This window comes from Novispirillum itersonii (assembly GCF_014205675.1).
In the GTDB taxonomy this organism is placed as follows: domain Bacteria; phylum Pseudomonadota; class Alphaproteobacteria; order Rhodospirillales; family Rhodospirillaceae; genus Novispirillum; species Novispirillum itersonii_A.
In genome coordinates this window covers 341,233-451,271 of record NZ_JACIIX010000001.1, presented here as the reverse complement: position 1 = coordinate 451,271, position 110,039 = coordinate 341,233, and the positions used below count along the sequence as shown (strand labels likewise).

Below are 110,039 nucleotides of genomic sequence, written 5' to 3'. Positions count from 1 at the left end.
CCCGTTTCCTTCCTCCTGAAATCCCGGCCTGAACCCCCGGTTCTGAAAGGGTCCGCCATGAGCACGCATCTGTCCATTCCGCACGGCAAGACGGTCCAGCTTGGTGTTGACCGGCCGATGCGGCTGGACTGCGGGGTGGATCTCGGGCCGTTCACGCTGGCGTATGAAACCTACGGCAGCCTGAATGCCGACCGTTCCAATGCGGTACTGATCTGCCATGCCCTGACCGGGGACCAGTATGTGGCCTCGCCCAATCCGGTGACCGGCAAGCCCGGCTGGTGGAGTGATCTGATCGGCCCGGGCAAGATTGTCGATACCAACCGCTATTTCGTGATCTGCTCCAATGTCCTCGGCGGCTGCATGGGCTCCAGCGGCCCCTATGAGGTCAACCCGGAGACCGGGGAGCCGTGGGGCGTCACTTTTCCGGTGATCACCATCGGGGATATGGTGCGGGCCCAGACCCTGCTGGTCGATCATCTGGGGATTGAGACCCTGTTCGCGGTGATCGGCGGGTCGATGGGCGGGATGCAGGTGCTGGAATGGTGCCATTCCTACCCGCAGCGGGTGTTCTGTGCGGTGCCGGTGGCCACCAGCTACCGCCACTCTGCCCAGAATATCGCCTTCCACGAGGTCGGGCGTCAGGCGGTGATGGCGGATCCGGACTGGCACAATGGGGATTATCACCGTCACGGCACCCGCCCCCAGCGCGGGCTGGCGGTGGCGCGGATGGCGGCCCACATCACCTATCTGTCCGAACCGGCGTTGCAGCGGAAGTTCGGGCGCAGGCTTCAGGACCGCCAGAGCGTCACCTACGGCTTTGACGCTGATTTTCAGGTGGAAAGCTATCTGCGCTATCAGGGGTCGGCGTTTGTCGACCGCTTTGATGCCAACAGCTACCTCTATATCACCCGGGCGATGGATTATTTCGATCTGGCCGGGGCCAACGGTGGGGTGCTGGCCCATGCCTTCCGGGGCACGGCCACGCGGTTCTGCGTGGTGTCGTTTTCCTCCGACTGGCTGTTCACCACGGCGGAAAGCCGGGCAATTGTCCATGCCCTGAATGCCAACGCCGCCAACGTCAGCTTTGTCGAGGTCCAGTCCGACAAGGGGCATGACGCCTTCCTGCTGGATGAGCCGGAATTTCACCAGACCCTCACCGGGTTCCTGCGGTCCGCCGCCGAACAGCGCGGCCTGCCGCGCGGCCCGGTTGCGGCTGCTGTCTGAAGGAGGGGGCGCGATGAACTCCACCACCCATGCCGGGCTGCGCATTGACCTGCAACTGATTGCCGATCTGGTTGAGCCGAAAGCCCGGGTGCTGGATGTCGGCTGTGGCGAAGGCCTGCTGCTGAGTTATCTTCAGGAGTTCCGTCAGGTTGACGGGCGGGGGATTGAGCTGTCGATGGCCGGGGTGCGCGAGGCGGTCGGGCAGGGCCTGAGCGTGATTCAGGGCGACGCCGATACCGATCTGGCCGCCTATCCGCCCGACAGTTTTGATTTCGTGATTCTGTCCAAGACCCTTCAGGCCACCCGCAACCCGCGTGGGGTGCTGGAAAACCTGTTGCGGATCGGGCGGCGGGCGATCGTCTCGTTCCCCAATTTCGGCTATTGGCGCAACCGCCTGCATCTGGGACTGCATGGGCGGATGCCGGTGACCTCGGCGCTATCGTACCAGTGGTATGAAACCCCGAATATCCATTTCTGCACCATCCGTGACTTTGTGGTGCTGTGTCAGGATCTGGGGCTGGTGATCGAGTCGGCCTTCGCGCTGGACGGGGCCGGGCACCGCCGCGACTGGGATGTGACCGGCGGCTGGGCCAATCTGATGGGGGCGGACGCGGTGTTCCTGCTGCGCCGGGCCTGATCTGTTGCCGCAGCGCCTGTCATCACGAAGCCTGATATCAAAAAGCCCCGGCGGAGTGTTCCGCCGGGGCTTTTATCGTGTCTTCCGGGCTGGGGGACGGGGGGCTGGGGGGACGGGGTCAGTTCAGGGCCGGGCACATTCCGCCGCCACAGCCACCGCCGCCACAGGGCGGCACCGGATCGGCACTGCTGCCGACGGTTCCGCCGGAGCCGGACAGGCGCGGTGCCATCAGGGATTTGCTGACGGCGGTGTCGCCGCACTCAGGGCAGGACAGGGCCACGGCCGCCTTTTGGGTGTCGTAGTCGGCCATCGAGTCGAACCACTGGTCAAATTCGTGATCGTGGCTGCATACCAGACGGTAACGGATCATCGCTCTGCTCTCTGTTGAAATGCCGCAGAAAAAGGGTTGAGAGGCCTGATTTAGCACAGGCCCGGCCCTGACACCACCGCAGGGCAGCAATGCCGCTGTCATCCTGTTGCGGCCCGCGCCGGGTTGTCTTATATACCTTTCAAACCGTCGGGCTGTCTGCCCGGGCGGGGAACAGGGCTCCTGGGGAGCCCGCCTTTACTGTTTAACCCCTCAGGGGACCGTGGCGGCGCCGGTCAGGGCCGCAGCGTGTCTGCCGCAGCAACAGGTGAGAATGATGAGCAAGGTTATCGGGATCGACCTCGGGACCACCAATTCCTGCGTCGCGATCATGGACGGCAAGGAAGCCCGCGTGATTGAGAACGCCGAAGGCGCCCGCACCACCCCGTCGATGGTGGCCTTTGCCGCCGACGGTGAGATTCTGGTGGGCCAGCCGGCCAAGCGTCAGGCCGTGACCAACCCGGAAAATACCCTCTTCGCCATTAAGCGCCTGATCGGGCGCCGCTTTGATGATCCGACCGTCAAGAAGGATCAGGGTCTGGTTCCGTACCGGATCATCAAGGGTGACAACGGCGATGCCTGGGTGGACGTGAAGGGCGACAAGCAGGCCCCGTCCCAGATTTCCGCCAATATCCTGAAGAAGATGAAGGAAACCGCCGAAGCCCATCTGGGTGAAGCGGTGACCCAGGCCGTGATCACCGTTCCGGCCTACTTCAACGATTCCCAGCGTCAGGCCACCAAGGACGCCGGCCGCATCGCCGGTCTGGAAGTGCTGCGCATCATCAACGAACCGACCGCTGCGGCGCTGGCCTATGGCCTCGACAAGAAGGACGGCGGCGTGATCGCCGTGTACGACCTTGGCGGCGGTACCTTCGACGTGTCGGTGCTGGAAATCGGCGACGGCGTGTTCGAGGTGAAGTCCACCAACGGCGATACCTTCCTCGGCGGGGAAGACTTCGACGCCCGCATCATCGACTACCTTGCCGATGAGTTCAAAAAGGAACAGGGCATCGACCTGCGCGGCGACCGTCTGGCCCTTCAGCGCCTGAAGGAAGCCGCCGAAAAGGCCAAGATCGAGCTGTCCTCGGCCCAGCAGACCGAAGTCAACCTGCCGTTCATCACCGCCGACGCCAGCGGGCCGAAGCACCTGAACGTCAAGCTGACCCGCGCCAAGCTGGAAGCCCTTGTCGATGACCTGATCCAGCGCACCGTCGAGCCGTGCCGCAAGGCGCTGGCCGATGCCGGCCTGAAGGCCAGCGAAATCGACGAGGTGATTCTGGTCGGCGGCATGACCCGCATGCCGAAGGTCCAGCAGATCGTGAAGGAATTCTTTGGCCGCGATCCGCACAAGGGTGTGAACCCGGACGAAGTGGTGGCGCTGGGCGCGGCCATTCAGGGCGGCGTGCTGAAGGGTGAGGTGAAGGACGTCCTGCTGCTCGACGTGACCCCGCTGTCGCTGGGGATCGAGACGCTGGGCGGCGTGTTCACCCGCCTGATCGACCGCAACACCACCATCCCGACCCGCAAGTCGCAGACCTTCTCCACCGCCGACGACAACCAGACCGCGGTGACCATCCGCGTGTCGCAGGGCGAGCGGGAAATGGCGGCGGACAACAAGCTGCTGGGGCAGTTCGATCTGGTCGGCCTGCCGTCCGCACCGCGGGGCGTGCCGCAGATTGAGGTGACCTTCGACATCGACGCCAACGGTATCGTCAACGTGTCGGCCCGCGACAAGGCGACCGGCAAGGAACAGGCGATCCGCATTCAGGCCTCCGGCGGTCTGAACGACGATGAAATCCAGCGCATGGTCCGCGAAGCGGAACAGAACGCCGCTGCCGACAAGAAGCGCCGCGAGGCGGTGGAAGCCCGTAATCAGGCCGATGGTCTGCTGCATCAGGTTGACAAGAACCTGAAGGAGCATGGCGATAAGGTCGATGCGGCCACCAAGAGCCAGATCGAAGCCGATGTCGCCGCCCTGCGCGGTGTCATGGACGGCGACGATGCCGATGCCATCAAGGCAAAGACCGATGCCCTGATGCAGTCGTCGATGAAGCTGGGTGAAGCCATGTACAAGGCCGAGCAGGCTGCGGGCGATGACGCCGGGGCTGCCGCCAAGGACGATGGCGTGGTTGACGCCGACTTCGAAGAAGTCGACGACAAGAAGAAGTAAGACGGGCCGGGTGCCCCGGCCGATAAAGCCGGGGCACCGCCGTCATGGCAGGACCGTTCCCCCCGCTGTCCGCCTGTCTGCTGTCTCCGGCCTGATACCGGAACAGCGGGCGGGCCATCCGTTCCGGCGATGCCGGGCGGTGCCGGGGCCGGGCCGCATCATTCAGGCGCACGCATCCTGTCGCCACATCGGTCGGATTCATCAATGAGCAAACGGGATTATTACGAGGTTCTGGGGTGCCAGAAGGACGCCAGTGCCGACGACCTGAAAAAGGCCTACCGCAAGCTGGCCATGCAGTTCCACCCGGACCGCAATCCGGGGGATGCCGAGGCTGAGGCCAAGTTCCGGGAAGTCAACGAAGCGTATGAAATCCTGAAGGACGATCAGAAGCGGGCGGCTTACGACCGCTTCGGTCACGGGGCTTTTGAGGGCGGTGCCGGAGGCGGTGGCTTCGGCGGTGGTGCCGGTTTCAGCGGCTTCGGCGACATTTTCGAGGAAATGTTCGGCGAGTTCATGGGGCGTCGGGGCGGTGGTGGCGGTGGCGGGTCCAACCTGCGCGGCTCCGACCTGCGCTACGAAATGGACATTTCGCTGGAAGACGCTTTTGCCGGGCGGGCCGCGACGGTTACCATCCAGACGTCGGCGGGCTGCGAACCCTGTAATGGCACCGGGGCCAAGAACGGTGCTGCCCCCGCCACCTGCCCGACCTGTCACGGTCATGGCCGGGTGCGGGCGCAGCAGGGCTTCTTCACCATTGAACGGGCCTGTCCGACCTGTGGCGGGGCCGGTAAGGTTATCAAGGATCCCTGTTCGTCCTGCGGCGGCTCCGGCCGTCAGCGCAAGGATAAGATGCTGGAAGTGAAGATTCCGGCAGGGGTTGAGGATGGCACCCGGATCCGTCTCTCCGGGGAAGGAGAAGCCGGTCTGCGCGGCGCTCCGGCCGGGGATCTGTATATTTTCCTGTCGGTCCGGCCGCACCGGATCTTCCAGCGCGACGGTGCCAACATTTACTGCAAGGTGCCGATTCCGATGACCACGGCGGCGCTGGGCGGCACCATCGAGGTGCCGTGCATTGACGGCAGCCGGGCCAGCGTGACCATCCCGGAAGGCACCCAGAACGGCCATCAGTTCCGGCTGAAGGGCAAGGGCATGAGTGTCCTGCGCTCCACGGCCCGGGGTGACATGTTCATTCAGGCGGTGGTGGAAACCCCGGTCAACCTGAGTGCGGAGCAGAAGGAGCTTCTGCGTAAATTTGCCGCCGCCGGGGGCGGTGATGGCAATACCAGCCCGGAAAGCAGTGGTTTCTTCAGCCGGATCAAGGAATTCTGGGATGATCTGACTGACGGTCCGAAAAACTGATTCCGCAGAGTTTATGAAAAAGAACAGGGCAGTCCCGTTGGGGCTGCCCTGCTTTTTTGCTCCCCGGTTGGGTATACTATCTGATGATATTGACAATCATTATTAGTTGATGCGATTGGTGGATCCGGTTGTGCCCGGATCTGGGAGTATGCTGCCATGGAATGTGTCGAAGCGGCTGGGGTCAGGCTGTTTCTGGATACGCAGACATTGCGCAGCGGTGACCGCTGGCTGTCCCGGACGGCTCCGGGACTGTGGCTGGGGGTTTTGGTCGATGGCAGTATCACCACCCGTCACGACACCGCGCCACCCCACCACTGGACCGGCAACATGGCCACCGGCTTCTGGGCTGAACAGCCGCTGGAAACCGAGCATCTGGCCCGGGTGGACAGTGTTCTCAGCGGTGTTTTCGTGCATATGGACAGCGAGACGGCCGGACAGTTGCTGGGGGATGCCGCTGTGGCACCGCTGCTGCGCCGGGAGCCGGTGGCGCATCCCAGCTCGGTCCGGGCCCGCCGTCTGTCCCGGGCGATGCTGGCCTGCTCCCTGAGCGGCGCGGCGCGGCGTCTGGCCCTGATGGCGCAGACCTTTGAGCTGGTGGCGGCCCTGTTGCCGGAGGCTTCTCCGTCAGAAGACGGGCAGGGCGGACCGACTTTCCCGGCCCGGGACCGTCGGCGGGCGCAGGATGCCCGGGATATTTTGCTGGCGACGATGGCAGCCCCGCCAACCTTGCCGGAAGTTGCCCGACAGGTGGGATTGAATGTCCGCAGGCTGGGGCAGGTTTTTGCCGGAGAATACGGGCTGTCGCCCGGAGCGTGGGTGAAGGAGCAGCGGCTGTTGCAGGCCCGTGAGGCGCTGGAGCGGGGCGAAGGGGGCGTCGCGACGGTTGCCTATCGGTTTGGCTATACGCCAGCGCATTTTTCGGCAGAGTTCCGCCGCCGGTTCGGCATGCCTCCGTCGGCGTTCCTGAAAGACCGGGATGCCTGACTGCCGCGATTCCGAAACAGAAAATCCGAAACCCCAAAGCTGGGCCTGTTGTTATTAAGAATGATTCGCTGTTGAGTGACCTCACCTTTTTTTGACGGTGAGGTTTTCCGATGTCCTGCCGACGGTCTCTCCAATTCTCCCCCCAATTCTCCCCCCAGTTCTCTCAGGCCCTGATCTCTGCCTGTCTGGCGGGGACAGCACTTCTTGCCCCTGATCCGGCCGTAGCCCAGTCTGCCCCCCCTGCGTCACCGGCTTCCGCAGTGGTGGCGTTGCCGGAGGTGACGGTCAGCGCCCGCAGAACCCCGGAGCTGGCTCAGGAAACCCCGGTGGCGGTCACCACGGTGTCGGGGGAGGCATTGGACCGGGGCCGTGGCAGCAGCTTCGAGGATGTGGCCCGCCTGAGCCCGAGCACGGTTTTCAGTCCGCAGGGCGGGCCGTTCACCATCCGTGGGGTCGGGTCGATGGGAATGGACGGCGGGATTGACCGTCAGCTTGGGGTCGGACTGTTTCTCGATGACGTCTATGTCGGGCGTCCCGGGGCCTTTCCGACGCTGCTGACCGATGTCGGGCGGGTGGAAGTGATCCGTGGCCCCCAGACCACCCTGTACGGCAAGAACACCATCGGCGGGGCGGTCACGGTGGTAACGCCGGATGCCGGGGCGGAGCCTGCGGCCTCTGTGGATCTGCGGCTGGGCACGGGGAATGAGCGGGCGGTCCGGGGCAGCGTCAGCACGCCGCTGGCCAACGGGAACGTCCGGGCCCGGGCATCCTTCGCCAGCACTCAGCGGGATGGATACATCGATAACCGGACCACCGGCGGCAAGGATGCCGATACCGGAACCTATTCCGGCCGGATCGGGGTTACGTCCTTCGCCGGAGAGGATACGACGCTGCGGCTGACCGCCGATTATGAGCGGGATGCCGATGATGGCGGCATCCCGTTTGTGCCGCTGTCGGTGGCGAAAAAGCGGGAATCCATTCTCGATGCCCCGGCCAAGCGCAGTGCTGACCGGGGCGGGGCAGCCCTGAAGGTTGACCATGACCTGCCGGGGGCAACCCTGACCTCGATTTCCGCCTTCCGCGGCTTTCAGTGGGATATGGTGCTGGATGGTGATTTCTCGGCAACGCCGATGCTGTTGCAGGGTCAGGATGAACGGCAGTGGCAGGTGAGTCAGGAGGTCAAGCTGGCATCCGTCTCTCCGGCAGTACGGTCTGCCGGGGATCTGCGCTGGCAGGCCGGGCTGTTCTATCTGCATGAGGATTTTAAAGGCAGCCAGACCTACGACATGGCGTCGGTGTCGCAGGAAGATGCCAGCCGGAATGCGCTGGATGTCACCACAGAAACCTTTTCGGCCTTCGGCGACCTTGGATACGCGGTGACGCCTGCGGTGGAGGTATCCGCCGGGCTGCGCTACACCCGGGATATCAAGGACGGGACCGCCACGGTTTCCAGCCCGTCGGGGAACAACTTCTTCGGGACGCCCGCCACCGCCTCGGGCCGCCGCACCGATGATGCCCTGTCGCCGGAGGTCGGGCTGACCTGGACGGTGTCACCGCAGGTCATGGCCTATGGCAAGGTCAGCCGTGGTTTCAAGGCCGGGGGGATCAGCCAGTTTCTGGAGGCCGGAGGCAAGGCCAATAGCTATGACCCGGAAACAAGCTGGTCTTACGAGATCGGCAGCAAGACCGACTGGGCCGATGGCCGCCTGACCGTCAATGTCGCCGCGTTTTATACCGACTGGAAAAACCAGCAGGCCCGGGTGGCGGTCAATCCTGCCCTACCGACCCTGCGGGTGATCGATAATGCCGCCGCCGCCACCAGCTACGGGGCGGAGCTGGAGGCTGCCGCCCGCCTGAATGAAGAGGTGACGCTGACCCTGGGCTATGGCTGGCTGCGGGCGCAGTACGATACGTTCCGTGTCGCGGCGACCGGGGCGGATTACTCCGGTCATCAGACGCCCTTTTCACCGCGGCATACCCTGACGGCGGATCTGGCATGGCAGCATCCGGTCGGGGCGGGGCTGACCCTGTTTGCCAGCACCACGCCGACGCTGCGGTCCTCCTATACCTTCGATCCGGAAGGCGCCTACCGCCAGCCTGCCGCCTTCACGGTGAATGCCGAGGCAGGGGTCAAGGGAGAGGGCTGGTCGCTGTCCCTGTGGGGACGGAATCTGACCGATGAGACCGTCCTGAAGGGCTATTTCCGCTCCAACGGGCAGGATTACGGGGTGGCGGAAGACGGTGCTGCCGTCGGTCTGACCGCAAAGGCGGTGTGGTGATGGACGGATCTCAAGGATCGTTTCCCCGCCGCGATGCCCTTCTGCTGGGGGGACTTTATGTGTCGCAGGCGCTGCCGATGGGAATCACCTGGCTTGGCCTGCCGCCGTACCTGCGGGCGCACGGTCTGCCGCTTGATCTGATAGGACTGTCAGCGTTTGCCTTTCTGCCATGGATCCTTAAGGCCCTGTGGGCGGCCCCGGTGGAGCGGTGGGCAATGCGGCGGGGGTGCCTGTCGGTGATCCGCTGGATGCAGGGGATGGCGGGGTTGGCGTTTGCCGGGCTTGCCGTGGTCGGCGATCCGGCCAGACCGGAACAGATGGGGGTTTTGCTCGGCCTTCTGGTGGTCCTGAACACCCTGACAGCCACGCAGGATATTGCGGTGGACCGCCATGCGATCCTTCAGCGTCGCCGGATGGGGGCGCGGGCGGTCAACACGGTCCGCTTTATCGGTTTCACCGTTGGGATGCTTGGGGGGGCGGCAGCGGTTCTCCTGTCCGATCAGACCGTGGGATGGGCAGGGGCGATGCTGCTGTGTGGGGCGTGGATGCCGGTGATGGCCGGTCTGGCCGCCGCGCTGCCACCCCCTCCGGCAGACGGGGAGGCCGTCTCGGCCCGGTCCCCTTCTCTGCGGCATTTCCTGCGGCAACGGCACGCGGTGGCGATGATCGGGGTTGCCCTGCTGTTCAAGGCGGCTTCGGCAGGCAGTGACGGTATGCTGAAAAGTTACTGGGTGGATCAGGGGCTTACTCTGGATCAGGTCGGCGTGATCTCGGCCGTTGCCTTTGCCACCCTTGGCCTGGCCGGAGCCCCGGCCGGAGCGGGGTTGCTGCTGCGTGGGGTTTCGCCCCGGGGACTGGCCTGTGGGGCCGGGGCGGCGGCGGCGCTGTGTCTTGCCATGACCGGCGGGCTGGTTCTGGACCCGCCGGGGGCTGCCGTGGTGCCGTTGACCGCTGTTCTGGCCGTTGTGCAGGCGTTTCTGGAGGGCATGGCATCTCTGGCCTTTCTGACCCTGTTCATGCGGTGGTCGGCCTCCGATCAGCCGGGAACCGATTTCACCCTGTTCTTATGCGCGGAAAGTCTGGGGTCGCTGCTGTTTGCCAGTGTTGGCGGGCTGATGGCCCAGCATCTGGGCTATGCCGCCCATTTTCTGACCCTGTCGGCACTGTCGGTGTCGGTGATGGCTGGTCTGGCCGTAATGATCCGGCGGTTTGATCCGCCGCTGCCTGTTGAGAGAGATTGCGATGTCCCTGCGTGACCGCTTTATTGATGTGACGGCCCGCAAACCGTCGGGGTGGATTGGCCGCAGCCTGTACCGGGAGTCCCGACCCCACCGACAGGGCTTTGACCGCCTGAAAACGGAACTGGCCTTGCGCCCCGGCGAAACGGTGGTGGAGACCGGTTGCGGGGCCGGGGTGCTGTTGCAGGAGATGCTGGCGGTCTGTGCGGCTGGGGCAGCCATTGACCACAGCCCGGAGATGATCGCCCTGAGTGCGGAACGGAACCATGCGGCGATTGCCGCCGGCCGGCTGGATCTGCGGTTGGGGGATGTCCATGCCCTGCCGTGGGCGGACGCCAGTTTCGATGCGGCAGCCAGTGCCCATATGTTCTTTTTTGTCGCCGATCCGGGGAGGATGCTGGCCGAGGTCCGTCGGGTGCTGAAGCCGGGCGGGCGGCTGGTGATTGTCACCGCAGCGCGTTCCGCTTCGCTGTTTCTCCGGCCCTATGCACCGGCCATGCGGTATTACAGTGATGCCGACCTGTCCGGTCTGGTGACCGCTGCCGGTTTTGTGGCGGTCCGGGTGTGGACGGAAGGGCGTCACCTGCAACTGGCGCATGCCACAGCGCCGCTGTGATGGAATGAGGAACGGTATCAGTCGCGTCCGTCCGGGCCGTCCAGCGGGCGGGCCGGACGGCGGTAGGTTGGCAGGCCCCAGCCGAAGACAATGGCCCCGGCCCGCAGGCCGAAACCGGCGCAGAATCCCCCGGCGGCCTGAATTTCCACCGGCAGGTCCAGCGCCCGCAGGACCAGATAGACACTGGCCCCCAGAATGGCGGCGGTGGCGTAGACCTCGCGGTTAAACAGCAGCGGTGATTTTTCCCCGCACATGATATCGCGCATCAGTCCGCCGAAGGCGGCGGTCATCACCCCCATCAGCACCGAGACCACCGGCGCGGCCCCAAGGGCGGCGGCCTTCTGGGCCCCGGTCACTGCATACATGCCAACCCCGACCGCATCCATCCACACCAGCGCCCGATAGCGGGAGGACAGCAGCCGCGCCGCCCAGAAGGTGGTGACAGAGGCGACAATGCAGATCACCAGATAGTCCGGCTGAGTCACCCACACCGGGCGTACCCCCAGAATCAGGTCGCGCAGGGTGCCGCCACCGATTCCGGTGACGGTGCCGACGAAGACGAAGCTGAGCAGGTCCATTTCCCGCCGGGCGGCAACCAGCGCGCCGGAGATGGCGAACACCGCCACGGCGGTCATATCAACCAGCGTGATCACCCGGGCGACGGCAAGGCTTTGATCCAGCGACAGAAGGGTATCGGCCAGCATGATTTATCCCTTGAAGGTGTTTTTCTGCTGCCGCAGCGCGGCAAACACGGCGGTTCCGTCCTGACCGGACAGGCCGACGGCGGCGGCAATTGCCGGATCATCGGCCCGCAGGAACGGGTTGAGGCGTTTTTCATCGTCCAGCCGGACCGGCAGCGTCGGCTGCCCCTGTTCCCTGCGGGCCCGGATCCGGTCCCCAAGGGCGGACAGGGCCTCGTCCTGCGGGCTGATGGCGTGGGCAAATTGCCAGTTGGAGAGGGTGTATTCGTGGGTGCAGAACACCCGGGTCTCATCCGGCAGGGCGCGCAGGGCGGTCAGGCTGGACCAGAACTGTGCGGCGGTGCCTTCAAACATCCGTCCGCAACCCAGCGAAAACAGGGTGTCGCCACAGAACAGGGCGGACTCGCCCTCAAACCAGTAGGCGATATGGCCGGTGGTATGCCCGGGCACCGCCATCACCCGCGCCCGGGCGGTGCCGACGGTCACGGTGTCGCCGTCCTGCACCAGACGGTCCGGCGCGGGCAGGCGGTGGGAATCGGCGGCGGCCCCGGTGACGGTGCAGCCATATCGCTCCCGCAGCGGGGCGACACCGTCAACATGGTCCCAGTGGTGATGGGTCAGCAGGATCTGATCCAGCGTCCAGCCCCGGGCCTCGCAGGCAGCCACCACCACTGCCGGATCGCCGGGATCGACCGCCGCCGTCCGGTTGGTTTCCGGGCAGTGCAGCAGCCAGATGTAATTGTCGTCGAAGGCGGGCAGGCAGAGGATATCCAACGGCATGGCGGGCTCCGGGGGCGGGATGTCACCCCTTGTTATCGGCCAAGAGCAGACTCATTTCAAACATCGCGGCAGAGGCCTCACCGTCAAAGCTGTTGAGTTTTCCCCGGAACCGGCGTTCCCTGTCTGGAAGGGGCCACCATACAGGATGCAGACACCGGCATGTTTCTGGACGTGGTTGATCTTCGTGATTTTTATGCCAGCAGCCTTGGTCAGGTCACGCGGCGGCTGATTCGCCGCCATCTGCGCGACCTGTGGCCTGATGTGCGGAGGCTGCGGGTGCTGGGAATCGGCTACGCCATTCCCTTTCTGCGGCCATTTCTGGGCGAGGCGGAGCGGGTGCTGGCCACCATGCCAGCGACGCAGGGGGTGCAGGGTTGGCCGCCGGAAGCCCCGGGTCTGGTGGCCCTGACCGAGGATGTCAACCTGCCGTTCCCCGACCGCTCCTTTGACCGGATCATTCTGTGCCATACCCTTGAGAACACCGAACACAGCCGCGCCCTGATGCGCGAGGTGTGGCGGGTGCTGACCGATGATGGCCGGCTGGTGGTGATGGTGCCCAACCGTCAGGGGATCTGGGCGCATCTGGAGCGGACCCCCTTCGGCAGCGGGCGGCCCTACAGCGAAAGCCAGCTCCGGCATCTGCTGCGCGACACCATGTTTACGCCGGAGATGACCCGGCAGGCCCTGTTTCTGCCGCCGACGCGGTCGCGGCTGTGGCTGGCGTGGGCGCAGGGGGTGGAACGGATCGGTGCCCGCTGGTTTCCGTCTTTCTGCGGGGCGATCCTGATCGAAGCCTGCAAACAGCTGTATGCGATGCCAAACACCGGGGTTCCGGCGACGCCGGGCCGGTATATGGCCCTGCCGGAGCGGCTGGGGCTGAGCGGGCCGAAGCGGGCGCGGCCCCGTTCGACGACGCCGGTGCCGCATCCGACGGGACCTCACCCGACCGTTCTGCCGCCCGATGGTGATGGGGCCTGATCCGATATCCATGCCCGCTTTCCGGCGGCGGGGCCGATCAGGATCAGGCAGACTGCCGCCATGATGACCACCCCCGTTTCGACCGATCAGCTTTATGCCGCCCTGTTGGCCCGTGATCCCGCCTATGACGGGTTCTGGGTGGTCGGGGTGCGCACCACCGGCATCTTCTGCCGCCTGACCTGCCCGGCCCGCAAGCCGAAGCGGGAGAACACGGTGTTCTTCGACACCATCGCCGCCGCGCAGGCCGCCGGATTCCGGCCCTGCCTGCGCTGCCGTCCGCTGGAAGCCTGCGCCTGTCCGGGCGGGACCCCGGTGCGCCCATGGCTGGCCGACCTGCGCCGCCGGGTGGAGGCCGAGCCGGACCGCCGCTGGGGCGAGGACGATCTGCGGGCGCTGGGGCTGGATCCCTCCACGGTCCGCCGGGCGTTCCGGCAGACCTTTGGCACAACCTTCACCCGCTTTGCCCGGTCGCTGCGGCTGGGGGCGGCGGTGGCAACCCTGAAAGACGGTGCTGCGGTGATTGAGGCACAACTGGACGCCGGATACGAATCGGCCAGCGGTTTCCGCGAGGCGATCACCCGTTTGCTGGGCACTGCCCCGGCCCGGCTGCGGGACCAGCATACGCTGCTGGCCCGTTGGATCGACACCCCGATCGGCGCGATGCTGGCGATCGGGGACCAATACGGCCTGCATCTGCTGGAGTTTTTTGACCGGACCGCCCTGCCGACGGAAATCACCCGGCTTCAGACCCGCTATGGCCCGATCCCGTTCGGCACCTGCCCGGTTCTGGAGGCGGTCGATGCCGAGATGACGGCCTGGTTCCGCGACGCCCGCAGCGCTTTCACGGTGCCGGTGGTGCAGCGGGGAACCGCCTTTGAACAGGCGGTCTGGGCGGAACTGCGGCAGATCCCGCCGGGAGAGGTGCGCACCTATGGCGGGCTGGCGCAGCGCATTGGCAGGCCGCAGGCGGTGCGGGCGGTCGGGCGCGCCAACGGGGCCAATCAGGTGGCGGTGATCGTGCCCTGCCACCGGGTGATCGGGGCCAACGGGGCGCTGACCGGGTACGGCGGCAAGCTGTGGCGCAAGCAGTGGCTGCTGGAACATGAACGCCGCAGTGCCCACCGGGCGGAAGCGCTGCCGTCCGGATGACGTGCCGCCAGCTTCCTGACGGTTGGCCTATCCTGCCCCTTTCGCCATCGGGAACAGTCCCCTATACTCCGCGCGGTCTGTTACAGGTCCTGAACCTCCACCTTTTCCCACAATGGGGCATCTGTTCATGAAAAAGGGCGATATCAAGAAGGTCGTGCTGGCCTATTCCGGCGGCCTTGATACCTCGATCATCCTGAAGTGGCTACAGGTCGAATACGGCTGCGAAGTCGTGACCTTCACCGCCGACATCGGTCAGGGTGAAGAACTGGAGCCGGCGCGCAAAAAGGCCGAAATGCTCGGCATTAAGGACATCTTTATCGAAGACCTGCGCGAAGAGTTCGTGCGTGACTTCGTGTTCCCGATGTTCCGCGCCAACACCCAGTACGAAGGTGTCTATCTGCTGGGCACCTCGATTGCCCGCCCGCTGATCGGCAAGCGCCTGATCGAGATCGCCGAGGCCACCGGTGCCGACGCCATCTCCCACGGTGCCACCGGCAAGGGCAACGATCAGGTCCGCTTCGAGCTGACCGCCTACGCCCTGAAGCCCGATATCAAGGTCATCGCGCCGTGGCGTGAGTGGGACCTGAACAGCCGCACCAAGCTGATCGAATACGCCCAGCAGCACCAGATTCCGGTGCCGAAGGACAAGCACGGCGACGCGCCCTATTCCATGGACGCCAACCTGATGCACATCTCCTATGAAGGCAAGGCGCTGGAAGATCCGTGGCAGGAAGCCGACGACGATATGTTCCGCCTGACGGTGTCGCCGGAAAACGCGCCGAACGAGCCGGAATACATCACCGTTGATTTCGAGCAGGGCAACGCCGTCGCCGTCAATGGCGAGCGCCTGACCCCGGCCGCCCTGCTGACCAAGCTGAACGCGCTGGGCGGCAAGCATGGCATCGGCCGCCTCGATCTGGTGGAAAACCGCTTCGTCGGCATGAAGTCGCGCGGCGTGTATGAAACCCCGGGCGGGTCGATCCTGCTGGTGGCTCACCGTGGTATTGAAAGCATCACCCTCGACCGCGAGGAAGCGCACCTCAAGGACAGCGTGATGCCGAAGTATGCCGAGCTGATCTACAACGGCTTCTGGTTCGCCCCGGAACGTCTGGCCCTTCAGGCCCTGATCGACAAGACCCAGGAAAACGTCACCGGCACCGTGCGCCTGAAGCTCTACAAGGGCGTGGCCAGCGTCGTCGGCCGGAAGTCGCCGAAGTCCCTGTACCGCATGGACTATGTGACCTTCGAAGAAGACAGCGTCTACGACCAGTATGACGCCAACGGCTTCATCCGTCTGAACGCGCTGCGTCTGCGTCTGGGCAAGCTGGCCCGCGGCTGATCCGTCTGAAATCCCGCCCGGATCGCCCGTAAGGGGCTTCCGGGCGGGATTTTTTTGGCCGCCCTGCCGGTCTGGACCGGTTCCAGACAGAGGGGGATGGCCTGAAAACCTGTTTTTCCGTCAATCAGCAGCAGGGGTTGGTATGCCGGGCGTTTTTCGCAGCAGTGTTTGCCGATGGGGCCGTTGGCTTGCCCCGGTGCTGGCGGTCTCTGTCGCAGCCTGTTCGGCCAATCCGCTGGGGATTGATGATGATGAATGGGCGCAGATGACCCCGACCCAGCAGGCGCTGGCGACGGAGAAGGAACGCGAGCTGGCCGAGGTGCGGGTGGACAATCCCTCCGGCCTGCTGGTGCTTCCGGCCCCGGTCGGGCACGCGATGGATGAGGGGCGCCGCCTGCGGGTGGAGGAACGCCGCCGCCGCGACCGTTTCGGCGATACCCTGACCTGCCATTTTGAGGACATCGCCGCCAGTTTCGACGGTCGGTGGTCGGTGGCCTATCCGCTTCAGACCTCGATCGTGCGCGGCGAGTTTCAGGCGCTGCCGCTGACCGAGACCGCCAGCGAGGAGCGGGAAGCGGTGTGGCTGGATTACAGCGACAGCGGCAATACCCTGCGCCTGTGTTCCGGCGTTTCAGACCGTGGCCATTTCCTCGGCTGTGCCACCATGGTTGCCGCCTACCGCGATCTGGTGGAGGGCATGCAGTGGCAGGTGACCCTGCCGGGCGTGATGGAGGCGACGGTGGTCTGCGCTTTCAAGCCCGGTGTGGCGGTGACGGTGTCTCAGCCGGACTGATCCCCGCTCTGCGGATCGGTCTGCCCGTCCGCCCCGGTTGTCCGGTGTCCGCGCAGGCGGGCCGCCGTGGCCCGGAAGGCCTGCATGGCCTCGTGAAAACGATCCAGATATTCCGGCATCTCTGCACAGTACCGTTCAACCGTCTCCCGGTAGGCGGCGGCATGCCGCCGGGTTCGTTGTGCCATACTGATCAGGTCGGAAGGTGTGGGTTCAGGGGTGGTATCTTGGCACATAGAAGACCTGACAGAGGGAAGACCTGACGGAGGAGAGCCATAGGTGCCAGTGCAATGCAAAAACCCCGGCACGGTTGTGCCGGGGTATATCATAAAAATAAAAGAATACTAGATTGTAATTAGTATAATTAGAGTCCGACAGACCGTTGGCAGGCCGTCAGAGTGTTCTTCAGCAGGCAGGCGATGGTCATCGGGCCAACCCCGCCCGGAACCGGGGTGATGGCGGAGGCCACCGGCGCGGCGGAGGCAAAGTCCACATCGCCGACCACCTTGGACTTGCCGTCCGGCAGGGCGATGCGGTTGATGCCGACGTCGATCACCACCGCGCCGGGCTTCAGCCAGTCCCCCTTCACCATTTCCGGGCGTCCAACGGCGGCCACCACAATGTCCGCCTCGCGGCAGACGGCGGGCAGGTCTTTGGTGCGGGAATGGGCAACGGTGACGGTGCAGCTTTCCTGCAACAGCAGCTGGGCCATCGGCTTGCCGACAATGTTGGAGCGGCCGATCACCACCGCATGCTTGCCCGACAGATCGCCCAGATGATCCTTCAGCAGCAGCGAGCAGCCGAGCGGGGTGCAGGGCACCAGCGCCTTGCCGCCGGTGGCCAGCAGACCGGCATTCATCGGGTGAAAACCGTCAACGTCTTTATCCGGGCGGATGGCGGCGATGATCTTGTCGGCGTCGATGTGCTTCGGCACCGGAAGCTGAACCAGAATGCCGTGGATGGTCGGGTCGGCGTTCAGGGTGTCGATCAGGGCCAGCAGATCAGCTTCCGGGGTGTCGGCGGACAGTTTGTGTTCCACCGACTTCATCCCGCATTCGACGGTCTGCTTGGCCTTGTTGCGGACATAAATCTGGCTGGCCGGGTCTTCGCCGACCAACACCACCGCCAGGCCCGGCTGCACGCCGTGGCTGGCCTTCAGGGCGGCGACATCGACGGCGATCTGCGCCCGCAGGGTGGCGGCAAAGGCTTTTCCGTCGATGAGTTTCCCGGTGGGCAGGTTTTCGGTGGGCAGGGTGGCGGGCGTGGTCATGACGGCATCCTCTGGCGCAGGTGGTCGAGCAGGGTCTGGGTGTCGCCATGGATCAGCAGGGTCTTCCGGCGGTCCGTGGCTCCGGCGATGATTTCAAATCCGCTCTTAGGCAGTTTCCACGCTTTCGACAAGAGCTGAATCAGCGCGGCATTGGCTTTTCCGTCTTCCGGCACGGCGGTGACGCTGGCTTTCAGCACCTGTCCGCCGTCGGCCTCGTCCGCCAGCCCCTGAATGGCATCCCGGCTGGCCTTGGGGGTCAGGCGCACATGCAGCCGCACCCCTCCGGCAGCGGGAAACAGCGGGCCGGAAGGGGCAGAAGGCCGGTCGGTCATTACAGGCCGCCCATCGCCACCCGGTAGGTCAGCTGTGACAGCACACCCTGGACGAACCACAGGATCAGGATCATCGCCATCGGGGCCAGATCAATGCCGCCAAGGTCGGGGATGATGCGGCGCAGCGGGCGCAGCGGCGGCTCGGTGATCTTCCACAGGAAGGTGCCGACGCTGTCGACAAAGCGGTTGCGGGTGTTGACGATGCCAAAGGCCACCAGCCAGCTGAGGACGGCAGAGCCGATCAGCGCCCAGATGAACAGATTGATGATGACATTGATGATCTGAAGCAGCGGAATCAGAACGACGGTCATGGTGAAGGCGCTGTCCCTGATAAATTCCGGCCCGGCAGGCCGGTTCTGTCCTTAACCCTAATCAGCGGAGCGGGGGCGGGCAAGGGGGGCAACCGGCCTGCCGGGCGTAAAAAACGACAAAGATTGAAAAATTTTTGAAAAAGACGTTGACAGGGGGCAGTGATCTGGGGATTATGCGCGCCTCAAGGGGCCGTAGCTCAGTTGGGAGAGCGCAGCAATCGCACTGCTGAGGTCGAGGGTTCGACTCCCTTCGGCTCCACCAATCAAAACCCGCCGACTAAATCGGCGGGTTTTGTCTTTTCTGATTGGTCCCATCCGGGGCATTGTCAGGTTCGGTCGTCTGCCGTTTGGGGATCCCGATGAAGGTCTGTCAGATCTGTGCGGTTGATTTCACACTGAAAAACTTTCTGCTGCCGTTGATCGACGGCATGCAGGATCAGGGATGGCAGGTGACGGCGGTCTGTTCCGACGGGCCGTTTATCCCGGACCTGCGGGCGCGGGGCTATCGCATCATTCCGGTGCCGATTGCCCGCAGCATGAACCCGCTTCTGGCCGCCCGCTCGGTGCTGGCGCTGGTCCGGCTGTTCCGGCGGGAACGGTTTGACATCGTCCATGCCCATACCCCGGTGGCGGCCCTGATTGCCCGGCTGGCGGCGCGGATCGCCGGAGTGCCGCTGGTGATCTACACCGCGCACGGCTTTTATTTCCACGAGGAGATGCCGGGCTGGAAGTACCGGCTGTTCGTCGGGCTGGAGCGGTTCGGCGGCCTGTTCACCGACCTGCTGTTTTCTCAGAGCAGCGAAGATGCCGAGGATGCCGTCCGGCTGGGGATCCTGCGGCAGGACCGGGTTCTGGCGATTGGCAACGGTGTCGACGTCCGGCGGTTTGATCCGCAGCAGGTTGGGGACGGCGCGGACATCCGGGTGGAGCTGGGGATTCCGGCGGAGGCCGTGGTGATCGGCTGCATTGGCCGACAGGTGCGGGAAAAGGGGATCGGTGAGTTTCTTCAGGCGGCGCAGGCGCTTGCTGCCCGCTGCCCGCAGGCCTGGTTTCTGCTGGTCGGCGAAAAGCTGGCCTCGGACCATGCGCAGGGGGTGGAGGCCGAACTGGCGGCGGCCCGGGCCGCGCTGGGGCCACGTCTGGTGACGCCGGGGCTGCGCGGCGATATCCCGCAGTGTCTGGCGGCGATGGATGTGTTCTGTCTGCCGTCGTGGCGGGAAGGGATGCCGCGGACCATCATCGAGGCGATGATGATGGCAAAGCCGGTGATTGCCACCAATATCCGGGGGGCGCGGGAAGAGGTGGTGCCGGAGGAAACCGGTCTGCTGGTCCCGTTGAAAGATCCTGCCGCTCTGGCGGCTGCCATGCAGCGCCTGATCGGGGATGCACAGGCCCGCCGCCGTTTCGGTCTGGCCGGACGGGAGCGGGCGCTGCGCCTGTATGATGAGCGGGCGGTGGTGACCTTACAGATTAACCGGATTAAACAGGGTCTGGGGCAGGGGGGCTGAGTCCTCAGCCCTTTTTGGTTCCGGCAATCACCCGCAGCAGGGCCAGCCATGGCTCCAGCGCCAGCATGTGGGTGCCAAGGATGGTGATCAGCTTTTCCGGCGTCACCGGTGTTTCCAGCGAAAACCGTTCGCCATACACCGCCCAGCCGTCACTGCGCAGCGAGATCGGCAGTCCTGCCGCACAGGCTGCCTCGATCACCTGAAGCAGGGCCAGTTTGCGCTGGGGGTTGTCGGACGGCAGCGGCACCAGCGGGGCGGCGACCACAAGGGACGCCTGTCCTTCTGCCTCGTGAAAACGGCAGGCCCATGGCAGGTCCAGAGAGGTGAAGGAAAAAGTCAGCGGGCCGATGGTACGCAGCACCTGAACCGAGCCGCTGTCATCAACGGCAAGGGCTTTCAGGCTGACGGCTTCCATATGACGGCGGATGGCGTCACTCATACTTTATATCTCTTTCCTGCCTGCGGCGCCATCGGCCGGTGGGGACGGAACCGCCTGACCGAAGCCCGGTCTGCGGTGTCGCTGTCCCCCCGCCGGTGTGACATATGCCTTTCTGTCGTGCACCGGTTATCCCCTCATGGGGTAACAATAGCATGGCAGCGGCAAACAGGGAATTCTGCTGCGTGATGTATTGGTGCTTTGCCGCAGGCGCGCAGACGTCTATTCTGTCGCCAGACAGGGCACCCGGTTTCGCGAACAGACGCGGACCGCCGGGCCGCCCCTGTCCCACCGTTTTCCGCCCCGCCGCTTCCGGTTTCCGGCCCGGTGGGCCAGACTGATCAGACAATAGGTTCAGCGTGCAAGTCACTCAAATTCCCTGGACGCGCTATGTGCTTCCGCCCCTGCACGAAGAAGGCCCGCGCTTTCTGGCCGTGTTCGCCGTTGTCACTGCCCTGCTGTTCTGGGCGTGGTGGCCTTTGGGGATCGCGGGCTGCGCCCTGACCGTGTGGTGCTATTTCTTCTTCCGCGACCCGGTCCGCTATATTCCGACCCGTCCCGGCCTGATCCTGTCGCCCGCCAGCGGTGTGGTGCAGATGATCGGCCCGGCCGTGCCGCCGCTGGAACTGGGGATGGGCGATCAGCCGATGACCCGGGTCTCGGTGTTCATGAGCGTGTTTGACTGCCATGTGAACCGCATTCCGGCCGGGGGCGAGGTGGTCAAGGTTGCTTACCGCCCCGGCCAGTTCCTGAATGCGACACTGGATAAGGCCAGCGACGACAACGAACGCAATTCCCTGCGCCTGAAATTTGAGGATGGCCGGGAAATTGCCGTGGTGCAGATTGCCGGTCTGGTGGCCCGCCGCATCCGCTGCGATGTGCGCGATGGCCAGAAGGTCGGCACCGGCGAACGCTTCGGCCTGATCCGGTTCGGGTCGCGGCTGGATGTCTATCTGCCGGAAGGGGTCAACCCGCTGGTGGTGCTCGGGCAGTCCTGCGTGTCGGGGGAAACCATCATCGCCGACATGGCCAGCCCGGAAGCGGCCCGCGAGGGGAGCGCGATCTGAGATGGCGATGGCCGTGAAGAGCCTGTCTTTTAACCGGATGCTGCCCAACCTGATCACGCTGCTGGCGTTATCGGCGGGGCTGACCGCCATCCGGTATGGCCTGCGGGAAGAGTTTGAACGCGCGGTCATCGCCATTTTCTTCGCCGCCGTGTTTGACGGAATCGACGGGCGGATTGCCCGGATGCTGCGGTCCACCAGCAAGTTCGGGGCGGAGCTGGACAGCCTGTCTGACGTGGTCAGCTTCGGCGTGGCTCCGGCGCTGCTGGTGTATATGTGGACCATGAGCAGCGCCGGAAGCGTCGGCTGGGTGGTCTGTGTGATCTTTGCCCTGTGTATGGCGCTGCGGCTGGCCCGCTTTAACACCATGCTGGGGGAACCGGATCTGCCGTCCTACGCCCACAATTATTTTGTCGGTGTTCCGGCTCCGGCGGCGGCTTTTCTGGCGATTCTGCCGATGGTGCTGTCGTTTGAATTCGACGGTGGCTTCTTCTCCAGCCCGATTCTGGTCGGGGTGGTGATGCTGACCGTCGCCTTCCTGATGGTCAGCCGGATTCCCACCTTCTCGATGAAGCGGTTCCGGGTTCCGGCCCGCTGGGTGGTGCCGCTGATGCTGGTGGTCGGTCTGCTGGCGGCACTGCTGGTGACCGAGCCGTGGGCGACGTTGGGGCTGATCGGGGTGGTGTATCTGGTCAGCATCCCGTTTGCGGCCACCTCGTTCCGCCGTCTGAAGGCCCGGGCCGATGCGCTGGGGGCCGATGTGGTGGCCAAGGAAACCTGCGAGGATGACGAGACCGGGGCCGGTCGGCCCTGATCGGGGTGCATGAAACCCGCAAAAAGCAAACCCCGCCGGTTGGTTCCGGCGGGGTTTGTGCTGTCGGGGTTTGTGCTGTTCAGGGGGATCAGATCACGGTCCGCAGCAGGGCAACGGTGGCGACACCGGCCATCAGCGACACCACGAACGGCATCCGCAGCACCGCCAGTCCGGCGGTGACGGCTCCGCCCGCCCACGATGCAGGTCCCCCGGCGACAACTGCCGGAATCACCAACGAGACGAAAATGGCACCGGGCACATGCTTCATCCAGGCGGTCAGGAACGGTCCGGCCTGAATCCGCTGGATCACGAAGTATCCCCCGGCCCGGACCAGATAGGTTCCGGCCCCCATGGCAAGGATGGTCAGCAGGGTCATCAGATCAACGGACATCGCGCCAGGCTCCATACAGGCTGCCGGCGAGACCCCCGGCGATCAGATACCATGTGCCGGGCAACAGGGCATGCACGGCGGTGGCGGTGACGGCGGCAATCAGCCAGGGGGGCAGATCGCGGCGGCCGGACCACATCGGCACCAGCAGGGCCAGAAAGGTGGCGACGGCGACGAAATCAAGGCCGAAGCGTTCCGGCTGCGGGATCGCCGCCCCGGACAGGTGCCCGGCAATGGTGGTTAACAGCCACACCGTGTACAGGGTCAGCCCGGCCCCAAGATGAAAGGCGGCATCGGTGCCGCCCCGGCGCATCTCGGCGATGCTCAGGGCCCAGTTTTCGTCAGCGGTGAAAAACAGGCTGCCATAGGCCCGGCCGGGGCCGACCGGGGCCAGCCACGGGGCAAGGGCGGCCGTCATCATCAGATAGCGCAGATTGATGATCACCGTGGCAACGGCCAGTGTGACCAGCGGCACCGGGTGATCCCACAGTTCCACCGCCAGCATCTGGCTGGCCCCGGCGAACACAATCGCGCTCATCAGCCCGGTTTCAAGGGTTGACAGGCCTTTCTGGGCCGCCGCCAGCCCAAGGGCCAGCCCGAACACCATCAGCCCGGCGGCCACCGGCAGCATGGTAGTAACACCCCGGCGGAAGCCCTGCCGGGTAAAGGTAATTTTGGACGCATCCGCCATCGTGGGGATACCCTCCGGTAAAGATAGATCAGGAGGGGGAAGTCTGTCAGGGCGGGGCACCGCTTTCTTGAACGATCCTGACTTTTTCTGCGGACCGGGTGTTTCTGTGGCGTTGTGAGGGGGAAAGCCGGTGTTCGCTTTTGTTGAAACCGTCAGCCGGGCAAGGCCCGGCGGAAGGCCCCGGGGGTGACGCCGTGGGCGCGGCGGAACTGCCGGGTCATGTGGCTCTGGTCCGCAAATCCGCAGGCCTGAGCCACATCGGCCGGGGGGTTGCCCTGCCGCAGTAGGCCGGTGGCGGTCTCGACCCGGCGCAGGATCTGATAGGCATGGGGCGGAACCCCGACCGCCTTGCGGAACGACCGGGCCAGATACAGCGGGGACAGACCGGCCAGCGTCCCCAGATCCGCCAGCGAGATATCCTCGGCGGCATGGGCATCCAGATAGGCCCGGACCCGGCGGACGGCGGCAGGTTCCTCGCCGCCGGACCGGCCTGCGGGGCGGGTGACGGCATAGCGGCGGATCAGGCAGGACACCAGCCCCCGCAGCTGGGTATCCCGGTGCAGGGCACTCTGGCCGGGGGTTTCCGCCGCGCTGTGGAACGCCAGCAGCCCGGCGGCAAGGTCCGGATCGTCAAGAACGGAGGTCAGAAACAGCGGAGCGCCGGGCAGGCCGTCCTCCGCCGCCACATCGCTGAACAGCCGGGGATCCAGATAGCAGATCCGCCGCTGCCAGCTTTCTCCCCGGACCACCGATTCGCCGTCGTGGACATCGCCGGGGTTGACCACCACCACCCGCCCGGCCGGGGCGACCTGCACCGCTCCCCGGTGCCAGAACTGCTCCGCCCCGCCGGTGGTGACCCCGAAGACGTAGCGGTCGTGGGTATGCCGGTCATAGGCGTGATGGGTGAAGCTGGCGTGCATGAACTCCGCCGACAGCCCTTCCCGCACCCGCCAGAACCGGGTCCATTCCGGTTGGTGCAGCGGGCGGTCAGGGGCGGAAAGGTCGGACGGATCAGCAAGCATCGGGGGCCTGTTCAGGGGGTGGGGGCGGGCTGGCGGGGGCGGCGGTTGCTGCACAGCATACCACAGACAATCAGGGTGACGCCGCAGGCAACCGCCAGACCCGGCCGTTCACCGAAGACCACGATTCCGGCCAGAACCCCCATGGCAGCCCCGACATAGCCGATCTGGCTGAGGTAGACCGGACCGGCGGCCCGTTGCAGGGCGAAAAAGGTGACGTACATCAGGGTTGAGGCCAGCGCCTGCGCCAGAACCGACCAATGCGGCAGCCCGGTGAACAGCCCCTGATACAGGGCCAGCGGCAGCATCCACAGGGCGGCGGACAGCAGCATTCCGGCGGCCAGTGTCAGCGGGGCGGCCCCGGCGGGCCAGGCCCGGCTGCGGTAGACATTGCCGATGGCAAGGCAGGTGGGGATCAGCAGGGCCAGCCCCATCCACAGCATCTGGGTGCTGTCGCCGCTCAGGCTGAAGCGGCTGAACACCAGTGTCACCGCGCCGCTCAGCCCGAACAGAATGCCCAGACTGCGCCAGCGGGTCAGCCGCTCGTATCCGATCAGGGCCGCCAGCGCCAGCGTGAACAGCGGCGGCAGGGTATAGGTCAGGGCGGTCATGCCGCTGCCCAGCGGGACCACCACCAGCATCACCAGCAGATTGGGCAGCCCGAGCGAAATCAGACCGCCGACCAGACTGTAGCGCAGGTGGTGCCGTTGCAGCGGCTGCCCGCGCAGCAGGGCAACCGCGCCGAGGATCACCCCGGCGGTCAGGCAGGTCCAGAACACAAAGACCGCCGAGGGAATTCCGGCTCCGGCAGCGAGCCGGGACAGTGGAACCTGAGTGCCGAGGATGCTGCCGGTGATCAGCAGCAGGACCGGGGGAGAGGACAGCGCGGAGCGGGCAGACATGGGGACTCCTGACGGAGACGGGGAACAGGGGAGGCGTTACGATGGTAGCCGGAAGGGGCTTCCGGCTACACCTGTCTGCAAAACACTGTGTTTCCGCAGGGGGAACAATCCGCCGGACCGCGTCCTGTCACCGGCCTTCCCGCCACCACAGCAGGAACAGGCTGCCGACGCAGAGGATCAGCCCCGGAACCAGCGGCAGCAGCGGCGTTTGCCGGACCCCGGAGGCCACGGTTTCCCCGTTGCGGCGCAGGCCGATCCAGCTGCCGTCCCCGGCGGCATGGCGGCTGCTGTCGGCGGCAGTGCGCCGCAGGGCCGGGAGCCCGTCCTTCAGCCAGCGGACCGCCCCGCCGCTGGCGGTTGCCACCGGGATCAGCAGATGATCGGTTGCGGTCAGGGCCTGATCCTCCAGCGCATCCGGCGGGGCGACGGCGGCAACGGCGGAGCGGGCTCCATCGCTGACCCGGTAGACCCCCGGCACCGGGGCCGCGGCTTCTGCCCCGGTGCGGCCGGGGCCGGTGACGGTCAGTGGCAGGGCCACATCCTGTCCGTCGGGCAGGGTCAGGGTCAGTTCGGCCGGAGGGGTGACGGACAGGCTGCGGCGCTCGGCCGTCAGGCGGGCCCCGTCGGAGCGCAGGGTCAGGGCTTCCTCTTCCAGATCCGGTTCCCGCATCAGCCAGTGGGCGGTGCGGCGGATCAGATCGGTCTGTGGCCCGCCACTCTGCCAGCCCCGGGCCCACAGCCAGATGGTGTCGGACAGCACCAGCCCGACCCGGCCCTGTCCGACGCGGTCAACCACCAGCAGCGGCGCGCCGTCCGGGGTCTGCATCAGGGTGCTGCCCTGACGGACTGTGGTATCGACGTAACGCAGCCACGGCCCCCATTGCGGGGGGCGGTCCGGTCCGCTCCATCCCGGCAGGGCGGCGGTGACCGGGTGGCGTTGCCCGGTTGGGCTGAGGGTCGGCAGGAAGGCCCCGGGGACCGCCCGGCCGGTGGGGGTGACCGGCAGAATTTCCGCCAGCGGGCTGTCGTACAGGCTGGAGGCTTCGGAGAACTCCGGCCCGACGGCCAGCAGCAGGGCACCGCCGTTGCGGACATAGGCGGCCAGCAGTTTGAAAAAGGCCGACGGCACCAGCGCCCGGCGGGAATAGCGGTCAAAAATGACCAGATCGAAGTCTTTCAGCCGTTCCTCGAACAGTTCCTGCACCGGAAAGGCGATCAGGGCCAGTTCGTTCAGCGGGGTGCCGTCATCCTTCAGCGGTGGCCGCAGGATGGTGAAGTGGACCAGATCGACGTTGGGGTCGGATTTCAGCAGCGTCCGCCACGCCCGTTCGCCGACGGTCGGTTCCCCGGAAATCAGCAGCACCCGCAGCCGGTCGCGGACCCCGGCGATGCTGACGGCCTGCCGGTTGTTATAGGGGCTGATTTCTCCGGGGCGCACCGGCACCGACAGATCGGTCACCACCGCCCCGCCATGGCGGATCCGGACCGGCACCGACACCGGCGGTCCGGCGGGGATGTCGAGGGTAGAGGTGCTGCCGTCGTCCTGCCGGAGGGTCATCGGCACGGTGGACCCCGGCGTCAGCGTCGGGTCTTCCAGCCGGACCGACACCGTCACCGTGCGGTCCACCAGTCCGAAGGCCGGGGCAGAGACCACGATCAGGCGGCGGTCACTTTCGCCGGGGGTGCCGGCCAGCAGGCTGTGGACCGGGGCCGCGAAGCGGCGGGCGATGGCCTCCGGGGCATCATCATGGATCTGGCCGTCGGTCAGCAGAACCGCTGCGGCCCGGCGCTGGGGCGGAACATCCGCCGCCGCCTGTTCCAACGCGGTCAGCAGGCGGCTGCCCCGGTGGTCAGGCGCATTGCTGACCCGCAGGGTCCGGACCTCCAGCCCGGGCTGGGCCCGCATCATGTCGGTCACGGCGGCGGCAGCCTGTTCCCGGTCCGCGATACGCGATCCGTAAGACATACTGTCGCTGGTATCGCTGACAACAAAGGCCACGTCCGGCAGCGAGACCCGTTGCTCCTGCACCACATGCGGATTGCCCAGCAGGGCCAGCAGAATCAGCCCGGGCAGCGGACGCAGGACCCAGCCCGGCTGCCGCCGCAGGGCGGCGGCAGCGGTCAGGACCAGCAGGGCGGCCAGCAGAAGTCCCAGCGCCCACAGCGGGATCAGCGGAGTCCAGCCGATGGCGGACAGGGTGGTGATACCCGGCGACACGGACGGGGTCATTGGGTCAGACGCTCCATAATCGCAGGCAGATGAACCTGATCGGCCTTATAGTCCCCGGTCAGGGCATACATCACCAGATTGACCCCGGCGCGGAACGCCAGTTCCCGCTGGCGTTCGCCACCGGGGATGGCGGGCAGCAGCGGCCGCCCCCGGCCATCGCGGGCCCAGGCCCCGGCCCAGTCGGCGGCCCCGATCACCACCGGCGAAATGCCCTGTCCCCGGGCCGCAGCCTGCCCGATCCACGGCGCGGAGTCCTCCACCCGTCCCGGCAGGCCGTGCAGCAGGTAAAAGGACCGGGTCAGCACATGGTCGGCAGGCAGACGGGCCACCGGCGGCAGGTCAAGCGCCTGCACCACCCGGTGCAGGGCAGGCACCTGTGCGGTGTCGCGGGCATCAAACACGATCAGCCCGCCATGGTCGAGGTAGCGGCTGATGGCCTGCCGTATGGCGGTGTCCGGGGTCGGGGTGGCATCGGTGACCGCCCAGTACAGCATCGGATACAGGCTGAGGGAGGCGCTGTCGGGCTGCACCTGAGCCGGTTCGCCCAACTCGGCGGCGGTGCGCTGCGACAGCACCTTGGTCAGGGCGCTCAGGCCGGAGCGGACAACCGCATCGGTTTCCCCGTTGCCGGAGGAAATCCAGCCCAGCCGGGTTTCCAGCGCCGCCTCCAGATCCGGGTCGGCGGCCTGCGCCAGAGGGGGCAGGGCGGTGGAAACCGCCAGCAGCAGGATCGCTGCGGCGGCAACCCTGACCCTGCCGCCGCGCAGCAGCAGGGTACACAGCCCGTCGGCCAGCAGCAGCAGCAGGGCGGCGGTATACAGCAGGCCGCGCAGATCACGGTCAGCGGACAGGGCTGCCGCCGGGGTCAGCGCCACACCGGCAGGCACGTCCTCAAGCCGGTCGAGAACCGGGGAAACCTGCCCGCCGACCGACAGGGCCCGCAGCAGGCCATCCCGCCCGTACAGACCGGGCGGTGTGTCCGCTTTCAGGGCCAGCGGGGGTTGGGTCGGATCATCTGCGGCCGGAATGGACCGGAGGTCCGGTCCCGGTGCCTGCCAGTGTCCGGTGCCGTCAACAACCTGTTGCGGCGGCAGCAGCACCGGCCCGGTGGCGGAGGTCCGCTCCGGCAGGAACTGGCCGGAAGACAGGGCCAGCAGGCGGCTGAGCATCTGCGGGAAGGTCCCCGACAGCGGCAGGGTGCCCCAGTCGGTGTTGGCGGTGGTGTGGAACAGCACCACCCAGCCCTGCCCGCGCCGGAGGCCGGTCACCAGCGGGGTGCCGTCCGACAGTCTGGCCCAGGTGCGGCTGGCCAGATCGGCCAGCGGCTCGGCCAGAACCTGTGTGGTGATGGTCACTTCCGCCGGGATCAGTCCGGCAAACGGGCCGGTGGCGGGGAACGGGGCCAGTGTCAGTGGCGCTTCCCACGACAGTTGGCCGCCCATTGACCGTCCGCCGCTGCGCAGGGGAACCGGCAGCAGCGGATCATCGGAACGGACCCCGGTTTTTTCGGCCAGATCGGCATCGGCAAAGCGGATCAGCACCCCGCCGTCCTCAACCCAGCGGGTCAGGGCGGCGGCCTGTCCGGCCGGGGGCAGGCCGCCGGGCAGAATCAGGACCGACCGGCGCTGATCCAGCAGGGTCTGTACCGGGCCGGTCCGCACATCCGCACCGTCCCCCAGCGCCCGGAGCAGGTAATAGGGGGCGGCCAACAGCGGCAGGTCGGAGGCGGTTCCGGTGGTTTCGATGATGCCGACCGGGCGGCGCTGCCAGCGGTCGTCGGTCAACAGCAGGGCCCCGGCCCCCAGCGGCTCTCCGCCCGCGCCGGTCAGGCGCAGACTGCGGAGGGAGCTGACGGCATCGGGCGGCACCGGCAGGGTCACGGTTTGCTCCGGTGTGGCCTCAAGGCTGACGGGAAGGGCGGCAAGAGTCTGCCCACGGGCATCCTCGGCGCGCAGGATCACCGTGCGGGCGGCGGGGGGGATGGTCCCCCGGGGGCGGTGGACGATGGCGGTAAGTCCGTCCGCCGTCCGGGTCAGGTCGGTCAGCAGCAGGGTCTGCGGGCCGGTGTCCGGCAGCAGCAGGCGGACCGGCCCTTTGCGTTGCAGAGCCTCCAGCAGGGCCTGCTGGTCCGGGTGGCGGAGGCCGTCGCTGATCCACAGGGTTTCCAGCCGCTCGGGCAGGGGGGCGGTGCCAGAGGTCACGGCGGCCAGCAGGGGGCGGAGGTCGGCGGGCCACGGGCGGGGGGACAGGCCCTGAACCCGGCTCAGCGCCTGCGCCGCGCTTTCCGGAACCGGGGCCGGAACCGGGACCGGGGATCCGGCGGCGGTTGCCGCCACCAGAACCGTCCGGTTCAGCCGGGCCGCCTGTTCCAGCGCCCGGCCTGCGGCCTGACGCTGGTCTTCCCAGCCGGGGGCGGCACTCCAGCCGGAATCAACGATCAGCAGCAGCGGGCTGTCGGTTCCCTGTCCGGGGGAGCGGTCGGTCAGCACCGGGTGCGACAGCCCCAGCAGGCCACAGACAACGATCAGGGTCCGCAGCAGCAGGATCCACAGCGGCGTGCGCTCGGCGACCGGGCGTGGCGCGGTCAGTCCGGCCAGCAGCCGCAGCGGCGGAAAGGTGACGGTTTTCGGCGGCGGCGGCATCAGGCGCAGCAGCACCCACAGCAGCGGCAGGGCCAGCAGTCCGAACAGGGCCTCCGGGGCCAGCAGGGCGAGGGATCCGGGCAGGGTCATGCCGTGCCCTCCCGGCCGGATCCGCCGGACAGGGCCTGATAGAGGCCCAGCAGGGTGGCAGGCAGCGGGTGATCGGTGCGATGGGCGGAGAGCTGCCAGCCGGTGGACCGGCACAGGGCGGCCAGCGCATCGCGGTGCAGCGACAGCCGGTGGCGGTAGTCGTCCCGCAGATCCTCGCAGCGCGGAACCACCCAGTCCTGAGCGGCGGCGGGGCCGGGGGCGCGGAAGCGGATCCGGCCTTCAAACGGGAAGGTTTCCTCCGCCGGGTCGAGGATCTGAATCAGGTGCCCCCGGATGTCGGCGGCGGCCATCCGGCGCAGGACCGGTTCAAGCCGGTCCGGCGGGGTCAGGAAATCGCTGATCAGCACGGCGCGGCCGTGGCGCGGCAGATCGCGGCCCGGCGGCAGGTCTCCCCCCGCTGCCGGGTGGCACAGCCGTGACGCCATCGTATGCAGGGCCGCCCGGCCGGTATCGGCGGGGGGCAGGTCTCCGTCTTCGGTCAGCAGGTGGACCCGTTCCCCGCCCCGCAGCAGCAGGGCGGCCAGAGCCAGCGTCAGCAGGCGTGCGTGGTCGATTTTCTCCGGCAGGGCGGCGGCGGACCGCCAGCGCATCCCTTCATGCCCGCCACACCACAGGGTGATGGTCTGGGCCACCGTCCATTCCCGCTGCCGGATATAGGCGTGCTGCCGCCGGGCGCTCTGCCGCCAGTCAATCAGGGCCACCGGATCGCCACGGTCATAGGGGCGGAACTGCCAGAAGTCCTCCCCGGTGCCGGTCCGGTGGCGGCCATGCAGACCGGCGGCAACGGTTTCCGCCAGCCGCAGGGCATCGGTCAGCAGGGGCGGCAGGGCCCCGGACAGGGCTTCGGCCCGGGCCGCCAGCCGGACGGCGGAGGCAGCGGCGGAGGCCGGGGCATGGGGGCGCAGTCCGGCGGGACCCGCCACGGCGGGCGGATGGTCCGGCTCCGGCCCCCGGAGGGCGGAGAGAAGGCGGTGCAGCGGGCCGCTCATGGCTGTCAGGTCAACTGGGCGGTCAGGGCGGCAAGGATATCGTCCAGCGTGACCCCTTCCGCCCGGGCCGAGAACGTCAGGGCCATGCGGTGCCGCAGAACCGGGGCCGCCAGTGCGATGACGTCATCCACCGACGGGGCCAGCCGCCCCTGTAACAGGGCACGGGCGCGGCAGGTCAGCATCAGGGCCTGTCCGGCGCGGGGGCCCGGCCCCCAGGCGACATGCCGGCGGACCAGATCCAGCGGGCTGTCATCGGGGCGGCCGCTGCGGATCAGCCGCAGGATGGCATCCACCACGCTGTCGCCGACCGGAAGGCGGCGGATCAGGCGCTGAAGATCCACCAGATCCTCCGGCCCCAGCACCCGGCGCGGCCGCAGGTCATAGCTGCCGGTGGTCATCAGCAGGATCTGCCGTTCGGCTTCGGCATCGGGGTAGGAGACGTCAATCTGCATCAGGAAACGGTCAAGCTGGGCTTCCGGCAGCGGATAGGTGCCTTCCTGCTCCAGCGGGTTCTGGGTGGCCAGCACATGGAACGGGCGCGGCAGGTCATGCGGCACGCCGGCCACCGTCACCTGCTGTTCTTCCATCGCCTGCAACAGGGCGGACTGGGTGCGCGGGCTGGCACGGTTGATTTCATCGGCCATCAGCAGCTGGGTGAACACCGGCCCGCGCAGGAAGCGGAAACTGCGGCGGCCGTCGGCCCCTTCCTCCAGCACTTCCGAACCAAGGATATCGGCGGGCATCAGATCCGGGGTAAACTGTACCCGCTTGTTGTCGAGACCCAGAACCGTCCCTAAAGTATGGACAAGACGGGTTTTTGCCAGCCCGGGGACGCCGATCAGCAGCACGTGGCCCCCGGCCAGCAGGGTGATCAGGCTTTCCTCGATGACCCGGGGCTGACCGAAGATCACCTCGCTGACGGCGCCATGGGCACTGCGGGCCAGATCGGCCAGCCGCTCGACGTCCTGTAAGGAGGCCGGGGCGGAGCCTCCGGCGGACCGGGGGGGGCTGTCGGGGGCACTGGTATGGCTCATGGCGACTCCGGGGCGGCAGGAACAGGCTGACGGTGAGATAGGCTGAAGAATGAAACCGGGAAGGTGAAAAGCAATGACACAGCAGACGGATACCGGTGTGGTCCCGTCCGGACAGGGTAGCGGATCCTTGGAGGGAGGAGAAGCCGCCGCGTTTTCCCGTCTGGTGCGGACGGAGTGCGGGGACCTTGGCCTGTCGATCGACCGCGACGGCCAGTGGTTTTACCAGAACTCCCCGATCCGCCGGATCGGGCTGGTCAGGCTGTTTGCCTCCGTCCTGTCCCGCGATTCCGACGGCCAGCACTGGATGACCACCCCGATCGAGCATGGAACGGTGCGGGTGGAGGATGTCGCCTTTGTCGGGGTCGGGCTGGAAATCACCGGCAACGGCCGGGACCGGGTGGTGACGGTGCGGACCAATCTGGACGACACCGTCACGCTGGGGCCGGATCACCCGCTGCGGGTGGTGGAACGGGATGCGGACGGACACCCGGCCCTGTATGTGCCGGTGCGGAAGGGGCTGGAGGCCCGGTTGAACCGTCCGGTTGCCTATGACCTGATGGTACTGGCGCTGGACGCGGAAGACCCCCATCCTGAAGGGGTGGATGAAATGATGATCGGATTCTGGAGTGGCGGGCAGTATTTCTGCCTCGGCACCGTGTCCGATGGAACGGACGGAGGCGGCGGACAGTGACCGCACACACACCGGGGCACACGCCGGGGCACACACCAGAGCCGATGCCAGAGCCGATGGAAGAACAGTGGCTGCGGGACCGCCTTGCCGCCCGTGGGGGCAGCGGGTTGCGGTCCGACGTGGCGATTGCCCTCAGCCTTGGGCTGGATCCGGCGGACGGTCCGCGTCTGGGGCGTCCGGCATCGGAGGGGACCCGGGCGGCGGCGGTTCTGGTGCCGCTGGTCCGGCGGGATGACGGCCTGCGGGTGATGCTGACCCGCCGCACTGACCATCTGCACCATCACGCCGGGCAGATCTCCTTTCCCGGCGGACGGCTGGAGGACGAGGATGATGGCCCGGTGGCCTGTGCCCTGCGGGAAACGGTGGAGGAAACCGGACTGGATCCGCGCCATGTCACCGTGCTGGGGCTGCTGGATGAGTATGTCACTGTCACCGGGTTCCGGGTGACGCCGGTGGTCGGGCTGGTGCAGCCGCCGTTCACCCTGTTGCCGGATCCGTTTGAGGTGGCCGAGGTGTTTGAGGTGCCGCTGGCATTTCTTCTCGATCCACGGAACCATCAGAAAGTGGCCCGGACGGTTAACGGCAAACCGCGCCCCTATTATGCCATTCCGTATGAGTCTTATTATATCTGGGGGGCGACGGCGGGGATGTTGATGAATCTGTATAACGTGCTGCGGGACTGAGCCGATGGTGCGGCTGATCCTGACGGCGGTCCTGCCGTTTCTTGCCCCGGTGCTGGTGTTTCTGGCGTGGGTGTGGCTGCGCGGGCGGTATGTCACCCGCCATGGCGGGCAGGCCCCGGTGATTGAGACCAGCACCTGGTTCTGGCTGGTGGTGACCGGTCTGGCGCTGGCGGCCAGTGTGCTGGTGATCACCGCCGTTCTGGAGCCGGGCGGTGTGCCCGGGCAGGAATACCGCCCGCCGGTGTTGATCGACGGCCGGGTGGTTCCCGGTGGTTTTGCCCCTGATCCCCGGGGAGAAACCCCGAGATGATGTTCCGTAAGCCCGATCTGCCGGAGCCGGAACCCCTGACCCGCAGCCTGCTCGGCCATGCCGACCGGGCACCGCTCGGGCATCTGGGGGTACAGCCGTGGCTGTCATGGCCGGAAACGCAGGCGGTGATTGCCGCCCTGAAGGCTGACGGGGCTGAGGTCCGCTTCGTCGGCGGCTGCGTCCGCGATGCGCTGGCCCACCGCCCGGTGCACGACATTGATCTGGCCACCCCGACCCCGCCGGAACAGGTGATGGCCCTGCTGGAACGCGCCGGTCTGCGGGTGGTGCCGACCGGGCTGTCGCACGGGACGGTGACGGCGGTCTGCGGGTCGGGCCGCAGCTTTGAGATCACCACCCTGCGGCAGGACGTGGCCACCGATGGCCGCCATGCCGAGGTGGCGTGGACCACCAACTGGATGGCGGATGCGGCGCGGCGGGATTTCACCATCAACGCCCTGTCGGCGACTCCGGACGGCGCGGTTTACGATTATTTTGACGGCATTGAGCATCTGGCCCATGGCCGGGTGATCTTTGTCGGGCGGGCGGCGCTGCGGATTCAGGAAGATGCCCTGCGGATCCTGCGGTTTTTCCGGTTTCATGCCCGCTATGGCCGCGGAGGGCCTTCGGCGGCGGCGCTGTCGGCCTGCCGCCTGCATGCCGCTGATCTTCAGGCGCTGTCGGCGGAACGCATCCGTGATGAGCTGCTGAAGATTCTGACGGTGCCGGAACCGACCGCCACCCTGCTGGAGATGCGCGGGGTGCGGGTGCTGGAACAGATCCTGCCGGAGGCAAAGGCCTTCGGGGTGCTGCGGCAGGTGGCCTTTCTGGAGGAGCGTGGAATCCGTATTGACGGCCTGTCTCCCTGTCCGCTCCGGCGGCTGGCGGCACTGACCGGCGAAACGGCGGAAATCCTGACCGTCATCGGCCACCGGCTGCGGCTGTCAGGGGCGGAGATCCGCCGTCTGGCGGCAATGGGACGGGATCTGCCGGTTCCGGAGTCCGGTGGGACCCGGGCGGCGCTGGTGCGCTGGGGGCGGGAGGCCTGCCTTGACCGGGTCCTTCTCGGCTGGGCCCGTCACCGGGATGTGGAAGGCCGGACCGACTCGACGGGAACCGCCCGGCGGATGGCACTGCTGACCGATCTGGCGGTCCTGCCGGTGCCGGATCTTCCGGTGGCGGGGCGGGATGTCGTGGCGGCGGGGGTGCCGCCCGGCCCGGAAGTCGGACGGGTGCTGGAGCGACTCCGGCAGTGGTGGCTGGATCAGGACTGTGATGCGGACCGGGCACAGCTGTTGCAGGTTCTGCCGTCCGCCATCGCGGCGGAGCAGGGCGGGGACGGGGCGGCGGCCCGACCGTAAGCGCGCACCCGCCCTGCGGGTTTGGTGACGGGGGTCACAGGCCGTTTCTCATGGTTCTGTCATAATACCTGACAGGAACCACCGGGCATTCGGTCTGACCCGGTCTTCATCCCCTCACGCTGGCCCCTCAGACCGGCAGGACAGGACGGCAATGCGCAGGATCTGCTTTTTCGGAGACGGTCTGGTGGCCGGACAGGGGGACGAGGCCGGGCTCGGCTGGGTCGGTCGCCTGTGCGCCATCGAACGGTCCGCCGGGCGGACCTTCAGCGGCTATGCCCTGGGGATCGACGGCAACACCAGCCGCGACATTCTCGGGCGCTGGCGGTCAGAGGCGGAACGGCGGGCCGGGGTGCCCCGGGCCGGGGTGTTCACCACCGGCGGTCTGGTTTTCAGTTTCGGCCTGCATGATATGGCGGAGGTGCAGGGGCGGGGAATCCGGGTCCCGCTGCCGGAGGTGCTGGCGAATGCGGAGGAAATCCTCAGCGAGGCCCGCGACGCGTGGCCGGTGCTGTGGATCGGTCCGCTGCCGAGCCCGCCGGGAGCCACCGGGCCCTATCCGGTGGAAACCTTCAGCGGGGCGCGGACGGTCGCGCTGTCCACCGCCTTCCGGGATCTGGCCCGGGATCTGGCGATTCCCTATCTTGATCTGTGCAGCGTGCTGCCGTCTGATCCGGCCTGGCGGCAGGCGATGGCGGGGCGCACCGATCTGTTCCCGGGTGGGGCCGGTCATCAGGCCCTTGCCGCTGTGGTCCGCCGCTGGACCGCGTGGCGGACCTGGATGGAAACCCCGCAGCGGGTGATCCCTGCGGCGCGGCCGCAGCCCGAGCCGTCTGCCGGGCCGGGACTGTACGATCAGGCCTGAGACCGTATTACCTGAGACCGCTTATCTGACTCCGTCAGTCAACTGCATGTGCAGCAAGGGGAAAGGCTTCCCTGATCCGTCGACCTCGGACCGCCCGGTGACGGTGAACCCCATGTGACGGTAAAACGCCACCGCCTGCGGGTTGTCCTCATTCACATCGACAGCGCGGACACCCTGTGTGCGCAGGCAGTGTTCCAGCAGGCGCCGTCCGGACCGAGCGTTCCCACAGATCGGTCAGCGCCGGATAGTCAGCCGGGGTGGGAGTCAGAAGGTCAATCTCCGTCATCGGGATCACGTATCAGCCTCCGGCATCGGGGCGGGGGCTCCGGCGCAGGGATAGCCGCCGGTCTGGCGCAGGGCTTCCGCCAGAACCATGGCGGCGGCGGTTACCACATTCAGGGACCGGGCGGCAGGCACCAGCGGCACCACCACCCGGGCATCGGCACGGTCATGAACCGAGTCGGGGACGCCGCAGCTTTCCCGCCCCAGCAGCAGCGTATCGGTGGCCTGAAAGGTAAAGGAATGATGCGGCACAGCCCCCCGGGTGGTCAGCAGCACCAGCCGTCCGGCGGGGGCCGGGTGATCGGCCAGATAGCTCTCCCACGACAGATGGCGGACCATGCGGGCCAGCAGGGTATAATCCATTCCGGCCCGTTTCAGGTGGCGGTCATCCCAGACAAAACCGCACGGTTCGATAACATCAAGGCCAAGATCAAAACAGGCGGCAAGGCGCAGCAGGGCGCCGGTATTCTGCGGAATGTCCGGTTGGTACAGCGCAAGGCGCATGGGGGAAAGGGTCCGTCTGTCAGGGCCGCCGGAGCCGGAAACACCCCGGCGGTGAGGGATTTCGGGTAAGCGGTGCGGCGGATGTGCCGACAGCCTTTTCAAACCGGGCAAAGTGTTTTATACCGCGCCATCAGCTTGTATCCTTACCATGTCTGGGGATGTGATTGGATGCAAGGGTCAGAAAAGCGCGCCGGGGGACGAGTGTGCCGGTTGCGCGCGTAATCTATGTCCATTGCGCGTTCCCCCAGCGTGCAAGTAGAGGGGTCTTTGAGGATGGCTGACACGGCGAATCCCGCTCACGGTGCAACCGATGGCGAAACCCGCCGCGACTTCCTGCTGTATGCGTCCTCGGCTGTCGGCGTGGTTGGCGCTGGCCTTGCCCTGTGGCCGTTCATTCACAGCATGAATCCTGCGGCTGATACCCTTGCGCTGGCCTCCACCGAGGTCGATCTGTCGCCGGTGGCCGAAGGCCAGGCGATCACGGTCATGTGGCGCGGCAAGCCGGTGTTCGTGCGGCACCGTACTGCTGATGAAATCGCGGCGGCCCGGTCCGTTGACGTCGCGGGTCTGCGGGATCCGCAGAAAGATGAAGACCGCGTGAAGAAGCCGGAATGGCTGGTGACGATCGGGGTGTGTACCCACCTCGGCTGTATCCCGCTGGGCCAGAAGGCTGCTGATCCGCGCGGCGACTTCGGTGGCTGGTTCTGCCCGTGTCACGGGTCGCACTACGACACCTCGGGCCGTGTCCGCAAGGGGCCTGCCCCGCTGAACCTGCACGTTCCGGAATACGCTTTCCTGAACGACAAGACCGTCAAGATCGGCTGAGAGGGGCACGTCGGATGAGTTCCGTCTCCAACAACAAGATCATCAAGTGGGTGGACGACCGTCTTCCCATTATTTCGATGATGCAGCATTCGGCCGTCGAATACCCGACTCCGAAAAACCTGAATTACTGGTGGAACTTCGGTTCCCTCGCCGGTCTGGTTCTGGTGATCATGATCCTGTCGGGTCTGTTCCTGGCCATGAACTACGCCGCGAACACCGGTCTTGCCTTCCTGTCCGTCGAACGCATCATGCGCGACGTGAACTACGGCTGGCTGTTGCGTTACATCCACGCCAACGGGGCGTCGATGTTCTTCATCGTGGTGTACCTGCACATCGTGCGCGGGTTCTACTACGGTTCCTACAAGCCGCCGCGTGAAATCCTGTGGTGGCTCGGCCTGATCATCATGCTGATCATGATGGGCACCGCCTTCATGGGCTACGTGCTGCCGTGGGGTCAGATGTCCTTCTGGGGCGCCACCGTGATCACCAACCTGTTCGGCGCCATTCCGGTGGTCGGCGAATCCATCGTGACCTGGCTGTGGGGTGGTTTCTCGGTTGATAACCCGACCCTGAACCGCTTCTTCGCCCTGCACTTCCTGCTGCCGTTCGTGCTGGTCGGTATTGTCGTCCTGCACGTCTGGGCGCTGCACACCGTCAAGTCGAACAACCCGCTGGGCATCGACATGAAGGGTCCGCAGGACAGCATCCCGTTCCACCCGTACTACACGGTGAAGGATCTGTTCGGCGTCGGCGTGTTCATGATGTTCTTCATGGCCTTCGTGTTCTGGGCACCGAACTACATGGGTCACCCGGATAACTACATTCCGGCCAACCCGATGGTCACCCCGGCCCACATCGTGCCGGAATGGTACTTCCTGCCGTTCTACGCCATCCTGCGTGCCGTGCCCGACAAGTTGGGCGGCGTGCTGCTGATGTTCGGCGCGATCGTGATTCTGGCGGCGATGCCGTGGCTGGACACCTCCAAGGTCCGTTCCTGCACCTTCCGCCCGATCTACAAGTGGTTCGTGATGCTGTTCATCGCTGACTGCGTGCTGCTGGGCTACATCGGCGGCAAGCCGGCGGAAGAGCCGTACATCCTGATCGGTCAGTTCGCGACTGCCTGGTACTTCATCCACCTGCTGATCGTCACCCCGCTGGTGGGCTGGCTGGAAAAGCCGCGTCCGCTGCCGGAGAGCATCTCTGCGGCCGTGACGAAGAAGGAGGCCGTGTAAATGCGTAAGTTCCTTATCGCTGCTTTCGCCGCCGTGGGCTTCAGCGCTCTGGCGTCGGCTCCGGCCATGGCCAGCGGCGGGGGGGAGACCCTCCTCGAAAAGCAGGCCTGGACCTGGCAGGGCGTGTTCGGTCACTACGACAAGCCGCAGCTGCGCCGTGGCCTTCAGGTGTACCGCGAAGTCTGCGCCTCCTGTCACAGCCTGAATCTGGTGCGCTATCGTAACCTGACGGAAATCGGTCTGACGGAAGAGGAAGTGAAAGCCTACGCCGCGCAGTTCGAATATCAGGACGGTTTCGATGACGCCGGTGAGCCGAAGATCCGTCCGGGTCTCCCGGCCGATCCGCTGAAGGCTCCGTTCTCCAACGAAAAGGCGGCCCGTGCCGCCAACGGTGGGGCGCTGCCGCCGGACCTGTCGCTGATGGCGAAGGCCCGTCCGAACGGCCCGGATTATCTGTACACCCTGCTGACCGCCTACCGCGATCCGCCGGCTGGTTTCCATCTGATGGAAGGCATGAACTATAACCCGGCGTTCCCGGGGAACCAGATTGCCATGCCGCAGATGATTTTTGATGACAGCGTCACCTATGCTGACGGCGCTTCCACCGAGCGTCATGCCATCTCCCGCGATGTGGTTGCTTTCCTGAACTGGGCCGCTGAGCCGGAACTGGAAGCCCGCAAGGCGCTGGGCCTGAAGGTCATGATTTTCCTCGGCGTCTTCACCGCGCTGTTCTATGCGCTGAAGCGTCAGATCTGGAAGCGGATCGAACATTGATCCGTTCCGGCATGACTGCCTGACAGACAGACCCCCGGCCCTGTGGCCGGGGGTTTTGTCTTTGTGACAGCCCCGTCAGTTGGTGCGGTGCAACACCTGATTTTCTTGAAGTACCGGAGGGACGGGCGCACCATCAGGGGTAAGGCCAACAGAAACAAAAGGGGACGCCGATGGGCGGTCATGTTCCTGTCACCACGCCTCGGGTCGCGGCGATTGTCGGACCTTATACCTCGGGGAAAACCAGCCTTCTGGAAAGTCTGCTGACCGTCTCCGGCACTCTGCACCGACGGGGCAAAGTGACGGAGGGGACCTCGTTCGGGGATGCCGGGCCGGAGGCCCGGTCGCGGCAGATGACGGTGGAAATCACCGTTGCCCCGACCCGTTTCATGGACGAGGACTGGATTTTTCTCGATTGCCCCGGTTCCGTTGAGTTCCAGCAGCAGACCTATGATGCCCTGATGGTCGCCGATGTCGCCATTGTGGTCTGCGAACCCGATCCGGCCCGGGCGGTGATGCTGACGCCGCTGCTGAAGTTTCTCGACAGCCGCCGCATCCCCCACCTGATTTTCATCAACAAGGTTGACCGCGACGGGACCAACATTTCCATCCGCGCCTGCCTGGAGGCGTTGCAGCTGGTCTCTGACCGGCCGCTGCTGCTGCGGGAAGTGCCGATCCGCGAGGGCAGCCAGATTGTCGGCTATGTCGATCTGGTGTCGGAACGGGCCTACCGGTATCGCCCCGGCGAGGCATCGGACCTGATCCGGCTGCCCGACTCGGTGCAGGAACGGGAGGTGGAGGCCCGGCAGGAGATGCTGGAGCATCTGGCCGACTTTGACGACAAGCTGCTGGAAGATCTGCTGTCCGATGTGACGCCGGCGCGGGAGGAGGTCTATGACGATCTGGCCCGCGACCTGAAGGCGGATCTTCTGGTACCGGTGTTCTTCGGGGCGGCGGATAAGGACGAAGGGGTGCGCCGCCTGTGGAAGGCCCTGCGTCACGAAGGCCCGGATCATATGGCGGCAATGGCCCGTCTGGGCCTGACCGGCACCGCGCCGCAGGCCACCGTTTTCCGCACCCTGCACGGCCAGCATACCGGTTCGCTGTACCTGTGCCGTCTGTGGAGCGGATCGCTGAAGGACGGTCAGGTGGTTTCCTCCGCCGATGGCCGCGTCGGCAAGGTGTCCGGCCTCTACAGCATGCAGGGGCAGGAGCCGCACAAGGAGGCCGCCGCCGGTCCCGGCGCCGTGGTGGCGTTGGGGCGGCTGGATGCTGCCCGGACCGGAATGCTGATCGGCGACACGCGCGAGGATCACGGCTGGCCGGACCCGCTGCCGCCGCTGTTTGCGCTGGCGGTCCGTCCGACCCGGCAGGGGGATGATGTCAAGCTGACATCGGCCCTGACCCGGCTGTGCGAAGAGGATGCGTCGCTCAGTGTCAGCCATGATCCGGAGACCGGCGAGATCAGTCTGTGGGGACAGGGGGATATCCATCTGGCGGTTGCCCTGTCGCGCCTGACCCGGGTCTATCACATCGAGGTCGAGACCGGGCCGCCGCAGGTGCCCTACCGCGAAACCCTGCGCAAAGGCACTAAGGTTCAGGGCCGCTTCAAACGCCAGAGCGGCGGCCATGGTCAGTTTGGCGATGTCTGGCTGGAGATCTCTCCCCTGAAGCGGGGCGAAGGATTCCGTTTCAGCGAAAGTATCAGCGGCGGGGTGATCCCCCGGTCGTATATTCCGGCGGTGGAGGCCGGGGTGGTGGACTGGGCGAAGCGGGGGCTGCTGGGCTTCCCGGTCGTTGATTTCGCCGTCGATCTCTACGACGGGTCCTATCATGTGGTCGACAGCTCGGAAGCCGCCTTTAAAACCGCTGCCGGCATTGGGATGCGGGCGGGGGCGGCGGAGTGTGAGCCGCAGCTTCTGGAACCGGTGCTGATGGTCGAGGTCTCGGTCCCGACCGAAGCGACCAGCCGGGCCCAGCGGGCGCTGTCGAGTCGCCGCGGTCAGATCCTCGGGTTTGCCCCCCGGGACGGCTGGACCGGCTGGGATGTGGTGCAGGCCTATGTTCCGCAGGCGGAAATGCATGATCTGATCGTTGATATCCGCTCGATCAGCATGGGGGTCGGCACTTTCTCGTGGCGGTTTGACCACATGCAGGATCTGGTCGGGAAACCGGCGGAGCAGGTGATCAGCAGCCGTCAGAAGGTTCTGGAAACAGCGTAAGGTGATCTCAGCAAACACCCCCGGAGCACAGGCGCCGGGGGTGTTTTTCTGTCAGGGAGTTATCGCGCCGCCTGCGCTGCCGGTTCTGCCGGGGCAGGGCGGGTGACAAGGGCGATTCCCAACGCAATCGGAAGGATGCCCAGCAGATCGGTGATCTGCACCTGCTCGTCCAGCAGCACCAGCCCCATGGCCAGCCCCAGCGGCGGATTCAGGAAGTGCCAGGCACTGGCGGCGCTGGCGCTGACCGTATCCAGCATCCGGAACCACAGCAGATAGGCCCCGATCGACACCGGCCCGATGATCCACGCCATGCTCCACAGAAAACCGGGGGTCCAGCGGATGCTGTCCACCGACTCGGTCAGCAGGGCCACCGGCAGGAAGTACAGTCCGGCCAGCAGCAGTTGCAGGGCGGTTCCGGTCAGGCGGGGGGTGGTCAGCGGCCACAGCTTCCACAGCAGGGTACTGGCGGCCAGAGCGATCAGGGCAAGGCCGACCAGAAGCACGCTGAAGGGGTCTTCGGCAAGGGTCCCGGTCAGGCGGGCCTGCACCACAATCAGCACCCCGCCGAGGCCGAGCAGAAGCCCCAGCCCTTTGCGGGGCGTCAGGCGGTCGCCCAGCAGCAGGGCCGCCAGCAGGGTCACCACCACCGGATTCAGGCTGATCACGATGGTGCTGAGGGCGGAAGACACCTTCACCATGCCAATCCAGCTGAGGCCGAGGTACAGGGCCGGATTGATCAGGGCAAACACGGCAAGCTGCCCCCAGATCCGGCGGCTGACCGGCAGCCGTTCCCCCCGCAGCAAAGCCCAGCCAAGCAGCAGAATCCCGGCGAGAAGAAAGCGGATCGCCAGCAGCAGCAGGGGCGGGCAGAACGGCAGGGCCAGCTTGGCGGCCGGGAAAGCGCTGGTCCACAGAAGACAGAACGGCAGGGCCAGCCACAGGAAGGAGGGGGCGCGGGGCGTGGGTGTCATCGGGCTGGTCCTCAGCGGAAAGGGGAATGAGGAAACGGTGACAGAAGGGTTGGAGAATTGGAAAACGGAATGTAAACTTTCTATCATTCGATTTATGGATGATGTGCCATGCGTGACCTCGATACGGCCTTGCTGCGGACCTTTGTTTCGGTGGCCGACAGTGGGGGCTTCACCCGGGCCGGGGGGCGGGTCAACCGCACCCAGTCGACCGTCAGTCAGCAGATCCGCAGGCTGGAAGATCTGCTGGGGTCCCGCCTGCTTGACCGCAACGCCCATGGCGTCACCCTGACCGCGCAGGGGGAATGCCTGCTCGGTTATGCCCGGCGGATTTTGCAGCTGAATGATGAGGCGGTGGGGGTGTTCACCCTGCCCCGGGTGGAAACGGTACGGATCGGCGTGACCGAGGATTTCGCCGTGGAGGATCTGCCCGCCCTGCTGATGGCGGTGCAGGCGGAGATGCCGGATGTGCAGCTGGAAATGCGCACCGATCTGTCGGTGGTGCTGGCGGCGGATGTGGAGCAGGGGGCGCTGGACATCGCCCTCTACAAAAGCCTGACGGTGCCGCCGCGCTCCAGCGGCCTGTATACCGACTGGCTGGTGTGGGCGGCCCCGAAGGTGCGCTTCCCGGAGCGGGAGCCGGTGTTTCCGCTGGTGGCATTCCGGCAGGGCTGCATTTACCGGAATCACGCGGTACAGGTGCTGGAGGAACAGGGGCGGCGCTGGCGGGTGGCCTATACCAGCGAGAACGTCAGCGGGGTTCTGGCGGCGATTCGCGCCGGATTCGGGGTTGGCGTGCTGTCGGCCAGTGCGGTTCCGGCGGATCTGCGGGCTCTGGGGCCGGAAAGCGGTCTGCCGCCGTTGCCGACGGCGCATCTGGTGTTGCAGGCCAGACGGTCCGCCGCCGGGGGACCGCTGGGGAAAGGGGCGCAACGGATGCTGGCCCTGCTGAAAAGCCATCTCGATGAGCGGGACCGGCGCGGGCTGCTCTTGCATCCGGGTCCGGCTGGGGCTATGGCTGTTGCTGGATAGATTTTTTGGTAAGGACCATCAGCGTGACCGATTCCGTCGCTTCCCCCTCTGATAACGGCCAGCAGGCGGATTCGCCCAAGGGCGATCCGATTGCCCACCTGATCGTCAGCATGGCGGGTGAGGCCGGTGCCGTCGGTGTCTCGGCGCAGGATGTGGCGAAGAGCTATTTCCAGCAGCACCGCAAGGCCAAGGATCCGGCCGATGGCTGGCGCCGCTACATGAACCCGGTGAAGCAGCAGATGACCAGTCTGGCCCGCAAAGGCGCGATTGAGATCGTGCGCGGTAGCGTGGTGCAGGATCCGGATGATTTCCGCGGTCTGGTGCGGATGCGCCTGCCGCAGCCGGGCAGCAGCGAAGGCTGATTCCTGCGGCACTGCGGGCCTGCCTGCGGGCAGGATTCGCAGGACCGGTAAAAGCAAAGCCCCGTCCGGTTCCGGGCGGGGCTTTCTGCTGTCCGAGGGTTGGATGAAGAGTCGGAGTCAGACCACGGTCTGGGTCTGCTCCCCAAGGCCGTCAATGCCCAGCCGCATCACGTCCCCGGCCTTCAGGTACAGGTTGCGGCCCATGCCGACCCCCTTCGGGGTGCCGGTCAGGATGACGTCACCCGGTTGCAGGACCATGAAGGTCGACAGCTCGGCAATCAGGGTGGCGACATCAAACACCATGTCGGCGGTTGATCCGTCCTGCATCATGGTGCCGTTGACCGACAGCCACAGGCGCAGGGCCTGCGGATCGGGTACTTCATCCGCCGTGATCAGGGCCGGCCCCAGCGGACAGAAGTTCGGGCAGCTTTTGCCCTTGATCCACTGGCCGCCCCGGTCGAGCTGATAGCTGCGTTCTGACAGGTCGTTGGCGACGCTGTAGCCAAGGACATGGTCGAGGGCGGTGTCCCGGCTGACCTGCCATGCCGCCTTGCCGATCACCACCGCCAGCTCCACCTCCCAGTCGCTGCGGGTCGATCCCGGCGGCAGCGGCACGGCGTCATCGGGGCCGCACAGGGCGCTGGTGTGTTTGGAAAAGACGATCGGTTCCTTCGGCAGCGGCATATTGGCTTCCGCCGCATGATCGCGGTAGTTCAGGCCGATGCACAGAATGTTGCCGGGGCGGACCGGCGGGCCAAGCCGCACCGGGGCAACCACCGGCAGGCTGTCCAGCGCCTCAGCCAGACGGACCAGAAGACCGCGCCCGAGGGTTTCCGCCGTGTAGTCCTGAACCACCGCAGAGGCATCCCGGACCTGCCCCTGTGCGTCGAGGACGCCGGGCTTTTCCTGTCCTGCCTGACCAAAGCGTACCAGCCGCATCCCCTTAACCCTCCCGTGGTGTTCCTGCGTGGGCACACATCCTGTCATGGCTGTGCCGGATGGCAAGGGGGAAGGCGGGGCGGGCCTGCGGTCAGGTCAGGGTATCCAGCTGTTCCGGGGTCAGGGTGCCGGGAACAATCGTCACAGGCAGGCGCAGGCGGTCGGCGTGTTTGCCGGTCAGGGCGCTGATCAGCGGGCCGGGGCCGTCAGGGCCGCCGCTGGCGGCCAGCACCAGAACCGACAGCCGCTGATCGGAGTCGAGAACCCGTAACAGCTCCTCCTGCGCGTCGCCGTCACGGATGATGATCTCGGGCTTTTCTCCCGACAGGGCTTCCACCAGTGCGGAAAAATGCGACAGGCGCTCTTCGGCCTGTAGGCGTTGCTCCTCCTTCATCAGGGAGCCGACGAACATCCAGTGATGGAAATCAGGGACCGAACTGACCGACAGAAGAATCACCACACCCCGGGTTTTGCGGGCCCGCAGGGCGGCAAAGCGGATAGCGGCCTCACATTCCTCGCTGGCGTCGACAACGACCAGAAAGGCGCGGCGGTTTCCCGGTGGCGCGCCGGTGTCCGGGTCGGGACCGGCGGCGGCGGGGGATGGGTCCGGGGCAGAAAAACGGAAGGGCCAATCGTACATGACGCACTCTCCTGACTCTGGTTGAAGACGCAGCCAGCGGGAGGGGGGATGACGGAGCCGGGACAGAGAAAGGCCTCAGGGGCGCCGGATCGCAGGGCGTCTCTGTGGCAGAAGGGGACCTTCCCTGTTTCAGGAATAAGACCGTTTCAGGGGAAAGCCCTCTGAAGGGAGCAGGCCTCCTGAAGGAGGTGATCGGAAACGGAACGCTGATCCAGTGGCCTGCCGCCGTTCTGGCGGGGCCGGGTCTGTTCTTGGTGACCCTGTCAGGATAGGCGGCAGACTGTGGAAATCTGATGGCACTGTGATGCGGGTGTCACAGCATGGCCGTGGCGGGAACGGCTTGACAAGGGGGGCGGCCAACAGTTTGAACGGGCGGAAAAGTTTTTTCACGCCCGGGACGGGTATGCCGGAATGCCGGTGCGACTCGGGGCCGAGGGTGCTGACCGGCTTAATCCCGGGTGATCTGGCCGCCCTGCTGGCGCCAGTACATCAGGCCGCCTTCCATGCGGTAGATGTCCCCGGTATGTCCGGCTTCAATCATGCGGGCGGCGGCCATACCGCAGCGGCTGCCACTCTGGCAATGGAACACCAGTTTCTTGCCCGGTGCCGCCGGAATGCGGTCCGGCGTCAGGGTGCCGAGGGACACCAGAGTCGCGCCCGGAATATGCCCGGCGGCATATTCGCCGGGTTCACGGACGTCAACAATCACGCAGTCACCGGCGTCCAGCCATTGCATGATGGTCTTGGGGGTCACAGTATGCACGCGTTCCGACAGGGCCGTCTGGGTCGCGTTGGAGGAAAACCAACCAAACATTCAGGGCCTCCTGTGATCAGGTCTGATGAGCGGGACCGCTCATTTGCTGCGGTGCAGCGTAACATGGATGACGGGCCCGGTCCACCGCCGGGGCCGGGCAGGACTAAGACGATGGGAGCCGGAAGAGGCGATGGCGAGTGATAAAACCGTGATATCGGCGGTTTCCCCGGCAGAAGCGGAGCTTCTGGATGCCCGGCATCTGGCCTGTCCGCTGCCGCTGTTTCTGCTGCGGCGCGAGCTGCTGTGCCGTCCGTCCGGGGCACAGGTGTGGCTATGGGCAACGGCTCCGGCCACCCGGCGGGATCTGCCGGACTTCTGTGCCGATAACGGCTTCCGTCTTCTGACCGTGCAGGAAACCGGAGAAGGACTGAAATTTCTGGTCGAACGGTCCTGACAGCAAAACACCGCCCGATCCGGATGGGGATGGGCGGTGTCAGACCGGCGCGGATTACACAAAGGAAATAACCGGGACCGGCGGATCCGGCTCCGGGTGTTTGGCTCCGCTCAGGGCGTTGCCTTACGAAATGCGCTTCAGCAGCCGCATAAACGTCTGCTGTTCCCGTGGTGTCAGCGGGGCCAGCGTCTGGTCATTGGCGCGGCGGGCGGCCTCAAGGCTGGCGGTCAGGGCCCCCCGGCCCTCCTCCGTCAGCGTCAGGCGCACGCGGCGGCGGTCGCGGGCATCGGCTTCCCGCACGATCCAGCCACGCTCGGTCAGGCGGCGCACCACCCCCTGCATGGTGGCGGCATCCATCCCGATCAGACGGCCCAGGGAATTCTGGGACACTTCGCCTTTTTCCTGAAGCTTCACCAGCGTCAGGAACTGCGGCATGGTCATATCGCCCAGACTCGGCTGGGACTGGAAAATGGCGGTGGCCCGCTGGTTGGCTTTGCGCAGCAGATGCCCGACCTGTTCCTCCAGCACGAAGGACCGCAGGGCGTCGTCTGAATCCGCGGCACTGTAATCAAAAACCGGTGTGACCTCGTTGAACATGTTTCCCCACTCCCGTGGACTGCCTCTTCCGCGCCGGAGGGGCAGGCCATATACGCTCAGTCTTTTAGATAACGCGGATCGGCGTAGGGAGCAAAGAAAAAGAACCTCTATGGTTGTGTGGAAATTCCGGGCCAACACGGCTCTCTGTCAGGGAAAATCGTATGTATCAGATTTTTCTTAAAATCGGGATTCACGCGCGACGGGAAATCACCTGCGGTAGCATCCATGGCAGGTCCTGCCCCAGCAGCGATGTCATCACCGACGGCGACACCGGCCGGGAGTAATAATACCCCTGCCCGAAATCGCAGCCGCTGGCGCGCAGGAATTCGGCATGGGCAGCGGTCTCAATGCCTTCGGCCACCACTTCCAGATCAAAGTCGTGGGCCATGCCGATGATCACCCGGCTGAGGCGGGCATCTTCGGGGTTGTTGACCAGATCGCGGACGAAGCTCTGGTCGATCTTCAGGCAGGTCACCGGCAGGCGCTTCAGGTAGCTGAGCGAGGAATACCCGGTGCCGAAGTCATCAATCGCCAGCCGGACCCCCATGTCCCGCAGGGCCCGAAGGCGGGACAGCGCCCGCCCTTCGTTGGTGACCAGAACCCCTTCAGTGATTTCGATTTCCAGCAGGTCCGGCGGCAGCCCGGTGGCTTCAAGGGCATCGCGCACCATCGAGACCACATCCTGCCGCAGCACCTGCACCGGGCTCATGTTGACGGCAATCCGCAGCGGCACACCCTGCACCTGCCAGACCCGGGCCTGTTTACAGGCTTCGTGCAGGATCCAGTTGCCGAGATCGACGATCAGGCCGGACCGCTCCGCGACCGGGATAAAGTCCGCCGGGCTGATCTGCCCGCGCTGGGGGTGATTCCAGCGGACCAACGCTTCCGCCCCGCTGATCCGCCCGCTGCGCATGTCCACCTTCGGCTGGTAGACCAGCGCGAACTGTTCGTTTTCCAGCGCCGAGCGCAGTTCGCCCCGGATGATCTGGCGGCGGGTGATCTGTTCCCCCATGTCGGGATGATACAGCGCATAGCGGCCCTGCGCGTCCCGGGCGGCGGTCTTCAGGGCCAGTTCGCTGTTGCGCAGCAGAGTGGCGGCGTCGGCCTGTCCCCCCTGCCAGAAGGCGACTCCCAGCACCGGCTGCGGGTCGATATCCATCCGTTCCAGCGGGACCGGGGCGGACAGGGTGCGCAGGGCGGTTTCCAGAAGATCATGCAGACCGGCACCATCGGTCAGGCCGGGCATGATCAGGGCAAATTCGTCAGCCCCCATGCGACCGACCCGGCTGTCATCCCCGGCCAGCCAGCGCAGCCGGTCCGCCACCGCCCGCAGCACCCGGTCGCCGACGGCATGGCCGAAGGTGTCGTTGATATCCTTGAAGCCAGACAGGCTGACGGTGATGACGGCACCGCTGTCCGGCTGCTCAACCGGGTAGGGCAGGCCCTGCGGGGCAAGGGCGGTGATGCGCTGGGCCAGGCGTTCCTCGCACAACCGCCGCCCGGCCAGCCCGGTCAGGGCATCGTGGGTGGCCATATGGCGGACACTGGCGAGGGCATCGCGGAACACCACCAGGGCCCGGCCCATCTCGCCGAGTTCGTCATCATCCCCGGCCGGAATCGGGGCATCCAGCGCGCCACCGGCAATACTGCGCATGGTGGCGGCCAGTGTCTGGACCCGGCCGACGATTTTCTGGCCGACGTAATGCCAGCCGATCAGCACCGACACCGCCACGCTGATCAGCGCAGCCAGAGCAAGGGCAAGGCGGCTGTTGAGCAGTGTGGAGGCCAGTGCCCGCCGTTCAGTTTCGATGCCGGTGTTGACGGTTTCAACCTGCCGGTGGGCCATCCGGTCAAGATTCTGGGCCTGCCGCTGCACATCCTGTAGCTTCCGGGCCACCAGAGCCTGCGAGTCGCGCTCCCGCCGTTTCAGGTCGAACAGGCCGCCGCGGTCCACCGACACCGCCCGCATCTTGACCAGAATGCTGTGGGTGGACTGCCGGTACAGGGGATCGGTCTCGGTGCGGGACAGAATGGCTTCAATAATCTGGAAGGAGCGCATGTACTGCTGTTCCAGCTGGTCCAGCTCCCCTTCATTATCCTGCCGCGAAACCTGCCCGAGGGTCACCATCACCCGGTTCATTTCGGTCAGCAGGCCGGTGGCTCCGCCCCGGTCCTGTTCCAGCGTGCTGATCAGCAGGCGGTATTCCTGATTGAGGACATCGACCTGTTCCAGCTGGGTGGCGTAGCGCTGCCGCAGGCGCAGGACCTCGTCGAGGGTGATGGTCAGGCCATCAAGGCCATCCTGCAAGGCGCGGACCTGAACGGAGATCTGCGGCAGGGTGTCCGACGCCGCCCCGCTGGTGCGGGCGGAATCAAGGCTGAGATCGAGGCGGATCAGCTGCTGGGTCAGCTCAGCGGAGCGGGCCCGCAGGGACTCGCGGTTCTGGGACAGGGGAAGCTGGCTGGCTTCGCTGACCACCTGCGCCACGGCCTGCGACAGGTCGGTCATCTGTAGGATTTCCGGGACCTGACGGTCAATCAGCCGGTAAAGCGAGGCGGTGCTGGCGCTGAAGGCATACCAGGCGATACCGGTTGCCACCACGGTCATCGCCGACACACTCAGGAACGCCAGCCAAAGCCGTCCGCGTATGCCCGTGGTCCACCCGCCCATAAGTCTGTCCGCCTCTTCCCGCTGTCCGCACCCGTGGGCCGGATGCAGACTGCCCTGATATCTGCCCGCCTGATGCATCACCGCAGCGGCACACCGGGCCGGTCATGCAATAAAGGGGGCAGCAGGAGTCAGCCAGTGAAACTCCGGTTACACTTCCCGGCTGTTTACCAACCGGAGAGAAATGGCCAGAGAGGAATGGCAGGAGAGGAATGGCGGACGGGGACAGGCCGGGTCAGGCGTGGGGCAGTTCGCCGCGCAGGGCGGTGGTGAAGGTGCGGGTCCGGTCAATCAGCGTCTGCATCTGGCGGTCCAGCAGCAGGGCCAGATCTTCCAGCGTTTCGGCATGGGCGCAGACCTCGCCGCCGGAGGTTTCCAGTTCGCTGAGGGAGGCCGAGGCCGACTGCAAGGCCAGAACCCCGGAGGCGGAGGCGGATTCCATGGTCCCGGTCAGGTCATTGAAGCCCATCTGGGTCCCCACGGGCGCGGTCTGCGGGGCGGCGGGCCAGAACTGCTGCGGATAGATGACTTGAGCCATGATGGGATCCCCCGGGAGCGAGATGGGTGATGGGGACTGGACCGGAACCGGTGTGCGGGCAGGTCTGTGAGCGGGTGCCTCTTGCGGGCGCTTGGTCTGGGCCATTTTTTCCGGGCGGAAACACGGGCTGGAAAGGATGGCGGGCAGGGGCGTCCGGGCCGTGGTGACAGAGAAAATGGTACGCACTCCGTGCGCCTGAGATCAAGTTAAATTGCACCCGGCCGGTGACTTTTTGCAAACGTATGCTCTTTGGGGCGCAAACCTTAATTTCAGCAACAGGCTGTGGTCCGGTTGCCCCCGGAGAAGCGGAATGGAACGGGGATAAACGTGCGGTGCGTCAGATGACACTCTGATTACAGACCGACTCGGCGGTAAAAACCAGAGAGCAAAAAGAACCATAAGCAATCTGAAGCGGAACCCGGTGCGGCTCATGGCGGGGGTGTACGGGGGGGCGGGTAGAAAAGACTGGATGTTCATGGTATGTTCGGTCATGGTCTGGGGGTGGTTATCCACAGAAATATCTTTCCCCGGCAAGGGAAACCGCTTTTTTGCTGGCCTGCCGGTGTCAACAGGTAGGGGGTCTCTGTGGAAAATACCGGGGCCCATAACTAGATATTGACGTAGGTTCAAACAGGAGTAGGGTGTGCCTCCCACCCCGGAGGCGTCTCCGGGGTCTTGGTGTGCCTGTGGCTGCGTGATGGACGCGGTTTCATGTGTGTACCAACTTCGGGCAGACCTGCCCCGGCCATGGCCCAAGTCCGGAACGGACGGGGTAAACCGGCTGGGTGGCAAGGCCGTCGGGTGCCAGAGCAGTCGGGGCCGGGGTATCCGGTGCGCTGCCGGAAGCCCGGCGGATGTCCGGGCGTGGACCAGATTTTTGAAGAGAGGCAGGATGTCCGGGCGGGCCGGGCCCTGCCGGTATGGGTTATCAGGATGTCCGGCCACCCGCACTCCCCCCTTGTGGCGGGGCGGCCCTCAAGGAGCAAAAGAGCCGTGCTGAACGTCGTGCAGGTCACCAAGCATCCGCAGGTTCATGTCGATCATTCCCGCAGCGATCTGCTGACCGCTTTTGGCAAGGCGGTGCTACAGGACCGCTACCTGCTGCCGGAAGAAACCTATCAGGACCTGTTTGCCCGTGTTGCCAGCGCCTATGGCGATGACGATGCCCATGCCCAGCGGCTGTATGACTATATTTCCCGCCTGTGGTTCATGCCGGCGACTCCGGTGCTGTCCAACGGCGGTTCCACCCGTGGCCTGCCGATTTCCTGCTTCCTGAATGAAGCCGACGACTCCCTTGGCGGAATCGTCGATCTGTGGACGGAAAACGTCTGGCTGGCGGCCAAGGGCGGCGGCATCGGCAGCTACTGGGGCAACCTGCGCTCCATCGGGGAAAAGGTCGGCGCGGTCGGGAAGACCTCCGGCGTGGTGCCGTTCATCCGGGTGATGGACAGCCTGACGCTGGCGATCTCGCAGGGGTCGCTGCGCCGGGGATCGGCGGCGGTTTACCTGCCGGTGACCCATCCGGAGATCGAGGAATTCGTCGAGCTGCGCCGCCCGACCGGCGGTGACCCCAACCGCAAGACGCCCAACCTGCACCACGGCATTCTGGTCACCGATGCCTTCATGCGGGCGGTGGAAGCGGATGAGGACTGGGCGCTGATCTCCCCCAAGGATGGCAGCATCATGCGCCGGATCAAGGCGCGGTCGCTGTGGATCCGCATCCTGCTGGCCCGGATCGAGACCGGCGAGCCGTACATCATTTATTCCGACACCGTGAACCGTGCCCTGCCGGAACATCAGAAGCTGGCGGGCCTGAGCGTCAAGACCTCCAACCTGTGTGCCGAGATCACCCTGCCGACCGGGCGGGACCATCTGGGCAACGACCGCACCGCCGTGTGCTGCCTGTCGTCGCTGAATCTCGAGACCTATATGGAATGGAAGGATGAGCCGCGGTTCATCCCCGATGTGATGCGCTTCCTTGATAACGTCCTTCAGGACTTTATCGACCGCGCCCCGGATGAGATGGCCCGCGCCAAGTATTCCGCCGCCCGGGAACGCTCCGTCGGGCTGGGGGTGATGGGCTTCCATTCGTTCCTTCAGAACAACATGATCCCCTTCGAGTCGGTGATGGCCAAGGTGTGGAACCGCACCATGTTCAAGCACATCAAGGTGCAGGCGGATGCGGCTTCCCGCGCGCTGGCGATGGAACGCGGGCCGTGCCCGGATGCTGCCGATTACGGCATCATGGAACGGTTCTCCAACAAGACCGCGATTGCGCCGACCGCGTCGATCTCGATCATCTGCGGCGGCTCCAGCCCGGGGATTGAGCCGATTGCCGCCAATGCCTTCACCCATAAAACCCTGTCGGGCAGCTTCCTCGTCCGCAACCGGGCGCTGGAAAAGCTGCTGGAGTCGAAGGGCCGCAACACCGAAGACGTCTGGACCTCGATCACCGTCAACGAAGGGTCGGTCCAGCATCTCGACTGCCTGACGCCGGACGAGAAGGACGTGTTCAAGACCGCCTTCGAACTCGATCAGCGCTGGGTGATCGAACATGCCGCCGACCGTGCGCCGCTGATTGATCAGGCGCAGTCGCTGAACATCTTCCTGCCTGCCAACGTCCATAAGCGTGATCTGCACCAGATCCACTATCAGGCGTGGAAGAAGGGCGTGAAGAGCCTGTACTACTGCCGCTCGAAGTCGATCCAGCGCGCCGAGGTGGTCGCCAACCGCGAGGTGCCTGATGGTCTGGCCGATCTGCTGCCGGGGGCGGCCGCCGGTCCGCTGACTGCTGCGTCGGCGGGCGGGGAAGGCCGCACCGATTACGAGGAATGCCTCGCCTGCCAGTAAGGCGGGATCCGGCCCGGGCTGACCGTGGGGTTGGCCCGGTGCCCTTTGGGGCGGCCGGGCCGGTGTCCTGTGGACTGTCCTGCCCCCTTAATGCCCCCCTCTCATATCCCCTATGATGTATAGACGGCTTTTTCGGGTGACCGGGATGCACCCCACCGGAAAAAGCTCCAGTCGGGAACATGACATGTCGCTTCTGTCCGCCGATCACGTTTACAAGCCGTTCCATTATCCGTGGTGCTATGACGCCTGGCTGACCCAGCAGCAGATCCATTGGCTGCCGGAGGAAGTGCCGCTGGCCGAAGACGTCAAGGACTGGCACCAGAAGCTGAGCGATGGCGAACGCCACCTGCTGACCCAGATCTTCCGCTTCTTCACCCAGTCGGATATCGAGGTCGCCAACTGCTACATGCGGAACTACACCCGCGTGTTCAAGCCGACCGAAGTGCAGATGATGCTGTCGGCGTTCTCCAATATGGAAACTATCCATATTGCCGCCTATTCGCACCTGCTCGACACCATCGGCATGCCGGAGACGGAATACCGCGCCTTCCTCGACTACAAGGAGATGAAGGACAAGTACGACTTCATGCAGCTGTGGGGCGTTGATACGCCGGAAGACATCGCCAAGACGCTGGCGGTGTTCGGGGCCTTCACCGAAGGGCTGCAACTGTTCGCCAGCTTCGCGATTTTGCTCAACTTCCCGCGCTTCAACAAAATGAAGGGCATGGGGCAGATCATCACGTGGTCAGTGCGCGACGAGACCCTGCACTGCAACTCGATCATCCGTCTGTACAAGACCTTCCTCGCCGAAAACCCGCAGATCGACGTTCCGGCGATTCAGAAAGATCTGTACGAGGCCTGCGCCCGGATTCTGGAGCTGGAAGACAATTTCATCGATCTGGCCTTCGAGTCGGGTGAGGTGGAAGGGCTGACCGCAGAGGATGTGAAGCGCTATATCCGCTATATCGCCGACCGCCGCCTGACCCAGCTTGGCCTGTATCCGGTGTATCACATCGAGAAGAATCCGCTGCCGTGGCTGGATGCGATGCTGAACGCGGTGGAACACACCAACTTCTTCGAAAACCGGGCCACCGAATATTCCAAGGCGGCAACGCAGGGGAACTGGGACGACGCCTTTGCCTGATGGGGGCACCATGACCCGAACCCTCTACATTGATGCCGATGCCTGCCCGGTAAAGGACGACACGCTGAAAGCGGCACGCCGGACCGCCACGCCGGTGGTGCTGGTCGGCAACCGCTGGATCCGGGGCATGGATGGCCCGTTGGTCCGGCAGGTGGTGGTGCCGGTGGAACCCGATGCCGCCGACAAGTGGATTGCCGCCGAGATTGTCGCCGGGGATCTCTGCATCACCAACGACGTGCCGCTGGCTGCCCGCTGTGTCGAGGTCGGGGCGACCGCTCTGTCACCGACCGGCAAGGTGTTCGATGAAGGGTCGGTGGGAATGGCGCTGGCGGTGCGGGATCTGATGACCGATCTGCGCGACAGTGGCGAGATCACCGGCGGCCCGCGCCCGTATTCCCCGAGGGACCGCGCGGCCTTCCTGAATGCGCTTGACCGTCTGCTGGCCCGGAAAGGCTGACCCTGTGCGGTGAGACGGAGACAAAAAAACCGGCCCCTGCGGAGGGGGCCGGTTTTTTTACGGGCTGACGGGCTGATCCCGGATCAGGGACCGTGCTCAGGCAGCGGTATGCAGGCGGACGTTGAAGGCCGGACCGGTGCTGAACTGGCGCAGGGCCTTGGCGGCGGCCAGAACAGCCAGATCGATCAGCGGCTCGACCAGAATGACGCTCATATAGGCCAGACCGAAGCTGCCGACGGAGGCGAAGCTTTCGGCACTGAAGCCATGGCCGTAAAACGCCCAGAACGCCACCCAGGCGACGATCCCGCCCTGATAGGCGGTGGACAGGGCCAGCGCCTGCGCATACTTCAGGTCAACATAGGCGGTCTTGGCCGGGACGATGCGGCGGGCCAGCAGATGGATCCCCCACAGCGGCACCAGCAGGGTGGTGACGTTCATGCCATACTGCGGCAGATCGAACGGGGCGAAGAACAGGCCCTGAATCAGCAGCCCGGCGGCCAGACCGATGGAGGCGGCACCGGCCCCGAACAGCAGCAGCAGGGTGGAGCCCAGAATCAGGTGGACTTCCGACACCCCGACCGGGTGGTGCGGCAGGACTTCAAAGAAGCTGAACACCAGTGCGGTGGTGATGGCGCTGCGCAGGGCAAGGGCGCCGATGCCGCCGTTGTCGCGGATGTTGCCGAGGGCCATCTTGGCGGCAAGGCCAAAGGCCCCGGCGGCGGTGGCATAGCTGAGCGTGAGCTTGGCACCGTCAACGATGCCCGGTTCGATATGCATGATCCTGTGTCCCAGTGCGCACCCAACGTGCGGATGGTTTGCCGATCGGGGTGGGACCCCGGCTGTGATGGCAGGTCTCCTGGCTCGCGGTTCTTTGCTCGGCCCGCCTTCCCGGTGGGTATCCACCAGTGGCTTTTCGGACGTCGCTCCCCGCTTACAGTTGCGTGGGCAGCCATGGTTTCGGCCCCGTCCGGGTCGTCCTCACCATGTTCCCTCTTGCGTCCGACCCGTCTCTACGGGGCGGAACCATCCCCGGCAGAATACCGCCGGGACTTGTCTCCGTGCAAGTTTTGTTGCGGTGCAGGAAAGGGGGAATAAAAAAACGGGCGTCAGAGTGACCTGCCAAAGTCTGACCGGCCGGTCTGGTCTGACGCCCGCGAGGGGGGTTCCGTTGCAAAACACCGGGATAAACAGGGGAAGAGCGGGGCCTCAGTCAACCATGGCGCGGTAGGCGTGCCAGCTGGCATGGCCGATCAGCGGCAGGGAGATTGCCAGCCCGATGAAGAAGGTGGCCAGCCCAAAGCCGGTGACCAGCACAATCATGGCGGCCCAGCCGATCATCACCCGCCAGTTTTTCATCACCGCGCGGGCACTGGTCGCCATGGCGGCGACGGCGGACACATCGCGGTCCATGATCATCGGCAGGCTGATGGCGGTCAGGGTAAACACCATGGCGGCGATCACACCCCCGGCCACGGTCCCGGCCAGCAGGAACAGCGGCGCCTGCTCGGCGCTCAGGATTTCCATCAGGAAGCTGTCCAGGGACGGCGGGGCCTGATTGTAGAAGCTGGCGAAGATCAGCAGCGCCACCATCATCCACGCCAGAATCGCCATCATCATCACCAGCCCGACGATCAACAGCTGATCGGCCTTGCCGTGGATCGCCGACAGGGTGGTGCGCCAGCCTGGGGTTTCGCCGCTGCCATGGCGGCGGCTGATGTCATACAGGCCGACGGCGGCCAGCGGCCCCACCAGCATGAACCCGGCCATCATCGGCAGAACCAGCGAGGTCATGCCAATCTGGCGCAGCCCCAGCACGATGGCATAGGCGATGGCGACAAAGGCCAGCCCATAGGTCAGGCTGATGCCCAGACTGCGGGTCATGTCCTCCCAGCCGCGGGAGATCCAGCGGGAACTCTGATCGACTGTGACCCGGCGGACCACCGGCGGGGTCTGTGTTCCATACCACTGTGTGGCAGGGTCAACCGGAAGGGGCTGGAGTGTTTTGTGCCGCAACGGTTCCTGCTGGCCCGGCTGCGGACCATGGAACGGCGGGGCAACATTGGAGGGGGTCAGGCTGGCCATGGGGACTTCCTCCGCATAGGTAACGGGATGAAGACGCTCTCTGGCATCATTCTAGCGGAAGGAGCGCCGATGTAAAAGACCATTCATAATAGTCGGATTTTGCGGCGGCGAAGACCCGCATCATTCCTGCTGCATCTGCGTAAAATTCATCAGTACCTTTCTGCCGGGAATGGTCTTTCTCTCGGGGCGGACAGTGTGTACTCTGAAGAAAATCAAGGTCTGCCGCCGGGACTGCCCTCTGCGTCCGGCAGAACAACCGGGAGGTCTGCCATGGTTCACCGCACCCCCTCTCCCTCTCCCTCTCCCTCTGGGCCCTCAGTGGCAGCGCGCCGCCGCCGGAATCTGTGGCTGGGACTCGGGCTTGCCGCTCTGGCCCTGCTGTTCTACGCCACCATCATCCTCAAGACCGGGGTTCTGGGTGTCCCTCCGGGCTTCCGGTAATCCGGTCGGGACAGGGGAAACAGGGGGGCGTCATGGACACAGCACAGATCCTGCCGCATCTGAATGCGGCGCTGAATACAGTGGCCACCCTTCTGCTGGTGCTGGGGCGGCTGGCCGCCCGCTCCGGGCAGCGGGACCGGCACCGGGCGATCATGCTGGCGGCGCTGGCGGTGTCGGCGGTGTTCCTCGCCAGTTACCTGCTGTATCACTTCACCGCGCCGATCTTTGTGTTCCGGGGGCAGGGCTGGATCCGGACCGCCTATTACATCCTGCTGGTCGGGCATGTCCTGCTGGCGGTGATCAATGTGCCGATGATCCTGCTGACGGTCCGCCATGCCCTGTGCGGGCAGTTTGACCGCCACAGGCGGCTGGCAGTCTGGACGTGGGCGGTGTGGCTGACGGTTTCGGTCAGCGGCGTGATCGTGTATGCCCTGCTCTATCACCTTTATCCCTGATCCCCGCCGCTGGGGCGGGATCGGGCGCAGCAACAGGGATCACGATGGCTCAGGCGCAGCGATTTAACCATTTTGACCGCGAGATGCAGGGCTGGGGACTTCTGGCGGTCAGTGCGCTGGCGGTGGCCGGTCTGCTGGCGCTGGGCGTTGCCGGATCGCGGACCCCGGGCATTCAGGATGGCCTGCCGGAAAACTTTTTTCAGAGCATGCTGGTGACCCACGTCACCTTCAGCGTCAGCGTCTGGTATCTGGCGGTGTTCGGGGCTTTGTGCGCCTGGGTGGCATCCCGCCGGGTGGCCGGGGGATGGCTGGTGCCCGGTGCCTATCTGGGGGCGATCGGGCTGCGGCTGGCGTGGGGCGGTTTTCTCTGCCTGCTGGCCCCGGCGATGATGGGCTGGGGGGAGCCGTCGCTGAACAATTATATTCCGGTGATGGTGCATCCGGTGTTTTACAGCGGGCTTGGCCTGCTGTTTCTCGGGGTGGCGCTGCCGGTGTTCCGACTCGGCTTTGTCGGCATTGATGACCGGGACGGAGTCGGCATGGTGCTGGCGGCGGCCGGGGGCGTGTACTTCTGTGCGCTGCTGTCGGTCGGGCTGGCGTGGTCAGCGGCCCCGGCGCAGGACCCGGTCCCCTATAACGAGATGTTGTTCTGGGGCGGCGGGCACCTGCTTCAGTTTGTGAACACGCTGCTGATGCTGGCGGCGTGGCAGGCGGTGGGGACGGCTGTTTATGGGCAGCCGCCGATTCCCCCGGTGCTGCTGCGCTGGCTGGCCCTGAGTATTCTGGTGGTCGGCTTTGCCGGGCCGGTGCTGTATCTGGTGTTCCCGATCACCAGCGGCACCCTGCATGTCAGCTTTACCCGCCTGTATCAGATCGGCCTGATCGTGCAGCCGGTGATCGCCCTGCTGGCCCTGCTACGGTTCCAGATCCGGGCGGGCTGGGCGGAGTATGGGGCGGGGGCGGTCGGCCTCAGCCTGTCGGCGGCGATGTTCACGCTGGGTGGAGCGTTTGGCTATCTGGTCGGGGAAGGCGATACCCGGACCCCGGCGCATTATCACCTGATGATCGGGGCGGTGACGCTGGCCTTCATGGGGCTGTTTTTTCTGGTGATCCTGCCGGGTCTGGGGCGGGCCACCAGCCGGGGGCGGGCGGTGCTGACCGCCTTTGCCCTCTATGCCGGAGGGCAGACCCTGCATGCGCTGGCCCTGTTCGTGGCCGGGGCGCTGGGTATTGCCCGGAAGACCGCCGGAGCCTCGCAGGGGCTGGATACGCCGTTGAAGACGGTGGTGATGGGGGTGATGGGCGGCGGGGCGCTGCTGGCGGTGATCGGCGGCATCCTGTTCGTCGGGCTGGCCGGTTGGAAGCTGATTGTTGCACCGCGCAAGGGTTCCGCATCCGCGAATTGACCCAGTTTCAAAGTCGGGAATAACGTGCTCTACTGGTTGCGTAACCGAGACATGTCCAGTCGACGGCAGCGGGCCGAACAAGGCCCTTCTGCTGCGAAGCGGGGCCGGAAACGCGCGTGAATCATGCGATCCGGCTCCATCCCAACACTTTGGGATCAGGGAGGACCGGATGACTCTGCGCAGCTATCTTGAGCTCTGTAAACTGCGGATCGGCGTGATGATCGCCCTGACCGCCATGGTCGGGTATTCAGCGATCGCCCCAACGGTGGACCCCCTGCATCTGCTGGTGCTGGGGGTGGCGATGCTTCTGGGGTCGGCCAGTTCCTCCATCTTCAATCACTACTATGACCGCGATATCGACCGGCTGATGCAGCGGACCAGCCGCCGTCCGCTGGCGGTGGGCGGCAACCCGCAGGCGGCGCTGTGGCTGGCCGGGGTGCTGCTGCTGGCCGGGATGTGGCTGTGTGTCGGGGTGTTCAACTGGGTGGTGGCTCTGCACCTGTTCCTCGGCGCGTTCTTCTACGGGGTGGTTTACACCGTGTGGCTGAAGCGGCGGACCGCCTTCAACATCGTCATCGGCGGGGCGGCGGGCAGTTTCGCCATTCTGGCCGGGGGGGCGGCGGTGGACCCCGGGCAATGGCTGCTGCCGACCCTGATGGCGCTGGTGCTGTTCCTGTGGACGCCGTCGCATTTCTGGGCACTGGCGATCCTGCTGAAGGATGATTACACCCGTGCCGGGGTGCCGATGCTGCCGGTCCTGGTCGGCGAACAGCGCTGTGCACAGTGGATCACCGCCAACTCCCTGCTGCTGGTGACAGTGGCGGCGCTGCCGTGGCTGCTGGGGATCCTTGGGGCCCCCTATGCGGTGATCTCCACCCTGACCGGGCTGCTGTTCCTGCGCCTGCATCTGCCGTTGCTGCGCGATCCGGGCAAACCGACGGCGCGGGCGGTGTTTCTGGGTTCCATGCAGTATCTGGCCGGGGTGTTTCTGGCGGTGGTGATTGACCGTCATGCCCTGCCCGGCGGACTGTGGCCGTTCTGATCCACCGGGCCTGTCTGTGCCCGTTGCGGCTGCCGGGGGGGATGTGGCACACCATGGCCCATCCTTTCGGCGGACGCAGGAACTGGGACAGGCATGCGGATTCTCCACACTTCGGACCTTCATCTCGGGCGGCAGTTCAACGGGCTGCCGCTGGAAGAGGATCATGCCGCCATTCTGGACCAGATCCTTGCGGCCCTGATCACCCGGGATGTTGATGTGCTGATCCTCGCCGGGGATGTGTTTGACCGGGCCGCCCCTCCGGCCAGTGCGGTGCGGCAGTTCAACGGCTTTCTGGGCCGGGTGGCGGCGGAAACCCGGGCGGCGGTGGTGATGATCGCCGGGAATCACGACTCGGGTGACCGCATTGAGGCGATGGCCGCCTTTGCCGACGGACGCCGGGCCTTGGTCCGGGGAGCACTCAGCCCGGCGGAACCGCCGCTGATCCTGCCGGACCCGGAAGGGCCGGTGGCGTTTTCCGCTCTGCCGTTCGCCTATGACTATGCGGCCCGGGAGTGCTTCCCCGAGGCTGACATCCAGACCCCCGAAGATGTTCTGGCCGCCCAGATGGCGGCGGCCCGGGCCTCGGTTCCTGCTGGGGCGCGCTGGGTGGTGGTCGCCCATGCCTTTGTCGCCGGGGCGCAGGGCAGCGATAGCGAACGGCCATTGGTGCGGGCCGGAGGGGTGGAAACCGTCTCCCCCCGGGTGTTTGACGGGGCGCACTACGTGGCGCTGGGCCATCTGCACCGCCCCCAGACCGCCGGGGCCGCACATATCCGCTATTCCGGGGCACCGCTGGCTTTCAGCTTCGAGGAAGCCGGAGCGGAAAAATCCCTGTGTCTGGTGACGCTGGAGGCCAATGGGCAGGCGGCGGTGGAGCTGCTGCCGCTGCGGCCCCTCCGCTCGGTGCGGGTGCTGACCGGTCTGCATGCCGATCTGGTGCAGTCCCCGCCTTCCGAGGATTTTACCCGGGTGATTTTGACCGACCCGGCCCCGGTGATTGACGCGATGAAGCGGCTGCGGGCCGTCTTCCCCCATGCCTGCGAGCTGACCTATGCCCGCGAGGCCCGGGCCGGGGCTCTGCGCCCGGGGGCGGCCCGGGCGGCGGCTCTCTCGGATCCGGCGCAGGTGGTGGCGGAATTTCTTCAGTTCCTGCGGGATGAACCGGCAACGGCGGAGGAACAGCGGTTGATCGCCGGGGGTTTACAGGCCCTGCGGCAGGGGGGAGACAACGCATGAAACCGGTCCGGCTGACTCTTCAGGCCTTCGGTCCCTACCCCGACCGGCAGGTGGTTGACTTCCGCGATGCAGTGGAGGCGGGCCTGTTCGGTATCTACGGCCAGACCGGCTCCGGCAAATCGACCCTGTTCAGCGCCATGACCTTCGCGCTGTTCGGGCAACCGGCCAAAACGGATCAGGAGGCGGTGTCGCTGCGCTCCGACCATGCTGCCGCCGATCTGTTGACCGAAGTGGAACTGGTGTTTGAGGTCGGGGGGCGGCGGTATGTGGTGCTGCGGCGACCGGACCAGATGCGCCCGCGTCAGCGCGGCACCGGAGAAACCAAGAATCCGCACGAGGCCTTTCTGTTCGACGCCACCGGTCTGGCACTGGAGGAGATCACCGCTGACCGGCGCGGCAAAGTGATTGCCGAGAAGAAGGTGGGGCCGGTCGATGCGGCGATTGTCGAGCGTCTGGGCTATGGTGCCGAGCAGTTCCGGCAGATTGTCCTGCTGCCACAGGGGCGGTTTGAGACCTTCCTGTCGGCGAAGACCAAGGATCGGGTGGAGATCCTGCGCGATCTGTTCGACGTCTCGCTGTACCGTCGCCTTGCCGAGACCCTGAAGGAACAGGCTGATGCGGCGGAACGGCAGGTCCAGCGGGAGCGGGCGGTTTACGATCAGCGGCTGGCGGCAGAAGGCTTTGACGGTGATGAGGCCCTGACGGCGGGGATTGTGGCGGCGGAAGAACAGCTGGCAATCCGCCAACAGGCCCTGACGGAAGCCAAGGCTGCCGCGCAGGCCGCGCAGGGGGCCTTACAGGCTGCCACCCAGACCGAGGAGCGGTTTCTGGCGGCGGAGCGGGCAACGCAGGCCCTGACCGCCCTTCAGGTCCGGACGGACGAGATGGAGGCCCGGGCCCGGCGGTTGGAACAGGCCGAGCGGGCGCAGGTCCTGACCGACGCGGAAGCGGCCGCCCGCACGGCGGCGGCGGAGCGGACAGAGGCGGCGGCGGCGGTGCTGCGGGCGCGGTCTGCCGCTGCGGCGGCGGCGGAACAGGCGCAGCGTGCCGAGGAGCGGCTGGCGGCGGAACTGGCCCGCGAGCCGGAGGGGATCCGGCTGCGTCAGCGGACCGAGGATCTGACGCGGCACCGGGGGACATTGGAACAGGCGGCGGGCGTTCTGACGGCGCTGGCCACGACCCGGGCGGCGGCGGAGACGGGCCGGGTCCGGCTGGCCGCAGCGCAGACGGCGCTTGAACGGCAGCGGGCAGAGCAGAGCCGGGCAGCGGAGAGGCTGAAACAGGCCCGCCTGAACGAGGCCCGCCGTCAGGATCTGTCGGTGCAGGGGCAGGCCCTGCGGCAGGTGTTGAAGCTGGCGATGGACCATGCGGCGGCCCGGCAGGCGGTTGCCGCTGCGGAACAGGCGGTCACTGAGCGGCAGGGCCGCCGGGATCAGGCCGCTGCCGCTGTGACCGGGGCCCGGCAGGCGCTGGAGCAGGCCGAACAGGCGGTTCTTCACAGTAAGGCGGTCAGTCTGGCCCGTCATCTGCTTCCCGGTCAGCCCTGTCCGGTCTGCGGCGGGCAGGATCATCCGGCTCCGGCTGGGGGGGAGGCCGGTTCAGGGGATCTGACGGCGGCCCGTCAGGCGGCGGAAACGCGCTGGCAGGCCGCCGATCAGGCCGGGCGGCGGGCCGAGGAATCTCTGACGGCGGCCCGGAGTGTTCTCGCCGAACGGCAGGCCCGGCTGGCGACCCTCGACTGTCCCGAGACCGCTCCGGAGATCCTGCACGCCCAGATGACCGCGCTGGAGGCCGATCTGGCGGTACTGGGACCGGTCACGGATCTGAAGGCAGCGGAAACGGCTCTGGAGCGGCTTGGCAGCGCGATTTCCGCTGCCGATGCGGACCGTGACCGCCTGCGGGAGACGCTGGCGGAACATGAGGTCGCCGTGGCGGCCTTGGTGGCGCAGCGGGATGTGCTGTTGGACAGCGTTCCGCAGGATGTGCGGGATCCGGCCACCCTGACGGCGGAGCTGACGGCGGCCCACGCCCGGCTTGAGGCGTTACTGCGGGGCCGCCAGCAGGCGGAGGAGGCGGTCAGGCTGGCCCGTGTGGCGGATCTCGGCGCTGCCAAGGATGTGCAGGCGGCCCTTCAGACGGAAGCGGACCGGGTCCGGCGGGCCGAGGAGGCATCGGCTTTCTTCCACCGTCGGCTGGAGCAGACCGGTCTGACGCCGGATGCCTATCAGGCCCTGAAACCGCAGTTCCCCCGGCTGGCGGAGGAACGGGCGGCGGTGGAGGCCTTCCGGCGGGATCTGGCCGGGGCGGAGGAGGCCGTCCGCCAGACCGGGGCGGCGGTTGAGGGGCTGACCCGTCCGGCCCTTGCCGACCTGACGGCGCAGCGGGATGCCGCTGACGCTGTGGTGCTGGCGATGCAGGAGCAGGAGGTTGCAGCCCGCCAGCGGCGGATGGCCTTGCTGGGGCTTCAGGACTCTCTGGCCGAGGCGAAGCGGGCGGTGGAGGCGGTGGAGGCGGCCTCGGCCCCGCTGCGGGGGCTGGCGGCGGCGGTGACCGGGAAAAACCCGCAGAATCTGTCGCTGGAGATTTACGCAATCGCCGCGATGTTTGATGCGGTGTTGCAGGCGGCGAACCTGCGTCTGGGGCCGATGACGGCGTATCGTTACCAGTTGATCCGTGATGCCGAAGGCAGTGGCCGGGCGCAACGCGGGCTGGGCATACAGGTGTTTGATGCCCATACCGGCAAGGAACGCCCGACCGCGACACTGTCCGGGGGGGAAACCTTCATCGCGGCGCTGGCGCTGGCGCTGGGGCTGGCCGATGTGGTGGAAAGCACCAGCGGGCGGGTGCAGCTGGATACCATCTTCATTGATGAAGGCTTTGGCAGTCTGGACACCGAGCACGGCACCGGAACGCTGGATCAGGTGTTGCAGGTGTTGAATGCGCTGGTCAGCCAGAACCGGGCGGTCGGCCTGATCTCCCACGTGCCGCTGGTGCAGGAAGCGATCCCCAATGGGTTCTATATCCGCAAGCAGGCGGGCGGCAGCCGGGTGGAGACCCGGGGCAGGCGGATAGGCTGACAGGACAAAGGCCAGCCGGGGCGGACCCGGCTGGCCTTTGGATATCCTCTTACGAGGACTGAAGAAATCTGGTGCCCCCAGCAGGGATCGAACCCGCGACCCCCTGATTACAAATCAGGTGCTCTACCAGCTGAGCTATAGGGGCATAACCGGCCCGGGGCCAAGGGCTCCGGATACCGGCTTACATAGCCTGACCGCGCCGGGAGGAAAAGAGATTTTTCGCTTCCGGTTTATGGTCCGGTTTATGGTCCGCTTTATGCCCGGGTCAGCCCTGTGCAGCTTCCAGCGCGGCGCGGCGCACTTCATACAGCGCGATGGCGGCGGCGTTGGAAACGTTCAGGCTTTCCATGCTGTCCGGCATCATCGGCAGCCGGACCAGCAGGTCACAGGTCTCCCGCGTCAGGCGGCGCAGACCGGCCCCTTCTGATCCCAGCACCAGCGCCACTTTGCCGGACAGCTTGGCCCCGGCAAGGGTGGTCGGCCCGTCAGCGGCGAGACCGGCGCTCCAGAAGCCGCCCTCCTTCAGGGTTTCCAGCGCCCGGGCCAGATTGGCGACCCGCACCAGCGGCATCCGTTCCAGCGCCCCGGAGGCCGACTTGGCAAGAACGCCGGTCTCTTCAGGGGAATGGCGGTCCTGCACCATCACCGCGACCGCGCCGAAGGCGGCGGCGGACCGCAGCACAGCCCCGACGTTATGGGGGTCGGTCACCTGATCCAGCACCAGAACCACGGCTTCGGTGGCCTCAGCGTAGCGTTCCACCAGATCTTCCGGCGTCAGGTCCGGCAGCGGATCCACCCGCAGGGCCATCCCCTGATGGATCGCCTGTTCGCCCAGCAGGTCATTCAGGGCGTTCCGGTCGGCAGGCTCGATGGTCGGGGCGTGGGGAGACCGGCTGAGAACGCCATCCAGATCAGCGCGGGCTTCCCGCGTTACCATCAGGCGGCGGCAGCGGCGGTCGGGATTCAGCAGGGCGGCTTCCACCGGGTGGCGGCCATACAGCCACAGTTCCCCGCTGCGGGATCCCCCCTTCTGCACCGCCCCCCGGGGGGCGGCGGCTTTGGCACCGGGCCGGGGGCCGCGCCCCTCCGGACGGGGGGTCTCGCGCCCGGACAGGGCAGGGGCCGACGGACGGGCCGGGGGAAGGGGTTTGCGCGCCATGATGCGGCCTCCCGAAAAAATAAATCACAGATGCGCGTGTATAGCAGCATGCGGGCCCGGGGGAAAAAAGCTTTTCGCAGGCGGTGGTTGGCAATCAGCCCTAAAAAAGTTTCCGCCCGAAAACCGCATGAACACAGGGCTTCTGGCCGGATGGGCCGACCTTTTGAAAAAAACTTCATTTTTCTCGTTGACAGAGGGGGCTAACCCCTTTAGAAACCGGGCTCCCGACGCCGGGTGGTGCGGGTCCCTGAGGAGGGGTGGCCGAGCGGTCAATGGCAGCAGACTGTAAATCTGCCGACGTATGTCTACGAAGGTTCGAATCCTTCCCCCTCCACCAACTACCGCCCACCGGCGTCGGCCTAGCGTGCCGTCCAGAGCCCATAAATTGGTTCCCGCACGCAGGAGCAAACGCTCCCGGGAGCTACCATGGGGTCGGGCAATGCGCCGGGCGGGTGTAGCTCAATGGTAGAGCTCCAGCCTTCCAAGCTGGCTACGTGGGTTCGATTCCCATCACCCGCTCCATTTCCTCTCCGGAAAACGCCAGGCGTTCAGCGCACTGGCGTTTATTAACTTGCCCTACCACCCACGGAAAGAACGGGTCCCAGAATGGCTAAGGAAAAATTTGCGCGTACGAAGCCGCACTGCAACGTTGGCACCATCGGCCACGTTGACCACGGCAAGACTTCTCTGACCGCTGCGATCACCAAGGTTCTGGCGAAGACCGGCGGCGCGACCTTCTCTGCCTACGACCAGATCGACAAGGCGCCGGAAGAGCGCGCCCGTGGGATCACCATCTCCACCGCGCACGTGGAATATGAAACCACCAACCGTCACTACGCTCACGTGGACTGCCCGGGCCACGCCGACTATGTGAAGAACATGATCACCGGTGCCGCCCAGATGGACGGCGCGATCCTGGTGGTGTCGGCTGCTGACGGCCCGATGCCGCAGACCCGCGAGCACATCCTGCTCGCCCGTCAGGTCGGCGTGCCGGCCCTGGTGGTGTTCATGAACAAGGTCGACCAGGTTGACGATCCGGAACTGCTGGAACTGGTCGAGCTGGAAATCCGTGAGCTGCTGTCGTCCTACGACTTCCCGGGGGATGATATTCCGATCGTGAAGGGTTCTGCCCTGGCCGTTCTGGAAGACTCCAACCCGGAAATCGGCGACAACGCCGTTCTGGAACTGATGCGCGCCGTCGACGAGTACATCCCGCAGCCGGAACGTCCGAAGGATCTGCCGTTCCTGATGCCGATCGAAGACGTGTTCTCGATCTCCGGCCGTGGCACCGTGGTGACCGGCCGTGTGGAACGTGGCGTGGTGAAGGTCGGCGAAGAAGTCGAAATCATCGGTCTGAAGGACACCCAGAAGACCACCTGCACCGGCGTTGAAATGTTCCGCAAGCTGCTCGATCAGGGTGAAGCCGGCGATAACATCGGCGCCCTGCTGCGCGGCACCAAGCGTGAAGACGTGGAGCGTGGTCAGGTTCTGGCGAAGCCGGGCTCGATCACCCCGCACACCGGCTTCGAGTCGGAAGTGTACATCCTGTCGAAGGAAGAAGGCGGCCGTCACACTCCGTTCTTCGCGAACTACCGTCCGCAGTTCTACTTCCGCACCACCGACGTCACCGGCACCATCTCCCTGCCGGAAGGCACTGAAATGGTGATGCCGGGCGACAACATCCGCATCGGCGTCAACCTGATCGCCCCGATCGCCATGGACGAAGGCCTGCGCTTCGCCATCCGCGAAGGTGGTCGGACCGTCGGCGCTGGCGTCGTCTCCAAGATCACGAAGTAATGTTCCGTGAGTCGGGGTCCCTTCGGGGGCCCCGATTTGCTTTTGGGGGCAAGGGTCTGTCCGGACAGGGCGGATCGCAACTTTTCCCTGCGGTGTTTGCGTTTTGTGGCTTGATCTTTTTTTACAGGGCGGCTATAACGCCGCTCCCGTCAGGATGGCTCCTGAGGGTGGTTTCAGAAAGTTCAGTCCGACCGGACGAGACAGACGAAACTGAAGTGGTTGGCAGACCCTTATAGGGGCGTAGCTCAACTGGTAGAGCACCGGTCTCCAAAACCGGGGGTTACGGGTTCGATCCCTGTCGCCCCTGCCAAAACAGCCACTACGGCCTCATGCCCGGCGCAAGCCGGGCATGACAGTTTCAGGGCGATGCCGGAAAAATCACTTAAAAAGCTGGATATCCACTTTAAAAGTGTTTTGGGTGTCGCCGGTCAGCGGGCAGTCCGTCTGTCTGCTGGCGATCAGGAGCTCCGGCGGATATCGGATTTCGGTGCCGCCGGTTTTCGGGTGTTTACCGTATTGGTGCGGATGCGTTCTGCGTTTCCGCTTTGATCCGGCCTCTCCCGCGCGGCATAAACCAGTTGGGTTGTGAGCAGTCATGGCAAAAACCAATCCCGGTCAGTTCGTCCGGCAGGTCCGTCAGGAAGTGGCGAAAGTCACGTGGCCGACCCGTAAGGAAGCCACCATTTCCACCATCATGGTTTTTGTGATGGTTGTTGTGGCGGCTCTGTTTTTCCTGCTGGTCGATCAGATTCTGGCGTCTGGTGTGAAGCTGGTATTCGGGCTGGGGAGCTGAGGTCATGGAAGCGCGTTGGTACGTTCTGCACGTTTATTCCGGGTTTGAGAACAAAGTCGCCCAGTCGATCCGCGAACAGGCTGCCCAGAAGGGTCTGGCCGATCAGTTCGAAGAGATCCTGGTGCCGACGGAAGAAGTGGTGGAAGTCCGCCGCGGCGCGAAAGTGCAGTCCGACCGCAAGTTCTTCCCGGGCTATGTGCTGCTGAAGATGCAGATGACCGACGAAAGCTGGCATCTGGTGAAAGATACGCCGAAGGTGACCGGGTTCCTCGGGGGGCGTGGCCGTCCGGTGCCGATCACCCAGCGCGAGGCTGAGCGCATCATCAATCAGGTCAAGGAAGGCGTCGAGCGTCCGAAGGCCTCCATCACTTTCGAGGTCGGCGAGCAGGTTCGCGTTGCCGACGGTCCGTTTGCCTCCTTCAACGGCATTGTCGAAGAAGTCGAGGAAGACAAGGCCCGCCTCAAGGTGTCTGTTTCGATCTTCGGCCGGTCCACGCCGGTCGATCTGGAATTCTCTCAGGTCGAGAAAGTCTGATCCCGATCCGGGATCTGATGACCGGGAGTTGGTCGGGGTGCGGGCAGTCCGTATCCCGGTATCCGCGGGAGGCCCGGTTGCCCGGCCGGACCGCGGGCCTCAACGCAACGAGGTAGGAAAATGGCAAAGAAAGTCGCTGGTTACGTTAAGCTTCAGGTGCCTGCGGGCAAAGCCAACCCGTCGCCGCCGATCGGTCCGGCGCTGGGTCAGCGCGGCCTGAACATCATGGAATTCTGCAAGGCGTTCAACGCCGCCACGCAGGGTCTTGAGCCGGGGATGCCGATTCCGGTCGTCATCACCGCCTACACCGACCGTACCTTTACCTTCGTCACCAAGACCCCGCCGGTGTCTTACTTCCTGAAGAAGGCCGCCAGCCTGAAGTCTGGTTCCCAGACTCCGGGTAAGGGCTCCTTCGTCGGCAAGGTCACGGTCGATCAGATCCGTGAAATCGCCGAAGCGAAGATGAAGGATCTGAACTGCGCCGAGGTTGACTCCGCCGTACAGATGATCAAGGGCTCTGCCCGGTCCATGGGTCTCCAGGTGGTGGAATAAGACGATGGCGAAGATTGGCAAGCGTCTGAAGAGCGCCTACGAAGGCGTTGATCGCGAAAAGTTTTACGAGCTGGTCGAAGCCGTGAAGATCGTCAAGGGGGCCGCTAAGGCCAAGTTTGACGAATCTCTCGAAATCGCCATGAACCTGGGTGTTGACCCGCGTCATGCCGACCAGATGGTCCGTGGTGTTGTCGAGCTGCCGCACGGCACCGGCAAGACCGTGCGCGTCGCTGTGTTCGCCAAGGCCGATAAGGCCGAGGAAGCCAAGGCTGCCGGTGCTGACATCGTCGGTGCCGAAGAGCTGATGGAAATGATCCAGCAGGGCAAGATGGATTTCGACCGCTGCATCGCCACCCCGGATATGATGGGTCTGGTCGGTCGCGTCGGTAAGATCCTCGGGCCGCGCGGCCTGATGCCGAACCCGAAGCTGGGCACCGTCACCGCCGATGTCGCCGGTGCCGTGAAGTCCGCCAAGGCCGGTCAGGTGCAGTTCCGTGTCGAGAAGGCTGGTATCGTCCATGCCGGTATCGGCAAGGTCTCCTTCGACGAAGGCAAGCTGGTTGAGAACGTCCGCGCTTTCGTGGACGCCATCCAGAAGGCCAAGCCGTCGGGCGCCAAGGGCACCTACGTGCAGAAGATCTCCCTGAGCTCCACCATGGGCCCGGGTCTGAAGATTGCTCCGGGCTCCGTCGCGGGCTAAGAGCATCCTTGATCACCGTCATCCGGGCGTGCCCGGGTGACGGTGGCAGGTTTCCGGTCCGCCGGAAGCCGTGTTACCTGTCCAAGACCGTAGGTGAACCGCACGGGCGGTTTCTGAAAGGGGAGCACCCCGCCTGCACAGACGGGAGTTGAATTTCCGCGGGTCCGGTTCCGTTATCACGCATAGCGGCTCTTGGGTGGCGGGCTTCAGCTTCTGGGGCAGGTTGTCCCCTCCGTCCTTCCGGATGGAGACTATCGCAACAGATCCTGTCCGGTTTCCGGACCGGATCAAGACTGCGGAGACGCAACGTGAACCGTGAACAGAAGCAGGAGTTGGTTTCCGAGCTCCATCAGCTGTTCGGGGAAGTCTCCACCGTCGTGGTCGCCCACTATTCGGGCCTGACCGTGGCGGAAATGGAGAATCTCCGTAAGCAGATGCGCGCTGCGGGTGCCAGCTTCCGTGTCACCAAGAATCGGCTTACGCGTCTCGCCCTTGATGGCACCAAGTTTGACAGCGTCGGCGATCTGCTGACCGGTCCGACCGGCATTGCCGTGTCGGCCGATCCGGTCGCCGCTGCCAAGGCTATGGTTGATTTCGCCAAGACTAACCCGAAGCTGGTTATTCTCGGCGGGAACATGAACGGCTCTGCCCTGAACTCCGATGGGGTTAAGGCGCTGGCCACCATGCCGAGCCTGGACGAACTGCGTGCCAGGTTGGTGGGCATGATCCAGACCCCGGGTACCCGTATCGCGACCGTGCTGTCTCAGCCGGCTGCCGGGCTTGCTCGGGTTCTCAATGCCTATGCCACCAAAGGCGAAGCCGCCTAAGTCGCTGCTTCCCGCTTCGGCGGGACTTTATGAACCGACCTGCCACGCGGCATAACGCAAAGCCCGTGGTCAACCTGTGGAGTATAAAATGGCTGATCTCGCCAAGCTCGTCGACGACCTGTCCGCCCTGACCGTGCTGGAAGCCGCTGAACTGTCCAAGCTGCTGGAAGAAAAGTGGGGCGTTTCCGCCGCTGCTCCGGTGGCCGTCGCCGCCGTTGCCGCTGCCGCTGCTCCGGCCGTTGAAGAAAAGACCGAGTTCGACGTGGTTCTGGTTGACGCCGGCGCCAACAAGATCAACGTCATTAAGGAAGTCCGCGCCATCACCGGCCTGGGTCTGAAGGAAGCCAAGGACCTGGTCGAAGGCGCTCCGAAGGCCGTGAAGGAAGCTGCGTCCAAGGACGAAGCCGACAAGCTGAAGAAGCAGCTGGAAGACGCCGGCGCCAAGGTCGAACTGAAGTAAGACCTGCCTTCGGCAAATGGGATCGGGCCGGAGATCTTCGGATCTCCGGCCTTCCTGTTTCTGCACTCCCTGCTTCTGAGTCCCTGGGGTGTGACTGCTGGACGCAGAAAAAGATCACCGGGTCATGATTTGGCGTGACGAGTGCCACCTGACTCTGTAATGTGCTTTTTTCCGCTGCGCCGAAAGGCGGGCGGATGTTTTGCGTGTGCATGATTTACGTATACGTGGAAGGTGGCTTTTCATCGCCAAGGGGCATGAAAGGAAGGACCGACGTCCAGAGGGCTGACATCAGCCCTGTGCAGGTCGGCCCGGACGCCGCACCGGGGAGCAGGTGCGGGCAGTGGGGCAGATTCTTACACGTGTCGACGGTTTCGGGTGCTTGCTCTGGCACCCCCCGTCACGGTCCGGGCGACTCCGCAGGAAATCCTGCCGGAACACGCAGCCCGGATCGCCGTCGAAACCCGGCATGACGATGCCGGATACAGTCGAAGACATAGAGGAGCGGCAATGGCTAAGTCCTTCACCGGTCGTAAGCGGGTACGCAAGAATTTTGGGCGTATCCCGACCGTGGCCCCGATGCCCAATCTGATCGAAGTGCAGAAGAACTCCTACGATCAGTTCCTGCAGACCGGCATTGTGGCGGCCAAGCGGACCAACTCCGGCCTTCAGGAAGTTTTCAAGTCCGTCTTTCCGATCAAGGATTTTGCCGGCAAGGGCGAACTGGAATTCGTCCGCTACGAGCTGGAAGAGCCGAAGTATGATGTGGAAGAGTGCCAGCAGCGCGGCATGACCTTTGCGGCTCCGCTGAAGGTGACCCTGCGTCTGGTGGTGTGGGATGTTGATGAGGACACCGGCTCCCGGTCCGTCCGCGACATCAAGGAGCAGGACGTGTACATGGGCGACATGCCGCTCATGACCCGCAACGGCACCTTCATCGTCAACGGCACCGAACGCGTGATCGTGTCGCAGATGCACCGCTCCCCGGGCGTGTTCTTCGACCACGACAAGGGCAAGACCCACTCTTCGGGCAAGTATCTGTTTGCCGCCCGCGTCATTCCGTACCGTGGCTCCTGGCTGGACTTCGAGTTCGATGCCAAGGATATCGTCTACGTGCGTATCGACCGCCGCCGTAAGCTGCCGGTGTCCACGCTGCTCTACGCGCTGGATTCCAATGCCGCCGAAAAGCTGCGCGCTGACCGGACCAAGGCCCGTCTGCCGCTGGATCCGGCGGAGCTGACCGGTCTGACGGCCGAAGACATCCTCAACTACTTCTACGACAGCATCACCTACACTGCGGACGCGCAGGGCTGGAAGACGGCTTTCGCGCCGGAGCGGCTGAAGGGTGTGAAGCTGACCTATGACCTGATCGACGCCGCCACCGGCGAAGTGAAGGTTGAGGCGGGCGGCAAGGTGTCTCCGCGGATCGGCAAGAAGCTGATCGAAGGCGGGATGACCGAGATGCGGGTCCTGCGCGAGGACCTGATCGGCCGTTATGCCGGTGAGGACATCATCAATCCGGGCACCGGTGAAATCTTCATCGAAGCCGGTGAGGAAATCACCGAGGCGGCTCTGGCCGAGCTGGAGAAGAACGGCATCGATGAGCTGCCGACGCTCCACATCGACCATGTCAACGTTGGCCCCTACATCCGCAACACCCTGTTTGCGGACAAGAACACCAACCGCGAAGAAGCCCTGATCGACATCTACCGGGTGATGCGCCCGGGTGAGCCGCCGACCCTGGAAGCGGCGGAGCTGCTGTTCCGTGGCCTGTTCTTTGACATCGAGCGCTACGACCTGTCCTCGGTCGGCCGCGTGAAGATGAACTCCCGCCTGAACTTCACCATGGCGGAAGCGCCGGACACCATGCGTGTTCTGCGCCGTGAAGACATCCTGCGCATCATCAAGACCCTGGTCGAACTGAAGGACGGCCGTGGCGAGATCGATGACATCGACCATCTGGGGAACCGTCGTGTCCGCTCTGTCGGCGAACTGATGGAAAACCAGTACCGCGTCGGTCTGCTGCGTATGGAACGCGCCATCCGGGAACGTATGTCCTCCGTGGACATCGACACCGTGATGCCGCATGACCTGATCAATGCCAAGCCGGCGGCGGCGGCGGTGCGTGAATTCTTCGGCTCCTCGCAGCTGTCGCAGTTCATGGACCAGACCAACCCGCTGTCGGAAGTGACCCACAAGCGTCGTCTCTCGGCCCTCGGGCCGGGCGGTCTGACCCGTGAGCGCGCGGGCTTTGAAGTCCGCGACGTGCATCCGACCCACTACGGCCGTATCTGCCCGATTGAGACCCCGGAAGGTCCGAACATCGGTCTGATCAACAGCCTCGCCACCTATGCCCGCGTCAACCAGTACGGCTTCATTGAAGCCCCGTATCGTAAGGTTGTCGATGGTGTGGTCACCAATGAGGTGATCTACATGTCGGCGATGGAAGAAGGCCGTTACACCATCGCGCAGGCGAACGCCGAGCTGGATGGCGAGAACCGCTTTGTCGGCGATCTGGTGTCGTGCCGCGCCAAGAGCGATTACATTATGGCCGCCCCCAGCGAAATCGACTTCGTCGACGTGTCGCCGAAGCAGCTGGTGTCCGTCGCCGCGGCGCTGATTCCGTTCCTGGAAAACGACGACGCCAACCGCGCGCTGATGGGTTCCAACATGCAGCGTCAGGCCGTGCCGCTGATCCGTGCCGAAGCCCCGTTCGTCGGGACCGGGATGGAAGGCGTTGTGGCCCGTGACTCCGGCGCCGCCATTTCCGCCCGCCGCACCGGGATCGTGCAGCAGGTCGATGCCATGCGCATCGTGGTGCGTGCCACCGAGGAAGTGGATGCCGCCCAGTCCGGCGTGGATATCTACCGCCTGTCCAAGTTCCAGCGCTCCAACCAGAACACCTGTATCACCCAGCGTCCGCTGGTGAAGGTGGGCGATATCGTCCGCAAGGGCGACATCATCGCTGACGGTCCGTCGACCGAACTGGGCGAACTGGCCCTTGGCCGGAACGTGCTGGTCGCGTTCATGCCGTGGAATGGCTACAACTTCGAAGACTCGATCCTGATCTCCGAACGCATCGTCCGTGACGACGTGTTCACCTCGATCCATATCGAAGAATTCGAAGTGATGGCCCGCGATACCAAGCTGGGTCAGGAAGACATCACCCGCGACATCCCCAACGTCGGGGAAGACGCGCTGAAGAACCTCGACGAAGCCGGTATCGTCTACATCGGGGCCGAAGTGAAGGCCGGGGATATTCTGGTCGGCAAGACCACCCCGAAGGGCGAAAGCCCGGTCACTCCGGAAGAAAAGCTGCTGCGCGCCATCTTCGGTGAAAAGGCCGCTGACGTCCGCGATACCTCCCTGCGTCTGCCCCCGGGCGTGCAGGGCACCATCGTGGAAGTGCGCGTCTTCAACCGCCGGGGTGTTGAGAAGGACGAGCGTACGCTCGCCATCGAACGGGCTGAAATCGAACGCCTCGCCAAGGACCGCGACGACGAACGCGCCATTCTTGACGGTTCGTTCAGCCTGCGCCTGAAGGAAAAGCTGCTGGGCCAGAAGGCGGTTGCCGGTCCGAAGGGCTTCAAGATCGGCGTCGAGCTGACCGAAGATGTCCTGTCGCAGTACACTCAGGGCCAGTGGCGTCAGTTCGCGGTGGAAGACGATTCCATCATGGCGGACATCGAAGGGATGAAGAAGTCCCACGAAGAAGCCATCGGCCAGCTTCAGGCCCGCTTTGAAAGCAAGGTCGAGAAGCTGCAACGCGGTGACGAACTGCCGCCGGGCGTGCTGAAGATGGTCAAGGTCTTCGTTGCGGTGAAGCGTAAGCTCCAGCCGGGCGATAAGATGGCGGGCCGTCACGGCAACAAGGGGGTTATCTCCCGGATCGTTCCGATCGAAGACATGCCGTACCTCGCCGACGGGACCCAGGTCGATATCGTCCTGAACCCGCTGGGTGTGCCGTCGCGTATGAACGTCGGGCAGATTCTGGAAACCCATCTGGGCTGGGCCTGCCGTGGCCTCGGCAAGCAGGTCGGCGAGGCGCTGGATGCCGTGCGCTATGGCACCGGCACCCTCGACGGTCTGCGTGGCAAGCTGAAGGACGTCTACGGCGAGCATCACTTCCAGGAAGACATTGTCGGTCTGGATGATGCCGAAGTGGTCGAACTGGCTTCCAACCTGCGGGGCGGGATTCCGATCGCCACTCCGGTGTTTGACGGTGCCCGTGAAAGCGACATCGCCGAGCATCTGGAGCAGGCCGGTCTGCATGCCTCCGGTCAGGTCACCCTGTACGATGGCCGTACCGGGGAGCCGTTCGACCGTCAGGTGACCGTCGGCTACATCTATATGCTGAAGCTGCACCACCTGGTTGACGACAAGATCCACGCCCGCTCCATCGGCCCGTACTCGCTGGTGACCCAGCAGCCGCTGGGCGGTAAGGCGCAGTTCGGCGGACAGCGTTTCGGGGAAATGGAAGTGTGGGCCCTCGAAGCCTACGGCGCTGCCTATACCCTTCAGGAAATGCTGACGGTGAAGTCGGACGACGTGTCGGGCCGTACCAAGGTTTACGAAGCCATCGTCCGTGGCGACGATACCTTCGAAGCCGGTATCCCCGAGTCGTTCAACGTGCTGGTGAAGGAAATGCGGTCTCTGGGTCTGGATGTGGAGCTGCTGCAGGGCGAAGGCTGACCGCCTTCCCCGCAGTACCCCCTACGTCACAGTCCCTGCAACGCAGCTTTTGAGATACGCGCCCGGCGGAGGGCAGGATGAAGAATCCCTCCGCCAGCGCGACAGGAGATCAGGCATGAACGAGCTTATGAAGATCTTCGGTCAGGTCAGCGGCAGCCAGTCGTTTGATCAGATCAAGATTTCCATTGCCAGCCCCGAGAAGATCCGTTCTTGGTCCTTCGGTGAGATCAAGAAGCCGGAAACCATTAACTACCGTACCTTCAAGCCGGAACGCGACGGTCTGTTCTGCGCCCGTATTTTCGGGCCGGTGAAGGATTACGAATGCTTGTGCGGTAAGTACAAGCGCATGAAGTACCGTGGCATCATCTGCGAAAAGTGCGGCGTCGAAGTGACCCTGTCGAAGGTCCGCCGCGAACGGATGGGCCATATCGAACTGGCCGCTCCGGTGGCGCACATTTGGTTCCTGAAGTCCCTGCCGAGCCGCATCGGTCTGCTGCTCGACATGACCCTGAAGGATCTGGAACGGGTTCTGTACTTCGAAAACTACGTGGTCACCGAACCCGGTCTGACCCCGTTGAAGCAGTTTGAGCTGCTGTCGGAAGAACAGTACCAGCGTTGCGTCGAAGAATACGGTGAAGACAGCTTCACCGCGGGCATCGGTGCGGAAGCGATCCGTGACCTGCTGATCGCGATGGATATCGAGGAGGAGCTGGTGCAGATGCGCCAGGATCTCCGCGAAACCTCCTCCGAAGCCAAGCGCAAGAAGCTGGTGAAGCGTCTGAAGCTGGCGGAAGCGTTCGTCGAGTCGAACACCCGTCCGGAATGGATGATTCTGGAAGTGATTCCGGTGATTCCGCCGGAACTGCGTCCGCTGGTGCCGCTCGATGGTGGCCGTTTCGCCACCTCCGACCTTAACGACCTGTACCGTCGCGTCATCAACCGTAACAACCGCCTGAAGCGCCTGATCGAACTCCGCGCCCCGGAGATCATCATCCGCAACGAAAAGCGTATGTTGCAGGAATCTGTTGACGCCCTGTTCGACAACGGCCGCCGTGGCCGCGCCATCACCGGCGCCAACAAGCGTCCGCTGAAGTCGCTGGCCGACATGCTGAAGGGCAAGCAGGGCCGCTTCCGTCAGAACCTGCTCGGTAAGCGCGTTGACTACTCCGGCCGTTCGGTGATCGTGGTGGGGCCGGAGCTGAAGCTCCACCAGTGCGGTCTGCCGAAGAAAATGGCGCTGGAACTGTTCAAGCCGTTCATCTACTCCAAGCTTGAACTTTACGGCATGGCAACCACCATCAAGGCCGCCAAGCGGATGGTGGAAAAAGAGCGTCCGGAAGTCTGGGATATCCTCGAAGAGGTCATCCGCGAACACCCGGTGATGCTGAACCGCGCGCCGACGCTGCACCGTCTGGGCATTCAGGCGTTTGAGCCGGTGCTGGTGGAAGGCAAGGCGATCAACCTGCATCCGCTGGTCTGCACCGCCTTCAACGCCGACTTCGACGGTGACCAGATGGCGGTCCACGTGCCGCTGTCGCTGGAAGCCCAGCTTGAAGCCCGCGTGCTGATGATGTCGACCAACAACATCCTCAGCCCGGCCAACGGCAAGCCGATTATCGTCCCGACGCAGGACATGGTGCTTGGTCTGTACTACATGACCATGGACCGTGAGAATGAACGGGGCGACGGCATGGTGATCGGCGATGTCGCCGAGCTGGAACACGCGATGAACGCCGGTGTGCTCTCCCTGCACGCCCGCATCAAGGCGCGGTACCACACCGTGGATGCCGAGAACACTCCGGTGACCCTGGTGGTGGAAACCACTCCGGGCCGCCTGATGCTCGCCAACCTGCTGCCGCGTCACCCGAAGGTTCCGTATTCCATCGTGAACCGTCTGCTGCGGAAGAAGGACATTCAGGACGTCATCGATATCGTCTACCGCCACTGCGGTCAGAAAGAGACGGTGATCTTCTGTGACCGCGTCATGGCGCTTGGCTTCCGTCAGGCGGCGCGTGCGGGGATCTCCTTCGGCAAGGACGACATGGTGATCCCGGCGACCAAGGAAAAGCTGGTCGCCGACACCGAACGTCAGGTCAAGGAATTCGAGCAGCAGTATCAGGATGGTCTGATCACCCAGGGTGAAAAGTACAACAAGGTCGTTGACGCCTGGTCGCACTGCACCGATCTGGTCGCTGACGAAATGATGAAGGAAATCAGCCGCGTTGTGCCGGGCAAGCCGGTCAACTCGGTGTACATGATGGCCCACTCCGGGGCGCGTGGCTCGGCGGCGCAGATGAAGCAGCTGGCCGGGATGCGCGGTCTGATGGCGAAGCCGGACGGTTCCATCATCGAGACCCCGATCATTTCCAACTTCAAGGAAGGCCTGACCGTGCTGGAGTACTTCAACTCCACCCACGGTGCCCGTAAGGGTCTGGCCGATACCGCGCTGAAGACCGCGAACTCCGGTTACCTGACCCGTCGTCTCGTCGACGTGGCGCAGGACGCGATCATCACCGAGGAAGATTGCGGCACCGAACGCGCCCTGACCGCCATTCCGGTGGTGGACGGCGGCGAAGTGGTCGTGTCGCTGGGCGAACGTGTTCTGGGCCGCACCGCCGGCGAAGATGCGATCAACCCGGCGACCGGCGAAGTGCTGGTGAAGAAGGGTGAGATCATCACCGAGCCGGATGTCGAGAAGATCGAAGCGGCCGGGATTGAATCCCTGCTGATCCGCTCGGTGCTGACCTGCGAAACCCAGACCGGGATCTGCGGTAAGTGCTATGGCCGCGATCTGGCCCGCGGGACCTCCGCCAACATCGGGGAAGCCGTCGGCGTTGTTGCCGCGCAGTCGATCGGTGAGCCGGGCACCCAGCTGACCATGCGTACCTTCCACATCGGCGGTGCCGCGCAGCGTGGGGCTGAACAGTCCAGCGTTGAAGCGCCGTTCGACTCGATGGTCCGGGTGGATAACTTCAACACCGTGCGGAATTCCGAGGGCGTCCAGATTGTTCTGGCCCGTAACCTCGAAATTATCCTGCTCGACGTCAATGGCCGCGAAAAGGCCCGCCACCGCATTCCCTACGGCGCCAAGCTGTATGTGGAAGACGGCAAGCCGGTCACCAAGGCGACCAAGATGGCCGAATGGGATCCGTACACCCTGCCGATCATCACCGAGAAGGAAGGTGTGGTCCACTATCTGGACCTGGTCGAAGGCGTCTCCATGCGTGAGCAGGTTGACGAAGCGACCGGCATTTCCTCCCGCGTTGTCGTTGACTGGAAGTCGCAGCCGCGTGGCAGCGATCTGAAGCCGCGGGTCACCCTGCGGGATGAAAGCAACAACGTGGTGATGCTGGGCAGCGGCGTGGAAGCCCGTTACTTCCTCTCCGTCGACGCCATCCTGTCGGTGGAACCGGGGCAGCGGGTCAACGCCGGTGACGTGCTGGCACGTATTCCGCGTGAAGGCTCCAAGACCCGTGACATCACCGGCGGTCTGCCGCGCGTTGCGGAACTGTTCGAAGCCCGGAAGCCGAAGGACCATGCCATCATCGCCGAGATCGATGGCCGGGTTGAATTCGGGAAGGACTATAAGAACAAGCGCCGTATCCTCGTGGTCCCGACCACCGATGACACCGCTGAGCCGATGGAATATCTGGTTCCGAAGGGCAAGCATCTTGCCGTTCAGGAAGGCGACTACGTCAAGAAGGGTGACCCCCTGATGGACGGCAACCCGGTGCCGCATGACATTCTGCGTGTCATGGGTGTCGAGGCGCTGGCCGATTACCTGATCAAGGAAATTCAGGACGTCTATCGTCTGCAGGGCGTGAAGATCAACGACAAGCACATTGAAGTGATCGTCCGCCAGATGTTGCAGAAGGTGGAAATCACTGAACCGGGCGACACCACCTTCCTGCTGGCCGAGCAGGTTGACCGTATCGACTTCCAGCTGGAAAACGAAAAGGTCATGAAGGAAGGCGGGCGTCTGGCGACCGGGAACCCGGTTCTGCAGGGGATCACCAAGGCCTCGCTGCAAACCCATTCCTTCGTGTCGGCCGCATCGTTCCAGGAAACCACCCGCGTCCTGACCGAAGCATCCACTTCGGGCAAGGTCGATACGCTGGTCGGTCTGAAGGAAAATGTCATCGTCGGTCGTCTCATTCCGGCCGGGACCGGTGCCGCCATGGCCCAGTACCGTCAGGTTGCGGCCCGTCGGGACCGCGACCTGGCCGAAATCGGCGGCGACGATCTGGCAGCCCTGCCGGGCGACGAGTCGGCGGCCTGATACCATTACAACGGTCCGGGATCCTGAGTTCTCCGGGACTCATGGTTCCGGATCGGATAAGAAAACAGTGCTGACAGCAAAGCCCGGGCAAGATTCTTCTGAATTTTTCCCGGGCTTTCGCTTTTTAGGGGCTCTGCCGAGTCGCATCAAAGCTTTCACTTGACGCTGTCGGGGGGCATCCGTAGTATGCGCGCCTCTGAGAAAGGTATCCTTTTTCGGAGGCGTTTTTGCATGGAGATTTTCGGGCAATGCCCGCTCCGGCAAAAGTGTGGTCTTGTCCCCAAGACACTGGCCTGATCCGCGCTGATGACGGCATCGCTGCCGCCCATCCGGCGCAGAGACGGGATGGAAATGGGTCCGCCCGTTTTCCCCCAGGGCAGATCGCGAGCAGGCGCGCAGGCGCAGGCCGTACTAAGGGTGGCGCGAAAGCGTCGAAAAAGGCAACGCGAAAGCGTAACAAAGTGAAGGAACGGTTATGCCGACGATCAATCAGTTGATCCGTGAAGGCCGCCAGCCGGTTGCCAAGCGGAACAAGGTTCCGGCCATGCAGGCCTGCCCGCAGAAGCGTGGCGTTTGCACCCGCGTGTACACCACCACCCCGAAGAAGCCGAACTCCGCGCTTCGTAAGGTGGCCCGTGTGCGTCTGACCAACGGCTTTGAAGTCACCTCCTACATCCCCGGTGAAGGTCACAACCTTCAGGAACACTCCGTGGTGATGATCCGTGGCGGCCGTGTGAAGGATTTGCCCGGTGTGCGTTACCACATCATCCGCGGCACTCTGGATACCCAGGGCGTGAAGAACCGTAAGCAGCGTCGTTCGAAGTACGGCGCGAAGCGTCCGAAGTAAGACCAGCGAGGAAATAAGATATGTCTCGTCGTCATCGCGCAGAAAAGCGTGAGGTCCTTCCGGACGCCAAGTTCGGTGATCTCGTTCTCGCCAAATTCATCAACGCCATCATGCTGGACGGCAAGAAGAGCGTTGCTGAAAAGATTGTTTATGGTGCCCTCGAAAAGATCGCTGCCAAGACTGGCAATGATCCGGTGCAGGTGTTCCACGAAGCCGTGGATAACATCAAGCCGGCCGTCGAAGTGCGCTCCCGCCGAGTCGGCGGTGCCACCTATCAGGTTCCGGTCGAAGTCCGCGTTGACCGCCGTCAGGCGCTGGCTTTCCGCTGGCTGAAGGACTTCTCCCGCAAGCGCTCTGAGACCACCATGGTCGACAAGCTGTCGGGCGAACTGCTGGATGCCGCCAACAACCGTGGCGGTGCCGTGAAGAAGCGTGAAGACACGCATCGCATGGCCGAGGCCAACAAGGCCTTCTCGCACTATCGCTGGTAACGCGAACGCAAGGTAGCTAGCTCGTCATGAAGCGCGAAACCCCGCTTGAGAGATACCGTAACATCGGCATCATGGCTCACATTGATGCCGGTAAGACCACGACTACCGAGCGAATCCTGTATTACACCGGGAAGTCGCACAAGATCGGTGAAGTCCATGAAGGTGCCGCCACCATGGACTGGATGGAGCAGGAACAGGAGCGTGGTATCACCATCACCTCCGCTGCCACCACCGCGTTCTGGAAAGATCACCGTATCAACATCATCGACACCCCGGGTCACGTCGACTTCACCATTGAAGTGGAACGGTCCCTGCGTGTGCTCGATGGTGCCGTGACTGTGTTCGACTCGGTCGCCGGCGTTGAGCCGCAGTCCGAGACCGTGTGGCGTCAGGCTGACAAGTACGGCGTTCCGCGCATGTGCTTCGTCAACAAGATGGACCGCATGGGCGCCAACTTCTACCGTTGCGTCGACATGATCGTCGACCGCCTCGGTGCGGTGCCGCTGGTCGTCAACCTGCCGATCGGTGTTGAAGCCGATTTCGCCGGTGTCGTTGACCTGGTCAAGATGAAGGCTGTTGTCTGGAAGGGCGACGATCTGGGCGCTGCCTATGAATACGTCGACATTCCGGCTGATCTGGCTGACAAGGCCGCTGATTACCGCGCCAAGCTGGTGGAAACCGCCGTCGAAGTCGATGACGCGGTGATGGAAGCCTACCTGGAAGGCAATGAGCCGGACGAAGCCACTCTGAAGGCCTGCATCCGCAAGGGCACCATTGCCCGGACTTTCGTGCCGGTGCTGTGTGGTTCTGCCTTCAAGAACAAGGGTGTCCAGACCATGCTGGACGCCGTGATCGACTTCCTGCCGTCGCCGCTCGAAGTGCCGTCCATTAAGGGCGTTCTGCTGGATGGCGAAACCCCGGCTGAACGGAAGTCGTCTGACGATGAGCCGTTCGCCGGTCTCGCGTTCAAGATCATGAACGACCCGTTCGTCGGCTCCCTGACCTTCGTGCGTATCTACTCCGGCGTGCTGGAGTCGGGTACCTATGTCACCAACACGGTGAAGGAAAAGCGCGAACGTATCGGCCGTATGCTGCTCATGCATGCCAACAACCGTGAAGAAATCAAGGTTGCGGGCGCTGGCGACATCGTGGCCGTCGTCGGTCTGAAGGACACCACCACCGGGGACACCCTCTGCGATCCGCTGAAGCCGGTGATCCTCGAGCGGATGGAATTCCCCGAGCCGGTGATCGAAGTCGCCGTCGAGCCGAAGACCAAGGCCGACATGGAAAAGATGGGTCTGGCTCTGGCGCGTCTGGCGGCCGAAGATCCGTCCTTCCGTGTGTCGACTGATCCGGAATCCGGCCAGACCGTGATTAAGGGGATGGGCGAACTCCACCTCGAAATCATCGTTGACCGTATGCGTCGTGAGTTCAAGGTTGATGCCAACGTGGGCGCCCCGCAGGTGGCTTACCGCGAAACCATCTCCAAGACCTACGTCTGCGACTACACCCACAAGAAGCAGTCGGGTGGTACCGGTCAGTACGCGAAGGTGCAGCTGAAGTTCGAACCGCTGGAGCCGGGTGCCGGTTTCGTGTTCGAAAGCGCCATCGTCGGTGGTTCGGTTCCGCGGGAATACATCCCGGGTGTCGAAAAGGGCCTGCGCTCTGCCATGGACAGTGGCTGCATCGTCGGCTTCCCGGTCACCGACTTCAAGGTCACCCTGACCGACGGTGGCTACCACGACGTCGACTCCAGCGTTCTGGCGTTCGAAATTGCGTCCCGCGCCGCCTTCCGCGAAGCGATGCCGCAGTCCGGGCCGAAGCTGCTTGAGCCGGTGATGAAGGTCGAAGTTGTGACCCCGGATGAATATCTGGGCGACATCATCGGCGATCTGAACAGCCGTCGTGGCGTGGTCGGTGGTATGGATCAGCGCGGCAATGCCCGCGTGGTCGAAGCCACTGTCCCGCTGTCCAACATGTTCGGGTACGTCAACACGCTCCGTGGTATGTCGCAGGGCCGCGCCCAGTACACCATGGTGTTCGACAAGTACTCTGAAGTTCCGAACAACGTCGCTGAAGACATTAAGGCGAAGATGGCCGGTTGATCGGCCCAGCCTGACGGAGTGAAAAATGGCTAAGGAAAAATTTGCGCGTACGAAGCCGCACTGCAACGTTGGCACCATCGGCCACGTTGACCACGGCAAGACTTCTCTGACCGCTGCGATCACCAAGGTTCTGGCGAAGACCGGCGGCGCGACCTTCTCTGCCTACGACCAGATCGACAAGGCGCCGGAAGAGCGCGCCCGTGGGATCACCATCTCCACCGCGCACGTGGAATATGAAACCACCAACCGTCACTACGCGCATGTGGACTGCCCGGGCCACGCCGACTATGTGAAGAACATGATCACCGGTGCCGCCCAGATGGACGGCGCGATCCTGGTGGTGTCGGCTGCTGACGGCCCGATGCCGCAGACCCGCGAGCACATCCTGCTCGCCCGTCAGGTCGGCGTGCCGGCCCTGGTGGTGTTCATGAACAAGGTCGACCAGGTTGACGATCCGGAACTGCTGGAACTGGTCGAGCTGGAAATCCGTGAGCTGCTGTCGTCCTACGACTTCCCGGGGGATGATATTCCGATCGTGAAGGGTTCCGCCCTGGCCGTTCTGGAAGACTCCAACCCGGAAATCGGCGACAACGCCGTTCTGGAACTGATGCGCGCCGTCGATGAGTACATCCCGCAGCCGGAACGTCCGAAGGATCTGCCGTTCCTGATGCCGATCGAAGACGTGTTCTCGATCTCCGGTCGTGGCACTGTGGTGACCGGCCGTGTGGAACGTGGCGTGGTGAAGGTCGGCGAAGAAGTCGAAATCATCGGTCTGAAGGACACCCAGAAGACCACCTGCACCGGCGTTGAAATGTTCCGCAAGCTGCTCGATCAGGGTGAAGCCGGCGACAACATCGGCGCCCTGCTGCGCGGCACCAAGCGTGAAGACGTGGAGCGTGGTCAGGTTCTGGCGAAGCCGGGCTCGATCACCCCGCACACCGGCTTCGAGTCGGAAGTGTACATCCTGTCGAAGGAAGAAGGCGGCCGTCACACTCCGTTCTTCGCGAACTACCGTCCGCAGTTCTACTTCCGCACCACCGACGTCACCGGCACCATCTCCCTGCCGGAAGGCACTGAAATGGTGATGCCGGGCGACAACATCCGCATCGGCGTCAACCTGATCGCCCCGATCGCCATGGACGAAGGCCTGCGCTTCGCCATCCGCGAAGGTGGCCGGACCGTCGGCGCTGGCGTCGTCTCCAAGATCACGAAGTAATCCGGCGCAAGCCAGAAAACTTCGCTGTTAGACAAAAAAGAGATGGTGGCCCGAGGCTGGATGCGGTATAAGCCGCGTCTCCTCGGGCCCCGGCTCGTCACATCACTGTAAGAAGTTCGGGTTAGGCAAAGATGGAAAGCCAAAACATCCGCATTCGCCTCAAGGCGTTTGATCATCGTGTGCTGGACCAGAGCACGCTGGAAATCGTGAACACTGCCAAGCGCACTGGTGCTCAGGTGCGGGGCCCCATCCCGCTGCCGACGCGTATCGAGAAGTTTACTGTTAACCGTTCTCCGCACATCGACAAAAAGTCGCGGGAACAGTTTGAAATCCGTACCCACAAGCGAGTGTTGGATATTGTCGATCCGACTCCGCAGACCGTCGACGCGCTCATGAAGCTCGACCTGGCCGCCGGTGTGGACGTCCAGATCAAGTTGTGAGCGTGAAAACAAACGCAAGGAACGAAATAATGCGCTCCGGTCTTATCGCACAAAAAGTCGGTATGACGCGGCTGTTCACCGAGCAGGGTGAGCACGTTCCGGTCACCGTGCTGAAGGTTGATGGCTGTCATGTCGTCGCCAAGCGCACGGAAGATCAGGACGGCTATTCTGCCGTGCAGCTTGGCGTCGGTACCGCCAAGGTCAAGAATGTGTCCAAGGCTATGCGTGGTCACTTCGCCAAGGCGAATGTTGAGCCCCGCAAGAAGCTGGCTGAATTCCGTGTTTCTCCGGAAAACCTGCTGGAACCCGGCGTTGAACTGTCTGCCGCCCACTTCGTGGTCGGTCAGCTGGTCGACATCGTCGGCACCTCCATCGGTAAGGGTTTTGCCGGTGGCATGAAGCGCCACAACTTCCGTGGTCTTGAAGCCACCCACGGCGTGTCGGTCTCGCACCGTTCGCATGGTTCTACCGGTAACCGTCAGGATCCGGGCCGTGTGTTCAAGGGCAAGAAGATGGCCGGTCACCTCGGTGCCGAGCGGGTCACCCTTCAGAACCTGAAGGTTGTCGCCACCGACGCCGAGCAGGGCCTGATCCTCGTCAAGGGTGCCGTTCCGGGCTCCGAAGGCGGCTGGGTTCTGGTCCGTGACGCCGTGAAAAAGGGCATCCCCGAAGGCGCTCCGCTGCCGGCCGCCGTCAAGGCTGCTGCCGAGTCGTCCTCGGCTGCCGAAGGCGAGAACAAGGAATAAGGCGTCATGAAGCTGGACGTTATCACGCTTGACAACAAGGCGGTTGGCACCGTCGAGCTGCCGGAGAACATCTTCGGTCTCGAAGTGCGTTCCGACATTTTGCAGCGTGTGGTGCGCTGGCAGCTCGCGAAGCGGCAGGCCGGCACCCATAAGACCAAGACGATCTCCGAGATCTCTGGTACCACTAAGAAGCCGTTTAAGCAGAAGGGCACCGGTCGTGCCCGTCAGGGTTCCACCCGTTCTGCTCAGTTCCGTGGCGGTTCGACCATTTTTGGTCCGGTTGTGCGCTCCCACGCTCACGACCTGACCAAGAAGTTCCGTGCTCTTGGCCTGAAGACCGCTCTGTCGGCCAAGGCCCAGAACGGGAAGCTGGTCGTTGTCGACCTCGAGTCGGCTTCCGGCAAGACCAAGGATCTCGCCGTGCAGCTGAAGGGTCTCGGCTGGACCTCCGCTCTGGTGATTGACGGTGCCGAAGTGAACAACCTGTTCGCTCGTGCCGCTGCCAACATCCCGGGCGTCGATGTTCTGCCGACCCAGGGTGCCAATGTGTACGACATTCTGCGTCGCGACACTCTGGTCCTCACCAAGGCTGCCATCGAAAAGCTCGAGGAGCGCCTGAAATGAGCAAGACCGTCGTGAAAGTCTCGCAAGAGCGTATGTACGACATCATCAAGGCCCCGGTGATCACCGAAAAGGCCACCATGGGGTCGGAATTCAATCAGGTTACCTTCCGGGTGCCGCTTGATGCCTCCAAGCCGGAGATCAAGGCAGCGGTTGAAGGTGTGTTCGGCGTTGAAGTCAAGGCCGTCAACACCCTGATCCAGAAGGGCAAGGTTAAGCGGTTCCGCGGTCTGGTCGGTAAGCGTTCCGACGTTAAGAAGGCCGTCATCACCCTCGCCGCTGGCCACACCATCGACGTGACCACGGGGGTCTGAGACTATGGCTCTTAAGTCTTATAACCCGATTACTCCGGGTACCCGCCAGCTGGTGCTGGTGGACCGTTCCGAGCTGTGGAAGGGCAAGCCGGTCAAGTCTTTGACCGAAGGTCTGACCAAGTCCGGCGGTCGTAACAACACCGGTCGGATTACCGTCTGGCAGCGTGGTGGCGGTCACAAGCGCCGCTACCGTCTGATCGACTTCAAGCGTAACGGCAAGCTGGGGATCCCGGGCACTGTCGATCGCCTGGAATACGATCCGAACCGGACCGCGTTCATTGCCCTGATCCGTTATGAAGACGGTGAGCAGGCTTACATTCTGGCCCCGCAGCGTCTGAAGGCCGGTGACATTGTCATCGCCGACGCCAAGGCCGATATTAAGCCGGGCAACGCGATGCAGCTGAAGAACATGCCGGTCGGCACCATCGTGCATAACGTGGAGCTGAAGCAGGGCAAGGGTGGCCAGATGGCCCGTTCGGCGGGCTGCTATGCCCAGCTGATCGGTAAGGACTCGGGCTATGCCCAGCTCCGTCTGTCTTCCGGCGAACTGCGCATGGTCCGCGGTGAATGCATGGCGACCGTCGGTGCGGTGTCGAACCCGGACAACCAGAACGTGAACCTCGGCAAAGCCGGGCGTAAGCGCTGGCTGGGCAAGCGTCCGCACGTTCGCGGCGTCGCCATGAACCCGGTCGATCACCCGCATGGGGGTGGTGAAGGCCGCACCTCGGGTGGCCGTCATCCGGTTACCCCGTGGGGCTTCCCGACCAAGGGTAAGAAGACCCGCAACAACAAGGCGACCGACCGGCTCATCATGCGCTCGCGTCACCTGGCGAAGAAAAAGTAACGGAGGACGGACGTGGCTCGTTCAGTCTGGAAGGGACCGTTCGTCGACGGTTACATGCTCAAGAAGGCCGAGGCAACTCGTGCTTCTGGCCGTAATGAGGTCATTAAGACCTGGTCGCGGCGCTCGACGATTCTGCCGCAGTTCGTTGGTATCACCTTTGGTGTGTACAACGGGCACAAGTTTGTCCCCGTTCTGGTGACCGAAAACATGATCGGTCACAAGTTCGGTGAGTTCGCGCCGACCCGCACTTACTACGGTCACGCCGCGGACAAGAAGGCGAAGAGGAAGTAATCATGGGAAAGCCGACTGCTCCCCGTGCATTGGCGGATAATGAGGCCCGCGCCCATTCCGCTTCCATCCGCACCAGCCCGCAGAAGCTCAACCTCGTTGCTGCGTCCATTCGCGGCATGGGTGTTGAACAGGCGCTGGCGTCTCTGACCTTCAACACCCGTCGCGTGTCGAATGACGTGCGTAAGGTTCTTCAGTCGGCTATTGCCAACGCTGAAAACAACCATCAGCTGGACGTTGACCGTCTGGTTGTGGCTGAAGCGTTCGTTGGCAAGGCGATGGTCATGAAGCGCTGGCGTGCCCGCGCCCGTGGCCGGACCGGTAAGATCCTGAAGCCGTTCTCGAACCTGACCATCGTGGTGCGTGAGCGCGAGGAGTCTAAATAATGGGTCAGAAAGTAAACCCGATTGGCCTGCGTCTCGGCATCAACCGGACCTGGGACAGCCGTTGGTTCGCTGAAGGCGAATATGCCACCCTGCTGCATGAAGATCTGCGGATTCGCAAGTATCTGAAGAAGCGTCTGGCACAGGCCGGTGTGGCCCGGATCGTCATCGAACGTCCGGCCAAGAAGGCCCGCATTTCCATTCACACCGCCCGTCCGGGCGTTGTGATCGGCAAGAAGGGTTCGGACATCGAAGTGCTCCGCAAGGAGCTCCAGAAGATGACCGGGAACGAAGTTCACCTGAACATCGTTGAAATCCGTAAGCCGGAAATCGAAGCCCAGCTGATCGCCGAGTCGATCACGTCCCAGCTGGAACGTCGTGTGGCCTTCCGTCGCGCCATGAAGCGTGCCGTGCAGTCCGCCATGCGTCTCGGTGCCCAGGGTATCCGTATTAATTGCGGTGGCCGTCTGGGTGGGGCTGAAATCGCCCGCACCGAGTGGTATCGTGAAGGTCGTGTGCCGCTGCACACCCTGCGCGCGGACGTCGACTACGGCGAAGCCACCGCGTTCACCACCTACGGCGCCTGCGGCGTCAAGGTGTGGGTGTTCAAGGGCGAAATCCTGGAACACGACCCGATGGCGCAGGACAAGCGCGCTCAGGAGCCGGCCGCTGCCCGCTAACGCGGGCACGGTTCCAGCGAATAAAGGACGAGACCAATGCTTTCGCCGAAACGTACCAAGTATCGCAAGGCGCACAAGGGCCGGATCCACGGCAACACCAAGGGCGGGGCTTCCCTGAACTTCGGCCAGTTCGGCCTGAAGGCTCTTGAGCCGGAGCGCATCACTGCGCGCCAGATCGAAGCTGCCCGTCGTGCCATGACCCGTCATATGAAGCGTCAGGGCCGTGTGTGGATTCGCGTGTTCCCGGATCTTCCGGTGTCGCGTAAGCCCGCCGAAGTCCGTATGGGTTCCGGTAAGGGTTCTCCGGAATACTGGGTGGCCCGAGTTGCTCCGGGCCGTATCATGTTCGAAGTCGACGGCGTGTCGGAAGAACTGGCCCGGGCGGCGTTCGCCCTGGCTGCCGCCAAGCTGCCGATCAAGACCAAGTTCGTCGCCCGTCTGGGCGGGGAGGGTTGAGAATGACCGCCGCTAAGGACCTGCGGGCGAAGACCGCGGAACAGCTCTCTGAAGAGCTGATCGGCCTGAAGAAAGAGCAGTTTAACCTGCGCTTCCAGAAGGCTACCGGGCAGCTCCAGAACACCGCCCGTCAGGGTCAGGTGAAAAAAGACATCGCCCGCATCAAAACAGTGCTTCACGAACGGAAGCAGGCTGTGTAATATCGCCGCCTTTCGCGGTGAGGAGCGAAGAGTAAGCCAATGCCCAAGCGTATTCTGCAGGGCGTGGTGGTGAGCGACGCTATGGACAAGACGATTGTCGTCAAAGTCGAGCGTCGCTTCATGCACCCGCTGTATAAAAAGTTCATCAAGCGGTCGAAGAAGTACGCCGCTCACGATGAAGCCAACCAGGCTAAGATCGGCGATGTGGTTCGCATCCGCGAATGCCGTCCCCTTTCCCGGCGTAAGAGCTGGGAACTGGTTACGGACTCCGCGGAATAAAACCCATCGATCCGTTTCCGCTAGACTATTAAGGATTGGTGCCATGATTCAGATGCAAACCAACCTGGACGTCGCTGACAACAGCGGCGCTCGCCGGGTGCAGTGCATCAAGGTTCTCGGCGGTTCCCACCGGAACATCGCCGGAGTTGGTGACGTGATCGTGGTGTCCATTAAGGACGCCATTCCGCGTGGCCGCGTGAAGAAGGGTGACGTGCATCGCGCTGTCATCGTCCGCACCGCCGCCCCCGTGCGTCGTCAGGACGGAACCCTGATTCGCTTTGACCGCAACGCTGCCGTGCTGATCAACAAGCAGGGCGAGCCGATCGGTACCCGCATTTTCGGGCCGGTGGTCCGTGAGCTGCGTGCGAAGAAGTATATGAAGATCGTCTCCCTCGCCCCGGAGGTGCTGTAACATGCAGAAAATCCGTAAGGGCGATACCGTTGTCGTGCTGACCGGCAAGGACAAAGGTAAGCAGGGTGAAGTCGTTAAGTCGCTGCCGACGGAAAATCGTGTGGTGGTGAAGGGCGTGAACATGGTCAAGCGGCACACCCGCGCGACCCAGTTCACTCAGGGTGGTATCATCGAGAAGGAAGCGGCTATCCACGTTTCCAACGTCGCCCACCTGGACCCGAAGGACGGCAAGCCGACCCGCGTTGGGTTCAAGGTTCTTGAAGATGGTTCGAAGGTGCGCGTTTCCAAGCGCTCCGGCGAAGTCATCGGCAAGTAAGGAGACGACCGATGGCTGCACGTCTGCAGAACCACTATCAGACCGCTGTTCGCAAGGCTCTTCAGGAAAAGTTCGGGTACACCAACCCGATGGAAGTGCCGAAGCTGACCAAGATCGTCATTAACATGGGCGTTGGTGAAGCTGCTCTTGATCGTAAGAAGATGGAAGGTGCTATCACCGACCTGACCGCGATCTCGGGCCAGAAGCCGATCCTGACCCGCGCCACCAAGTCGATCGCCGCTTTCAAGCTGCGTGAAGGCATGGTTATCGGTGCCAAGGTCACTCTTCGTGCCGACCGCATGTATGAATTCCTCGACCGACTCGTCAACATTGCGCTGCCGCGCGTGCGTGACTTCCGTGGTCTGAACGGGAAAGCTTTTGATGGCCGTGGTAACTACAACATGGGCCTGAAAGAGCAGATCATTTTCCCGGAAATTGCTTACGACCAGGTCGACAAGGTTCGTGGGATGGATATCACCATCTGCACCACCGCGAAGACCGACGACGAAGCCCGCGAACTGCTGGTGCAGTTCGGCGTGCCGTTCGTCAAGGCGTGAGGCGGAGACTGAGACATGTCGAAGGTTAGCTCTGTCGAGAAGAATAAGAAGCGCGCCCGTCTGGCCAAGCAGTTCGCTGCCCGCCGTGCCGCGCTGAAGGCGATCATCAAGAACCGCGAGACTTCCCCGGAAGATCGGTTCATGGCCGTGTTGAAGCTGGCGACCCTGCCGCGTAACTCTGCCAAGATTCGCTATCGTAACCGTTGCGAAGTGACCGGCCGTCCGCGTGCCGTTTACCGTAAGTTCAAGATGGCCCGTGTCATGCTGCGTGACCTTGCGTCCCGCGGTCAGATCCCGGGCATGGTCAAGTCGAGCTGGTAAGGAGGACAGACCATGTCTATGACTGATCCGTTGGGCGATATGCTCACCCGTATCCGCAACGGCCAGCGCGCAGGGAAGTCGAGCGTTGTCTCTCCCGCTTCCAAGCTGCGCTCCACCGTTCTGGATGTGCTGGTGCGTGAAGGTTACATCCGTGGCTACGAGCGTTACAACGTTCGTACTGGCATTGATGAACTGCGCATCGAACTGAAGTATCACGAAGGTCAGCCGGTTATTAAGGAAATCACTCGCGTTTCCAAGCCGGGCCGTCGTACCTACTCCAAGATCAAAGACCTGCCGAAGGTTTATAACGGTCTGGGCATCTCGATCCTGTCCACCCCGCGCGGTGTGATGAGCGATCATGAAGCCCGTCAGGCCAACGTCGGCGGCGAAGTGATCGCCCGCGTGTTCTAAGGAGGGCCCAGGATGTCTCGCGTTGGTAAATACCCCGTCGAGGTGCCCCAGGGCGTGACCGTGACCATCGCCGAAGGCGTGATCACGGCCAAGGGGAAGCTCGGCGAACTGAAGTTCGTGCTGTCCCCCGACCTGGTGGACACGAAGGTTGAAGACAACAAAGTTGTCGTCCAGCCGCTGAATAGCTCCAAGCGTGCCCGCATGATGTGGGGTACCACCCGCGCCCGTATCGCCAATCTGGTGAAGGGTGTGTCGGTCGGTTTCCAGAAAAACCTGGAAATCGTTGGTGTTGGTTACAAGGCTGCCGTGCAGGGTTCCAACCTGCAGCTGGCTCTTGGGTTCTCGCATGACGTGGTTCTTCCGATCCCGGCAGGCGTGACCATTAAGACCCCGGCTCCTACGCAGATCGAAATTTCGGGCACTGACAAGCAGATTGTCGGTCAGATTGCCTCCGAAATTCGCGGCTATCGTCCGCCGGAGCCCTACAAGGGCAAGGGTGTGAAGTACGCTGGCGAACAGATCCTGCGTAAGGAAGGCAAGAAGAAGTAAGGGCGAACGGAAATGGCGAAGAATCTTTCTCTTTTCGAGCGCCGCCGCTCCCGTGTGCGGTATCAGCTCAAGAAGAAGTCCGCCGGGCGCCCGCGCCTCTCGGTGTTCCGCTCTTCCAAGCATATCTATGCTCAGGTTATTGACGACGTTAACGGTGTCACCGTTGCCGCCGCCTCGACCCTGGACAAGGATCTGCGGGAACAGCTGAAGACCGGCGCTGACCTCTCTGCTGCTGCTGCTGTCGGTAAGCTGGTGGCAGAGCGGGCCGTTAAGGCTGGCGTGAATGTTGTCGTGTTCGATCGTGGTGGTTACATCTACCACGGCCGGGTGAAAGCCCTGGCGGATGCGGCGCGCGAAGGCGGACTTTCGTTCTAAAGGATAGTCGAGATGGCACGTACCCCGACTGCTGAGCGCGAACCGAAGGATCGGCGCGACAAACGAGACCGCGCTTCCGAACGGGAGCGCGAGCGCGACGACGAGTTCGTTGATAAGCTCGTACATATTAACCGTGTTGCCAAAGTTGTGAAGGGTGGCCGTCGGTTCGCCTTCGCTGCTCTGGTTGTGGTGGGTGACTCCAAGGGTCGCGTCGGTTTCGGTACCGGCAAAGCCCGTGAAGTCCCGGAAGCCATTCGTAAGGCGACCGAACAGGCTAAGCGCCAGATGATTCGGGTTCCGCTGCGCGAAGGCCGCACCCTGCATCATGACGTGAACGGCCACTTCGGTGCCGGCCGCGTGCTGCTGCGTTCGGCTCCGGCCGGTACCGGCATCATCGCGGGTGGCCCGATGCGCGCCATCTTCGAAACCATGGGCGTTCAGGACGTGGTGGCAAAGTGCATTGGCACTGCCAACCCGTACAACATGATCAAGGCGACGTTTGACGCCCTGGTTAACCTGGAAAGCCCGCGCATGGTTGCGGCGAAGCGGAACAAGAAGGTTGGCGAAATCGTCAGCCGTCGTGAAGCCGCTGCCGGTGCCGTGGGCGCTGATGCGGCCAACGATGCCGCCTCTGCTGAATAAGGAGAGGAAGCATGGCTGAGAAGAACACTGTGACCGTTACTCAGGTGGGTTCCCCGATCGGCCGTCGTGCCGATCAGCGTGCCACCCTGATTGGTCTGGGCCTGAACAAGCTGCACCGCACCAGCACCCTGGAGGATACTCCGTCGGTGCGCGGCATGATTGCCAAGGTTGCTCACCTGCTGAAGGTCGAAGAGGCGTAATAGCCGACTTGGAAGAGCGGAGGATGTCCTCCGCTCTTCTGGGGTTTTATAGTAGGATCCTTCCAAATGAAACTGAACGAACTCCGTGATAACGCGGGCGCTACCAAGGCCCGCATCCGTGTCGGCCGTGGTATCGGCTCTGGCAAGGGCAAGACCGGTGGCCGTGGCGTCAAGGGTCAGAAGTCCCGTACCGGCGTTTCCATCAATGGCTTCGAAGGCGGGCAGATGCCCATCTATCGTCGTCTGCCGAAGCGCGGTTTCACCAACATTTTCCGTAAGGACTATGTCGGTGTGAACCTTGGCCGTATTCAGGCGTTCATCGATGCCGGCCGTCTCGACGTGTCCGCGACCATCGATGCTGAAGCTCTGGTGAAGGCCGGTGTGATCCGTCGCGCTAAGGACGGTGTCCGTCTGCTGGGCAACGGTGAGCTGAAGGTGAAGGCTGACTTTGAAGTCGCCGGTGCCTCCAAGCCGGCTCTTGAAGCGATTGAGAAGCTGGGCGGTAAGGTTACCGTTCTGGTTCCCTCCGCTGCTGCTGAAGCTGCTGCTGAGTAAACGTGATAATGAAGCGGCGGGCCATCAGGTCCGCCGTTTTATTTTGTGATCCTTTTGTCCCCGGAAGGGGATTTTTTTTTGGCTGTCACCATCGGGCACGGAAACCGTAGGCCGTTGATGTCCGCGAAGTGCACGGAATGTCATCCTGTCGACGCTAAAGGGTTGCCAGCGGAGACATCCGGGTATAAACGGTGTGATCTTCGGAAAGCCGTAGCCTGGGCAGAATTGTCTGGGCGGCGTGGCGTTTTGAAGATGTTGATGAATGTCCGCGTGGCAGCTCACCCGCTGCTGTCCATTTATAGACGGCCTTCCGGCCGTCCTGTCTGATCAGAACCGGAGTACCGCATGGCTTCCGCCGCCGAGCAGCTCGCCGCGAACCTGAACTGGGGAATGTTCGCCCAGGCCACAGAGTTGAAGAAGCGCATTTGGTTTACCCTGGGCGCCCTCATTGTCTACCGACTCGGAACCTATATTCCGTTGCCGGGGATTGACCCGCATGCCCTTGCCGATGTTTTCGCCCGCAACCGCGGCGGTATTCTCGGCATGTTCGATATGCTGGCCGGTGGTGCGCTCAGCCGTATGACCATCTTTGCCCTGAACATCATGCCGTACATTTCGGCCTCGATCATCATGCAGCTGATGACGACCATTGTGCCGTCAATGGAAGGCCTGAAGAAAGAAGGCGAGTCGGGCCGTAAGAAGATCAATCAGTATACCCGGTATCTGACTGTTCTGATCACCGTGCTACAGGCTTACTCGATTGCGGTCGGTCTGGAGACGATGACCAGCAGCGCCGGGTCTGTCGTGTTGGATCCAGGTCTGTTCTTCCGTTTTATCACGGTTGTGACCCTGACCGGCGGCACGCTGTTCCTGATGTGGCTTGGCGAGCAGATTACCGCGCGTGGTGTGGGGAATGGTACGTCCCTGATCATTTTCGCCGGGATCGTCGCCAACCTTCCGCACGCCCTTGCCTCGACGCTGGAACTGGGCCGGACCGGGGCGCTGCACCCGATTGTCATCGTCGCCCTTCTGCTGATGGCTGTCGGCGTGATCGCGTTCATCGTGTTCATGGAACGCGCCCAGCGGCGCATTCTGGTGCAGTATCCGAAGCGTCAGGTTGGCAATAAGATTTACGGCGGGGAGAGCACCCATCTTCCGCTGAAGATCAACACCTCCGGGGTGATCCCGCCGATTTTTGCGTCGTCGATCCTGTTGCTTCCGACGACCATCGCCAGCTTTACCGCCGGGCAGGGGCCGGGGTGGCTTCAGACCATCACCGCGTGGCTTGGCCATGGTCAGCCGCTGTACATTGCGATGTTTGTCGCTTTGATCGTTTTCTTCTCCTTCTTCTATACCGCTGTGGTGTTCAATCCGCATGACACCGCCGAAAACCTGAAGAAGCATGGCGGGTTCATTCCGGGGATCCGCCCGGGAAAGAACACTTCCGACTATCTTGACTACGTTCTGACCCGTCTGACGGTGATCGGTGCGGCCTATCTGGTGTTTATTTCGGTCCTGCCGGAAATCCTGATCAGCCGCCTCAGTGTCCCGTTCTACTTTGGCGGAACCAGTCTGCTGATTGTTGTGACCGTCACGATGGACACCGTGGCGCAGATTCAGTCGCACCTGTTGGCCCATCAGTACGAAGGGCTGATCAAGAAAGCAAAACTCAAGGGGAAGCGTGGATAAGATGAAGGGGAAACGCCTGATATTCATGGGCCCGCCCGGAGGAGGGAAGGGAACCCAGGCGCAGCGTTTGCAGGAAAAGTATGGCATCGTCCAACTTTCCACCGGCGATATGCTGCGTGCCGCCATTGCCGCCGGGACTGAAACCGGCAAGAAAGCCAAGGCTGTAATGGATGCCGGGAAGCTGGTCTCTGATGACATTGTCATCGGAATCATCGCCGACCGCCTTGGCGATGAGGACACCCGGAATGGGTTCATCCTCGACGGCTTTCCGCGCACTGTGGCGCAGGCCGAGGCTCTTGATGTCCTTCTCAAGGACCGGGACCTTGCTCTGGATGCGGTGATTGAGCTGCGTGTTCCCGATTCGCTTCTGGTCGAGCGGATCACGGGGCGTTTCACCTGTGCCAAGTGCGGCCAAGGTTACCACGACTCGTTCAAGACGCCGTCTGTTGACGGTGTCTGCGACTCCTGCGGTGGCACTGAATTTAAGCGTCGCGCCGATGATAATGCTGAGACGGTGACGAGCCGACTCGAGGCTTATCACGCTCAGACAGCACCGCTGCTGCCGTATTATGAGGCGCAGAAGCTTCTTCATGTGGTCGATGGCACCCGTGACATCGATGTTGTAACGGGCGATCTGGAAACTATTCTGGGATCGTGACCGGGGACCGGCCGCTTTCCAGTGTGTCTGGATAGCGGCTTCCCTTTGATCCGATGGCTTTTTTCAGTTCGGTCTGAGGACGGACAGGGAAAAAGGACTCGGTCAGACCGTTCCCGGACAGAGGTCCGGAGCGGAAGCTCCCGCAAAGAGCTGCTTTTGTTTTGGGGCAGGCGTTGACTCAGGGTGCGGAATGCATATAATCGCGCACCTTCCGAGTTTCCCATCCGGGCTTGTCCCTGTGGATGATCACCTATGGCGGTCTAGCGTACCGCTGCGACATTGAGGAGTACGGGCTTTGGCGCGTATCGCTGGCGTTAACATTCCGAGCAATAAGCGCGTGCTTATTGCGCTTACCTATATCTATGGCATCGGGCCGAAGCACGCTCAGGATATCTGCAGCTCCCTCGGGTTTGCTGACAGCATCCGCGTGAACCAGCTGTCCGATGAAGACGTCCTGCGTCTGCGCGAGCTGATTGACCGTGATTACAAGGTGGAAGGTGACCTCCGCCGTGAAGTTGCGATGAACATTAAGCGCCTGATGGATCTGGGTTGCTACCGTGGTCTGCGTCACCGTAAGGGCCTGCCGGTCCGTGGTCAGCGCACCCACACCAACGCCCGTACCCGCAAGGGCCCTGCCAAGCCGATCGCTGGCAAGAAGAAGTAATCAGGTAAGGAAGGCTATCGGCAATGGCTAAGGCTGCTGCAGCTCGTCCGCGTCGTCGCGAGCGCAAGAATATCACCTCCGGCATCGCTCATGTGAATGCCACCTTTAACAACACCATCATCACCATCACCGACGTGCAGGGGAATGCTATCTCCTGGTCGTCCGCTGGGATGCAGGGCTTCAAGGGTTCGCGTAAGTCGACCCCGTACGCTGCTCAGGTTGCTGCTGAAGACGCCGGCCGTAAGGCCGCCGAACACGGCATGCGGACTCTGGAAGTGGAAGTCTGCGGTCCGGGCTCTGGTCGTGAATCCGCTCTGCGCGCTTTGCAGTCCGTCGGCTTCACCATCACCTCGATCCGTGATGTGACCTCGATCCCGCACAACGGTTGCCGTCCGCGCAAGCGTCGTCGCGTTTGATCCTACAGGCCGTATACCTGGAACCGCCGCCCCGGATATCAGTCCGGGGCAAGGCGGTTTTGGCGTGATGTCCATTCGGTTTGTTGCTTGACCCAGGTTTGTTTCAGGCCTGCCGTATCCGTCAGGGTCTATCTGCACCGTTCTGTTGACCGTGCCCGGATAGTTCCCCTGATGGACAGTAAGACCGCGTGTTGACCCGCTTCAGGTCCGGCTTTCAGGACCCAAGAGAGTACACAGATCCCTCTTCCAACCGGGGTATCTGTCAGTTGTTAAGGGGTGCCTGTTGCAGATGTCGTCCCCGGGTGCGTGCCCGGTGACAGACCCCGGCTGAATGCCAATACCGGAATTTGCGGATTCTATCCCGCTGAAACTGTGTAATGATCGGCCAGTACCGCAACACTGCCCCGGACCAGATGGTGGTCTCGCCTGACGCCATTATGGTCAGTTTTCGATTAGGCCCCGTTAAGCAAGAGGGTGCGCCCGTGATCCAGAAGAACTGGCAGGAACTGATCAAACCGTCCAAGCTGAACGTGGAGCCCGGCGGAGACCCGGCCCGTTCTGCCACTGTGGTTGCCGAACCGCTGGAACGCGGCTTTGGTATGACCCTCGGTAACGCGCTGCGTCGCGTGTTGCTGTCGTCCCTGCAGGGTGCTGCCGTGACGGCCATCCATATCGAAGGCGTTCTGCACGAGTTCTCGTCCGTCGCGGGCGTCCGTGAAGATGTCACCGATATCATTCTGAACGTGAAGACCCTGGCTCTGCGTATGCACGGCGAAGGTCCGAAGCGGATGACGCTGAAGGCCACCGGCCCGGGTGCCGTCACTGCCGGTCAGATCGAATCCAGCGCTGATATCGAAGTGCTGAACCCGGATCTGGTGATCTGTCATCTCGACACCAACGCCAGCTTCAACATGGAACTGACCGTCAACACCGGTAAGGGCTATGTCGCCGCCAGCGCCAACCGTCCGGAAGATGCGCCGATCGGTCTGATTCCGGTCGACTCGATCTTCGCGCCGGTGCGCCGTGTGTCGTACCGCGTTGAGAACGCCCGCGTCGGTCAGGTCACTGACTATGACAAGCTGGTGATGAACGTTGAAACCAACGGTGCCGTCACCCCGGAAGACGCCGTTGCCCTCGCCGCCCGTATTCTTCAGGATCAGCTGCAACTCTTCATCAACTTCGAAGAGCCGCAGGCTGCCAGCGAAGAGCGCAAGGACGACGATCTGCCGTTCAACAAGAACCTGCTGCGCAAGGTCGATGAACTGGAACTGTCGGTCCGTTCGGCGAACTGCCTGAAGAACGACAACATCATCTACATCGGCGATCTGGTGCAGAAGACCGAAGCCGAAATGCTGCGGACCCCGAACTTTGGCCGTAAGTCTCTGAACGAGATCAAGGAAGTTCTGGCGCACATGGGCCTGCACCTCGGGATGGATATTCCGAACTGGCCGCCGGAAAACATTGAAGATCTGGCCAAGAAGCTGGAAGAGCCGTACTAAGCTCTTCCGGATCTGGCGACAGTCGAGAAAAGCGGTGGAGGCAACTCTGCCGCTTTTTCTTTTGAGGTTAAAAGCCGGGGGCTCCGTCGAAAGCAGTTGCTTTTCCCCGGGGGCACGGATAGAACTGCGCCTTCATTTCAGGGGCCTTGGCCCCGGCTCTGGTCTGCACCGCCCTGTCCATCCGGACGACGGCGGGATCAGAGATGTTCTATCGGCTCCGTGCGCGGGGCCAAGACAGGAAAGGTAAGCACCATGCGTCATGGTATGTCCGGCCGTAAGCTGAACCGTACGTCTTCCCACCGTAAGGCTCTGTTCTCCAATCTGGCGGCTGCTCTGATCACCCACGAGCAGATCAAGACCACCCTGCCGAAGGCGAAGGACCTGCGTCCGGTCGTCGAGAAGCTGATCACCCTCGGCAAGCGTGGCGATCTGCACGCCCGCCGTCAGGCTGCTGCCATGCTGCGTGACGACGCTGTCGTGCGTAAGCTGTTTTCTGTCATCGCTGACCGCTACAAGGACCGTCAGGGTGGTTACACCCGCGTTCTGAAGGCCGGTTTCCGTTATGGCGACGCCGCCCCGATGGCCATGATCGAGCTGGTCGAGCGCGATCTGTCCGCCAAGGGCGCTTCTGACAAGGCCCGCGTCGCCGCTGAGCGCGCTGCTGAAGAAGCCGCTGGCGAATAAGTCAGGCTGTCGGTCCTTCCGGACTGATGACTGAGACGGTAAAAGGGGCGGCCCCACGGGGCTGCCCCTCTTGCATTTGTTCCCCACCCCGGCGCACTCTGAGCCGGGTCTGACCTTGCCGGAGAGTATGTGATGCCTCAGAACCGACTGACCTGTACCCAGTCCGTGTTGTCTGCCGTTGACCTGAAGGTCCCTCTGGCCGCGATTCATGCCGATCTGGTGTCTGTGGCCGGGGCTGCCTTGCAGGACTGCAAGACCCAGATCCGCGTTGCCGATGCGGTGATGGTGGGGGATGGGACCGGTCCGCAGGATGTCCTGCATCTGGATCTTGGGCTGCTGACCGGGCGGTCGCCGGAAGTCCTGACGGCGGTCGGGCAGGCTGCGGTGGCCCATCTGCGGGCAGCCCTGCCGGGGTCTCTGGCCGCGGTTCAGGTGTCGGTCCGGGTGGTGGAAATGGATCGGGCCACTTATTTTAAGGGCTGATTGTTGTGCCGGGTGACCGGCACTCTCTGTGATGTCTGCTGTGAGGTCTGAGAATGGTGGATCGGAGTCATCGACGCATGTCCGCAACAACGGCGCGCGGGTTGGCCGGGCTGGCTCTGGCGGCGGTCTTGGCTGCGGTATCGGTTCCGGGGGCTATGGCGACAGAGAAGCAGCCGCCGCAGTCCCGGGGGGAGATGGCGCTGAGCTTTGCCCCGGTGGTCAAGCGCACCGCCCCGGCCGTGGTCAACATTTACACCAAGAAGGTTGTGGTCCGTCAGGCGGTGTCACCGATGATGAATGACCCGTTCTTCCGCCGGTTTTTTGGCGATGAGTTTGCCGGGCGGATGGGGATGCCGCAGAAGCGCATCCAGAATTCCCTTGGCTCGGGCGTGATTGTGCGGGCGGATGGCATCATCCTGACCAACAACCATGTCATCAAAGATGCCGATCAGATCACGGTTGTACTGTCGGATCGTCGCGAGGCTGAGGCCAAGGTGGTCGGCGTTGATGAGCGCACCGATCTGGCGGTCCTGAAACTGGTGGAGCCGCTGGGGAACCTGCCGGTGCTGGAGTTCAGCGACTCCGATCAGCTGGAAGTGGGGGATCTGGTTCTGGCGATCGGCAATCCGTTCGGGGTCGGCCAGACCGTGACCAGCGGGATTGTCTCGGCACTGGCCCGCACCTCGGTGGGGATTTCGGATTTCCGCTCTTTCATCCAGACTGATGCCGCGATCAACCCGGGGAATTCCGGTGGGGCGCTGGTGACGGCTGAGGGGAAGCTGGCGGGAATCAACACAGCGATCTACAGCCGCGATGGCGGCAATGTGGGCATCGGTTTTGCCATTCCGGCCAATATGGTCCGCACCACGCTGAACGGTATTCTGGAGACCGGGAAGGCCGTGCATCCGTGGCTGGGGGCGTCAGGGCAGCCGGTGGATCAGGAGGTGGCGGCATCCCTTGGGCTGGACCGTCCGGGTGGGGTGCTGATCAACCATGTGGTGGCGGGCAGCCCGGCGGCCCGGGCCGGATTGCAGAGCGGTGATGTCATCCTGTCGTTTAACGGCAAGGATCTGTCGGATGTGCAGGCGCTGCGCTATCTGGTCGCCTCCTCGGAAAGCGGTCGGCCCGCCCGGCTGGGTGTGCTGCGCGAGGGCCGCCTCCGGGATGTGGAAATTGTGATGGTGCAGGCCCCGGAAAATCCATCCCGCGATGTGACGGAAGTGGACGGCCGGACGCCGCTGACCGGCACCCGTCTGGCCAACCTGAATCCGGCGCTGGCGGAAGAGCTGGGCATGGACTATCAGGGGCCGCAGGTGGTGCTGATGGCGGTCAACCGCAATGGCTTTGCCGCCCAGCTGGGATTTGAACCGGGTGATATTCTGGTGGCGATCAACGGCACCAAGGTCGGCTCGGTCAAGGAAGCGATCGGCCTGTTGCAGGGGCCGCCGCGCTCCCAGTGGCTGGTCTCGGTGATCCGCGACGGTCAGGTCATGAACATCCGGGTTGGGTAATGGTCGGTCTGTTTGAACAGATGGCGCCGAGGCCGCTGGCTGACCGTCTTCGCCCGCAGTCGCTGGCGGAGGTGGTCGGGCAGGGGCATCTGCTGGCGGCGGATGCGCCGCTGGGGCGGATGCTGGCGGCCCGGCGCCTGAGTTCAATCCTGCTGTGGGGGCCGCCGGGCTGTGGCAAGACCACCATCGCCCGGTTGCTGGCCGCCCATACCGACCTGCATTTTGAGCCGCTGTCGGCGGTGTTCTCCGGTGTCGCCGACCTGCGGAAGGTCTTTGAATCGGCCCGGCAGCGGCGGCAGGCCGGGCGGGGTACGCTGCTGTTTATCGACGAGATCCACCGCTTCAACCGCAGCCAGCAGGATGGCTTCCTGCCCTATGTGGAAGATGGGACGGTGGTTCTGGTCGGGGCAACCACCGAGAACCCGAGCTTTGAGCTGAATGCGGCGCTGCTGTCGCGTTGCCGGGTTCTGGTCCTCAACCGGCTGGACGATGCGGCGCTGGAACTGTTGCTGCGGCGGGTGGAGCAGCTGACCGGCCGCCGTCTGCCGCTGGAGGATGAGGCGCGGGCGGCGCTGCGGGCGATGGCCGATGGCGATGGCCGCTATCTGCTGGGGCTGGCCGATGAGGTGGTCAATGCCACGGCGGAAGGGGACGCCCGGCTGGATACGGCGGCGCTGGCGTCTCTGGTGCAGCGCCGGGCCCCGGTTTATGACAAGGACCGCGAGGGGCATTACAACCTGATCTCGGCCCTGCACAAGTCGTTGCGCGGCTCCGATACCGATGCCGCCCTGTACTGGTGCGCGCGGATGCTGGAAGGCGGAGAGGATGCCGCCTATATCCTGCGCCGCCTGACCCGGTTTGCGGTGGAGGATATCGGGCTGGCCGATCCCGGGGCGCTGACCCAGTCAATCGCGGCGTGGGAGGCCTATGACCGGCTGGGCAGCCCGGAAGGCGATCTGGCGGTGATGCAGCTGGTGATCTATCTCGGCACCGCGCCAAAGTCCAATGCGGGCTATGTGGCGGCCAAGGCGGCGCGGCGCAGTGCCAAATCCACCGGGTCGCTGATGCCGCCGATGCATATCCTGAATGCCCCGACCAAGATGATGAAGGATCTGGGGTATAATAAAGGCTATGCCTATGATCACGATGCGCCGGACGGATTCTCCGGCCAGAACTATTTCCCCGACGGTCTGCCGCGTCAGCGGTTCTACGATCCGCCGGAGCGGGGATTTGAACGGGATCTGCGCAAGCGGATAGAGTATTGGGACCGTCTGCGGCTGAAGCGTCAGGCGGCGGCACAGGATGGGGGGGACGGATGAATCCGGTGCTGATTGCGGCGGTGGCGGTTGGCGGGGCCCTGGGGTCGGTGGCCCGTTATCTGACGGTGGTGGCCGCCGGGCGGTGGTTCGGCAGTGCCTTTCCGTGGGGAACGCTGGCGGTCAATCTGATCGGCTCGCTGGTGATGGGCATTCTGGCGGAACTGGCGGCGCAGCGGCTGTCGTTCCCGGAGCCATGGCGGGTGTTCCTGTTTGTCGGAATTCTGGGTGGGTTCACCACCTTTTCGTCGTTTTCCCTCGATGTGGTGACGCTGATCAACCGCAATCTGGGGCTGGCTTTCGTCTATGTGGCCGGAACCCTGCTGCTGGGAATCGGGGCGCTGTTTCTGGGGCTGGCTCTGGTCCGCTGGGGCCTGAAGATCTGAGAGTTTATCCGGCACCGTGCCGGAGTGAAGGAATGGTGAGATTATGGCTGTGGAACTGATTACCGTCGCCGCCGACGAGGCCGACCTGCGGCTGGACCGCTGGTTCAAGCGGCGCTACCCCGGTCTGGGGCATGGCAAGCTGGAAAAGCTGCTGCGCACCGGGCAGGTGCGGGTGGATGGCAAGCGCGTGAAGGCGGGGGACCGGGTGGAACCGGGGCAGGTGATCCGGGTGCCGCCGATGGGCGATACCTCGGAAGAAAGCCGTCCGCAGCCGGAACGCAAGCGGGCCCCGCGCTTCAATCCGGAAGATGAGGCGATGATCCGCGATTGCGTGATCTACCGCGATCAGGATGTGATCGTTCTGAACAAGCCGCCGGGGCTGGCGACGCAGGGGGGCACCAACACCTTCCTGCACGTCGATGCGCTGCTGGATGCCCTGAAATTTGAGTCCGAGGAACGGCCGCGTCTGGTCCACCGTCTGGATAAGGACACGTCCGGGGTGCTGCTGCTGGGCCGCACCGCCAATGCCGCTGCGGCGCTGGCCAAGTCCTTCAAATCGCGGGAAGCCCGCAAGGTCTACTGGGCGCTGGTGATGGGCGTGCCGGATCCGCGCGCCGGGACCATCAAGGCACCGATCGCCAAGATGGAGCATGCCGGATCGGAAAAGATGGAAGTGAATGTCGAGGAAGGCCAGACCGCCATCACCGACTTCCGCACCGTTGATAATGCCGGCCGGCGGGTGGCGTGGGTCCATTTTGAACCCCGCACCGGGCGCACCCATCAGCTGCGCGTACACTCCGCCTATCTGGGCACCCCGATTGTCGGCGACGGCAAATACGGCGGGGCGGAAGCACACCTGCACGGTGAAGGGATCTCGCGGAAACTGCACCTGCACGCGCGGGCGATTATTCTGCCGCATCCGGGGGGCGGAACCCTGCGGGTGATTGCGCCGCTGCCGGAGCATATGGCCCGCAGCTTCGAGTTCTTTGACTTTGACGAGTCGGAAGAGCGCGACCCCTTCGCCCGCCCGGCAGGCTGACCGGGCCCGGGGCGTTCCCGGCCGCCAGCGTGGCGGCACGGGACCGGGAGCGCCCCCGGTTTTTTGGAAACAGGGCATTTTCTGTACCCAACCGGACTCCCCTGAACCGGAAAATGCCCTCACCGAACGGAGAGAACCGATGAGTGAGCCGCTGCGGCTGGTGCTGTGGGATGTGGACGGGACGCTGGTCGATACCCAGCACATTATTGTGCAGGCCTTCACCATGGCCTGTCAGGCCCTGTCGGTGACGCCGCCGTCTGCGGCGGTCATCCGGTCCGGGGTCGGTCTGTCGCTGGTCGAGTCGGTGGCGCATGCCCTGCCGGATCTGTCCCCGGAGACCCATGCCCGGCTGGCGGGGGCCTATAAGGATGCCTATATCACCCTGCATGCGCAGCCGGATTACAGCGAGGATCTGTTTCCCGGGGCGCGGCAGGTGCTGGAGGATCTGGAACAGGCGGGCTATCTGCTGGGCATTGCCACCGGCAAGGCGCGGCGTGGCGCTGACCGCTTCATTGCCCATCACGGGTTTGAAGGCCGGTTCGTGACCATCCATTCGGCGGACGAAGGCCCGGGCAAACCCCACCCGCGCATGTGTCTTGATGCCCTGCGGGAAACCGGGGTTGAGGCCGCCAATGCGGTGATGATCGGCGATACCACCTTTGACATCCGCATGGCGCGGGCGGCCAGAATGCAGGCCATCGGCGTGTCGTGGGGCAATCACGATCCGGCGCTGCTGCACGAGGCCGGGGCCAGCCATGTGATCGACAGCTTTGATCCGCTGCTGGAGATCGTCGGCCGTCTGACGGCCTGATCCGGCTCCGCCGGACGATCTTCCGCACGGTCAGTCTGTTTCCGGGCGGGCCACCTGAAGGGTGATGGCGCTGCGCCGCCCGTCGGCATCCACCACACTCAGGCGGGAAAAGCCGCTGCTGTCCGGCTGCCAGAACGTGGCCCCCATCGGCAGCGGAACCCCGTTGGCCACCCAGCGCAAGGGCGGGCGGCCCCCGGCGGCTTTCAGGGCAATGCCGTCTTCCAGTGGTTCCACCGTGCTGCCATCGGGCGGGAACAGGATCCGCAGCCGTTCCCGGGTGGCGGTGGGGGCCGGTTCCGCCGGATCGGTGCCGAGAACCCGCAGCGCCACCGGTGGCTGGCTGCGGAACAGGGCATGGTCCGGATCCCGTGGCGGGCGGCGCGGGCCACGGTCCGGCGGCAGCAGGTCAAACACCCGGAACAGCAGCGGGGCTGCGGCGGTGCGGCCCATCTGGCCGGGGCGGCCACTGCCGTCAGCCCGGCCCACCCACACCGCCACCGTGTAATCGGCGGAGGCCCCGATGGTCCAGGCATCGCGGAACCCAAACGAGGTGCCGGTCTTGAAGCCGATCCGGCGGTCCCGGGCCACCGCCAGTCCCCCGGCCACGCCATCCGGCAACGGGCTGCCCTCCAGCACCGTCATCACCGCATGGGCGGCGGCTTCGCCGACCAACCGGTACGGCTGGCCCGGCGGCGCATCGGCGGTCAGGCGCAGCGGAGAGATCAGTCCGCCATCGGCCAGCCCGGCATAGAGTTTTGCCAGATCCATCAGCCGGATCCCGACTCCACCAAGGGCTACCGGCAATCCGGGGTCATCGCTGCCGGGGAACACCAGATTGGCCCCGGCCATGCCCATCAGGGCGGCAAAGCGCACCGGCCCGACCTGTTCCAGCGCCAGCACCGCCGGAATGTTCAGGGACCGTTGCAGCGCTTCCCGCGCCGTGACCTGCCCATGGAAATCCTGATCGAAGTTATTCGGCATCCAGCTGCCGAAGCGTTCCGGGGCATCGGGAATGATGGTGCCGGGGTGCAGCGACAGATCATCAAACGCCAGCGCATAGATAAACGGCTTCAGGGCGGATCCGGGGGAGCGGACTGCCATCGACAGATCCAGCTTGCGCTGCCGCCAGTCGCCGCTGCCAAGGTGGGCGATCACCCGGTGGCTTTGGGTCTCGACCACCACCACCGCCAGATCGGCGTCGCCGTTCAGGCGGGACAGGGTGGTGCGGCCCAGCTCCTCCAGCCGCTGTTGCAGCGGGCCGTTCAGGGTGGTGCGGATGACGGTGCCCGCTGCGGCCTCCGGTGGCAGGGCGGCGGCCAGCCGTTCGGTCAGATGGGGGGCCAGCATCGGCATCGGCCGCTGCACCACCGGCACCGGCTCAGCCATGGCAGACGCCACCACCTCCGCCGCCAGCAGGCCATGGTCAACCGCCCGCCGCAGGATGCGGTTGCGGGCGGCGCGGGCGGCTTCCGGGTTGCGGTCCGGGCGCAGCCGTTCCGGCGACTGCGGCAGGGCCACCAGCAGCGCGGCTTCCGCCGGGCTCAGGCTGTGCGGGGCTTTGCCGAACCATGCCTGTGTGGCGGCGGTGACCCCTTCCAGCGGCCCGCCGAACGGGGCGAGGGTCAGGTACATCCGCAGCACGCCGCCGGTGCCGAAGCGGGCCTGAAGCTGCACGGCGCGCAGGGCCTCTTCCAGCTTGGCGGAGAGGGTGCGCGGTTTGGGGGACAGCAGGCGGGCGGTCTGCATGGTCAGGGTGGAGGCCCCGGACACCACCCGCTGATGGAGTGCCAGCTGCCCGGCGGCCCGCAGCACGGCGGCGGGGTCAACGCCCGGGTGCCAGCCAAAGCGCCGGTCCTCGGTCATCCGCAGCAGGGCGAGGTACAGCGGGTCCACATCCTCCGGCCCGGTTTCCAGCCGCCACAGGCCGTCTGCGGTGGCAAAGGGGCGCAGCAGACGGCCTTCGGCATCGGTGACCCGCACCGATCTTCCGGTCCAGCGGGTCAGGTCCGGGGGCATCAGGGCATCCAGCCCCGCCGCCGCCCCCAGCAACAGGGCGGCGGCGAGACCGGTTTTCAGCAGCAGGCGCAACCGCAGACGGATCACTCGGCGATCACCACCGTGTTCAGGGCGGTCCGGGCCTTCAGCTGCGGCTGATACATATGCTCCACCGTGGCGGCGGGCAGGGTGAAGGTGCCCGGGGTGACCGCCCGCACCACATAGGCGGCCCGGAAGCGGTAGGTTTCACTGTCGTAATCGACCGAGGTGATCCCGTCCTCATCGGTGATGGTGCCGTAGGCGGGCAGGGACATCGCCATGACGAAACGGTCATCGCGGCCTTCCCGGATGTTGGCCTCGGTCAGGTCGCCCAGCCAGTCGTATCCGGCCTGATCCGGGCGCAGGGTGCCTTCGATTTCCCATCCGGACGGCAGCAGGTCGAGAACGGCATAATCCCCTTCGGTCTTGCCGGGGACCTCGCCGTCAATCACCACCACCACCCGGTCATTGCGGTGCAGGGTGGCCGGGTCAACCGGCTCCCCGGACAGGGTGTAGAAGGATTTGTTCAGGGTAATCCCCTGCTCCAGCGCCGGGAGCGGGGCGGAGGGTACCCCTTCCACCGACACCACCTGATAGACCACGGACTCGCCGGTGTTGGTGACGGTCAGCCCGGATGCCAGCCGCTCCGGCGGCACCGGAACCGAAACCGGATCACCGCCGCTGAGCGGAGTGCCATTGACGGTGACCGCCAGTTTTCCGCTGTTTTTGGCGATTTCGGCGGCGGCCAGCAGCATCCACGCCTTCACCTGCGTGGTGGTGTGGTCCGGGCGGGTATCGAAGGCGGCCGTGGTTGCCAGCACCGCCGGAACCTGCGTCCCGCGTCCGGCTGCCGCCAGTTTGGCCGCCACGGCGTAGGTATCCCGCAGCGCACCGCCATAGGGGGTGATCAGCGCGCGCTGATCGGCGGTCAGGTTGGACAGGGCCTTGCCGCCCTTCAGCAGGGTTTCCACCCGGTTCAGCTCGGTCAGGCTGCGCCGGGCGTGATCGAAGGCCGAGGTGGCGCGGGCGCGGTCCCCGGCGGCTTCCAGTGCCATGCCCAGATCGGCGAGGGCCACCGGGCTTTTCGGCAGCGCCGAGTCGTGCTGATAGCGCAGGCTGCTGATATCGGCCTGACCGCCGCGGGCCAGAATGGCGGCGGCATAGGCCCTGGCGTCCTTGCGGTCGGACAGGATGCCGGTCTGCATCCAGCGCCGCCCGGAGGACAGGGTGGCCGGGGGCACATCAAACCCCTTGTCCGCCGCCCGGGTCAGGAAATCGAGGGCGAACACGGAGATCCAGTCATCGGCCTCGGTCGACCAGCTCCCCCACATCCCGAAGTTTCCGTCCGGGCGCTGCATGGAGACCAGACGGTCGATGGCGGTCTGAACCCGCATCTCGATCCCCTGATCCTGCCGGGTCCCGGTCAGCAGGGCGATATCATTGAAATACAGCAGCGGCAGGGCGCGGCTGGTGGTCTGCTCCAGACAGCCGAAGGGGTAGCGGTCCAGCCAGCGCAGCAGGCCGGGCACATCCAGCCCCTGCCAGCGCGACAGGCTGAGGGCGACCGAGCCGGTTC

Annotated in this window: 113 protein-coding genes, 5 tRNA genes and 1 riboswitch (1 of these 119 running past the window's edge); of the genes, 86 read left to right on the top strand and 32 right to left on the bottom strand. The window is 64.3% G+C overall.

Features of this window, described 5'->3' with window-relative positions; translation table 11 throughout:
- Positions 1–57 precede the first annotated feature (57 nt).
- Positions 58–1,224: a homoserine O-acetyltransferase MetX gene (gene metX, locus FHS48_RS02095; RefSeq protein ID WP_184260792.1), complete on the top strand. Its 1,167-nt coding sequence runs from the start codon at positions 58–60 to the stop codon at positions 1,222–1,224.
- 13 nt (positions 1,225–1,237) lie between these two features.
- Positions 1,238–1,861 carry a methionine biosynthesis protein MetW gene (metW, locus tag FHS48_RS02090; RefSeq protein WP_184260789.1) on the top strand — a complete coding sequence of 208 codons (624 nt, stop codon included), beginning with the start codon at positions 1,238–1,240 and terminating at the stop codon, positions 1,859–1,861.
- A gap of 118 nt (positions 1,862–1,979) precedes the next feature.
- Here metW and FHS48_RS02085 read toward each other — a convergent pair whose 3' ends face one another.
- Positions 1,980–2,231: a DUF1178 family protein gene (locus tag FHS48_RS02085; RefSeq protein ID WP_184260785.1), complete on the bottom strand. Its 252-nt coding sequence runs from the start codon at positions 2,229–2,231 to the stop codon at positions 1,980–1,982.
- A gap of 274 nt (positions 2,232–2,505) precedes the next feature.
- Between FHS48_RS02085 and dnaK the strand changes: the two genes are divergently transcribed.
- The 6 genes from dnaK (at position 2,506) to FHS48_RS02055 (ending at position 10,874) form a co-directional block, all read left to right on the top strand.
- Entirely contained in the window at positions 2,506–4,398 is a 1,893-nt protein-coding gene (gene dnaK / locus FHS48_RS02080) for a molecular chaperone DnaK (protein WP_184261369.1), read from the top strand.
- 204 nt (positions 4,399–4,602) lie between these two features.
- On the top strand, positions 4,603–5,757 hold the full coding sequence (dnaJ, locus tag FHS48_RS02075; protein ID WP_184260782.1) for a molecular chaperone DnaJ: 1,155 nt from the start codon (positions 4,603–4,605) through the stop codon (positions 5,755–5,757).
- Positions 5,758–5,913: 156 nt separating this feature from the next.
- Positions 5,914–6,741 (top strand): helix-turn-helix transcriptional regulator, encoded by an 828-nt coding sequence (locus tag FHS48_RS02070; RefSeq protein ID WP_184260780.1) that lies wholly within the window; start codon positions 5,914–5,916, stop codon positions 6,739–6,741.
- Positions 6,742–7,004: 263 nt separating this feature from the next.
- A complete protein-coding gene (locus FHS48_RS02065) occupies positions 7,005–9,020 on the top strand; it encodes a TonB-dependent receptor (RefSeq protein WP_184260779.1) in 2,016 nt (671 codons plus the stop codon).
- On the top strand, positions 9,020–10,276 hold the full coding sequence (locus FHS48_RS02060; RefSeq protein ID WP_184260777.1) for an MFS transporter: 1,257 nt from the start codon (positions 9,020–9,022) through the stop codon (positions 10,274–10,276). The genes FHS48_RS02065 and FHS48_RS02060 overlap by 1 nt, the downstream gene beginning before the upstream one ends.
- Positions 10,263–10,874, top strand: a complete 612-nt coding sequence (locus tag FHS48_RS02055) for a class I SAM-dependent methyltransferase (RefSeq protein WP_184260775.1) — start codon at positions 10,263–10,265, stop codon at positions 10,872–10,874. Before FHS48_RS02060 ends, FHS48_RS02055 begins: the two co-directional genes overlap by 14 nt.
- A gap of 17 nt (positions 10,875–10,891) precedes the next feature.
- On the opposite strand, the gene FHS48_RS02050 is transcribed toward FHS48_RS02055, so the two are convergent.
- Complete coding sequence (locus tag FHS48_RS02050; protein ID WP_184260773.1) at positions 10,892–11,578, bottom strand: trimeric intracellular cation channel family protein; 687 nt, start codon at positions 11,576–11,578, stop codon at positions 10,892–10,894.
- A 3-nt stretch (positions 11,579–11,581) separates the two neighbouring features.
- Positions 11,582–12,355 carry a hydroxyacylglutathione hydrolase gene (gloB, locus tag FHS48_RS02045; protein ID WP_184260771.1) on the bottom strand — a complete coding sequence of 258 codons (774 nt, stop codon included), beginning with the start codon at positions 12,353–12,355 and terminating at the stop codon, positions 11,582–11,584.
- A gap of 159 nt (positions 12,356–12,514) precedes the next feature.
- Here gloB and FHS48_RS02040 point away from each other — a divergent pair, with 159 nt between their 5' ends.
- The 4 genes from FHS48_RS02040 (at position 12,515) to FHS48_RS02025 (ending at position 16,614) form a co-directional block, all read left to right on the top strand.
- Positions 12,515–13,333: a class I SAM-dependent methyltransferase gene (locus FHS48_RS02040; protein ID WP_184260769.1), complete on the top strand. Its 819-nt coding sequence runs from the start codon at positions 12,515–12,517 to the stop codon at positions 13,331–13,333.
- Positions 13,334–13,393: 60 nt separating this feature from the next.
- A complete protein-coding gene (locus FHS48_RS02035) occupies positions 13,394–14,482 on the top strand; it encodes a bifunctional transcriptional activator/DNA repair enzyme AdaA (protein ID WP_260402287.1) in 1,089 nt (362 codons plus the stop codon).
- A 127-nt stretch (positions 14,483–14,609) separates the two neighbouring features.
- Complete coding sequence (locus FHS48_RS02030; protein WP_184260765.1) at positions 14,610–15,821, top strand: argininosuccinate synthase; 1,212 nt, start codon at positions 14,610–14,612, stop codon at positions 15,819–15,821.
- A 142-nt stretch (positions 15,822–15,963) separates the two neighbouring features.
- Positions 15,964–16,614, top strand: coding sequence for a hypothetical protein (locus FHS48_RS02025; protein ID WP_184260762.1), 651 nt, complete (start codon positions 15,964–15,966; stop codon positions 16,612–16,614).
- Here the strand turns inward: FHS48_RS02025 and FHS48_RS02020 are convergent.
- The 4 genes from FHS48_RS02020 to FHS48_RS02005 all read right to left on the bottom strand — a co-directional run bounded on the left by FHS48_RS02020 (position 16,602) and on the right by FHS48_RS02005 (position 18,524).
- The gene (locus FHS48_RS02020) at positions 16,602–16,799 is read right to left on the bottom strand and encodes a hypothetical protein (RefSeq protein WP_184260758.1); all 198 of its coding nucleotides are present in this window, start codon (positions 16,797–16,799) and stop codon (positions 16,602–16,604) included. The genes FHS48_RS02025 and FHS48_RS02020 overlap by 13 nt on opposite strands.
- A gap of 176 nt (positions 16,800–16,975) precedes the next feature.
- Positions 16,976–17,848 carry a bifunctional methylenetetrahydrofolate dehydrogenase/methenyltetrahydrofolate cyclohydrolase FolD gene (gene folD / locus FHS48_RS02015; RefSeq protein ID WP_184261365.1) on the bottom strand — a complete coding sequence of 291 codons (873 nt, stop codon included), beginning with the start codon at positions 17,846–17,848 and terminating at the stop codon, positions 16,976–16,978.
- A 29-nt stretch (positions 17,849–17,877) separates the two neighbouring features.
- Complete coding sequence (locus tag FHS48_RS02010) at positions 17,878–18,213, bottom strand: DUF167 domain-containing protein (RefSeq protein WP_184260755.1); 336 nt, start codon at positions 18,211–18,213, stop codon at positions 17,878–17,880.
- Positions 18,213–18,524, bottom strand: a complete 312-nt coding sequence (locus FHS48_RS02005; protein WP_184260752.1) for a YggT family protein — start codon at positions 18,522–18,524, stop codon at positions 18,213–18,215. Before FHS48_RS02005 ends, FHS48_RS02010 begins: the two co-directional genes overlap by 1 nt.
- 186 nt (positions 18,525–18,710) lie before the next feature.
- On the opposite strand from FHS48_RS02005, the gene FHS48_RS02000 reads away from it, so the two are divergent.
- Positions 18,711–18,786 (top strand) — tRNA-Ala (locus FHS48_RS02000).
- Positions 18,787–18,883: 97 nt separating this feature from the next.
- Positions 18,884–20,032, top strand: coding sequence for a glycosyltransferase family 4 protein (locus tag FHS48_RS01995; RefSeq protein WP_221443312.1), 1,149 nt, complete (start codon positions 18,884–18,886; stop codon positions 20,030–20,032).
- Between the two features lie 4 nt (positions 20,033–20,036).
- Here FHS48_RS01995 and FHS48_RS01990 read toward each other — a convergent pair whose 3' ends face one another.
- Entirely contained in the window at positions 20,037–20,471 is a 435-nt protein-coding gene (locus FHS48_RS01990; RefSeq protein WP_184260749.1) for a hypothetical protein, read from the bottom strand.
- 356 nt (positions 20,472–20,827) lie between these two features.
- On the opposite strand from FHS48_RS01990, the gene FHS48_RS01985 reads away from it, so the two are divergent.
- Together FHS48_RS01985 and pssA are read left to right on the top strand one after the other, a co-directional pair.
- Positions 20,828–21,535, top strand: a complete 708-nt coding sequence (locus FHS48_RS01985; protein ID WP_311769059.1) for a phosphatidylserine decarboxylase — start codon at positions 20,828–20,830, stop codon at positions 21,533–21,535.
- 1 nt (position 21,536) lies between these two features.
- On the top strand, positions 21,537–22,346 hold the full coding sequence (gene pssA / locus FHS48_RS01980; protein ID WP_184260746.1) for a CDP-diacylglycerol--serine O-phosphatidyltransferase: 810 nt from the start codon (positions 21,537–21,539) through the stop codon (positions 22,344–22,346).
- Positions 22,347–22,434: 88 nt separating this feature from the next.
- Here pssA and FHS48_RS01975 read toward each other — a convergent pair whose 3' ends face one another.
- From FHS48_RS01975 to FHS48_RS01940, 8 genes are all read right to left on the bottom strand, one after another.
- The gene (locus tag FHS48_RS01975) at positions 22,435–22,737 is read right to left on the bottom strand and encodes an AzlD family protein (RefSeq protein WP_184260743.1); all 303 of its coding nucleotides are present in this window, start codon (positions 22,735–22,737) and stop codon (positions 22,435–22,437) included.
- Positions 22,727–23,425 (bottom strand): AzlC family ABC transporter permease, encoded by a 699-nt coding sequence (locus FHS48_RS01970; protein WP_184260740.1) that lies wholly within the window; start codon positions 23,423–23,425, stop codon positions 22,727–22,729. Before FHS48_RS01970 ends, FHS48_RS01975 begins: the two co-directional genes overlap by 11 nt.
- Positions 23,426–23,577: 152 nt before the next feature.
- Positions 23,578–24,447, bottom strand: a complete 870-nt coding sequence (locus FHS48_RS01965; RefSeq protein ID WP_184260737.1) for an AraC family transcriptional regulator — start codon at positions 24,445–24,447, stop codon at positions 23,578–23,580.
- 11 nt (positions 24,448–24,458) lie between these two features.
- On the bottom strand, positions 24,459–25,346 hold the full coding sequence (locus FHS48_RS01960; RefSeq protein ID WP_184260734.1) for a DMT family transporter: 888 nt from the start codon (positions 25,344–25,346) through the stop codon (positions 24,459–24,461).
- 127 nt (positions 25,347–25,473) lie between these two features.
- Positions 25,474–27,576 (bottom strand): hypothetical protein, encoded by a 2,103-nt coding sequence (locus FHS48_RS01955; RefSeq protein ID WP_184260731.1) that lies wholly within the window; start codon positions 27,574–27,576, stop codon positions 25,474–25,476.
- Positions 27,573–30,308 (bottom strand): DUF4159 domain-containing protein, encoded by a 2,736-nt coding sequence (locus tag FHS48_RS01950; protein ID WP_184260728.1) that lies wholly within the window; start codon positions 30,306–30,308, stop codon positions 27,573–27,575. Before FHS48_RS01950 ends, FHS48_RS01955 begins: the two co-directional genes overlap by 4 nt.
- Entirely contained in the window at positions 30,305–31,318 is a 1,014-nt protein-coding gene (locus tag FHS48_RS01945; RefSeq protein ID WP_184260725.1) for a DUF58 domain-containing protein, read from the bottom strand. The genes FHS48_RS01950 and FHS48_RS01945 overlap by 4 nt, the downstream gene beginning before the upstream one ends.
- Before the next feature lie 5 nt (positions 31,319–31,323).
- Positions 31,324–32,352, bottom strand: coding sequence for an AAA family ATPase (locus tag FHS48_RS01940; RefSeq protein ID WP_184260722.1), 1,029 nt, complete (start codon positions 32,350–32,352; stop codon positions 31,324–31,326).
- A gap of 73 nt (positions 32,353–32,425) precedes the next feature.
- On the opposite strand from FHS48_RS01940, the gene FHS48_RS01935 reads away from it, so the two are divergent.
- The 5 genes from FHS48_RS01935 (at position 32,426) to FHS48_RS01915 (ending at position 36,256) form a co-directional block, all read left to right on the top strand.
- Positions 32,426–33,043: a DUF1285 domain-containing protein gene (locus FHS48_RS01935; protein ID WP_184260719.1), complete on the top strand. Its 618-nt coding sequence runs from the start codon at positions 32,426–32,428 to the stop codon at positions 33,041–33,043.
- A complete protein-coding gene (locus tag FHS48_RS01930; RefSeq protein ID WP_311769058.1) occupies positions 33,040–33,726 on the top strand; it encodes a CoA pyrophosphatase in 687 nt (228 codons plus the stop codon). The genes FHS48_RS01935 and FHS48_RS01930 overlap by 4 nt, the downstream gene beginning before the upstream one ends.
- 4 nt (positions 33,727–33,730) lie before the next feature.
- Positions 33,731–34,036: a hypothetical protein gene (locus FHS48_RS01925; protein WP_184260717.1), complete on the top strand. Its 306-nt coding sequence runs from the start codon at positions 33,731–33,733 to the stop codon at positions 34,034–34,036.
- Entirely contained in the window at positions 34,033–35,394 is a 1,362-nt protein-coding gene (locus FHS48_RS01920; RefSeq protein ID WP_260402286.1) for a CCA tRNA nucleotidyltransferase, read from the top strand. The genes FHS48_RS01925 and FHS48_RS01920 overlap by 4 nt, the downstream gene beginning before the upstream one ends.
- Positions 35,395–35,545: 151 nt before the next feature.
- Positions 35,546–36,256, top strand: a complete 711-nt coding sequence (locus tag FHS48_RS01915) for a GDSL-type esterase/lipase family protein (RefSeq protein ID WP_184260714.1) — start codon at positions 35,546–35,548, stop codon at positions 36,254–36,256.
- Positions 36,257–36,277: 21 nt separating this feature from the next.
- Here FHS48_RS01915 and FHS48_RS01910 read toward each other — a convergent pair whose 3' ends face one another.
- Positions 36,278–36,412, bottom strand: coding sequence for a GNAT family protein (locus FHS48_RS01910; protein WP_311769057.1), 135 nt, complete (start codon positions 36,410–36,412; stop codon positions 36,278–36,280).
- Between the two features lie 135 nt (positions 36,413–36,547).
- Complete coding sequence (locus FHS48_RS01905) at positions 36,548–37,042, bottom strand: tRNA (cytidine(34)-2'-O)-methyltransferase (protein WP_184260711.1); 495 nt, start codon at positions 37,040–37,042, stop codon at positions 36,548–36,550.
- 273 nt (positions 37,043–37,315) lie between these two features.
- On the opposite strand from FHS48_RS01905, the gene petA reads away from it, so the two are divergent.
- The 4 genes from petA (at position 37,316) to FHS48_RS01885 (ending at position 42,092) form a co-directional block, all read left to right on the top strand.
- Entirely contained in the window at positions 37,316–37,867 is a 552-nt protein-coding gene (gene petA, locus FHS48_RS01900; protein WP_184260708.1) for a ubiquinol-cytochrome c reductase iron-sulfur subunit, read from the top strand.
- A gap of 14 nt (positions 37,868–37,881) precedes the next feature.
- Complete coding sequence (locus tag FHS48_RS01895; protein WP_184260705.1) at positions 37,882–39,099, top strand: cytochrome b; 1,218 nt, start codon at positions 37,882–37,884, stop codon at positions 39,097–39,099.
- On the top strand, positions 39,100–39,873 hold the full coding sequence (locus FHS48_RS01890) for a cytochrome c1 (RefSeq protein WP_184260702.1): 774 nt from the start codon (positions 39,100–39,102) through the stop codon (positions 39,871–39,873).
- Positions 39,874–40,043: 170 nt separating this feature from the next.
- Positions 40,044–42,092, top strand: a complete 2,049-nt coding sequence (locus tag FHS48_RS01885) for an elongation factor G (protein WP_184260699.1) — start codon at positions 40,044–40,046, stop codon at positions 42,090–42,092.
- Positions 42,093–42,151: 59 nt separating this feature from the next.
- Here FHS48_RS01885 and FHS48_RS01880 read toward each other — a convergent pair whose 3' ends face one another.
- Positions 42,152–43,063 carry a DMT family transporter gene (locus FHS48_RS01880; RefSeq protein ID WP_184260696.1) on the bottom strand — a complete coding sequence of 304 codons (912 nt, stop codon included), beginning with the start codon at positions 43,061–43,063 and terminating at the stop codon, positions 42,152–42,154.
- 108 nt (positions 43,064–43,171) lie between these two features.
- Between FHS48_RS01880 and FHS48_RS01875 the strand changes: the two genes are divergently transcribed.
- Both FHS48_RS01875 and FHS48_RS01870 read left to right on the top strand, forming a co-directional pair.
- Positions 43,172–44,092: a LysR substrate-binding domain-containing protein gene (locus FHS48_RS01875; RefSeq protein ID WP_184260693.1), complete on the top strand. Its 921-nt coding sequence runs from the start codon at positions 43,172–43,174 to the stop codon at positions 44,090–44,092.
- Between the two features lie 23 nt (positions 44,093–44,115).
- Positions 44,116–44,454 carry a DUF3253 domain-containing protein gene (locus FHS48_RS01870; protein ID WP_184260690.1) on the top strand — a complete coding sequence of 113 codons (339 nt, stop codon included), beginning with the start codon at positions 44,116–44,118 and terminating at the stop codon, positions 44,452–44,454.
- A gap of 117 nt (positions 44,455–44,571) precedes the next feature.
- Here the strand turns inward: FHS48_RS01870 and FHS48_RS01865 are convergent, their stop codons facing one another.
- The 3 genes from FHS48_RS01865 to FHS48_RS01855 form a co-directional block, all read right to left on the bottom strand.
- On the bottom strand, positions 44,572–45,393 hold the full coding sequence (locus FHS48_RS01865; protein ID WP_184260687.1) for a fumarylacetoacetate hydrolase family protein: 822 nt from the start codon (positions 45,391–45,393) through the stop codon (positions 44,572–44,574).
- Positions 45,394–45,484: 91 nt separating this feature from the next.
- Positions 45,485–46,033, bottom strand: coding sequence for a universal stress protein (locus FHS48_RS01860; protein WP_184260684.1), 549 nt, complete (start codon positions 46,031–46,033; stop codon positions 45,485–45,487).
- Between the two features lie 448 nt (positions 46,034–46,481).
- A complete protein-coding gene (locus FHS48_RS01855) occupies positions 46,482–46,847 on the bottom strand; it encodes a rhodanese-like domain-containing protein (RefSeq protein WP_184260681.1) in 366 nt (121 codons plus the stop codon).
- Positions 46,848–46,977: 130 nt separating this feature from the next.
- On the opposite strand from FHS48_RS01855, the gene FHS48_RS01850 reads away from it, so the two are divergent.
- Complete coding sequence (locus tag FHS48_RS01850; protein WP_184260678.1) at positions 46,978–47,241, top strand: sulfurtransferase TusA family protein; 264 nt, start codon at positions 46,978–46,980, stop codon at positions 47,239–47,241.
- Between the two features lie 123 nt (positions 47,242–47,364).
- Here the strand turns inward: FHS48_RS01850 and FHS48_RS01845 are convergent, their stop codons facing one another.
- The 3 genes from FHS48_RS01845 to FHS48_RS01835 all read right to left on the bottom strand — a co-directional run bounded on the left by FHS48_RS01845 (position 47,365) and on the right by FHS48_RS01835 (position 51,044).
- Positions 47,365–47,838, bottom strand: coding sequence for a MarR family winged helix-turn-helix transcriptional regulator (locus tag FHS48_RS01845; protein WP_184260675.1), 474 nt, complete (start codon positions 47,836–47,838; stop codon positions 47,365–47,367).
- A 190-nt stretch (positions 47,839–48,028) separates the two neighbouring features.
- Positions 48,029–50,509, bottom strand: coding sequence for a putative bifunctional diguanylate cyclase/phosphodiesterase (locus FHS48_RS01840; RefSeq protein ID WP_184260671.1), 2,481 nt, complete (start codon positions 50,507–50,509; stop codon positions 48,029–48,031).
- Positions 50,510–50,741: 232 nt separating this feature from the next.
- A complete protein-coding gene (locus FHS48_RS01835; RefSeq protein ID WP_184260668.1) occupies positions 50,742–51,044 on the bottom strand; it encodes a hypothetical protein in 303 nt (100 codons plus the stop codon).
- 993 nt (positions 51,045–52,037) lie between these two features.
- On the opposite strand from FHS48_RS01835, the gene FHS48_RS01830 reads away from it, so the two are divergent.
- The 3 genes from FHS48_RS01830 (at position 52,038) to FHS48_RS01820 (ending at position 55,495) form a co-directional block, all read left to right on the top strand.
- Positions 52,038–53,894 (top strand): ribonucleoside-diphosphate reductase subunit alpha, encoded by a 1,857-nt coding sequence (locus tag FHS48_RS01830; protein WP_184260665.1) that lies wholly within the window; start codon positions 52,038–52,040, stop codon positions 53,892–53,894.
- 184 nt (positions 53,895–54,078) lie between these two features.
- A complete protein-coding gene (locus tag FHS48_RS01825; protein ID WP_184260662.1) occupies positions 54,079–55,038 on the top strand; it encodes a ribonucleotide-diphosphate reductase subunit beta in 960 nt (319 codons plus the stop codon).
- A 10-nt stretch (positions 55,039–55,048) separates the two neighbouring features.
- The gene (locus FHS48_RS01820) at positions 55,049–55,495 is read left to right on the top strand and encodes a YaiI/YqxD family protein (protein WP_184260660.1); all 447 of its coding nucleotides are present in this window, start codon (positions 55,049–55,051) and stop codon (positions 55,493–55,495) included.
- Positions 55,496–55,591: 96 nt separating this feature from the next.
- Here FHS48_RS01820 and FHS48_RS01815 read toward each other — a convergent pair whose 3' ends face one another.
- Both FHS48_RS01815 and FHS48_RS01810 read right to left on the bottom strand, forming a co-directional pair.
- The gene (locus tag FHS48_RS01815; protein WP_184260657.1) at positions 55,592–56,272 is read right to left on the bottom strand and encodes an energy-coupling factor ABC transporter permease; all 681 of its coding nucleotides are present in this window, start codon (positions 56,270–56,272) and stop codon (positions 55,592–55,594) included.
- A 52-nt stretch (positions 56,273–56,324) separates the two neighbouring features.
- Positions 56,325–56,538: riboswitch (cobalamin riboswitch) on the bottom strand.
- 163 nt (positions 56,539–56,701) lie between these two features.
- Positions 56,702–57,577 carry a DUF2189 domain-containing protein gene (locus tag FHS48_RS01810; protein ID WP_184260655.1) on the bottom strand — a complete coding sequence of 292 codons (876 nt, stop codon included), beginning with the start codon at positions 57,575–57,577 and terminating at the stop codon, positions 56,702–56,704.
- 318 nt (positions 57,578–57,895) lie between these two features.
- On the opposite strand from FHS48_RS01810, the gene FHS48_RS19980 reads away from it, so the two are divergent.
- The 6 genes from FHS48_RS19980 to FHS48_RS01785 all read left to right on the top strand — a co-directional run bounded on the left by FHS48_RS19980 (position 57,896) and on the right by FHS48_RS01785 (position 65,234).
- Positions 57,896–58,018 (top strand): hypothetical protein, encoded by a 123-nt coding sequence (locus tag FHS48_RS19980; protein WP_260402285.1) that lies wholly within the window; start codon positions 57,896–57,898, stop codon positions 58,016–58,018.
- A 32-nt stretch (positions 58,019–58,050) separates the two neighbouring features.
- Positions 58,051–58,473, top strand: a complete 423-nt coding sequence (locus FHS48_RS01805; RefSeq protein WP_184260652.1) for a DUF420 domain-containing protein — start codon at positions 58,051–58,053, stop codon at positions 58,471–58,473.
- A gap of 44 nt (positions 58,474–58,517) precedes the next feature.
- A complete protein-coding gene (locus FHS48_RS01800; protein ID WP_184260649.1) occupies positions 58,518–59,879 on the top strand; it encodes a cbb3-type cytochrome c oxidase subunit I in 1,362 nt (453 codons plus the stop codon).
- 169 nt (positions 59,880–60,048) lie between these two features.
- A complete protein-coding gene (gene cyoE, locus FHS48_RS01795; protein WP_184260646.1) occupies positions 60,049–60,921 on the top strand; it encodes a heme o synthase in 873 nt (290 codons plus the stop codon).
- Between the two features lie 93 nt (positions 60,922–61,014).
- Complete coding sequence (locus FHS48_RS01790; protein WP_184260644.1) at positions 61,015–62,157, top strand: exonuclease SbcCD subunit D; 1,143 nt, start codon at positions 61,015–61,017, stop codon at positions 62,155–62,157.
- Positions 62,154–65,234, top strand: a complete 3,081-nt coding sequence (locus FHS48_RS01785) for an AAA family ATPase (protein ID WP_184260641.1) — start codon at positions 62,154–62,156, stop codon at positions 65,232–65,234. The genes FHS48_RS01790 and FHS48_RS01785 overlap by 4 nt, the downstream gene beginning before the upstream one ends.
- A 69-nt stretch (positions 65,235–65,303) precedes the next feature.
- Here FHS48_RS01785 and FHS48_RS01780 read toward each other — a convergent pair.
- Both FHS48_RS01780 and rlmB read right to left on the bottom strand, forming a co-directional pair.
- Positions 65,304–65,379: transfer RNA gene (locus FHS48_RS01780), tRNA-Thr, on the bottom strand.
- 120 nt (positions 65,380–65,499) lie between these two features.
- Positions 65,500–66,393: a 23S rRNA (guanosine(2251)-2'-O)-methyltransferase RlmB gene (gene rlmB, locus FHS48_RS01775; protein WP_184260639.1), complete on the bottom strand. Its 894-nt coding sequence runs from the start codon at positions 66,391–66,393 to the stop codon at positions 65,500–65,502.
- Between the two features lie 251 nt (positions 66,394–66,644).
- Here rlmB and FHS48_RS01770 point away from each other — a divergent pair.
- From FHS48_RS01770 to FHS48_RS01755, 4 genes are all read left to right on the top strand, one after another.
- Positions 66,645–66,730 (top strand) — tRNA-Tyr (locus tag FHS48_RS01770).
- A gap of 111 nt (positions 66,731–66,841) precedes the next feature.
- Positions 66,842–66,915: transfer RNA gene (locus FHS48_RS01765), tRNA-Gly, on the top strand.
- Positions 66,916–66,999: 84 nt separating this feature from the next.
- Positions 67,000–68,190 (top strand): elongation factor Tu, encoded by a 1,191-nt coding sequence (gene tuf / locus FHS48_RS01760; RefSeq protein WP_184260612.1) that lies wholly within the window; start codon positions 67,000–67,002, stop codon positions 68,188–68,190.
- Between the two features lie 234 nt (positions 68,191–68,424).
- Positions 68,425–68,500 (top strand) — tRNA-Trp (locus FHS48_RS01755).
- Between the two features lie 68 nt (positions 68,501–68,568).
- Here FHS48_RS01755 and FHS48_RS01750 read toward each other — a convergent pair.
- Positions 68,569–68,787: a hypothetical protein gene (locus FHS48_RS01750; protein WP_184260637.1), complete on the bottom strand. Its 219-nt coding sequence runs from the start codon at positions 68,785–68,787 to the stop codon at positions 68,569–68,571.
- On the opposite strand from FHS48_RS01750, the gene secE reads away from it, so the two are divergent.
- The 45 genes from secE to FHS48_RS01525 all read left to right on the top strand — a co-directional run bounded on the left by secE (position 68,786) and on the right by FHS48_RS01525 (position 106,429).
- On the top strand, positions 68,786–68,983 hold the full coding sequence (gene secE / locus FHS48_RS01745) for a preprotein translocase subunit SecE (RefSeq protein WP_184260635.1): 198 nt from the start codon (positions 68,786–68,788) through the stop codon (positions 68,981–68,983). The two genes, FHS48_RS01750 and secE, sit on opposite strands and share 2 nt — an antisense overlap.
- 4 nt (positions 68,984–68,987) lie before the next feature.
- The gene (gene nusG, locus FHS48_RS01740; protein ID WP_184260634.1) at positions 68,988–69,518 is read left to right on the top strand and encodes a transcription termination/antitermination protein NusG; all 531 of its coding nucleotides are present in this window, start codon (positions 68,988–68,990) and stop codon (positions 69,516–69,518) included.
- 120 nt (positions 69,519–69,638) lie between these two features.
- The gene (gene rplK, locus FHS48_RS01735) at positions 69,639–70,070 is read left to right on the top strand and encodes a 50S ribosomal protein L11 (protein WP_184260632.1); all 432 of its coding nucleotides are present in this window, start codon (positions 69,639–69,641) and stop codon (positions 70,068–70,070) included.
- 4 nt (positions 70,071–70,074) lie between these two features.
- A complete protein-coding gene (rplA, locus tag FHS48_RS01730; RefSeq protein ID WP_184260631.1) occupies positions 70,075–70,770 on the top strand; it encodes a 50S ribosomal protein L1 in 696 nt (231 codons plus the stop codon).
- 308 nt (positions 70,771–71,078) lie between these two features.
- A complete protein-coding gene (rplJ, locus tag FHS48_RS01725; RefSeq protein ID WP_184260629.1) occupies positions 71,079–71,597 on the top strand; it encodes a 50S ribosomal protein L10 in 519 nt (172 codons plus the stop codon).
- An 88-nt stretch (positions 71,598–71,685) separates the two neighbouring features.
- Positions 71,686–72,057 (top strand): 50S ribosomal protein L7/L12, encoded by a 372-nt coding sequence (gene rplL, locus FHS48_RS01720; protein WP_184260626.1) that lies wholly within the window; start codon positions 71,686–71,688, stop codon positions 72,055–72,057.
- A 507-nt stretch (positions 72,058–72,564) separates the two neighbouring features.
- Positions 72,565–76,746, top strand: coding sequence for a DNA-directed RNA polymerase subunit beta (gene rpoB / locus FHS48_RS01715; RefSeq protein ID WP_184260624.1), 4,182 nt, complete (start codon positions 72,565–72,567; stop codon positions 76,744–76,746).
- 115 nt (positions 76,747–76,861) lie between these two features.
- Positions 76,862–81,025 (top strand): DNA-directed RNA polymerase subunit beta', encoded by a 4,164-nt coding sequence (gene rpoC, locus FHS48_RS01710; protein WP_184260621.1) that lies wholly within the window; start codon positions 76,862–76,864, stop codon positions 81,023–81,025.
- Positions 81,026–81,500: 475 nt separating this feature from the next.
- On the top strand, positions 81,501–81,872 hold the full coding sequence (gene rpsL, locus FHS48_RS01705; protein ID WP_019647172.1) for a 30S ribosomal protein S12: 372 nt from the start codon (positions 81,501–81,503) through the stop codon (positions 81,870–81,872).
- 20 nt (positions 81,873–81,892) lie between these two features.
- Complete coding sequence (rpsG, locus tag FHS48_RS01700) at positions 81,893–82,363, top strand: 30S ribosomal protein S7 (RefSeq protein ID WP_184260618.1); 471 nt, start codon at positions 81,893–81,895, stop codon at positions 82,361–82,363.
- Between the two features lie 26 nt (positions 82,364–82,389).
- A complete protein-coding gene (fusA, locus tag FHS48_RS01695; protein WP_184260615.1) occupies positions 82,390–84,468 on the top strand; it encodes an elongation factor G in 2,079 nt (692 codons plus the stop codon).
- Positions 84,469–84,493: 25 nt separating this feature from the next.
- Positions 84,494–85,684, top strand: a complete 1,191-nt coding sequence (gene tuf, locus FHS48_RS01690) for an elongation factor Tu (protein ID WP_184260612.1) — start codon at positions 84,494–84,496, stop codon at positions 85,682–85,684.
- A gap of 131 nt (positions 85,685–85,815) precedes the next feature.
- Positions 85,816–86,124, top strand: coding sequence for a 30S ribosomal protein S10 (rpsJ, locus tag FHS48_RS01685; protein WP_019646046.1), 309 nt, complete (start codon positions 85,816–85,818; stop codon positions 86,122–86,124).
- Between the two features lie 29 nt (positions 86,125–86,153).
- Positions 86,154–86,870, top strand: coding sequence for a 50S ribosomal protein L3 (gene rplC / locus FHS48_RS01680; RefSeq protein WP_184260608.1), 717 nt, complete (start codon positions 86,154–86,156; stop codon positions 86,868–86,870).
- Positions 86,871–86,876: 6 nt separating this feature from the next.
- A complete protein-coding gene (rplD, locus tag FHS48_RS01675) occupies positions 86,877–87,494 on the top strand; it encodes a 50S ribosomal protein L4 (protein WP_184260605.1) in 618 nt (205 codons plus the stop codon).
- The gene (locus FHS48_RS01670) at positions 87,491–87,805 is read left to right on the top strand and encodes a 50S ribosomal protein L23 (protein WP_184260603.1); all 315 of its coding nucleotides are present in this window, start codon (positions 87,491–87,493) and stop codon (positions 87,803–87,805) included. Before rplD ends, FHS48_RS01670 begins: the two co-directional genes overlap by 4 nt.
- A 4-nt stretch (positions 87,806–87,809) precedes the next feature.
- Complete coding sequence (gene rplB, locus FHS48_RS01665) at positions 87,810–88,649, top strand: 50S ribosomal protein L2 (RefSeq protein ID WP_184260600.1); 840 nt, start codon at positions 87,810–87,812, stop codon at positions 88,647–88,649.
- Positions 88,650–88,661: 12 nt separating this feature from the next.
- Positions 88,662–88,940: a 30S ribosomal protein S19 gene (gene rpsS / locus FHS48_RS01660; protein WP_019646041.1), complete on the top strand. Its 279-nt coding sequence runs from the start codon at positions 88,662–88,664 to the stop codon at positions 88,938–88,940.
- A gap of 2 nt (positions 88,941–88,942) precedes the next feature.
- On the top strand, positions 88,943–89,323 hold the full coding sequence (rplV, locus tag FHS48_RS01655; protein ID WP_184260597.1) for a 50S ribosomal protein L22: 381 nt from the start codon (positions 88,943–88,945) through the stop codon (positions 89,321–89,323).
- Positions 89,323–90,000: a 30S ribosomal protein S3 gene (gene rpsC, locus FHS48_RS01650; RefSeq protein ID WP_184260594.1), complete on the top strand. Its 678-nt coding sequence runs from the start codon at positions 89,323–89,325 to the stop codon at positions 89,998–90,000. Before rplV ends, rpsC begins: the two co-directional genes overlap by 1 nt.
- 36 nt (positions 90,001–90,036) lie before the next feature.
- Positions 90,037–90,456 (top strand): 50S ribosomal protein L16, encoded by a 420-nt coding sequence (gene rplP, locus FHS48_RS01645; RefSeq protein WP_019646038.1) that lies wholly within the window; start codon positions 90,037–90,039, stop codon positions 90,454–90,456.
- Between the two features lie 2 nt (positions 90,457–90,458).
- Positions 90,459–90,656 (top strand): 50S ribosomal protein L29, encoded by a 198-nt coding sequence (gene rpmC, locus FHS48_RS01640; protein WP_184260591.1) that lies wholly within the window; start codon positions 90,459–90,461, stop codon positions 90,654–90,656.
- A gap of 39 nt (positions 90,657–90,695) precedes the next feature.
- A complete protein-coding gene (gene rpsQ, locus FHS48_RS01635) occupies positions 90,696–90,935 on the top strand; it encodes a 30S ribosomal protein S17 (RefSeq protein WP_184260589.1) in 240 nt (79 codons plus the stop codon).
- Between the two features lie 43 nt (positions 90,936–90,978).
- Positions 90,979–91,347, top strand: a complete 369-nt coding sequence (gene rplN / locus FHS48_RS01630; RefSeq protein WP_184260586.1) for a 50S ribosomal protein L14 — start codon at positions 90,979–90,981, stop codon at positions 91,345–91,347.
- 1 nt (position 91,348) lies between these two features.
- Complete coding sequence (rplX, locus tag FHS48_RS01625; protein ID WP_184260583.1) at positions 91,349–91,663, top strand: 50S ribosomal protein L24; 315 nt, start codon at positions 91,349–91,351, stop codon at positions 91,661–91,663.
- Positions 91,664–91,674: 11 nt separating this feature from the next.
- Positions 91,675–92,220 (top strand): 50S ribosomal protein L5, encoded by a 546-nt coding sequence (gene rplE, locus FHS48_RS01620; protein WP_019646033.1) that lies wholly within the window; start codon positions 91,675–91,677, stop codon positions 92,218–92,220.
- A gap of 15 nt (positions 92,221–92,235) precedes the next feature.
- Positions 92,236–92,541: a 30S ribosomal protein S14 gene (rpsN, locus tag FHS48_RS01615; protein ID WP_019646032.1), complete on the top strand. Its 306-nt coding sequence runs from the start codon at positions 92,236–92,238 to the stop codon at positions 92,539–92,541.
- A gap of 12 nt (positions 92,542–92,553) precedes the next feature.
- Positions 92,554–92,952: a 30S ribosomal protein S8 gene (gene rpsH / locus FHS48_RS01610; protein ID WP_184260580.1), complete on the top strand. Its 399-nt coding sequence runs from the start codon at positions 92,554–92,556 to the stop codon at positions 92,950–92,952.
- Positions 92,953–92,964: 12 nt separating this feature from the next.
- On the top strand, positions 92,965–93,501 hold the full coding sequence (gene rplF, locus FHS48_RS01605; RefSeq protein ID WP_184260577.1) for a 50S ribosomal protein L6: 537 nt from the start codon (positions 92,965–92,967) through the stop codon (positions 93,499–93,501).
- A 12-nt stretch (positions 93,502–93,513) separates the two neighbouring features.
- Positions 93,514–93,876: a 50S ribosomal protein L18 gene (rplR, locus tag FHS48_RS01600; RefSeq protein ID WP_184260574.1), complete on the top strand. Its 363-nt coding sequence runs from the start codon at positions 93,514–93,516 to the stop codon at positions 93,874–93,876.
- Positions 93,877–93,888: 12 nt separating this feature from the next.
- Positions 93,889–94,518 (top strand): 30S ribosomal protein S5, encoded by a 630-nt coding sequence (gene rpsE, locus FHS48_RS01595; protein ID WP_184260571.1) that lies wholly within the window; start codon positions 93,889–93,891, stop codon positions 94,516–94,518.
- A gap of 11 nt (positions 94,519–94,529) precedes the next feature.
- Positions 94,530–94,718 carry a 50S ribosomal protein L30 gene (rpmD, locus tag FHS48_RS01590; protein ID WP_184260569.1) on the top strand — a complete coding sequence of 63 codons (189 nt, stop codon included), beginning with the start codon at positions 94,530–94,532 and terminating at the stop codon, positions 94,716–94,718.
- A 66-nt stretch (positions 94,719–94,784) separates the two neighbouring features.
- The gene (gene rplO, locus FHS48_RS01585) at positions 94,785–95,273 is read left to right on the top strand and encodes a 50S ribosomal protein L15 (protein WP_184260566.1); all 489 of its coding nucleotides are present in this window, start codon (positions 94,785–94,787) and stop codon (positions 95,271–95,273) included.
- 345 nt (positions 95,274–95,618) lie between these two features.
- Positions 95,619–96,962, top strand: a complete 1,344-nt coding sequence (gene secY, locus FHS48_RS01580; protein WP_184260563.1) for a preprotein translocase subunit SecY — start codon at positions 95,619–95,621, stop codon at positions 96,960–96,962.
- Position 96,963: 1 nt separating this feature from the next.
- On the top strand, positions 96,964–97,620 hold the full coding sequence (locus tag FHS48_RS01575) for an adenylate kinase (RefSeq protein ID WP_184261352.1): 657 nt from the start codon (positions 96,964–96,966) through the stop codon (positions 97,618–97,620).
- Positions 97,621–97,915: 295 nt separating this feature from the next.
- On the top strand, positions 97,916–98,284 hold the full coding sequence (gene rpsM / locus FHS48_RS01570) for a 30S ribosomal protein S13 (RefSeq protein ID WP_184260559.1): 369 nt from the start codon (positions 97,916–97,918) through the stop codon (positions 98,282–98,284).
- 23 nt (positions 98,285–98,307) lie between these two features.
- Positions 98,308–98,700, top strand: a complete 393-nt coding sequence (gene rpsK / locus FHS48_RS01565; protein WP_184260556.1) for a 30S ribosomal protein S11 — start codon at positions 98,308–98,310, stop codon at positions 98,698–98,700.
- 482 nt (positions 98,701–99,182) lie between these two features.
- Positions 99,183–100,199, top strand: a complete 1,017-nt coding sequence (locus FHS48_RS01560) for a DNA-directed RNA polymerase subunit alpha (RefSeq protein WP_311769056.1) — start codon at positions 99,183–99,185, stop codon at positions 100,197–100,199.
- A gap of 252 nt (positions 100,200–100,451) precedes the next feature.
- Positions 100,452–100,883 carry a 50S ribosomal protein L17 gene (rplQ, locus tag FHS48_RS01555; RefSeq protein ID WP_221443309.1) on the top strand — a complete coding sequence of 144 codons (432 nt, stop codon included), beginning with the start codon at positions 100,452–100,454 and terminating at the stop codon, positions 100,881–100,883.
- Positions 100,884–101,015: 132 nt separating this feature from the next.
- Positions 101,016–101,366: a 5-carboxymethyl-2-hydroxymuconate Delta-isomerase gene (locus FHS48_RS01550; RefSeq protein WP_184260553.1), complete on the top strand. Its 351-nt coding sequence runs from the start codon at positions 101,016–101,018 to the stop codon at positions 101,364–101,366.
- Between the two features lie 77 nt (positions 101,367–101,443).
- Positions 101,444–102,877, top strand: a complete 1,434-nt coding sequence (locus tag FHS48_RS01545; protein ID WP_260402284.1) for a DegQ family serine endoprotease — start codon at positions 101,444–101,446, stop codon at positions 102,875–102,877.
- Positions 102,877–104,196 carry a replication-associated recombination protein A gene (locus tag FHS48_RS01540; protein WP_184260548.1) on the top strand — a complete coding sequence of 440 codons (1,320 nt, stop codon included), beginning with the start codon at positions 102,877–102,879 and terminating at the stop codon, positions 104,194–104,196. Before FHS48_RS01545 ends, FHS48_RS01540 begins: the two co-directional genes overlap by 1 nt.
- Entirely contained in the window at positions 104,193–104,579 is a 387-nt protein-coding gene (gene crcB / locus FHS48_RS01535; RefSeq protein WP_184260546.1) for a fluoride efflux transporter CrcB, read from the top strand. The genes FHS48_RS01540 and crcB overlap by 4 nt, the downstream gene beginning before the upstream one ends.
- 43 nt (positions 104,580–104,622) lie before the next feature.
- The gene (locus tag FHS48_RS01530; protein WP_184260543.1) at positions 104,623–105,618 is read left to right on the top strand and encodes an RluA family pseudouridine synthase; all 996 of its coding nucleotides are present in this window, start codon (positions 104,623–104,625) and stop codon (positions 105,616–105,618) included.
- A 139-nt stretch (positions 105,619–105,757) separates the two neighbouring features.
- The gene (locus FHS48_RS01525; RefSeq protein WP_184260539.1) at positions 105,758–106,429 is read left to right on the top strand and encodes an HAD-IA family hydrolase; all 672 of its coding nucleotides are present in this window, start codon (positions 105,758–105,760) and stop codon (positions 106,427–106,429) included.
- Between the two features lie 30 nt (positions 106,430–106,459).
- On the opposite strand, the gene pbpC is transcribed toward FHS48_RS01525, so the two are convergent.
- Together pbpC and FHS48_RS01515 are read right to left on the bottom strand one after the other, a co-directional pair.
- Entirely contained in the window at positions 106,460–108,532 is a 2,073-nt protein-coding gene (pbpC, locus tag FHS48_RS01520) for a penicillin-binding protein 1C (RefSeq protein WP_311769055.1), read from the bottom strand.
- Positions 108,529–110,039: the 3' end of an alpha-2-macroglobulin family protein gene (locus FHS48_RS01515; RefSeq protein ID WP_184260537.1), read on the bottom strand. 3,448 nt of this gene lie beyond the right edge of the window; 1,511 of the gene's 4,959 nt are visible here — the last part of the coding sequence; its start codon lies beyond the right edge, outside the window; its stop codon occupies positions 108,529–108,531. The genes pbpC and FHS48_RS01515 overlap by 4 nt, the downstream gene beginning before the upstream one ends.

Excerpts from the sequence above, each read along its gene's own strand:
- FHS48_RS01810 (WP_184260655.1), bottom strand. The coding sequence starts at position 57,577 with ATGGCCAGCCTGACCCCCTCCAATGTTGCCCCGCCGTTCCATGGTCCG.
- FHS48_RS01750 (WP_184260637.1), bottom strand. The coding sequence starts at position 68,787 with ATGACTGCTCACAACCCAACTGGTTTATGCCGCGCGGGAGAGGCCGGA.
- FHS48_RS01965 (WP_184260737.1), bottom strand. The coding sequence starts at position 24,447 with ATGCTTGCTGATCCGTCCGACCTTTCCGCCCCTGACCGCCCGCTGCAC.
- FHS48_RS01670 (WP_184260603.1), top strand. The coding sequence starts at position 87,491 with ATGAGCAAGACCGTCGTGAAAGTCTCGCAAGAGCGTATGTACGACATC.
- FHS48_RS02040 (WP_184260769.1), top strand. The coding sequence starts at position 12,515 with ATGTTTCTGGACGTGGTTGATCTTCGTGATTTTTATGCCAGCAGCCTT.
- fusA (WP_184260615.1), top strand. The coding sequence starts at position 82,390 with ATGAAGCGCGAAACCCCGCTTGAGAGATACCGTAACATCGGCATCATG.
- FHS48_RS01940 (WP_184260722.1), bottom strand. The coding sequence starts at position 32,352 with ATGAGCCATACCAGTGCCCCCGACAGCCCCCCCCGGTCCGCCGGAGGC.
- FHS48_RS01920 (WP_260402286.1), top strand. The coding sequence starts at position 34,033 with ATGATGTTCCGTAAGCCCGATCTGCCGGAGCCGGAACCCCTGACCCGC.
- rpmC (WP_184260591.1), top strand. The coding sequence starts at position 90,459 with ATGACCGCCGCTAAGGACCTGCGGGCGAAGACCGCGGAACAGCTCTCT.
- metW (WP_184260789.1), top strand. The coding sequence starts at position 1,238 with ATGAACTCCACCACCCATGCCGGGCTGCGCATTGACCTGCAACTGATT.
- rpsN (WP_019646032.1), top strand. The coding sequence starts at position 92,236 with ATGTCGAAGGTTAGCTCTGTCGAGAAGAATAAGAAGCGCGCCCGTCTG.
- rplD (WP_184260605.1), top strand. The coding sequence starts at position 86,877 with ATGAAGCTGGACGTTATCACGCTTGACAACAAGGCGGTTGGCACCGTC.
- FHS48_RS01915 (WP_184260714.1), top strand. The coding sequence starts at position 35,546 with ATGCGCAGGATCTGCTTTTTCGGAGACGGTCTGGTGGCCGGACAGGGG.
- rplQ (WP_221443309.1), top strand. The coding sequence starts at position 100,452 with ATGCGTCATGGTATGTCCGGCCGTAAGCTGAACCGTACGTCTTCCCAC.
- rplA (WP_184260631.1), top strand. The coding sequence starts at position 70,075 with ATGGCGAAGATTGGCAAGCGTCTGAAGAGCGCCTACGAAGGCGTTGAT.
- cyoE (WP_184260646.1), top strand. The coding sequence starts at position 60,049 with ATGACTCTGCGCAGCTATCTTGAGCTCTGTAAACTGCGGATCGGCGTG.
- tuf (WP_184260612.1), top strand. The coding sequence starts at position 84,494 with ATGGCTAAGGAAAAATTTGCGCGTACGAAGCCGCACTGCAACGTTGGC.
- rplC (WP_184260608.1), top strand. The coding sequence starts at position 86,154 with ATGCGCTCCGGTCTTATCGCACAAAAAGTCGGTATGACGCGGCTGTTC.
- FHS48_RS01990 (WP_184260749.1), bottom strand. The coding sequence starts at position 20,471 with ATGAGTGACGCCATCCGCCGTCATATGGAAGCCGTCAGCCTGAAAGCC.
- rpsH (WP_184260580.1), top strand. The coding sequence starts at position 92,554 with ATGTCTATGACTGATCCGTTGGGCGATATGCTCACCCGTATCCGCAAC.
- FHS48_RS02010 (WP_184260755.1), bottom strand. The coding sequence starts at position 18,213 with ATGACCGACCGGCCTTCTGCCCCTTCCGGCCCGCTGTTTCCCGCTGCC.
- rpsQ (WP_184260589.1), top strand. The coding sequence starts at position 90,696 with ATGCCCAAGCGTATTCTGCAGGGCGTGGTGGTGAGCGACGCTATGGAC.
- rpsJ (WP_019646046.1), top strand. The coding sequence starts at position 85,816 with ATGGAAAGCCAAAACATCCGCATTCGCCTCAAGGCGTTTGATCATCGT.
- pssA (WP_184260746.1), top strand. The coding sequence starts at position 21,537 with ATGGCGATGGCCGTGAAGAGCCTGTCTTTTAACCGGATGCTGCCCAAC.
- nusG (WP_184260634.1), top strand. The coding sequence starts at position 68,988 with ATGGAAGCGCGTTGGTACGTTCTGCACGTTTATTCCGGGTTTGAGAAC.
- rpsC (WP_184260594.1), top strand. The coding sequence starts at position 89,323 with ATGGGTCAGAAAGTAAACCCGATTGGCCTGCGTCTCGGCATCAACCGG.
- rplR (WP_184260574.1), top strand. The coding sequence starts at position 93,514 with ATGGCGAAGAATCTTTCTCTTTTCGAGCGCCGCCGCTCCCGTGTGCGG.
- rplO (WP_184260566.1), top strand. The coding sequence starts at position 94,785 with ATGAAACTGAACGAACTCCGTGATAACGCGGGCGCTACCAAGGCCCGC.
- FHS48_RS01860 (WP_184260684.1), bottom strand. The coding sequence starts at position 46,033 with ATGTACGATTGGCCCTTCCGTTTTTCTGCCCCGGACCCATCCCCCGCC.
- FHS48_RS02020 (WP_184260758.1), bottom strand. The coding sequence starts at position 16,799 with ATGGCACAACGAACCCGGCGGCATGCCGCCGCCTACCGGGAGACGGTT.
- rpoC (WP_184260621.1), top strand. The coding sequence starts at position 76,862 with ATGAACGAGCTTATGAAGATCTTCGGTCAGGTCAGCGGCAGCCAGTCG.
- FHS48_RS01540 (WP_184260548.1), top strand. The coding sequence starts at position 102,877 with ATGGTCGGTCTGTTTGAACAGATGGCGCCGAGGCCGCTGGCTGACCGT.
- rpsK (WP_184260556.1), top strand. The coding sequence starts at position 98,308 with ATGGCTAAGGCTGCTGCAGCTCGTCCGCGTCGTCGCGAGCGCAAGAAT.
- FHS48_RS02005 (WP_184260752.1), bottom strand. The coding sequence starts at position 18,524 with ATGACCGTCGTTCTGATTCCGCTGCTTCAGATCATCAATGTCATCATC.
- dnaK (WP_184261369.1), top strand. The coding sequence starts at position 2,506 with ATGAGCAAGGTTATCGGGATCGACCTCGGGACCACCAATTCCTGCGTC.
- FHS48_RS01575 (WP_184261352.1), top strand. The coding sequence starts at position 96,964 with ATGAAGGGGAAACGCCTGATATTCATGGGCCCGCCCGGAGGAGGGAAG.
- rplN (WP_184260586.1), top strand. The coding sequence starts at position 90,979 with ATGATTCAGATGCAAACCAACCTGGACGTCGCTGACAACAGCGGCGCT.
- rplF (WP_184260577.1), top strand. The coding sequence starts at position 92,965 with ATGTCTCGCGTTGGTAAATACCCCGTCGAGGTGCCCCAGGGCGTGACC.
- rplV (WP_184260597.1), top strand. The coding sequence starts at position 88,943 with ATGGGAAAGCCGACTGCTCCCCGTGCATTGGCGGATAATGAGGCCCGC.
- FHS48_RS02085 (WP_184260785.1), bottom strand. The coding sequence starts at position 2,231 with ATGATCCGTTACCGTCTGGTATGCAGCCACGATCACGAATTTGACCAG.
- FHS48_RS02060 (WP_184260777.1), top strand. The coding sequence starts at position 9,020 with ATGGACGGATCTCAAGGATCGTTTCCCCGCCGCGATGCCCTTCTGCTG.
- FHS48_RS01925 (WP_184260717.1), top strand. The coding sequence starts at position 33,731 with ATGGTGCGGCTGATCCTGACGGCGGTCCTGCCGTTTCTTGCCCCGGTG.
- FHS48_RS02070 (WP_184260780.1), top strand. The coding sequence starts at position 5,914 with ATGGAATGTGTCGAAGCGGCTGGGGTCAGGCTGTTTCTGGATACGCAG.
- FHS48_RS01815 (WP_184260657.1), bottom strand. The coding sequence starts at position 56,272 with ATGCATATCGAACCGGGCATCGTTGACGGTGCCAAGCTCACGCTCAGC.
- FHS48_RS02025 (WP_184260762.1), top strand. The coding sequence starts at position 15,964 with ATGCCGGGCGTTTTTCGCAGCAGTGTTTGCCGATGGGGCCGTTGGCTT.
- FHS48_RS01975 (WP_184260743.1), bottom strand. The coding sequence starts at position 22,737 with ATGTCCGTTGATCTGATGACCCTGCTGACCATCCTTGCCATGGGGGCC.
- FHS48_RS01825 (WP_184260662.1), top strand. The coding sequence starts at position 54,079 with ATGTCGCTTCTGTCCGCCGATCACGTTTACAAGCCGTTCCATTATCCG.
- metX (WP_184260792.1), top strand. The coding sequence starts at position 58 with ATGAGCACGCATCTGTCCATTCCGCACGGCAAGACGGTCCAGCTTGGT.
- rplX (WP_184260583.1), top strand. The coding sequence starts at position 91,349 with ATGCAGAAAATCCGTAAGGGCGATACCGTTGTCGTGCTGACCGGCAAG.
- FHS48_RS01885 (WP_184260699.1), top strand. The coding sequence starts at position 40,044 with ATGGGCGGTCATGTTCCTGTCACCACGCCTCGGGTCGCGGCGATTGTC.
- FHS48_RS01950 (WP_184260728.1), bottom strand. The coding sequence starts at position 30,308 with ATGACCCTGCCCGGATCCCTCGCCCTGCTGGCCCCGGAGGCCCTGTTC.
- FHS48_RS01995 (WP_221443312.1), top strand. The coding sequence starts at position 18,884 with ATGAAGGTCTGTCAGATCTGTGCGGTTGATTTCACACTGAAAAACTTT.
- FHS48_RS01945 (WP_184260725.1), bottom strand. The coding sequence starts at position 31,318 with ATGAGCGGCCCGCTGCACCGCCTTCTCTCCGCCCTCCGGGGGCCGGAG.
- FHS48_RS01895 (WP_184260705.1), top strand. The coding sequence starts at position 37,882 with ATGAGTTCCGTCTCCAACAACAAGATCATCAAGTGGGTGGACGACCGT.
- FHS48_RS01820 (WP_184260660.1), top strand. The coding sequence starts at position 55,049 with ATGACCCGAACCCTCTACATTGATGCCGATGCCTGCCCGGTAAAGGAC.
- secY (WP_184260563.1), top strand. The coding sequence starts at position 95,619 with ATGGCTTCCGCCGCCGAGCAGCTCGCCGCGAACCTGAACTGGGGAATG.
- FHS48_RS01960 (WP_184260734.1), bottom strand. The coding sequence starts at position 25,346 with ATGTCTGCCCGCTCCGCGCTGTCCTCTCCCCCGGTCCTGCTGCTGATC.
- FHS48_RS01530 (WP_184260543.1), top strand. The coding sequence starts at position 104,623 with ATGGCTGTGGAACTGATTACCGTCGCCGCCGACGAGGCCGACCTGCGG.
- FHS48_RS01855 (WP_184260681.1), bottom strand. The coding sequence starts at position 46,847 with ATGTTTGGTTGGTTTTCCTCCAACGCGACCCAGACGGCCCTGTCGGAA.
- FHS48_RS01785 (WP_184260641.1), top strand. The coding sequence starts at position 62,154 with ATGAAACCGGTCCGGCTGACTCTTCAGGCCTTCGGTCCCTACCCCGAC.
- FHS48_RS01970 (WP_184260740.1), bottom strand. The coding sequence starts at position 23,425 with ATGGCGGATGCGTCCAAAATTACCTTTACCCGGCAGGGCTTCCGCCGG.
- crcB (WP_184260546.1), top strand. The coding sequence starts at position 104,193 with ATGAATCCGGTGCTGATTGCGGCGGTGGCGGTTGGCGGGGCCCTGGGG.
- FHS48_RS02035 (WP_260402287.1), top strand. The coding sequence starts at position 13,394 with ATGATGACCACCCCCGTTTCGACCGATCAGCTTTATGCCGCCCTGTTG.
- FHS48_RS01790 (WP_184260644.1), top strand. The coding sequence starts at position 61,015 with ATGCGGATTCTCCACACTTCGGACCTTCATCTCGGGCGGCAGTTCAAC.
- secE (WP_184260635.1), top strand. The coding sequence starts at position 68,786 with ATGGCAAAAACCAATCCCGGTCAGTTCGTCCGGCAGGTCCGTCAGGAA.
- rpoB (WP_184260624.1), top strand. The coding sequence starts at position 72,565 with ATGGCTAAGTCCTTCACCGGTCGTAAGCGGGTACGCAAGAATTTTGGG.
- FHS48_RS02050 (WP_184260773.1), bottom strand. The coding sequence starts at position 11,578 with ATGCTGGCCGATACCCTTCTGTCGCTGGATCAAAGCCTTGCCGTCGCC.
- FHS48_RS01935 (WP_184260719.1), top strand. The coding sequence starts at position 32,426 with ATGACACAGCAGACGGATACCGGTGTGGTCCCGTCCGGACAGGGTAGC.
- FHS48_RS01875 (WP_184260693.1), top strand. The coding sequence starts at position 43,172 with ATGCGTGACCTCGATACGGCCTTGCTGCGGACCTTTGTTTCGGTGGCC.
- tuf (WP_184260612.1), top strand. The coding sequence starts at position 67,000 with ATGGCTAAGGAAAAATTTGCGCGTACGAAGCCGCACTGCAACGTTGGC.
- FHS48_RS01550 (WP_184260553.1), top strand. The coding sequence starts at position 101,016 with ATGCCTCAGAACCGACTGACCTGTACCCAGTCCGTGTTGTCTGCCGTT.
- FHS48_RS01850 (WP_184260678.1), top strand. The coding sequence starts at position 46,978 with ATGGCGAGTGATAAAACCGTGATATCGGCGGTTTCCCCGGCAGAAGCG.
- rplB (WP_184260600.1), top strand. The coding sequence starts at position 87,810 with ATGGCTCTTAAGTCTTATAACCCGATTACTCCGGGTACCCGCCAGCTG.
- rpsE (WP_184260571.1), top strand. The coding sequence starts at position 93,889 with ATGGCACGTACCCCGACTGCTGAGCGCGAACCGAAGGATCGGCGCGAC.
- dnaJ (WP_184260782.1), top strand. The coding sequence starts at position 4,603 with ATGAGCAAACGGGATTATTACGAGGTTCTGGGGTGCCAGAAGGACGCC.
- rpsL (WP_019647172.1), top strand. The coding sequence starts at position 81,501 with ATGCCGACGATCAATCAGTTGATCCGTGAAGGCCGCCAGCCGGTTGCC.
- FHS48_RS01805 (WP_184260652.1), top strand. The coding sequence starts at position 58,051 with ATGGACACAGCACAGATCCTGCCGCATCTGAATGCGGCGCTGAATACA.
- FHS48_RS01880 (WP_184260696.1), bottom strand. The coding sequence starts at position 43,063 with ATGACACCCACGCCCCGCGCCCCCTCCTTCCTGTGGCTGGCCCTGCCG.
- petA (WP_184260708.1), top strand. The coding sequence starts at position 37,316 with ATGGCTGACACGGCGAATCCCGCTCACGGTGCAACCGATGGCGAAACC.
- rplE (WP_019646033.1), top strand. The coding sequence starts at position 91,675 with ATGGCTGCACGTCTGCAGAACCACTATCAGACCGCTGTTCGCAAGGCT.
- FHS48_RS01840 (WP_184260671.1), bottom strand. The coding sequence starts at position 50,509 with ATGGGCGGGTGGACCACGGGCATACGCGGACGGCTTTGGCTGGCGTTC.
- FHS48_RS01800 (WP_184260649.1), top strand. The coding sequence starts at position 58,518 with ATGGCTCAGGCGCAGCGATTTAACCATTTTGACCGCGAGATGCAGGGC.
- FHS48_RS01545 (WP_260402284.1), top strand. The coding sequence starts at position 101,444 with ATGTCCGCAACAACGGCGCGCGGGTTGGCCGGGCTGGCTCTGGCGGCG.
- FHS48_RS01845 (WP_184260675.1), bottom strand. The coding sequence starts at position 47,838 with ATGTTCAACGAGGTCACACCGGTTTTTGATTACAGTGCCGCGGATTCA.
- FHS48_RS01890 (WP_184260702.1), top strand. The coding sequence starts at position 39,100 with ATGCGTAAGTTCCTTATCGCTGCTTTCGCCGCCGTGGGCTTCAGCGCT.
- rplL (WP_184260626.1), top strand. The coding sequence starts at position 71,686 with ATGGCTGATCTCGCCAAGCTCGTCGACGACCTGTCCGCCCTGACCGTG.
- FHS48_RS01865 (WP_184260687.1), bottom strand. The coding sequence starts at position 45,393 with ATGCGGCTGGTACGCTTTGGTCAGGCAGGACAGGAAAAGCCCGGCGTC.
- FHS48_RS02030 (WP_184260765.1), top strand. The coding sequence starts at position 14,610 with ATGAAAAAGGGCGATATCAAGAAGGTCGTGCTGGCCTATTCCGGCGGC.
- FHS48_RS01955 (WP_184260731.1), bottom strand. The coding sequence starts at position 27,576 with ATGACCCCGTCCGTGTCGCCGGGTATCACCACCCTGTCCGCCATCGGC.
- rplP (WP_019646038.1), top strand. The coding sequence starts at position 90,037 with ATGCTTTCGCCGAAACGTACCAAGTATCGCAAGGCGCACAAGGGCCGG.
- FHS48_RS01835 (WP_184260668.1), bottom strand. The coding sequence starts at position 51,044 with ATGGCTCAAGTCATCTATCCGCAGCAGTTCTGGCCCGCCGCCCCGCAG.
- rpmD (WP_184260569.1), top strand. The coding sequence starts at position 94,530 with ATGGCTGAGAAGAACACTGTGACCGTTACTCAGGTGGGTTCCCCGATC.
- rplK (WP_184260632.1), top strand. The coding sequence starts at position 69,639 with ATGGCAAAGAAAGTCGCTGGTTACGTTAAGCTTCAGGTGCCTGCGGGC.
- FHS48_RS01905 (WP_184260711.1), bottom strand. The coding sequence starts at position 37,042 with ATGCGCCTTGCGCTGTACCAACCGGACATTCCGCAGAATACCGGCGCC.
- rpsG (WP_184260618.1), top strand. The coding sequence starts at position 81,893 with ATGTCTCGTCGTCATCGCGCAGAAAAGCGTGAGGTCCTTCCGGACGCC.
- gloB (WP_184260771.1), bottom strand. The coding sequence starts at position 12,355 with ATGCCGTTGGATATCCTCTGCCTGCCCGCCTTCGACGACAATTACATC.
- FHS48_RS01525 (WP_184260539.1), top strand. The coding sequence starts at position 105,758 with ATGAGTGAGCCGCTGCGGCTGGTGCTGTGGGATGTGGACGGGACGCTG.
- rlmB (WP_184260639.1), bottom strand. The coding sequence starts at position 66,393 with ATGGCGCGCAAACCCCTTCCCCCGGCCCGTCCGTCGGCCCCTGCCCTG.
- FHS48_RS02055 (WP_184260775.1), top strand. The coding sequence starts at position 10,263 with ATGTCCCTGCGTGACCGCTTTATTGATGTGACGGCCCGCAAACCGTCG.